At 71.3% G+C, this 112,271-nt stretch carries 115 protein-coding genes and 1 tRNA gene (2 of these 116 running past the window's edge); 47 read left to right on the top strand and 69 right to left on the bottom strand.

From position 1 onward, the window contains the following. Positions 1-593 carry the 5' end (the start) of a phosphate acetyltransferase gene (gene pta / locus KLO01_RS12905; protein ID WP_147065760.1) on the bottom strand. 1,465 nt of this gene lie to the left of the window's left edge, so only the first 593 of its 2,058 coding nucleotides appear in the window; its start codon is at positions 591-593; the stop codon falls past the left edge of the window. A gap of 18 nt (positions 594-611) precedes the next feature. After that, positions 612-1,772 carry an L-erythro-3,5-diaminohexanoate dehydrogenase gene (kdd, locus tag KLO01_RS12900; protein WP_147065758.1) on the bottom strand — a complete coding sequence of 387 codons (1,161 nt, stop codon included), beginning with the start codon at positions 1,770-1,772 and terminating at the stop codon, positions 612-614. A gap of 86 nt (positions 1,773-1,858) precedes the next feature. Between kdd and KLO01_RS12895 the strand changes: the two genes are divergently transcribed. The 4 genes from KLO01_RS12895 to map all read left to right on the top strand — a co-directional run bounded on the left by KLO01_RS12895 (position 1,859) and on the right by map (position 6,040). Next, entirely contained in the window at positions 1,859-3,313 is a 1,455-nt protein-coding gene (locus tag KLO01_RS12895) for a KamA family radical SAM protein (protein ID WP_147065756.1), read from the top strand. A 158-nt stretch (positions 3,314-3,471) separates the two neighbouring features. After that, positions 3,472-4,725 (top strand): MFS transporter, encoded by a 1,254-nt coding sequence (locus KLO01_RS12890; RefSeq protein WP_147065754.1) that lies wholly within the window; start codon positions 3,472-3,474, stop codon positions 4,723-4,725. Between the two features lie 22 nt (positions 4,726-4,747). Beyond that, positions 4,748-5,251, top strand: a complete 504-nt coding sequence (gene ybaK, locus KLO01_RS12885) for a Cys-tRNA(Pro) deacylase (protein ID WP_147065752.1) — start codon at positions 4,748-4,750, stop codon at positions 5,249-5,251. Between the two features lie 12 nt (positions 5,252-5,263). Next, positions 5,264-6,040 (top strand): type I methionyl aminopeptidase, encoded by a 777-nt coding sequence (gene map / locus KLO01_RS12880; protein ID WP_147065750.1) that lies wholly within the window; start codon positions 5,264-5,266, stop codon positions 6,038-6,040. A gap of 24 nt (positions 6,041-6,064) precedes the next feature. Here the strand turns inward: map and KLO01_RS12875 are convergent, their stop codons facing one another. Further along, a complete protein-coding gene (locus tag KLO01_RS12875) occupies positions 6,065-6,310 on the bottom strand; it encodes a hypothetical protein (RefSeq protein WP_147065748.1) in 246 nt (81 codons plus the stop codon). On the opposite strand from KLO01_RS12875, the gene KLO01_RS12870 reads away from it, so the two are divergent. Next, positions 6,297-6,503: a hypothetical protein gene (locus KLO01_RS12870; RefSeq protein WP_147065747.1), complete on the top strand. Its 207-nt coding sequence runs from the start codon at positions 6,297-6,299 to the stop codon at positions 6,501-6,503. The two genes, KLO01_RS12875 and KLO01_RS12870, sit on opposite strands and share 14 nt — an antisense overlap. A gap of 50 nt (positions 6,504-6,553) precedes the next feature. Here the strand turns inward: KLO01_RS12870 and KLO01_RS12865 are convergent, their stop codons facing one another. After that, the gene (locus KLO01_RS12865) at positions 6,554-6,976 is read right to left on the bottom strand and encodes an Lrp/AsnC family transcriptional regulator (protein WP_147065745.1); all 423 of its coding nucleotides are present in this window, start codon (positions 6,974-6,976) and stop codon (positions 6,554-6,556) included. A 37-nt stretch (positions 6,977-7,013) separates the two neighbouring features. Between KLO01_RS12865 and KLO01_RS12860 the strand changes: the two genes are divergently transcribed. Continuing rightward, positions 7,014-7,373, top strand: coding sequence for a hypothetical protein (locus KLO01_RS12860; RefSeq protein ID WP_147065743.1), 360 nt, complete (start codon positions 7,014-7,016; stop codon positions 7,371-7,373). 41 nt (positions 7,374-7,414) lie between these two features. Next, entirely contained in the window at positions 7,415-8,407 is a 993-nt protein-coding gene (locus tag KLO01_RS12855) for a 5'-3' exonuclease (RefSeq protein WP_147065741.1), read from the top strand. A gap of 13 nt (positions 8,408-8,420) precedes the next feature. On the opposite strand, the gene KLO01_RS12850 is transcribed toward KLO01_RS12855, so the two are convergent. From KLO01_RS12850 to KLO01_RS12825, 6 genes are all read right to left on the bottom strand, one after another. Next, positions 8,421-11,294 carry a DEAD/DEAH box helicase gene (locus tag KLO01_RS12850; RefSeq protein ID WP_147065739.1) on the bottom strand — a complete coding sequence of 958 codons (2,874 nt, stop codon included), beginning with the start codon at positions 11,292-11,294 and terminating at the stop codon, positions 8,421-8,423. A 10-nt stretch (positions 11,295-11,304) separates the two neighbouring features. Next, positions 11,305-12,189 carry a YegS/Rv2252/BmrU family lipid kinase gene (locus tag KLO01_RS12845; protein ID WP_147066105.1) on the bottom strand — a complete coding sequence of 295 codons (885 nt, stop codon included), beginning with the start codon at positions 12,187-12,189 and terminating at the stop codon, positions 11,305-11,307. Between the two features lie 8 nt (positions 12,190-12,197). Next, positions 12,198-12,971, bottom strand: a complete 774-nt coding sequence (gene tatC, locus KLO01_RS12840) for a twin-arginine translocase subunit TatC (protein WP_147065737.1) — start codon at positions 12,969-12,971, stop codon at positions 12,198-12,200. Positions 12,972-13,052: 81 nt separating this feature from the next. Further along, positions 13,053-13,385, bottom strand: coding sequence for a Sec-independent protein translocase subunit TatA (gene tatA, locus KLO01_RS12835; RefSeq protein ID WP_147065735.1), 333 nt, complete (start codon positions 13,383-13,385; stop codon positions 13,053-13,055). A 30-nt stretch (positions 13,386-13,415) separates the two neighbouring features. Further along, positions 13,416-14,384 carry a helix-turn-helix transcriptional regulator gene (locus KLO01_RS12830; protein ID WP_147065733.1) on the bottom strand — a complete coding sequence of 323 codons (969 nt, stop codon included), beginning with the start codon at positions 14,382-14,384 and terminating at the stop codon, positions 13,416-13,418. Then, the gene (locus KLO01_RS12825; RefSeq protein ID WP_147065731.1) at positions 14,384-15,373 is read right to left on the bottom strand and encodes a helix-turn-helix transcriptional regulator; all 990 of its coding nucleotides are present in this window, start codon (positions 15,371-15,373) and stop codon (positions 14,384-14,386) included. Before KLO01_RS12825 ends, KLO01_RS12830 begins: the two co-directional genes overlap by 1 nt. A gap of 32 nt (positions 15,374-15,405) precedes the next feature. On the opposite strand from KLO01_RS12825, the gene KLO01_RS12820 reads away from it, so the two are divergent. Then, the gene (locus KLO01_RS12820; protein ID WP_371860272.1) at positions 15,406-16,518 is read left to right on the top strand and encodes a DUF3866 family protein; all 1,113 of its coding nucleotides are present in this window, start codon (positions 15,406-15,408) and stop codon (positions 16,516-16,518) included. Here KLO01_RS12820 and KLO01_RS12815 read toward each other — a convergent pair. The 3 genes from KLO01_RS12815 to pafA form a co-directional block, all read right to left on the bottom strand. Continuing rightward, positions 16,505-16,891: an FKBP-type peptidyl-prolyl cis-trans isomerase gene (locus tag KLO01_RS12815; protein ID WP_147065730.1), complete on the bottom strand. Its 387-nt coding sequence runs from the start codon at positions 16,889-16,891 to the stop codon at positions 16,505-16,507. The two genes, KLO01_RS12820 and KLO01_RS12815, sit on opposite strands and share 14 nt — an antisense overlap. 45 nt (positions 16,892-16,936) lie before the next feature. Beyond that, on the bottom strand, positions 16,937-17,881 hold the full coding sequence (locus KLO01_RS12810) for an FKBP-type peptidyl-prolyl cis-trans isomerase (protein WP_186828041.1): 945 nt from the start codon (positions 17,879-17,881) through the stop codon (positions 16,937-16,939). 85 nt (positions 17,882-17,966) lie between these two features. Beyond that, the gene (gene pafA, locus KLO01_RS12805) at positions 17,967-19,328 is read right to left on the bottom strand and encodes a Pup--protein ligase (protein ID WP_147065726.1); all 1,362 of its coding nucleotides are present in this window, start codon (positions 19,326-19,328) and stop codon (positions 17,967-17,969) included. Between the two features lie 147 nt (positions 19,329-19,475). Here pafA and KLO01_RS12800 point away from each other — a divergent pair, with 147 nt between their 5' ends. Together KLO01_RS12800 and KLO01_RS12795 are read left to right on the top strand one after the other, a co-directional pair. After that, the gene (locus KLO01_RS12800) at positions 19,476-20,111 is read left to right on the top strand and encodes a peroxiredoxin (protein ID WP_147065724.1); all 636 of its coding nucleotides are present in this window, start codon (positions 19,476-19,478) and stop codon (positions 20,109-20,111) included. An 80-nt stretch (positions 20,112-20,191) separates the two neighbouring features. Then, on the top strand, positions 20,192-20,899 hold the full coding sequence (locus KLO01_RS12795) for a dienelactone hydrolase family protein (protein WP_147065722.1): 708 nt from the start codon (positions 20,192-20,194) through the stop codon (positions 20,897-20,899). Positions 20,900-20,962: 63 nt separating this feature from the next. On the opposite strand, the gene prcA is transcribed toward KLO01_RS12795, so the two are convergent. The 4 genes from prcA to dop are packed head-to-tail and all read right to left on the bottom strand — an operon-like array spanning position 20,963 to position 24,379. Further along, on the bottom strand, positions 20,963-21,772 hold the full coding sequence (gene prcA / locus KLO01_RS12790; protein ID WP_147065720.1) for a proteasome subunit alpha: 810 nt from the start codon (positions 21,770-21,772) through the stop codon (positions 20,963-20,965). Further along, the gene (gene prcB / locus KLO01_RS12785) at positions 21,769-22,611 is read right to left on the bottom strand and encodes a proteasome subunit beta (RefSeq protein ID WP_147065718.1); all 843 of its coding nucleotides are present in this window, start codon (positions 22,609-22,611) and stop codon (positions 21,769-21,771) included. The genes prcA and prcB overlap by 4 nt, the downstream gene beginning before the upstream one ends. Next, positions 22,608-22,799 (bottom strand): ubiquitin-like protein Pup, encoded by a 192-nt coding sequence (locus KLO01_RS12780; protein ID WP_147065716.1) that lies wholly within the window; start codon positions 22,797-22,799, stop codon positions 22,608-22,610. Before KLO01_RS12780 ends, prcB begins: the two co-directional genes overlap by 4 nt. 53 nt (positions 22,800-22,852) lie before the next feature. Beyond that, the gene (gene dop, locus KLO01_RS12775; RefSeq protein WP_147065714.1) at positions 22,853-24,379 is read right to left on the bottom strand and encodes a depupylase/deamidase Dop; all 1,527 of its coding nucleotides are present in this window, start codon (positions 24,377-24,379) and stop codon (positions 22,853-22,855) included. A gap of 69 nt (positions 24,380-24,448) precedes the next feature. On the opposite strand from dop, the gene KLO01_RS12770 reads away from it, so the two are divergent. From KLO01_RS12770 to KLO01_RS12755, 4 genes are all read left to right on the top strand, one after another. After that, a complete protein-coding gene (locus tag KLO01_RS12770; protein ID WP_147065712.1) occupies positions 24,449-25,417 on the top strand; it encodes an alpha/beta hydrolase in 969 nt (322 codons plus the stop codon). Positions 25,418-25,438: 21 nt separating this feature from the next. Beyond that, on the top strand, positions 25,439-26,428 hold the full coding sequence (locus tag KLO01_RS12765; protein WP_147065709.1) for a ribose-phosphate diphosphokinase: 990 nt from the start codon (positions 25,439-25,441) through the stop codon (positions 26,426-26,428). Positions 26,429-26,432: 4 nt separating this feature from the next. Then, positions 26,433-26,786: a DUF3054 domain-containing protein gene (locus KLO01_RS12760; RefSeq protein WP_147065707.1), complete on the top strand. Its 354-nt coding sequence runs from the start codon at positions 26,433-26,435 to the stop codon at positions 26,784-26,786. Between the two features lie 217 nt (positions 26,787-27,003). Continuing rightward, the gene (locus tag KLO01_RS12755) at positions 27,004-28,071 is read left to right on the top strand and encodes a hypothetical protein (RefSeq protein WP_147065704.1); all 1,068 of its coding nucleotides are present in this window, start codon (positions 27,004-27,006) and stop codon (positions 28,069-28,071) included. Positions 28,072-28,251: 180 nt separating this feature from the next. Here KLO01_RS12755 and arc read toward each other — a convergent pair whose 3' ends face one another. The 3 genes from arc to KLO01_RS12740 are packed head-to-tail and all read right to left on the bottom strand — an operon-like array spanning position 28,252 to position 32,072. Continuing rightward, the gene (arc, locus tag KLO01_RS12750) at positions 28,252-29,916 is read right to left on the bottom strand and encodes a proteasome ATPase (protein ID WP_147065702.1); all 1,665 of its coding nucleotides are present in this window, start codon (positions 29,914-29,916) and stop codon (positions 28,252-28,254) included. 33 nt (positions 29,917-29,949) lie between these two features. Beyond that, a complete protein-coding gene (locus KLO01_RS12745; protein ID WP_147065700.1) occupies positions 29,950-30,960 on the bottom strand; it encodes a tRNA (adenine-N1)-methyltransferase in 1,011 nt (336 codons plus the stop codon). A gap of 11 nt (positions 30,961-30,971) precedes the next feature. Further along, positions 30,972-32,072, bottom strand: a complete 1,101-nt coding sequence (locus KLO01_RS12740) for a site-2 protease family protein (RefSeq protein WP_186828040.1) — start codon at positions 32,070-32,072, stop codon at positions 30,972-30,974. A 37-nt stretch (positions 32,073-32,109) separates the two neighbouring features. Between KLO01_RS12740 and metH the strand changes: the two genes are divergently transcribed. Next, positions 32,110-35,937: a methionine synthase gene (metH, locus tag KLO01_RS12735; RefSeq protein WP_425558377.1), complete on the top strand. Its 3,828-nt coding sequence runs from the start codon at positions 32,110-32,112 to the stop codon at positions 35,935-35,937. Between the two features lie 72 nt (positions 35,938-36,009). On the opposite strand, the gene KLO01_RS12730 is transcribed toward metH, so the two are convergent. Next, the gene (locus KLO01_RS12730) at positions 36,010-36,519 is read right to left on the bottom strand and encodes a MarR family winged helix-turn-helix transcriptional regulator (RefSeq protein ID WP_147065696.1); all 510 of its coding nucleotides are present in this window, start codon (positions 36,517-36,519) and stop codon (positions 36,010-36,012) included. A gap of 152 nt (positions 36,520-36,671) precedes the next feature. Here KLO01_RS12730 and KLO01_RS12725 point away from each other — a divergent pair, with 152 nt between their 5' ends. After that, the gene (locus tag KLO01_RS12725) at positions 36,672-37,931 is read left to right on the top strand and encodes an MFS transporter (protein WP_147065694.1); all 1,260 of its coding nucleotides are present in this window, start codon (positions 36,672-36,674) and stop codon (positions 37,929-37,931) included. Positions 37,932-38,060: 129 nt separating this feature from the next. Beyond that, on the top strand, positions 38,061-38,906 hold the full coding sequence (locus tag KLO01_RS12720) for a RecB family exonuclease (protein WP_147065692.1): 846 nt from the start codon (positions 38,061-38,063) through the stop codon (positions 38,904-38,906). Here the strand turns inward: KLO01_RS12720 and KLO01_RS12715 are convergent. Then, the gene (locus KLO01_RS12715; protein ID WP_147065690.1) at positions 38,835-39,542 is read right to left on the bottom strand and encodes an HAD family hydrolase; all 708 of its coding nucleotides are present in this window, start codon (positions 39,540-39,542) and stop codon (positions 38,835-38,837) included. The genes KLO01_RS12720 and KLO01_RS12715 overlap by 72 nt on opposite strands. Positions 39,543-39,590: 48 nt before the next feature. Between KLO01_RS12715 and KLO01_RS12710 the strand changes: the two genes are divergently transcribed. Continuing rightward, the gene (locus KLO01_RS12710; RefSeq protein ID WP_147066100.1) at positions 39,591-40,436 is read left to right on the top strand and encodes a PAC2 family protein; all 846 of its coding nucleotides are present in this window, start codon (positions 39,591-39,593) and stop codon (positions 40,434-40,436) included. Positions 40,437-40,497: 61 nt separating this feature from the next. Here KLO01_RS12710 and mshC read toward each other — a convergent pair whose 3' ends face one another. From mshC to KLO01_RS12670, 8 genes are read right to left on the bottom strand one after another with little or no spacing between them, the layout of a single operon-like run. Beyond that, the gene (gene mshC / locus KLO01_RS12705) at positions 40,498-41,742 is read right to left on the bottom strand and encodes a cysteine--1-D-myo-inosityl 2-amino-2-deoxy-alpha-D-glucopyranoside ligase (protein ID WP_147065688.1); all 1,245 of its coding nucleotides are present in this window, start codon (positions 41,740-41,742) and stop codon (positions 40,498-40,500) included. Positions 41,743-41,764: 22 nt separating this feature from the next. Continuing rightward, positions 41,765-42,556: an SCO1664 family protein gene (locus KLO01_RS12700; RefSeq protein ID WP_147065686.1), complete on the bottom strand. Its 792-nt coding sequence runs from the start codon at positions 42,554-42,556 to the stop codon at positions 41,765-41,767. A gap of 3 nt (positions 42,557-42,559) precedes the next feature. Beyond that, on the bottom strand, positions 42,560-43,069 hold the full coding sequence (locus KLO01_RS12695) for a DUF3090 domain-containing protein (RefSeq protein WP_147065684.1): 510 nt from the start codon (positions 43,067-43,069) through the stop codon (positions 42,560-42,562). A gap of 9 nt (positions 43,070-43,078) precedes the next feature. Continuing rightward, positions 43,079-43,810, bottom strand: coding sequence for an energy-coupling factor ABC transporter ATP-binding protein (locus tag KLO01_RS12690; RefSeq protein ID WP_147065682.1), 732 nt, complete (start codon positions 43,808-43,810; stop codon positions 43,079-43,081). Next, on the bottom strand, positions 43,807-44,568 hold the full coding sequence (gene cbiQ, locus KLO01_RS12685; protein ID WP_147065680.1) for a cobalt ECF transporter T component CbiQ: 762 nt from the start codon (positions 44,566-44,568) through the stop codon (positions 43,807-43,809). Before cbiQ ends, KLO01_RS12690 begins: the two co-directional genes overlap by 4 nt. Position 44,569: 1 nt before the next feature. Beyond that, entirely contained in the window at positions 44,570-44,896 is a 327-nt protein-coding gene (locus tag KLO01_RS12680) for a PDGLE domain-containing protein (protein WP_147065678.1), read from the bottom strand. Further along, on the bottom strand, positions 44,893-45,585 hold the full coding sequence (locus KLO01_RS12675) for an energy-coupling factor ABC transporter permease (RefSeq protein WP_147065677.1): 693 nt from the start codon (positions 45,583-45,585) through the stop codon (positions 44,893-44,895). Before KLO01_RS12675 ends, KLO01_RS12680 begins: the two co-directional genes overlap by 4 nt. 41 nt (positions 45,586-45,626) lie before the next feature. Continuing rightward, positions 45,627-46,319, bottom strand: coding sequence for an MSMEG_4193 family putative phosphomutase (locus KLO01_RS12670; protein ID WP_246136195.1), 693 nt, complete (start codon positions 46,317-46,319; stop codon positions 45,627-45,629). A 29-nt stretch (positions 46,320-46,348) separates the two neighbouring features. Between KLO01_RS12670 and KLO01_RS12665 the strand changes: the two genes are divergently transcribed. Next, complete coding sequence (locus KLO01_RS12665) at positions 46,349-47,332, top strand: magnesium and cobalt transport protein CorA (protein WP_371860271.1); 984 nt, start codon at positions 46,349-46,351, stop codon at positions 47,330-47,332. 25 nt (positions 47,333-47,357) lie between these two features. On the opposite strand, the gene KLO01_RS12660 is transcribed toward KLO01_RS12665, so the two are convergent. The 3 genes from KLO01_RS12660 to KLO01_RS12650 form a co-directional block, all read right to left on the bottom strand. Beyond that, the gene (locus KLO01_RS12660) at positions 47,358-48,236 is read right to left on the bottom strand and encodes an undecaprenyl-diphosphate phosphatase (protein WP_147065671.1); all 879 of its coding nucleotides are present in this window, start codon (positions 48,234-48,236) and stop codon (positions 47,358-47,360) included. Further along, complete coding sequence (locus tag KLO01_RS12655; RefSeq protein ID WP_147065669.1) at positions 48,233-49,306, bottom strand: LLM class F420-dependent oxidoreductase; 1,074 nt, start codon at positions 49,304-49,306, stop codon at positions 48,233-48,235. Before KLO01_RS12655 ends, KLO01_RS12660 begins: the two co-directional genes overlap by 4 nt. Positions 49,307-49,400: 94 nt before the next feature. Beyond that, positions 49,401-49,754 (bottom strand): hypothetical protein, encoded by a 354-nt coding sequence (locus KLO01_RS12650; RefSeq protein ID WP_147065667.1) that lies wholly within the window; start codon positions 49,752-49,754, stop codon positions 49,401-49,403. A 38-nt stretch (positions 49,755-49,792) separates the two neighbouring features. Between KLO01_RS12650 and KLO01_RS12645 the strand changes: the two genes are divergently transcribed. Continuing rightward, entirely contained in the window at positions 49,793-49,978 is a 186-nt protein-coding gene (locus tag KLO01_RS12645; RefSeq protein WP_147065665.1) for a DUF5703 family protein, read from the top strand. Positions 49,979-50,044: 66 nt separating this feature from the next. Here KLO01_RS12645 and KLO01_RS12640 read toward each other — a convergent pair whose 3' ends face one another. Further along, positions 50,045-51,373 carry a M20/M25/M40 family metallo-hydrolase gene (locus tag KLO01_RS12640; protein WP_147065663.1) on the bottom strand — a complete coding sequence of 443 codons (1,329 nt, stop codon included), beginning with the start codon at positions 51,371-51,373 and terminating at the stop codon, positions 50,045-50,047. 103 nt (positions 51,374-51,476) lie between these two features. Here KLO01_RS12640 and KLO01_RS12635 point away from each other — a divergent pair. Next, positions 51,477-51,561, top strand: a tRNA-Leu gene (locus KLO01_RS12635). A gap of 76 nt (positions 51,562-51,637) precedes the next feature. Here KLO01_RS12635 and KLO01_RS12630 read toward each other — a convergent pair. After that, a complete protein-coding gene (locus tag KLO01_RS12630) occupies positions 51,638-52,312 on the bottom strand; it encodes a response regulator (protein WP_246136194.1) in 675 nt (224 codons plus the stop codon). Between the two features lie 271 nt (positions 52,313-52,583). On the opposite strand from KLO01_RS12630, the gene KLO01_RS12625 reads away from it, so the two are divergent. Further along, positions 52,584-53,561 carry a hypothetical protein gene (locus KLO01_RS12625; protein WP_147065661.1) on the top strand — a complete coding sequence of 326 codons (978 nt, stop codon included), beginning with the start codon at positions 52,584-52,586 and terminating at the stop codon, positions 53,559-53,561. Positions 53,562-53,646: 85 nt separating this feature from the next. On the opposite strand, the gene KLO01_RS12620 is transcribed toward KLO01_RS12625, so the two are convergent. Further along, the gene (locus KLO01_RS12620; RefSeq protein WP_147065659.1) at positions 53,647-54,552 is read right to left on the bottom strand and encodes a bile acid:sodium symporter family protein; all 906 of its coding nucleotides are present in this window, start codon (positions 54,550-54,552) and stop codon (positions 53,647-53,649) included. A gap of 28 nt (positions 54,553-54,580) precedes the next feature. Next, entirely contained in the window at positions 54,581-56,098 is a 1,518-nt protein-coding gene (locus KLO01_RS12615) for a protein kinase domain-containing protein (RefSeq protein ID WP_147065657.1), read from the bottom strand. A gap of 57 nt (positions 56,099-56,155) precedes the next feature. On the opposite strand from KLO01_RS12615, the gene KLO01_RS12610 reads away from it, so the two are divergent. The 3 genes from KLO01_RS12610 to KLO01_RS12600 are packed head-to-tail and all read left to right on the top strand — an operon-like array spanning position 56,156 to position 57,794. Next, positions 56,156-56,920, top strand: a complete 765-nt coding sequence (locus KLO01_RS12610; RefSeq protein WP_147065655.1) for a HipA family kinase — start codon at positions 56,156-56,158, stop codon at positions 56,918-56,920. Then, positions 56,917-57,297 (top strand): DUF3037 domain-containing protein, encoded by a 381-nt coding sequence (locus KLO01_RS12605; protein WP_186828039.1) that lies wholly within the window; start codon positions 56,917-56,919, stop codon positions 57,295-57,297. Before KLO01_RS12610 ends, KLO01_RS12605 begins: the two co-directional genes overlap by 4 nt. Positions 57,298-57,311: 14 nt before the next feature. Next, positions 57,312-57,794 carry an NUDIX hydrolase gene (locus tag KLO01_RS12600; RefSeq protein ID WP_147065651.1) on the top strand — a complete coding sequence of 161 codons (483 nt, stop codon included), beginning with the start codon at positions 57,312-57,314 and terminating at the stop codon, positions 57,792-57,794. 9 nt (positions 57,795-57,803) lie between these two features. Here KLO01_RS12600 and KLO01_RS12595 read toward each other — a convergent pair whose 3' ends face one another. The 6 genes from KLO01_RS12595 to KLO01_RS12570 all read right to left on the bottom strand — a co-directional run bounded on the left by KLO01_RS12595 (position 57,804) and on the right by KLO01_RS12570 (position 62,638). Then, the gene (locus tag KLO01_RS12595; protein ID WP_147065649.1) at positions 57,804-58,613 is read right to left on the bottom strand and encodes a TrmH family RNA methyltransferase; all 810 of its coding nucleotides are present in this window, start codon (positions 58,611-58,613) and stop codon (positions 57,804-57,806) included. A 9-nt stretch (positions 58,614-58,622) separates the two neighbouring features. Next, positions 58,623-59,345 carry a TSUP family transporter gene (locus tag KLO01_RS12590; RefSeq protein ID WP_147065647.1) on the bottom strand — a complete coding sequence of 241 codons (723 nt, stop codon included), beginning with the start codon at positions 59,343-59,345 and terminating at the stop codon, positions 58,623-58,625. Beyond that, positions 59,342-60,130 carry a sulfite exporter TauE/SafE family protein gene (locus tag KLO01_RS12585; RefSeq protein ID WP_147065645.1) on the bottom strand — a complete coding sequence of 263 codons (789 nt, stop codon included), beginning with the start codon at positions 60,128-60,130 and terminating at the stop codon, positions 59,342-59,344. The genes KLO01_RS12590 and KLO01_RS12585 overlap by 4 nt, the downstream gene beginning before the upstream one ends. A gap of 1 nt (position 60,131) precedes the next feature. Then, positions 60,132-61,313: an SPFH domain-containing protein gene (locus KLO01_RS12580; protein ID WP_147065643.1), complete on the bottom strand. Its 1,182-nt coding sequence runs from the start codon at positions 61,311-61,313 to the stop codon at positions 60,132-60,134. A 15-nt stretch (positions 61,314-61,328) separates the two neighbouring features. Beyond that, positions 61,329-61,781, bottom strand: coding sequence for an NfeD family protein (locus tag KLO01_RS12575; RefSeq protein WP_147065641.1), 453 nt, complete (start codon positions 61,779-61,781; stop codon positions 61,329-61,331). 74 nt (positions 61,782-61,855) lie between these two features. Next, positions 61,856-62,638, bottom strand: a complete 783-nt coding sequence (locus KLO01_RS12570; RefSeq protein ID WP_147065640.1) for an ABC transporter ATP-binding protein — start codon at positions 62,636-62,638, stop codon at positions 61,856-61,858. Positions 62,639-62,680: 42 nt separating this feature from the next. On the opposite strand from KLO01_RS12570, the gene KLO01_RS12565 reads away from it, so the two are divergent. Further along, on the top strand, positions 62,681-63,445 hold the full coding sequence (locus KLO01_RS12565) for an Rv1486c family protein (RefSeq protein ID WP_147065638.1): 765 nt from the start codon (positions 62,681-62,683) through the stop codon (positions 63,443-63,445). On the opposite strand, the gene glgA is transcribed toward KLO01_RS12565, so the two are convergent. Next, positions 63,424-64,614 (bottom strand): glycogen synthase, encoded by a 1,191-nt coding sequence (gene glgA, locus KLO01_RS12560; protein WP_147065636.1) that lies wholly within the window; start codon positions 64,612-64,614, stop codon positions 63,424-63,426. The two genes, KLO01_RS12565 and glgA, sit on opposite strands and share 22 nt — an antisense overlap. Positions 64,615-64,692: 78 nt before the next feature. Between glgA and glgC the strand changes: the two genes are divergently transcribed. The 5 genes from glgC to cphA are packed head-to-tail and all read left to right on the top strand — an operon-like array spanning position 64,693 to position 71,827. Then, complete coding sequence (glgC, locus tag KLO01_RS12555; RefSeq protein WP_147065634.1) at positions 64,693-65,946, top strand: glucose-1-phosphate adenylyltransferase; 1,254 nt, start codon at positions 64,693-64,695, stop codon at positions 65,944-65,946. Continuing rightward, positions 65,943-66,758 (top strand): LLM class F420-dependent oxidoreductase, encoded by an 816-nt coding sequence (locus tag KLO01_RS12550; protein ID WP_147065633.1) that lies wholly within the window; start codon positions 65,943-65,945, stop codon positions 66,756-66,758. Before glgC ends, KLO01_RS12550 begins: the two co-directional genes overlap by 4 nt. Before the next feature lie 9 nt (positions 66,759-66,767). Next, complete coding sequence (gene serB, locus KLO01_RS12545; RefSeq protein ID WP_246136193.1) at positions 66,768-68,012, top strand: phosphoserine phosphatase SerB; 1,245 nt, start codon at positions 66,768-66,770, stop codon at positions 68,010-68,012. 19 nt (positions 68,013-68,031) lie between these two features. Then, complete coding sequence (locus KLO01_RS12540) at positions 68,032-68,889, top strand: cyanophycinase (protein WP_147065630.1); 858 nt, start codon at positions 68,032-68,034, stop codon at positions 68,887-68,889. A gap of 37 nt (positions 68,890-68,926) precedes the next feature. After that, positions 68,927-71,827 carry a cyanophycin synthetase gene (cphA, locus tag KLO01_RS12535; protein ID WP_246136192.1) on the top strand — a complete coding sequence of 967 codons (2,901 nt, stop codon included), beginning with the start codon at positions 68,927-68,929 and terminating at the stop codon, positions 71,825-71,827. A 59-nt stretch (positions 71,828-71,886) separates the two neighbouring features. On the opposite strand, the gene KLO01_RS12530 is transcribed toward cphA, so the two are convergent. The 3 genes from KLO01_RS12530 to fabG are packed head-to-tail and all read right to left on the bottom strand — an operon-like array spanning position 71,887 to position 75,645. Further along, positions 71,887-74,106 carry a tetratricopeptide repeat protein gene (locus KLO01_RS12530; protein WP_147065628.1) on the bottom strand — a complete coding sequence of 740 codons (2,220 nt, stop codon included), beginning with the start codon at positions 74,104-74,106 and terminating at the stop codon, positions 71,887-71,889. 26 nt (positions 74,107-74,132) lie between these two features. Next, positions 74,133-74,891: an enoyl-ACP reductase FabI gene (gene fabI / locus KLO01_RS12525; RefSeq protein WP_147065626.1), complete on the bottom strand. Its 759-nt coding sequence runs from the start codon at positions 74,889-74,891 to the stop codon at positions 74,133-74,135. A gap of 40 nt (positions 74,892-74,931) precedes the next feature. Further along, positions 74,932-75,645: a 3-oxoacyl-ACP reductase FabG gene (gene fabG, locus KLO01_RS12520; protein ID WP_147065624.1), complete on the bottom strand. Its 714-nt coding sequence runs from the start codon at positions 75,643-75,645 to the stop codon at positions 74,932-74,934. Positions 75,646-75,744: 99 nt separating this feature from the next. Here fabG and KLO01_RS12515 point away from each other — a divergent pair, with 99 nt between their 5' ends. Both KLO01_RS12515 and KLO01_RS12510 read left to right on the top strand, forming a co-directional pair. Next, a complete protein-coding gene (locus KLO01_RS12515; RefSeq protein ID WP_246136191.1) occupies positions 75,745-76,041 on the top strand; it encodes a DUF3099 domain-containing protein in 297 nt (98 codons plus the stop codon). Next, a complete protein-coding gene (locus KLO01_RS12510; protein ID WP_147065622.1) occupies positions 76,038-76,238 on the top strand; it encodes a hypothetical protein in 201 nt (66 codons plus the stop codon). The genes KLO01_RS12515 and KLO01_RS12510 overlap by 4 nt, the downstream gene beginning before the upstream one ends. A gap of 11 nt (positions 76,239-76,249) precedes the next feature. Here KLO01_RS12510 and moaA read toward each other — a convergent pair whose 3' ends face one another. Next, positions 76,250-77,260, bottom strand: a complete 1,011-nt coding sequence (gene moaA, locus KLO01_RS12505) for a GTP 3',8-cyclase MoaA (RefSeq protein WP_147065620.1) — start codon at positions 77,258-77,260, stop codon at positions 76,250-76,252. 32 nt (positions 77,261-77,292) lie between these two features. Here moaA and KLO01_RS12500 point away from each other — a divergent pair, with 32 nt between their 5' ends. Then, entirely contained in the window at positions 77,293-78,078 is a 786-nt protein-coding gene (locus KLO01_RS12500; RefSeq protein ID WP_246136190.1) for an SURF1 family cytochrome oxidase biogenesis protein, read from the top strand. A 60-nt stretch (positions 78,079-78,138) separates the two neighbouring features. Here KLO01_RS12500 and KLO01_RS12495 read toward each other — a convergent pair whose 3' ends face one another. Continuing rightward, a complete protein-coding gene (locus KLO01_RS12495) occupies positions 78,139-80,025 on the bottom strand; it encodes an ABC transporter ATP-binding protein (protein ID WP_147065618.1) in 1,887 nt (628 codons plus the stop codon). Between the two features lie 113 nt (positions 80,026-80,138). Beyond that, positions 80,139-81,737, bottom strand: a complete 1,599-nt coding sequence (locus KLO01_RS12490; protein WP_147065616.1) for an ABC-F family ATP-binding cassette domain-containing protein — start codon at positions 81,735-81,737, stop codon at positions 80,139-80,141. Positions 81,738-81,887: 150 nt separating this feature from the next. Between KLO01_RS12490 and ypfJ the strand changes: the two genes are divergently transcribed. Both ypfJ and KLO01_RS12480 read left to right on the top strand, forming a co-directional pair. Beyond that, positions 81,888-82,796: a KPN_02809 family neutral zinc metallopeptidase gene (ypfJ, locus tag KLO01_RS12485; protein ID WP_147065614.1), complete on the top strand. Its 909-nt coding sequence runs from the start codon at positions 81,888-81,890 to the stop codon at positions 82,794-82,796. A gap of 4 nt (positions 82,797-82,800) precedes the next feature. After that, entirely contained in the window at positions 82,801-83,223 is a 423-nt protein-coding gene (locus KLO01_RS12480; RefSeq protein ID WP_147065612.1) for a cupin domain-containing protein, read from the top strand. 3 nt (positions 83,224-83,226) lie between these two features. On the opposite strand, the gene KLO01_RS12475 is transcribed toward KLO01_RS12480, so the two are convergent. The 12 genes from KLO01_RS12475 to KLO01_RS12420 are packed head-to-tail and all read right to left on the bottom strand — an operon-like array spanning position 83,227 to position 92,339. Then, positions 83,227-83,586: a hypothetical protein gene (locus KLO01_RS12475; protein WP_147065611.1), complete on the bottom strand. Its 360-nt coding sequence runs from the start codon at positions 83,584-83,586 to the stop codon at positions 83,227-83,229. A 28-nt stretch (positions 83,587-83,614) separates the two neighbouring features. Beyond that, the gene (locus KLO01_RS12470) at positions 83,615-84,139 is read right to left on the bottom strand and encodes an acVLRF1 family peptidyl-tRNA hydrolase (protein WP_147065609.1); all 525 of its coding nucleotides are present in this window, start codon (positions 84,137-84,139) and stop codon (positions 83,615-83,617) included. 1 nt (position 84,140) lies between these two features. After that, complete coding sequence (locus tag KLO01_RS12465; protein WP_147065607.1) at positions 84,141-84,467, bottom strand: metal-sulfur cluster assembly factor; 327 nt, start codon at positions 84,465-84,467, stop codon at positions 84,141-84,143. Then, the gene (gene sufU, locus KLO01_RS12460) at positions 84,464-84,952 is read right to left on the bottom strand and encodes a Fe-S cluster assembly sulfur transfer protein SufU (RefSeq protein ID WP_147065606.1); all 489 of its coding nucleotides are present in this window, start codon (positions 84,950-84,952) and stop codon (positions 84,464-84,466) included. The genes KLO01_RS12465 and sufU overlap by 4 nt, the downstream gene beginning before the upstream one ends. Next, the gene (locus tag KLO01_RS12455) at positions 84,952-86,238 is read right to left on the bottom strand and encodes a cysteine desulfurase (protein WP_147065605.1); all 1,287 of its coding nucleotides are present in this window, start codon (positions 86,236-86,238) and stop codon (positions 84,952-84,954) included. The genes sufU and KLO01_RS12455 overlap by 1 nt, the downstream gene beginning before the upstream one ends. A gap of 11 nt (positions 86,239-86,249) precedes the next feature. Then, positions 86,250-87,035: a Fe-S cluster assembly ATPase SufC gene (gene sufC / locus KLO01_RS12450; protein ID WP_147065604.1), complete on the bottom strand. Its 786-nt coding sequence runs from the start codon at positions 87,033-87,035 to the stop codon at positions 86,250-86,252. Positions 87,036-87,038: 3 nt separating this feature from the next. Further along, positions 87,039-87,389: a non-heme iron oxygenase ferredoxin subunit gene (locus tag KLO01_RS12445; protein WP_222611975.1), complete on the bottom strand. Its 351-nt coding sequence runs from the start codon at positions 87,387-87,389 to the stop codon at positions 87,039-87,041. Next, the gene (sufD, locus tag KLO01_RS12440) at positions 87,386-88,555 is read right to left on the bottom strand and encodes a Fe-S cluster assembly protein SufD (RefSeq protein ID WP_246136189.1); all 1,170 of its coding nucleotides are present in this window, start codon (positions 88,553-88,555) and stop codon (positions 87,386-87,388) included. Before sufD ends, KLO01_RS12445 begins: the two co-directional genes overlap by 4 nt. Next, positions 88,552-89,970, bottom strand: coding sequence for a Fe-S cluster assembly protein SufB (gene sufB, locus KLO01_RS12435; protein WP_147065603.1), 1,419 nt, complete (start codon positions 89,968-89,970; stop codon positions 88,552-88,554). Before sufB ends, sufD begins: the two co-directional genes overlap by 4 nt. Then, on the bottom strand, positions 89,967-90,710 hold the full coding sequence (locus KLO01_RS12430) for a helix-turn-helix transcriptional regulator (RefSeq protein WP_147065602.1): 744 nt from the start codon (positions 90,708-90,710) through the stop codon (positions 89,967-89,969). The genes sufB and KLO01_RS12430 overlap by 4 nt, the downstream gene beginning before the upstream one ends. Before the next feature lie 55 nt (positions 90,711-90,765). After that, on the bottom strand, positions 90,766-91,665 hold the full coding sequence (pssA, locus tag KLO01_RS12425; protein WP_147065601.1) for a CDP-diacylglycerol--serine O-phosphatidyltransferase: 900 nt from the start codon (positions 91,663-91,665) through the stop codon (positions 90,766-90,768). Then, a complete protein-coding gene (locus tag KLO01_RS12420) occupies positions 91,662-92,339 on the bottom strand; it encodes a phosphatidylserine decarboxylase (RefSeq protein ID WP_147065600.1) in 678 nt (225 codons plus the stop codon). The genes pssA and KLO01_RS12420 overlap by 4 nt, the downstream gene beginning before the upstream one ends. 34 nt (positions 92,340-92,373) lie before the next feature. Between KLO01_RS12420 and KLO01_RS12415 the strand changes: the two genes are divergently transcribed. After that, positions 92,374-93,087 (top strand): ABC transporter ATP-binding protein, encoded by a 714-nt coding sequence (locus KLO01_RS12415; protein WP_147065599.1) that lies wholly within the window; start codon positions 92,374-92,376, stop codon positions 93,085-93,087. Further along, a complete protein-coding gene (locus KLO01_RS12410; protein ID WP_246136188.1) occupies positions 93,084-93,878 on the top strand; it encodes an ABC transporter permease in 795 nt (264 codons plus the stop codon). Before KLO01_RS12415 ends, KLO01_RS12410 begins: the two co-directional genes overlap by 4 nt. A gap of 75 nt (positions 93,879-93,953) precedes the next feature. Here the strand turns inward: KLO01_RS12410 and KLO01_RS12405 are convergent, their stop codons facing one another. After that, positions 93,954-95,390, bottom strand: coding sequence for a M28 family peptidase (locus KLO01_RS12405; RefSeq protein ID WP_147065598.1), 1,437 nt, complete (start codon positions 95,388-95,390; stop codon positions 93,954-93,956). A 72-nt stretch (positions 95,391-95,462) separates the two neighbouring features. Continuing rightward, positions 95,463-97,538: a M4 family metallopeptidase gene (locus KLO01_RS12400; RefSeq protein WP_246136187.1), complete on the bottom strand. Its 2,076-nt coding sequence runs from the start codon at positions 97,536-97,538 to the stop codon at positions 95,463-95,465. Between the two features lie 314 nt (positions 97,539-97,852). Here KLO01_RS12400 and KLO01_RS12395 point away from each other — a divergent pair, with 314 nt between their 5' ends. From KLO01_RS12395 to KLO01_RS12385, 3 genes are read left to right on the top strand one after another with little or no spacing between them, the layout of a single operon-like run. Beyond that, positions 97,853-98,740 (top strand): COX15/CtaA family protein, encoded by an 888-nt coding sequence (locus KLO01_RS12395; RefSeq protein ID WP_246136186.1) that lies wholly within the window; start codon positions 97,853-97,855, stop codon positions 98,738-98,740. A gap of 36 nt (positions 98,741-98,776) precedes the next feature. Next, positions 98,777-99,385 carry an ArsR/SmtB family transcription factor gene (locus tag KLO01_RS12390; protein WP_147065597.1) on the top strand — a complete coding sequence of 203 codons (609 nt, stop codon included), beginning with the start codon at positions 98,777-98,779 and terminating at the stop codon, positions 99,383-99,385. Continuing rightward, entirely contained in the window at positions 99,382-100,680 is a 1,299-nt protein-coding gene (locus KLO01_RS12385; RefSeq protein ID WP_186828038.1) for an MFS transporter, read from the top strand. Before KLO01_RS12390 ends, KLO01_RS12385 begins: the two co-directional genes overlap by 4 nt. On the opposite strand, the gene KLO01_RS12380 is transcribed toward KLO01_RS12385, so the two are convergent. After that, on the bottom strand, positions 100,617-101,561 hold the full coding sequence (locus KLO01_RS12380) for a heme o synthase (RefSeq protein WP_246136185.1): 945 nt from the start codon (positions 101,559-101,561) through the stop codon (positions 100,617-100,619). The genes KLO01_RS12385 and KLO01_RS12380 overlap by 64 nt on opposite strands. Before the next feature lie 159 nt (positions 101,562-101,720). Here KLO01_RS12380 and tkt point away from each other — a divergent pair, with 159 nt between their 5' ends. The 6 genes from tkt to pgl all read left to right on the top strand — a co-directional run bounded on the left by tkt (position 101,721) and on the right by pgl (position 110,414). Further along, a complete protein-coding gene (gene tkt, locus KLO01_RS12375) occupies positions 101,721-104,033 on the top strand; it encodes a transketolase (RefSeq protein ID WP_147065595.1) in 2,313 nt (770 codons plus the stop codon). Positions 104,034-104,038: 5 nt separating this feature from the next. After that, positions 104,039-105,163 (top strand): transaldolase, encoded by a 1,125-nt coding sequence (gene tal, locus KLO01_RS12370; RefSeq protein WP_147066077.1) that lies wholly within the window; start codon positions 104,039-104,041, stop codon positions 105,161-105,163. Continuing rightward, entirely contained in the window at positions 105,160-106,881 is a 1,722-nt protein-coding gene (locus KLO01_RS12365) for a glucose-6-phosphate isomerase (RefSeq protein WP_147065594.1), read from the top strand. The genes tal and KLO01_RS12365 overlap by 4 nt, the downstream gene beginning before the upstream one ends. Continuing rightward, positions 106,881-108,425 carry a glucose-6-phosphate dehydrogenase gene (gene zwf / locus KLO01_RS12360; RefSeq protein ID WP_147065593.1) on the top strand — a complete coding sequence of 515 codons (1,545 nt, stop codon included), beginning with the start codon at positions 106,881-106,883 and terminating at the stop codon, positions 108,423-108,425. Before KLO01_RS12365 ends, zwf begins: the two co-directional genes overlap by 1 nt. Positions 108,426-108,501: 76 nt before the next feature. Next, the gene (locus tag KLO01_RS12355) at positions 108,502-109,647 is read left to right on the top strand and encodes a glucose-6-phosphate dehydrogenase assembly protein OpcA (protein ID WP_147065592.1); all 1,146 of its coding nucleotides are present in this window, start codon (positions 108,502-108,504) and stop codon (positions 109,645-109,647) included. A gap of 14 nt (positions 109,648-109,661) precedes the next feature. Next, on the top strand, positions 109,662-110,414 hold the full coding sequence (gene pgl / locus KLO01_RS12350; protein ID WP_147065591.1) for a 6-phosphogluconolactonase: 753 nt from the start codon (positions 109,662-109,664) through the stop codon (positions 110,412-110,414). A gap of 109 nt (positions 110,415-110,523) precedes the next feature. On the opposite strand, the gene KLO01_RS12345 is transcribed toward pgl, so the two are convergent. The 4 genes from KLO01_RS12345 to KLO01_RS12330 form a co-directional block, all read right to left on the bottom strand. Further along, a complete protein-coding gene (locus KLO01_RS12345) occupies positions 110,524-110,877 on the bottom strand; it encodes an RNA polymerase-binding protein RbpA (protein WP_147065589.1) in 354 nt (117 codons plus the stop codon). Positions 110,878-110,917: 40 nt separating this feature from the next. Then, positions 110,918-111,163 (bottom strand): preprotein translocase subunit SecG, encoded by a 246-nt coding sequence (gene secG / locus KLO01_RS12340; RefSeq protein WP_147065587.1) that lies wholly within the window; start codon positions 111,161-111,163, stop codon positions 110,918-110,920. 65 nt (positions 111,164-111,228) lie between these two features. Continuing rightward, a complete protein-coding gene (gene tpiA, locus KLO01_RS12335; protein WP_246136184.1) occupies positions 111,229-112,026 on the bottom strand; it encodes a triose-phosphate isomerase in 798 nt (265 codons plus the stop codon). A gap of 21 nt (positions 112,027-112,047) precedes the next feature. After that, positions 112,048-112,271: the final stretch of a phosphoglycerate kinase gene (locus KLO01_RS12330; protein WP_147065583.1), read on the bottom strand. The gene runs 979 nt beyond the window's last position; the window shows 224 of its 1,203 coding nt (coding positions 980-1,203); the start codon falls outside the window, past its right edge — the gene reads right to left on this strand; its stop codon occupies positions 112,048-112,050.

Here is a 112,271-nt window from a genome sequence, read left to right as displayed (position 1 = left end):
AGCAGGGGTGTCTCCGGCAGGACCTGCACCGGCACACCCAGGCGTTCGGCGACGACGTCGCGCGTGGCGTCGACGAGGTCGGGTGCGACTTGGTTGGCGACCACCCCCGTGACGTGGGCGTGCACCCCGCGTGCGGCCGAGACGGCCATCTCCGCGGTCGTGGCCACCTCGCCCGGGTCGCGGTCGGACGCCGGGACGACGAGGAGCAGGCGCGAGCCAAGGTTCGCGGCGACCGAGGCGTTGACCGAGAACTCGGTGGGGGCGGCGACGTCGGTGAAGTCCGACCCGACGACGAGGACGACGTCGTGGTCCCGGGCGACGTCGTGGAAGCGGTCGACGATGACGCCCATGGCCCGCTCGGGCGAGGCGTGGAGCTCGTCGTAGGTCACGCCACAGGCACGCTCGGCGGGGAACGTGCCGGGCAGCCGCGACAGCAGTGTCTGCACGAGCTCGTCGGGCGCACCGGCGCGCACGATGGGCCGGAACACCCCGACGCGTCCCGCGCGCCGGGCCAGCTGGTCGAGCAGTCCGACGGCCACCGCCGACTTGCCCGACTGTGCCTCGGTCCCCGCGATGTAGATGCTCGTCACCACAGTCGCGAAACTACCGTGCTAGCCCTCGAGCCGGCCCTCGAACAGGGTGCGCACCGCGGCGTTCGCGCGCAGGAGCTCGAGTGCGTATGCCGCGTGGCCGGGGACGTAGCCGTTGCCCACGAGCATCGTCACGTCGGCAGCCAGTCCCTCGGCGCCCAGGGCGGCCGCCGCGAAGTTCGTCGCCATCGAGAAGAAGATCACCGTGCCGCCCTCGGCGGTCGCGAGGATCGCCGGCTGCTCACAGCCGGTGACGTCGACGCAGACGACGGTGAGGTCGGCCGGTCCCCCGACCGCGGCCAGGGCGTCACTCAGGCCGATCGGGCTTCGGGCGTCGGCCACGACGACGTGGGTGGCGAGCCCCGTGCCCTCGAGCAGGGCGGCCTCTGCGTCGTCGCGCACGACCGCGACCCGGCGGGTCGCACCGGCGTCGGCGGCTGCGGCCAGCGAGAGGGACCCGGACTTGCCCGCTCCCCCGAGCACGACGACCGAGGGACCCTCCGACTCGTGCTCATCTCGCCCCTTCCCCTCCTCCGTCACGGGCGCCCCGTGGCTCGTGGGAGGAATGGGTGAGGTGGTCACGCGACCGGTGCGGCCGGCATACGAACGGACGGTCCGGGCCACGAGCGCCGGTGCGCCGCAGACGTCCATGACCATGAGCGCCAGCTCGGGCGAGAGGTCGTCGGGGAGCTTCGCGGCGATGGAGCGGCCGAAGAGGATCGCGTGGCCGCTGGCGGGCACCCGCTCCCCCAGCCCGTCCCAGCGCTCGAGGCCGTCGGTGATGGCGAGCGGCGTGAGCGACAGGGAGACGAGGGTGGCCACGCGGTCACCGGCGGCCAGGCCCAGGCCAGACTCGGGCCCGACCTCGGCCACGGTGCCGATGAGCATGCCGCCGCTGCCGGTGACGGGGTTCTGCATCTTGCCGCGAGCGCCGACGATCTCGAGGACCTCGGCCCGGATCGCGGCGCCGTCACCCCCGTGCTTGTCGTGCAGCTGCCGGTAGGACGCGGCGTCGAGGTTGAGGGTGTCCACGTCGATCCGCACCTCGTCGGGCCAGAGCTCCGGACGGGCGTCGAGGACGCGGGCGGCCTGGGGCAGCGACTCCCCCGCCGGCTCGAGGACCCGGTGGACGCCGAGGGGCGACGACGTGGTGGTGGGCTGCGACGAGGGCGAGGCGGGCACGCAAGTTCTCCTGTCTGGCGACACGCGGCAACAAATATTGCGGCATCGAAGTGACGAACGAGTGTTCTGTCCGTATCCTCGCAGACATGACGACGAACATCGAGCAGCCCTACGTCTACCGGCGCAGGGAGCTCGTCGAGCCCGACTGGACCCGCTTCCCGGGGTGGCGTGACGTCACCGCCGCCGAGTGGGCGAGCGCGCAGTGGCAGCGTGCCCACTGCGTCAAGAACGTCGGCCAGCTGCGTGACCTCATGGGCGACCTCCTCAGCGAGGACCTCTACGCCGACCTCGAGCGCGACCAGGCCGAGCGCGCGACGATGTCGATGCTCGTGCCGCCGCAGATGCTCAACACGATGGTGAGCGAGATGAGCTGGACCGACGGCTCGATGCCGGCGGCCGGCGCCGCCTTCACCGAGGCCTTCCTCGCGGACCCGGTGCGCCGCTACATGCTCCCCGTCTTCAGCGACCGCCGCACCGACTGGGCCTCGCACCCGTTCGCCGCGCGCGACAGCCTCCACGAGCACGACATGTGGGCCGTCGAGGGCCTGACCCACCGCTACCCCACCAAGGTGCTCGCCGAGATGCTGCCGACGTGCCCGCAGTACTGCGGCCACTGCACGCGCATGGACCTCGTCGGCAACTCCACGCCGCAGATCGTCAAGCTCAAGCTCGCGGGCAAGCCGGTCGACCGCCACGCCGCGATGCTCGACTACCTCCAGCGCACGCCGCAGGTGCGCGACGTCGTCGTCTCCGGTGGCGACGTCGCCAACATGCCCTGGAAGAACCTCGAGGGCTTCCTCGACAAGCTCCTGCGCATCGACAACATCCGCGACATCCGTCTCGCGACCAAGGCACTCATGGGCCTGCCGCAGCACTGGCTCCAGGACGACGTCGTCGAGGGGGTCGCCCGCGTTTCCGCGCTGGCCCGCTCCCGCGGTGTCTCGCTCGCGATCCACACGCATGTCAACCACGCGCAGTCGGTGACGCCGCTCGTCGCGGCGGCCTCCAAGGCGATGCTCGAGGCCGGGGTGCGGGACGTCCGCAACCAGGGCGTCCTCATGCGCGGTGTCAACGACACGAGCGAGGACCTGCTCGACCTCTGCTTCGCCCTCCAGGACGAGGCGATGATCACGCCGTACTACTTCTACATGTGCGACATGATCCCGTTCTCGGAGCACTGGCGGCTCGCGCTCTCCGAGGCGCAGCACCTGCAGCACTCGATCATGGGCTACCTGCCCGGCTTCGCCACGCCGCGCATCGTCTGCGACGTGCCGTTCGTCGGCAAGCGGTGGGTGCACCAGGTCGACAGCTACGACCGCGACAAGGGCATGTCGTTCTGGCGCAAGAACTACCGCACCTCGATCGAGGGCTCGGACGAGCAGGCGCTGTCGCGCGAGTACGTCTACTACGACCCGATCTACACCCTCCCCGAGGCCGGCCAGGACTGGTGGCGCTCCAACACCGACGTCGACGAGGTGCACGCCGCGGCGCTCGCCGGTGCCGGAGCGAGCCGCGACGCGTCGGCGCGCGACCTCGACTGACCCGAGGTTCCGGACGGGCCCGAACCTCAGCCGAGGTCGGGCCCGTTCGCACGTCCCGGGGCGCCTCGGGGACGCCCCGCGGACGCCCCCGGGGAATGCCGGAGCCGCGCCACGGGTTCTTCTCCTCTCGTACCGTCGAATCGTCCCGAGAGGCCCCCATGAGCACGACCAGCACCCGAACCGGCACCGATCGGGGCGTCGAGCAGGGGACGACCCCCACCGAGCGCGCACGGCGGCGACTGGGCCGCGGGCCCGGGTTCGTCCTGGCCCTCGCGGCCGTCGTCGCGATGATGGTCGGCGCCAGCGCCCCGTCGCCGTTCTATCCGGTGCTCCAGCAGGAGATCGGGTTCTCCGCGGGTCTCATGACGACGATCTTCGGCGTCTACGCGCTGGCCCTGCTCGTCACGCTGCTCGTCACCGGCTCGCTCTCGGACCACATCGGCCGCCGCCCCGTCCTCGCCGTGGGCTTCCTCGTCCTCGCCGCGAGCATGGTCGGTTTCTGGCACTCCGACAGCGTCGCGACCCTGCTCGTCTCCCGCGTCGTCCAGGGTGTCGCCGGCGGCCTGCTCCTCTCGACGATGACGGCCGCCGTCACAGACCTCGAGCCCGTGTCGCGTCCGGGCCTGGCCGCCACGCTCAACAGCGTGACCCCGCTTTTCGGGCTCGCCGCCGGTGCGCTGCTCGCCGGGGCCGTCCTCGACGGCAACCCCGGTGGCGCCCTCACCGTCGTCTTCGCCGCGCTCACCGCGACCTACGCCCTCATGGCCTTGGGCTCGCTCGCCCTGCCCGAGACCTCGCCGCGCCACGAGGGGTGGGCGCGATCGCTCCGCCCGCACATCGGCATCCCGGCAGCCGCACGCCCCGCCTTCCGCAGGTCGGCCCCGGCGCTGTTCGCCGGCTGGGCCACAGGTGGCCTCTACCTGTCGCTCGGTGCGCCGATCGTCGGCCAGCTGCTCGGTGGACGCTCCCACTTCGCCCAGGGCTCCGTCGTCGCGGTGCTCACGGGCACGGGGGCCGTCAGCTCCTACCTCTTCCGCAACCGCACACCGCGGCAGGTGACGATCTACGGGACGACCATGCTCGCCCTCGGCACCGCGCTCACGCTCGTCGCCCTCCATGCGCAGTCGCTCCCGGGCTTCCTGCTCGCCGCCGTCGTGGCCGGCTCGGGCTTCGGGACGTCGTTCCTCGGCATCATGCGCTCGATCACCCCCACGGTCGGCCCGGAGCAGCGAGGCGAGCTCTTCTCGAGCGTCTTCGTCGTGAGCTACCTCGCGTTCGGCCTGCCCGCCGTGGCCGCCGGCTTCGCCGCGCCCGAGCTGGGGCTCGAGACGACGGCGTCGGTCTACGGGCTCGTCGTGGTCGTGCTCTCGGGTGCCGCCGCGCTGATGCGGACCTTCACCACGCGCGAGTGAGCCCACGGCATACCCTCGCGTCATGGGACGCAAGGACCGCGGTGGCTCCGTCGGCACGCCGGCGACCGCCGCGCTGACGAAGGCAGACATCCCGTATGCCGTCCGCGCCTACGAGCACGACCCTGCGGCCGAGTCCTTCGGTCTCGAGGCCGCGCAGGCATTGGGCGTCGAGCCGGAGCGGGTGTTCAAGACCCTGCTCGTCGACACCGGCAGCGGGCTCGCCGTCGGCATCGTCCCCGTGGACGGCACGCTCGACCTCAAGGCGATCGCCATGGCCCTGGGGGTCAAGAAGGTGACGATGGCCGATCCCGGGGCCGCCGAGCGCAGCTCGGGCTACGTCGTGGGTGGCATCTCCCCCATCGGTCAGAAGCGGCCGCTGCCGACCGTGGTGGATGAGTCCGCCTCGTCGCACGAGAGCGTCCTCGTGTCCGGAGGGCGGCGCGGTCTCGACCTCGAGCTCTCGCCGGCCGACCTCGTCCGGGTCACCGGCGCCACCCTGGCGCCGATCGGCCGTCCGACGGCGTGAGAGGGTCGCTCCATGATCGAGATCCTCAGCCCCACGGAGGTCGCGCGCGGACGGGTCACCGGCGCGCTCGTCGGTGAGATCCTTCAGACCGTCAAGGCACGGAGCACCGAGGGGACCAACCTGCTCGAGATCGACGCCTGGACCAAGGCGATGATCCTCGATGCCGGTGCGGAGTCCTGCTACGTCGACTACGAGCCCTCCTTCGGGCGCGGCCCGTTCGGGCACTACATCTGCACCTCGGTCAACGACGCCGTCCTGCACGGGCTGCCGCACGACTACTCGCTGGCCGACGGCGACGTCCTCACGCTCGACCTCGCGATCCTCAGGGCCGGAGTCGCCGCCGACGCCGCGATCACCTTCGTCGTCGGCGGTGCCGACAAGCAGCCCGAGGGTGGTGCGCTCATCGCCGCCACCGAGCGGGCGCTAGAGGCCGGGATCGCGGCTGCCGGCCCGGGGGCCCGGATCGGCGACCTGTCGCACGCGATCGGCACGGTGCTCACCGAGGCGGGCTACCCGGTCAACACCCAGTTCGGTGGGCACGGCATCGGCTCGACGATGCACCAGGACCCGCACGTGTCCAACACCGGCCGTCCGGGTCGCGGGTTCACGCTCCGCCCCGGGCTGATGCTCGCGCTCGAGCCGTGGGTCATGGCCGACACCGCAGAGCTGGTGACCGATGCCGACGGCTGGACGCTGCGCAGCGCGACCGGCTGCCTCACCGCCCACACCGAGCACACGATCGCCATCACCGACGACGGTGCGCAGATCCTCACCCTGCCGGGCGCCTAGTCACGGCTTGCCGCGGCCGGGCGGCTAGGACGCGATCCGCAGGTGGTCTGGCAGCTCACGTACCGCGTTGCCGGTGACGACATAGGTCGCGAGCAGGTTGACCCCGAGCTCGCGACAGCCGTCGACGACGGCCTGGTGGCACGCTCTGTCGTCGTCGGTGAACAGCGGCGAGCCCATCCGGCCCAGTGCCAGCACGAGGGCCGGAGGTCTGAGGTCGGCCACGACCTTGTCGAGCACGAAGCGCACCTGCTCGGGCGTGGGTGAGCCCATCGCCGACGACGACGGGCGTCGTCACCCGGTGGTTCTCGTCGAGGAACACCAGGGCGAGACAGCCGGCCTCGCGGTCGGCGTGGGACACGAAGAGGTCGACGGCGTCGGCGCGCAGCACCGGGTCGTCGAGCGGGAGGTCGCGGAAGTTCGGGGGCAGGTTCTCGAAGGTCATGCCGCCGATGGTGCCGGGTGACGGCGAAACGGCCGTGGGCTTTTCCACAGCCTCCGGACGGCCCCGACGGGCTACTCCCAGGGAGTGGAGAGCACGACCGTCGTCCGGGTCGACACGTTGGCCTTGGCGCGGATCGTCGCCAGCAGCTCCTCGAGCTCGTGCGGCGTGGCCACCCGCACCTTGAGGACGTAGTTCATGTCGCCCGCCACCGAGTGGCACTCCTCGACCGCCGGCACGTCGCGCAGACGGTCCGGGATGTCGTCGGGCGCCGCGGGGTCCAGCGGCGTGATCGAGATGAACGCCGTCATGGCGACCCCGATGGCGGCGTGGTCGATCCTGGCCGTGTAGCCCTTGATGACGCCGCGCTTCTCGAGGCGGCGCACACGCTGATGCACTGCCGACGTCGACATGCCCAGCGCCCGTCCGAGGTCGGTGTAGCTCATCCGTCCGTCGGTCGAGAGCTGGTCGACGATCTTGCGGTCCAGGTCCTCCACGGGGCCAACCCTAGGGCCACAGGGCACGATGTCTGGCATGACGGCACCGTCGAGAACCACACGCTCCCCACGCGGCTCCCTCATCGTGCTCGCGGTCCTCGCCATCCTCTGGCTCGGCTGGCTCGCGTGGTTCCTCTCGGCGCCCGACCGCAACCCGGGCGGGCAGTGTGCCGGCTTGGGCTTCGGGTGCACACCGACGCCGCGCGACGTCGCGTCGTTCGTCGGCGTCATCGGCCTTGCCCCGTTGAGCGTCCTCGTCCTCGTCGTGACCCTCGTCGTCCGCCTCGTGCGGACCCGCTCGGGCTCACGCCGCACCGCGTGGGACGTCGTCGTCGGGGCCCTGCTGGTCGCGGCCGGTGCCCTGTGGCTCGTCGGCACCGTCGCCGGGGCGTTCTGAGCCCTCCCCCGGCCCCGTCATCGCCCAACTAGGCTGCCGCCATGACGACGGACCGGCTCCTGCTCCTCGACTCCGCCTCGCTGTACTTCCGCGCGTTCTACGGCGTCCCGGACCAGCGCACGTCACCCGACGAGCACCCCACCAACGCCCTGCGAGGCTTCCTCGACATGATCGCCACCCTCGTCACGGCGCACCAGCCCACGCACCTCGTCGCCTGCTGGGACAACGACTGGCGCCCCCAGTTCCGGGTCGACCTCATCCCGAGCTACAAGGCGCACCGCGTCGGTGGCCCGGGCGCCACGGCGCCCAGCCCTGCTCCGGGTGACGCCCCCGACCAGGCACACCCCGCCTCCGACGACACCGCCGCCGAGGAGGTGCCGGACGACCTCGCTCCCCAGGTCCCGCTCATCGCCGACGCCCTCGCGGCGTTCGGCATCCCCCGCCTGGGCGCCGACGGGTTCGAGGCCGACGACGTCATCGGCACCCTCGTCGAGCGGCACCGCGGCACGATGGCCATCGACGTCGTCACCGGCGACCGCGACCTGCTCCAGCTCATCGACGACGAGAACGCCGTGCGCGTGCTCTACACCGGCAAGGGCGGTGTCCGTGAGCCCGACCTCGGCACGCAGGCCTACCTCGAGGACAGGTATGCCGTGCCGTCCGGTGACGCGTACGCCGACATGTCGATCCTGCGCGGGGACACGAGCGACGGCCTCCCCGGCGTCAAGGGCATCGGTGACAAGACCGCCGCCCAGCTCATCGCGGCATACGGGACCCTCGACGGCCTGCGCAAGGCCCTCGAGGAGGGTGACCCGGCCATCAAGGGAGCCCGCCGGGCCAACCTCGAGGCGGCCACGGCATACCTCGACGTCGCGCCTCGCGTCGTGCGCGTCGCACGCGACGCCCCGGTCGCGCAGGTCGACACGGCCCTGCCGAAGGCGGTGGCCGACACGCGCCTGCTCAGCGAGCTCGCGTCGACCTACGGCATCACGAACCCGATCAACCGGGTCCTGGCAGCGCTCCAGATCCCCTGAGCCGCAGGGGTTCTCAGTCGAGGCGGTCGGCGGCGACGACGCCGCGCCGGACGCCGTCGATGGCCTTGCGCGCCGACCGGCGCAGCTCGGTGTCGGGGGCGGCGTCGGCGATCTGACCGAGCAGGTCGACGATCTGCTTGCACCGGCGCACGAAGTCACCGGCGGCCATCTCCTGCCCGCGCAGCACGGCGTCGAGCCGCTCGCCGCTCGCCCAGCGGTGCACCATCCAGGCCATCCCGCCGTCGGGGGCCATCGTCGTCTCGAGGCCGTGCTGGCCCTCGAGGTCGTCGAGCTCGCTCCACAGGCGCTGCATCTCGGTGACCGCCGTGGCGACCTCGTCGTTGGGCATCCGGGGTGAGGGGTCGGCCTGCTCGTGCCGGGGCTCGTGGACGAGGGTCGAGACGCAGGCGGCGAGCCCGGGAGCGTCGAGACGCTTCCAGACGTCGCGCCGCAGGCACTCGGCCGCGAGCAGGTCGCGCTCGGTGTAGAGGCGGCGCAGCCGCTCCCCGCGGTCGGTCACCGCGCTGTCGTCGTCGAGGTAGCCGAGCTGTCGCAGCACGACGCAGATCCGGTCGAAGGTGCGGGCGACACTGTTGGTGCGGCCCTCGACCTTGCGCTGCAGGCCGGACGTCTCGCGCTTGAGACGGTGCCAGCGCTCGGCCCACCGGGCGTGGTCCTCGCGGTCGGGGCACTGATGGCACGGGTGGGCCTTGAGCTCCTCGCGCAGGTGCGCGATCCGGTCGTGCTCCTGCGCCGCCTCCCGGCCGACCTCCTTGGCCGACTTCGGCGGCGGGTCGTGCGGCACGGCAATGCGCATCGTCGTCGCCAGGTCACGACGCGACTTCGGTGACTTGGGGTTGAAGTGCTTGGGCACGGTGATGCGGACCGCGGCCTCGACGGGCACGGGGACGTCGGTGAGCGTGAGCCGACGGAACTGGCGGTCCTCGGTGACCACGCCCGGGCCGCTGGGGGCGCCCTTGCCGGTGCGCGCGGACTGGACGACGACGGCCCAGCCGGAGCGACGGCCGGCGGGCACCTTGACGACGTCGCCGACCTTGAGGTTCTCGAGGCTGATGGCTGCCTCGGCCCGCCGGCTGGCCGAACGCTTCTTGGCGCCGTCCTTCTCGGCGTCGGCGATGGCGCGGCGGAGCCCGGCGTACTCGCGGAAGTCCCCGAGGTGGCAGTGCATCGACTCGGCGTAGCCGTCGAGCGCCTCCTCGTTGCGGCGCACCTTGGTGGCGAGCCCGACGACGGCGCGGTCGGCCTGGAACTGCGCGAACGAGGTCTCGAGGATGTCGCGGGCCACCTGGCGACCCACTTGGGCCACGAGGTTGACCGCCATGTTGTACGTCGGCCGGAAGCTCGAGCGCAGCGGGTAGGTGCGGGTCGAGGCCAGGCCACCGACGGCGATCGGATCGAGCCCGCGACTCCACTGGACGACGGCGTGGCCCTCGATGTCGATGCCTCGACGCCCGGCACGCCCCGTGAGCTGGGTGTACTCGGCCGGGGTGACGTCGACGTGCGCCTCGCCGTTGAACTTGACGAGCTTCTCGAGGACGACGGTGCGCGCGGGCATGTTGATGCCCAGCGCCAGGGTCTCGGTGGCGAAGACGGCGCGGATCCGGCCGGCGGTGAAGAGCTCCTCGACGATCTCGCGGAAGAGCGGGAGCATCCCGGCGTGGTGGCACGCGAACCCACGGGAGAGCCCTTCGACGAAGTCGAAGTAGCCCAGGATGCCCAGGTCCTCCTCGGCGAGCGAGCCCATGCGCTCCTCGACGTGGCGACGGATCCGCTCGCCCTCGCGCTGAGGGATGAGCCGGGTGTCGGTGGACAGCAGCTGGCCGACGGCGGCCTCGCACCCCATCCGGCTGAAGATGAACGTGATCGCTGGCAGCAGGCCGTCGCGGTCGAGCTGGGCGATGACCTCGGCGCGGGTGGCGCCGCCGCCGGGTCGTCCGCCGCGGACGAACCCGCGGTCGTCGCGACCGGAGGACCCGCCGGGCCCTGCCTGCCTGCCGTTGCCGCCCGGTCCCCCGCGAGGGCCCTGACCGGCATACCCGGGTCCGCCGGAGCCCCCGCGACCCGGACCGCGTCCGCGGTCGCGACCCATGTCACGGCCGCGCCCACGGTCTCGGGTGCTCCCCCGCACCCACCCGTCGTCAGCCCGGCGCTGGTCGGCTCCGCGGATGGCCTGCACGAGGTCGGGGCTGACCCGTGGGGTCGATCCGTCCTCGCGCGGCTCGGCGGTCTCGTCGACGAAGAGGTCGAACAGCGAGCTGCCGACGAGCATGTGCTGCCAGAGCGGGACCGGGCGGTGCTCGGAGACGACGACGGCGTGGTTGCCGCGGACCTCGGCGAGCCAGTCACCGAACTCCTCGGCGTTGCTCACCGTCGCGGACAGCGAGATCACCTGCACCGACTCGGGCAGGTGGATGATGACCTCCTCCCACACGGCGCCGCGGAAGCGGTCGGCGAGGTAGTGGACCTCGTCCATGACGACGAAGCCGAGGTTGCGCAGCGTCGAGCTCCCGGCATAGACCATGTTGCGCAGGACCTCGGTCGTCATGACGACGACGGGCGCCTCACCGTTGACCGAGGAGTCGCCGGTGAGCAGGCCGACCTTGTCGACGCCGTGGACGGCGACGAGGTCGTGGTACTTCTGGTTCGACAGGGCCTTGATCGGCGTCGTGTAGAACGCCTTGCGTCCCGTCGCCAGCGCGAGGTGGACGGCGAACTCCCCGACGATCGTCTTGCCGGCGCCGGTGGGCGCCGCGACGAGGACGCCCTGACCGGCCTCGACGGCCAGGCACCCCTGCACCTGGAAGTCGTCCAGGGGGAACTCCAACGAGGCCGTGAATGCCGCCAGATGTGGGCCCGGGGTGCTCATGCCGGTCAGGCTACGTCAGGACGGTCACCGCTCCGGGGACGACCTCGCAGTCGAGGGGCAGCGGTTCGAACCGTTCACCGTCGGCGTAGGACACGATCCCCCTGGCCTCCAGCCGGACGTGGCGCCCGCGCAGGATCTCGACGGCGGGGTGGCTCACGTGCTCGCCCTTGAAGACCTTCGGGAAGACGCGCAGCAGCGTCGGGATCGACACCTCGTGGAGGATGAGGACGTCGAGCATCCCGTCGTCGTAGCTCGCCTCCGGGACGACCTTCATGCCTCCCCCGTACGCCGGCCCGTTGGCGACCGCGACGAGCATCGCCTTGGTCTCGTGCCGGGTGCCGTCGATCTCGACGACGTAGGGAATGGGGCGGAAGACACCGAGCTCGCGGGCGATCGCGAGGTTGTAGCGCATCTGTCCCTTGGGCCAGCGCCAGCCGTTGGCACGCTCGTTGACGACGGCGTCGAAGCCCGCGGCGAGCACACCGACGAACCAGCGTGCCTCGCCCTGCGCGGTGACGAGACGGATCGCGTCGATGCGCCGGGTGGCGCCCCGCGTGATCCGCTCGACGGCCTTCGCGGCGTCGCGCACCGGCAGGCCGAGCTCGCGGGCGTTGTCGTTGCCCGTGCCGGCGGCGATGATGCCGAGCGGCACGTCGGTGCCGGCGACGAGGTTGACGCCGAGGTGGACCATGCCGTCACCACCGGCGACGACGACGACGTCGACCGACCTCTCGAGGATCGCGGCCCGGCCCCGCGCGAGGGCGTGCGCCCCGTCCATCGCCGAGAGGTCCACGATCTCGTGCCCCGCGGCGGCCAGGAGCGACGCGGCCTCACGACCGATCCGGGCACCGGTGTTCTTGCCGGCCGTCGGGTTGATGACGAGGCCGACCCGCATCGGGGCGGTCACAGCGTGGAGGCCTCTTCGTCCGAGGCGTCGAGCCAGTCGGGGCGGTCCTGCGCCCGGCGCCGGTCGATGAGGCGGGCGATGCCGTAGGCCACGAAGTACAGGACGATGAGCGGCGTGGCGAGCAGCAGCATCGTGTAGGGGTCGGGTGTCGGCGTCGCGATCGCGGCGAACACCACGATGAGGACGACCGCGGGGCGCCAGCCCTTGATCATGATGTGCGCCGGCAGGACCCCGACGACGTTGAGCGCGACGAGGACCACCGGGAAGAGGAACGCGAACCCGAAGACGAGGATGAAGCGGGTGACGAAGGCGAAGTAGAGCGACGCCTCGGGCAGGTTCGCCGCACCCTCCGGCGTGAAGCCGAGGAGGATCTCGACGGCCTTGGGCAGCGTCGTGTAGCCGAACCAGCAGCCGCCGAGGAAGAGCGGGACGATGGCCGCCACGAACATCAGGGAGAGCCGCTTCTCCTTGCGGGTCAGCCCGGGGACGATGAACGCCCACGCCTGCCAGAGCCACATCGGTGCGGACAGGATGGTGCCCGCCCAGATCGCCAGGCTGAGCCGCTGCGAGAAGGCCGCCGTCAGCCCCGCGTAGTTGAGGTCGATGAGCGAGCCCTCACCGCGCTGCTTCGCGATGTTCGCGATGGGGGCGGTGAGGTGCTCGTAGATGATGTCGAAGAGGTACCAGCCCACGACCGAGCACACGATGAGCGCCGCGGACGCGATGAAGAGGCGTCGACGGAACTCACGCAGGTGGTCGCCGAGCGACATCCTGCCTTCGGGGTCGCGCTCTCGCCGCCGGGGCAGGCGAGGACGACCGGGTCTCGCAACTCGGGCCATGGGGAGGTCGGGTCAGACGATCTTGCGGGTCGCGTCGCCGGTCTGCTCGCCCGACACGTTGTCGGTCCGGGGCGCGTCCTCGTGGATCGGCGTCGTGCCCTGGGCCGTCGTCGGGGTGACGTCGGCCTCACGACGCACGGGGCCACCGTGGACGGTCTCGCCGGACACGGTCTCGGACTTCTTGTCCTTGCCGTCGTTCTTCATCTCGTCGACCTCGGACTTGAACACGCGAGCCGAGCGGCCGAGGCTGCGTGCCGCGTCGGGCAGGCGCTTCCAGCCGAAGATGACGATGAGGAGGACCGCGATGATGATGATCTCGGGGGCGCCGAGTCGGCCACCAAACATGAGTTGCCTTCTTCCGGTGAGGGTCGGGGGTCAGTCTACGTCGTGGGTCTGTGGAGCCAGGGCTGCGGAGGCGCGCGCGGCGATGCGTTCGCCGAGATCCTGCGGTGAGACGACGAGCACGTGGCCGCCCATCCGCAGGACGAGTCGCTCGAGCCAGGCCGTGTCGGCCGTGCGCAGGGTGATGGTGCGAGACCCGTCGGCCTCGTCGCTCGTGGACTCGACCGGGTAGTAGTCGCTCACCCACAGCGCGCCGGGCAGCAGCCGCAGCGTCACGAGCAGGTCGGACTCGGTGGCGCTGAAGATGCTCTCGCCGAGCTCGCGCGGCGACACGCCGTCGGGAGGTGTCCCGTCCTCGTCGAGCACGGTGAGCCCCTCGACCCGGTCGAGCCGGAACATCCGCACGCCCTCGGCGCGGTGGCACCAGCCCTCGAGGTACCAGTGCCCCTCGGCGGCGATGACGCGCATCGGGTCGACGTCGCGTTCGGTCGACTCGTCACGACCGGGCACGTGGTAGGTGAGGTGCAGGCGCCGGTGCTGCTGCACGCCCTCGCGGGCGTGGGCCAGCACCTGGGGGTCGACCGCGTCCGTGAGGTCCACCGACACGCGGGACGCCGGCTCGGCCGCGGTCCCGGCCGCGGCCTCGAGCTTGGCCAGCGCCCGCTCGATCGCGTCGCGCTCGGTGAGGCCGGGGACGTCGAGGAGCGTGCGCAGGCCGACGATGAGGGTGACGGCCTCGTCGACGCCGAGGCGCAGGGGCCGCGAGATCGTGTCGGCGTTGCCCACGAAGACCCGGCCCTCCTCCCAGTCGGCCTCGATGAGCTCGTCGGGCATCTGGCCGTAGCCGCAGAGGAAGAGCAGGTTGAGGTCGGACTCGAGCTGCTCGACGGTGACGCCCAGGCCCCGTGCGGCCTCCTCGAGCTCGATCCCCTGCCGGTTGACGAGCCAGGGCACCATCGTCAGCAGGCGGGTGAGCCGGTTGGTCGCGGTCTCGGTGGCCATCAGGCGCCTGCCTCGTGGGCCGCGAGCACGCCCCGCAGGTGGCTCTGCACACGCTCGAGCAGCTCGGACGGCTCGAGCACCTGGACGTCGTCGGCGTGTCCGGCCACCTCGGCGGCGAACGCGTCGACGTCGTGGAAGTCGATGCTCAGCTCGGACCAGCTCCCGTCGGTGTCGGAGGTGCGGGTGGCGCGGCGGCGCAGGCTGTGGCCGGCGCCGGGACGGACGAGCAGGCGGGCGACGCGGGTCTCGCCGCTGGGCGCGGAGCGTTCGACGAGGACGCGCGCCTCGAAGTCGGCGGGGACCTCGAACGCGCCGGGGCGTCCTGCCGTGCGGACCGTGCCGTCGATGCGCGAGAGCCGGAAGACACGGGTGTCGTCACGGTCGAGGTCGTGGCCAGCGAGGTACCAGCGCCCGTGCCACTGCACGAGCGACCACGGCTGGACGGTGCGGACCTGGGCCTCGGCGCGCTCGGGGCGGCGGTAGCCGAAGGTGATCGGGGTGCGGCTCAGCACGGCGTCTTTGACCGCCTCGAACGCCGGCTCGGTGGTGCGCAGCCGCGGCTCGATGCCGATGAGGGCGCCCTCGTCGCGCTCGACGTCGGATGCGCGGAGCTTGCGCAGCGCCTGGGCGGCGGGACCGGCCATCGAGGCCTGCGCCCAGCTGCGGCTCGCGAGACCGAGCACGGCGAGCTCGTCGGGCTCGAACTCGATGTCGGGCAGGGCGTAGTCGCGCTGGTGGATGCGGTAGCCCGGCTCGTCCTCGTGCAGGACGTCGATCTCCTCGGTCACGAGCGGCACGCCGAGCGCGCGCAGCTCGTCCTTGTCGCGCTCGAACATCCGGTCGAAGGCCTCTGTCGACGCGGTCTCGCCGTACTGCGGCACGAGACCCCGGATCTGGGCCTTGGCGAGCGGGCGGCGGGTGTAGAGGAGCACGAGAACGAGGTTGAGCAGCCGCTCGGTCTTGGCCGCCGGCCCCTGCGCTGCGCTCATGATGTCCGACGGTAGTCGATAGCCTGCCTCCCGTGATGCAGTGGCGCGACGGTGTGGTCCTCCGACAGATCCGTGAGTGGCCGGGGGCGGTGGAGTATGCCGTGAGCCTGGCTCCCGCGACCGACCCCGCGACGGAGGTGCGAGCCCTCGCCTACACGGCGATGGTCGGTCGTCCCGAGCCCGGGGACCGTGTCGTCCTCAATGCCTCCGCCCTGCTCAAGGGTCTCGGCACCGGTGGGCTCGCGTTCGTCGTGGCCCTGCCCGACCGGCTCCCCGCCGACGCCCCCGACTCCCCCGGGCACATCGTCAAGGCCCGCTACACCCCGCAGCAGCAGATGTTCCTCGCCGTCGACGAGCAGGACAGCCCCCACCACCACGTCCTGCGGGACGCCGAGTCCCTCGACGGGATGCCCGTGGTCGTCGCCGACCTGCACTCCGCCCTGCCCGCGATCATCGCCGGTGTCCGGCTCGCGCGCCCGCAGGCCCGGGTCGCCTACGTCATGACCGACGGCGGAGCACTGCCGCTGGCCTTCTCCCGCGCGGTCGCGGGGCTCAGGGAGGCGGGCTGGATCGCCGCCACGATCACCGTGGGCCAGGCGTTCGGCGGTGACCACGAGGCCGTGTCGCTGCACAGCGGCCTGCTCGCGGCCCGGCACGTCGTGGACGCCGACGTCACGGTCGTCGTCCAGGGACCCGGCAACGTGGGCACCGGCACGCCGTGGGGCTACTCCGGTGTCGCCGCGGCCGAGGCACTCCATGCGGCCCACGTCCTCGGCGGCACGAGCATCGCGGCGCTGCGCGTCTCGGGAGCCGACCCCAGGGAACGGCACCGCGGGATCTCGCACCACAGCACCACGGCATACGGGAAGGCCCTGCTGTCGCCGGCGCTCGTCCCGGTGCCCGCCGGTGGAGGACAGCTCGCCGCCCTCGTCCGCAGCCAGGCCGCACGGCTCGCCGAACGCAGCCGTGCCGATCTCGAGGTCGTCGAGATCGGCACGGACGGCGTGCTGGAGGCGCTGCGCCACACCCCGGTGAAGCTCTCCACCATGGGACGGGGCCTCGACGAGGACCTGGCCGGGTTCGTCGTCAGTGCCGTCGCCGGAGTGTGCGCCGCGCAGCGGGTGGAGCCGGTCAGCGCACGCTGACGAGGTCCACGACGAAGATCAGGCTCTCACCGGGCTTGATGACGTTGCCCGCGCCCCGGTCGCCGTAGCCGTAGGTCGGCGGGATGAGCAGGCGGCGCCGTCCACCCTCGCGCATGCCGACGATGCCCTCGTCCCAGCCGCGGATGACCTGGCCGACACCGACCTGGAAGGTCAGCGGCGCGCCGCGGTTCCAGGACGCGTCGAACTCCTCGCCGGTGGAGTGGGCGACGCCGACGTAGTGCGCGGAGATCGTCGCGCCGGCGGTGGCCTCGGCGCCGTCACCGACGGCGATGTCCTCGATGACGAGCTCGGTGGGAGCCTCGTCACCCGGGAAGTCGATCTCGGGGCGGGTGGTGGCGGGGTCGAATCCCATGTGGGGGTCCTCTCGGAAAGGGGGTGTTCGCTGGTGGACGGTGGCTCAGACGGCGCCGAGGATGTCGACGACGAAGACCATGGTGTCGGTGCCCTTGATGTCGCCCTGGCCCTGGGCGCCGTAGCCGTCGGCCGGCGGCACGACGAGGAGCAGGCGGCTGCCGACGGTCTGGCCGACGATCGCCTTGTCCCAGCCGGGCACGACCGCGCCGACGCCGATGGCGGTCGGGTAGCCGGTGGCGTTGGAGTCGAAGACCTTGCCGTCACGCCAGAGGGCGCCGGTGTAGGCGACCTTGATGGTCTGGCCCTTCTCGACCTTGGCGCCGGTGCCGGTGACGAGCGGCTGGTTGACCAGGGCGGTGGGCGCGGTGGTCTTGGGCATGGTGATCGTCGCTGCCTTGCCGGGGTTCATCTTCACGGTCGGCAGGCCGGACTTGGGTGCGACGGCCGCGCCCTCGGCCTCCTTGAGCGGGGCGATCACCTTGTCGACGTCGACGACGAAGAGGATCGGGTCGTCGGCCTTGAGGCCCATGTCGCTCTTGCCCTCGGGACCGTAGACGTCCTTGGTGGGCGCGCCGAGGAGCAGGCGCGCGCCGGGCTTGGCGCCGACGAGGTGCTTGGTGAAGAGCGGGAGCATCTGCTGGTCGGTGAGGTCGATTCCGAGGGTCTGGCCCTCCTTCCAGGTGCTCGTCACGACCTTGCCGTCGGCGCCGTTGACGACCTGGGCCTTGATCGAGAGCATGTCGGTCTTGCCCGCCGCCTTGCCCTCGCCCTCGGTGATGACGCGCTTGGTCTCGGCGGTGAGCTTGAGGGGCTGGGGCGACACCGTGACGGTCGGCTCCTTGGCCGGGTCGGTGCCCTCGACCTTGACCTGGGCCAGCGGGCCGGTGTCGGCCTTGGTGTCGCCAGAGCTGCCGGAGCCGCAGCCGACGAGGGCGACGGCGCCGACGGTCAGGGCAGCGGCGAGAGGGGCGAAACGGGCGCGGGACACAGCAGATGACCTCAGATCGAGCGGGGGGTGGGATCTCCCCACCATAACCACTGGACCTGTCAGCTCCCTGAGATCACCTCGTGCGTCACATGCCGGAGATGAGCCGCTGCACCCGCGGGTCCTCGTTGCGGAAGGGGTCCTTGCACAGCACGGTCCGCTGGGCCTGGTCGTTGAGCTTGAGGTGCACCCAGTCGACGGTGAAGTCGCGACGGTGCTCCTGGGCGGCCCGGATGAAGTCGCCGCGCAGCTTGGCGCGCGTGGTCTGTGGCGGCCTGACCTTGGCCTCGAAGATCTCCGGGTCGGTGACGGCGCGCGCCGCCCTGCCACGTGCCTGGAGCAGGTAGAACAGCCCCCGGCGCCGCGTGATGTCGTGGTAGGCGAGGTCGATCTGGGCGAGCCGCGGGGAGTCGAGGTCGAGCCCGTGCCTGCTGGCGTAGTCGTCGAGCAGCTTGTGCTTGATGATCCAGTCGATCTCGGTGTCGACGGCGCCGTGGTTGCCGCTCTCGACCGCGTCGAGGGTGCGCTCCCAGAGGTCGAGGACGGTCTTGTGGTCGGGATCGCGAGCACCCTCGCGCTCGACGTATGCCGCTGCGGCGGCGAGGTACTCGCGCTGAAGGTCGAGGGCGCTCAGCTCACGGCCGTTGGCGAGGCGGACGAGCCGCCGCCCGGTCATGTCATGGCTGATCTCACGGATGGCTCGGATGGGGTTCTCGAGGGTGAGGTCGCGCATGACGACGCCGTCCTCGATCATCCGCAGGACGAGGTCGCACGAGCCCACCTTGAGCATCGTCGTGGTCTCGCTCATGTTGGAGTCACCGACGATGACGTGCAGCCGGCGGTACTGCTCGGCGTCGGCGTGCGGCTCGTCGCGGGTGTTGATGATGGGACGGCTGCGGGTCGTCGCCGACGAGACCCCCTCCCAGATGTGGTCGGCCCGCTGGCTCACGGCGTACTCGACGCCCTTGGAGGTGCGGACGAGCTTGCCCGCGCCACAGATGATCTGGCGGCTGATGAGGAAGGGCAGCAGCGTGTCCGAGAACACCTGGAAGTCGCCCCCGCGACCGACGAGGTAGTTCTCGTGGCAGCCGTAGGAGTTGCCGGCCGAGTCGGTGTTGTTCTTGAAGACGTAGATCTCGCCGTTGACGCCGTCCTCGTGCAGCCGTGCCTGCGCGTCGGCGACGAGCCCCTCGACGACCCGCTCCCCCGCCCGGTCGTGGGCGACGAGCTGGCGCAGCGAGTCGCACTCGGCGGTGGCGTACTCGGGGTGGCTGCCGACGTCGAGGTAGAGCCGCGAGCCGTTGGCGAGGAAGACGTTGCTCGACCGGCCCCAGGCGACGACCTTGCGGAAGAGGTAGCGGGCGACCTCGTCGGGCGTGAGGGTGCGCTGGCCCTCGGACGAGGCGGTGATGCCGTACTCGTTCTCGATCCCGAAGATCCGTCGCTCCATGGCGCCACCCTAGTCTCGATGGGCGCCGCGCCGGCGGTGGTGGCGCGGACCGGGAGTCCAGCATCCGAAACGGTTGTTCCAGCATCCGGCCAGTAACGGCATGTTGGGGATTCGACAACTTCGCGTTACCGATGAGAGGACTCCCCGATGGCCACGCTGCGTCTCGGCGACACCGCCCCTGACTTCACCGCTGAGACCACCGAGGGTGAGATCAGCTTCCGCGACTGGAAGGGCGACGGCTGGGCCGTCCTCTTCAGCCACCCGGCCGACTTCACGCCGGTGTGCACCACCGAGCTCGGTCGTGTCGCCGCCCTCAAGGACGAGTGGGCCGACCGCAACGCCAAGGTGCTCGCCGTGTCGGTCGACGCCATCGACGACCACCAGGCCTGGAAGAAGGACATCGAGGAGGTCGGAGGCTCGGCCGTGACCTACCCGATCGTCGCCGACAAGGACCGCAAGGTCGCCGAGCTCTACGACATGATCCACCCGGGCGAGGGTGACACCTCGAGCGTGCGCTCGGTCTTCCTCATCGACCCCAAGGGCAAGGTCCGCCTCACGCTGACCTACCCCAAGAGCGCCGGGCGCAACTTCGACGAGGTCCTGCGCGCCCTCGACGCCCTCCAGGTCAACGACTCCGGGCCCTTCTCGACGCCGGCGGACTGGAAGCGCGGCGAGCGCGTCATCGTCGCACCGACCGTCTCCACCGAGGACGCCCTGGAGAAGTTCAAGGATGTCGAGGAGGTCAAGCCCTACCTGCGCTACGCGGCGGCGCCCACCGCCTGACCCTCGACTTCTTGCCCTGCTGGGACGGTGAGCGCCAGCGAGGTGTCCCAGCAGGGCAAGAAGTCGAGCAAGATGTGCTCATGGCCGACGACATCGCACTCGAGATCCCCGCTGACCTGCTGCTGCCCGCATCGGGCTCCGGTCCGGGGATCGTCCTGTTCCAGGAGATCTTCGGGGTGACCGACTACATCCGGTCGCGGGCCCAGGACCTCGCCGACCTCGGGTACGTCGTGCTCGTCCCCCACCTCTACGGACGCCTCGGCGACCCGGTGGTCGAGGAGGGCGGCGAGGGGCTCCCCCGCGCGATGGCCCTGCTCGAGGAGGTCGACTGGCAGCTCGCCGTCGCCGACGGTGTCGACGCGGTGGCCGCGCTGCGGGCTCACCCGGCCGTCGCGGGTGGCGCGGGCGTGCTCGGCTTCTGCTTCGGTGGCGGCATGGCGTTCAACGTCGCCGCGGTGGCAGACCCGAAGCCGGATGCGCTCGTGAGCTACTACGGCTCCGCGCTGCCGGGCCTGCTCGGTCTCGCGCCCGAGGTGACCTCGCCGAGCCTTCACCACTTCGGCGACAGTGACGACTACATCCCCCTCGACACCGTGCGCGACATCGAGCGAGCGGTGACGGAGGGCTCCGACGACGTGACGTTCGAGGTGCACCCCGGCGCAGGCCACGCCTTCGACAACCCGTCGCCGATGTTCCACCACGCCCAGGCGTCGGCGGCCGCCTGGCAGCAGACGACACAGTGGCTCGGCCGGCACCTCCCGGTGACCGCGCAGGCGACCGCCGGCTGACACCCGCGACCACGGGCTGGCGACCGCCGCCCCCACCGAGCGATCACCCGTGTCGGCGGGGTCCTAGTCGGAGTCGGGCGTCGGCTCGTCGCCGTGCCGCTGGGTCTGCGGGTTGCTCGCGGCCTGCCTCGGCGTGTCGTGGCCCTCGGGCGGGACGTCGTCGGTCGGGTCGTCCACGGACAGCAGGTGCCCGAGCAGGTCGCCGTTGATCCGGCTGAACATGCGCCGCGACCGGGTGCGGTCGAGCACCGCGACCTCGAGATGGGCCGGACCGAGCTCGCGGTCGGGGCCGCCGGCGGGGTCGTGGGCCAGTCCGGCGACGGCGAGCTGGAGCGCCTGGGCCAGGGTGAGGCCCGGCTGCCACTGCTCGGTGAGCCGCTCCTCGATCTGGTCGGACGCGCCGCCCATGGCGACGAGACCGCGCTCGTCGGCGACGGACCCGTCGTAGGTGAGCCGGTAGATCTGGTCGCTCTCGGCGTCGCGGCCGACCTCGGCCACGACGATCTCGACCTCATAGGGCTTGGACTCCTGGGTGAAGACCGTGCCGAGCGTCTGAGCGTAGGCGTTGGCCAGCCCGCGAGCGGTGACGTCACTGCGGTCGTAGGAGTAGCCCCGCAGGTCGGCGTAGCGCACGCCGGCGACGCGGAGGTTCTCGAACTCGTTGTACTTGCCGACCGCGGCGAACGCGATCCGGTCGTAGATCTCACCGATCTTGTGCAGGCTGCGCGACTGGTTCTCGGCGACGAAGGCGATGCCGTGGTCGTAGCCGAGGACGACGACCGACCGGCCGCGGGCGATGCCCTTGCGGGCGAAGTCCGCCCGGTCCTTCATGAGCTGCTCGGGCGAGACGTAGAACGGCATACCGGCGGTCATGAGGCACTCCCGTCGCGACGGCCACCGGCGTTGCCGTGGCGGTGGGCGATGATCGCGTCGACGACCGGCGCGACCGCGTCGTCGGCGACGAACCGGGCGCCGTCGGCAGTGACGAGAGCCACGGTGGGCCAGATCCGGCGCCCGACGTCAGGGCCACCCGTCGCCGAGTCGTCGTCGGCAGCGTCCCACAGGGCCTCGACGGCCACGCGCACCGCCTCGTCGGCGGTCATGCCGGGACGGTAGAGCTTCTTCATCGCGCCGCGGGCGAAGAGCGAGCCCGACCCGATGCTGTGGTGGTCGTGCTCCTCGTAGCAGCCGCCGGTGACGTCGTAGGAGAAGATCCGGCCGAGCGCCTCGTGGTGGTCGTAGCCCGCGAACACGGGCACGACGCTCAGGCCCTGCATGGCCATGCCGAGGTTGCCGCGGATCATCGAGGCGAGGCGGTTGGCCTTGCCCTCGAGGGACATGAGCGTGCCCTCGATCTTCTCGTAGTGCTCGAGCTCGACCTGGAACAGCCGGACGAGCTCGATCGCGAGCCCGGCCGTCCCGGCAATGCCGACCACGGAGAACTCGTCGGTCGCGAAGACCTTCTCCATGTCCCGGTTGGCGATGATGTTGCCCATCGTGGCCCGGCGGTCACCGGCCATGAGGACGCCGCCCTCGAACGTCAGCGTGACGATGGTCGTGCCGTGCGGCGCGTCGATCGTGGCACCAGGCGGCAGGCCGCGACGCGATGGGATGAGCGTCGGCTCGTGCTCGGCGACGAAGTCCGTGAACGACGACGAACCGGTGCGCAGGTATGCCGCGGGGAGACGGCCGCCGTCGGGCACCGGGCTCACTCGCCGCCCTTCTGGACGAAGCCGCGCACGAACTCCTCGGCGTTGGTCTCGAGGACCCCGTCGATCTCGTCGAGGATGTCGTCGATGTCGGTGTCGGCGACCTGCGCCGCCGGGGCGGCTGCGGGCTCGGGGGTGTCGTCAGGGCCGTCGTCGCGTCGCGTGGGCTTGATCTGTTCCTGGCCGGCCATGGGAGTCCTCCTGGTGTCGCCGCGCACCCCGCAGGGCGCCTCTCTGGTCGAGCCTAGTCGGAGGGTCGGTCGGCGACGGCGAGCGACGCGAGGAGCGACCGGATGTCGGGCGCCCCCTCGACGAGCTCGCCGACGGCCGCCTTCGTACCACGCAGTGGCTCGAGGATCGGGATGCGCTGCAGCGTGCGCTCCCCCGGCACCTCGACGACCACCGAGTCCCACGACGCGGCGACGACGGACTCGGGGAACTTGCGCAGGCACGCGCCCCGGAACCAGGCCCGGGTGTCCTCGGGGGCGGCGTCCATCGCCCGGGTGGCCTCCTCGTCCGTGACGAGCACCTCCACCCGTCCGGTGGCGGCGAGGCGGTGGGCCAGACCGCGCTCGGCGCGCACGTCGGACCACTGGATGTCGACGGCCCGCAGGCGAGGGTCGCCCCAGCCGAGGGAGTCGCGCTCGCGGTAGCCCTCGAGGACCGAGAGCTTGGCCACCCAGTCGACCCAGCGACGGGCGTCCATCGGGTCGCCCTCGAGGGCCGTGAGGACCGTGTCCCACCAGTGGAGCACCTCGGTCGTCTCGGCGTCGACGTCGCTCCCCCACGTGGTGTCGACGTAGTCGGTGGCGAGCTCGAAGTAGGTGCGGAGCAGCTCCACCGGGCGGATCGAGCGTCCGTCCACGAGCTCGATCGTCGACTGCAGCGACGGGTCGTGGCTCACGGCCTGGAGCGTGCGCACCGGTGCGGCGACCGAGAGGTCGGTCGTGAAGGCGTCGTCCTCGATCATCGCGAGGACGAGCGAGGTCGTGCCCATCTTGAGCAGGTTGGCGACGTCGCAGTGGTTGGCGTCGCCGAGGATGACGTGGAGCCGCCGGTAGAGGTCCGCGACGGCGTGGGGCTCGTCGCGGGTGTTGATGATCGGCCGCTTGAGGGTCGTCTCGAGGCCGACCTCGGTCTCGAAGAAGTCGCTGCGCTGGGCCAGCTGGTAGCCCGGCGTGCGGGAGTCGACGCCGATGCCCACCCGGCCGGAGCCGCACATCACCTGGCGCACGACGAAGAACGGCGTGAGCTGCGAGATGATCCGCGAGAACGGCGTGCGGCGCGACATGAGGTAGTTCTCGTGGGTGCCGTAGGAGGCGCCCTTGCCGTCGGTGTTGTTCTTGTAGAGGTTGACGCCCGGCGGGACGGTCGCGAGCCGGTGCACCGCCTCGCGCATGACGAGCTCGCCGGCCTTGTCCCAGACGACCGCGTCGCGCGGCGTCGTCACCTCGGGCGAGGAGTACTCGGGGTGGGCGTGGTCGACGTAGAGGCGCGCGCCGTTGGTGAGGACGACGTTGGCCATCGTGGGGTCCTCGATGTCCGTGAGCTGGCTCGGGTGGGCCGCGCCACGTCCCATGTCGAACCCTCGCGCGTCGCGCAGCGGCGCCTCGTCGGCGTAGTCCCACGAGGCCTGCGCGGGACGGATCCCCCGGCTCGCGGCATACGTCGTCACGACGTCACCGGAGAGCACCATCGGATTCGCACCCGGGGCACCCGGCACGGAGATGCCGTACTCGGTCTCGATGCCCATGACCCGGCGGACGGTCATGACACCACCTCTGCGGCACCGGTCGGGGACATGGGTGCAAGCCAACCACGACCACGGCATACTCCCGGCATGCGCTCGTACCGCGGAATGTCACCCCTCACCACGGCGACCGTGGCGGTCATCGACCGCCTGCGGGTCCCGGTCGAGGAGATGGACGAGCAGCAGCGCCACGAGGCCCGCGGTTCGACCTACCCGGCGAGGCCGCCGCACTCGTGGGTCACCGGCGTCGCGGACCCTGCCGTGGGCATCACGTTCGGGACGGCGCCGGCGCGGGACGGCTACGAGATCCCGCTGCGCATCTACCGCCCCCGCGCCATCCGCGACGTCCAGGACGACGTGCCGGTCATCGTCTGGTTCCACGGTGGCGGCTGGGTGCTCGGCAACGTCGTCAACTACGACCCGCTCTGCACCCACCTCGCCGCCGAGGTCGGTGCCGTCGTCGTGAGCGTCGACTACCGGCTCGCCCCGGAGCACCCCGCGCCGACGGCCGCCCACGACGCGGTCGACGCGACGACCTGGGTCGCGGCCCAGTCCGACGTCCTGCGCGCCGACGCGCACCGGATGGCGGTGGCCGGCGACTCGGCCGGTGGCAACCTCGCCGCGGTCGTGGCGCAGGTCGTGGCGTCGTCGGGAGCCGACTGGATCCGGCACCAGGCGCTGCTCTATCCCGCGACCGACCTCACGATGTCGTCGCCGTCGATCGAGGAGCACGCGCACGCGCCGATCCTCACCCGCGACTCGATCCTCGCCTTCCGTGACCACTACGTCCCGGAGCAGGACTACGAGAACCCGCTGCTGTCACCGCTCTTCGGCGACCTCACCGGTCTCGCGCCCGCGCTGATCCAGACCGCGGACCTCGACCCGATCCGGGACGACGGAAGCCGGTATGCCGTGGCGCTGCGCGAGGCGGGTGTCGAGGTGCGGCACACGAACTACCTGCGGGTGCCGCACGGTTTCGCGAGCTTCCCTCGCGCCTCTGCGGCGGGTTCTCAGCACCGCTGGGAGCTCGTGAGTGAACTGCGTCGGCACCTGACCTGACCTCTGGCCTAGGGTTCGACCATGCGAGAGATCGTCGTCTTCTCCGGCAGCGCCCACCAGGGCCTCGCCTCCCAGATCTGCGACCGGCTCGGGGTCCCCCTCTCGCGCAGCGAGATCAAGCGCTTCAGCAACGACTGCCTCCAGGCCCAGCTCCTCGCGAACTGCCGCCAGCGCGACGTCTACATCGTCCAGCCGCTCGTCCCGCCGACGCAGGAGCACCTCATGGAGCTCCTCCTCATGATCGACGCGGCGCGCGGCGCCTCTGCGGCCCAGATCACCGCGGTCATCCCGCACTACGCCTACGCACGCTCGGACAAGAAGGACGCGTCGCGCATCTCGCTCGGTGGCCGGCTCGTCGCCGACCTCATCTCGACGGCCGGCGCCCACCGCGTGCTCACGATGAACCTGCACGCGCCCCAGGTCCACGGCTTCTTCTCCGTCCCGGTCGACCACCTCACCGCGCTGGGCGTGCTCGCCGACCACTTCCGCGGCACCGACCTCAGCGACTCCGTCGTCGTCTCCCCCGACCTCGGCAACGCCAAGGAGGCCACGCAGTTCTCCCGCCTGCTCGGGCTGCCGGTCGCGGCCGGCAGCAAGAAGCGCGAGAGCGACGACAAGGTCGTCATCGACTCGATCGTCGGTGACGTCCGTGGCAAGCGGGCCATCGTCCTCGACGACGAGATCGCCACCGGCGGCTCGATCATCGAGCTGCTGGACCGGCTCGCCGACTTCGGGGTCACCGAGGCCGCCGTGGCGTGCACCCACGGTCTGTTCGCCGGCCGCGCCGTCGAGCGGCTGCGCAACCACCCGATGGTGAGCCAGGTCGTCACGACCGACACGGTGCCGGCGCCCTCGGGGTGGCCGGAGCTGCAGGTGCGCACGGTGTCCGGGCTCTTCGCCGAGGCGATCACCCGCATCCACGGTGGTGAGTCGGTGAGCATCCTCTTCGACGGCGTCGACCCGACGCACGCGCCGCCCCAGGGCTCGCTCTTCGACAAGGTCGGGAGCTGAGGGCGTGTCGCGTCTGCTCGCACCCCTGCTCGACCTGATCGCCGTCGTCGTGTTCGCGACCGTCGGCCGCCGCTCGCACGCACACGGCATCACCCTCGGTGGGGTCCTCGAGACCGCGGCGCCGTTCCTCTGCGGGACCGCCGCCGGCTACCTCCTCGCCTCGCTCACGCTCGACGCCTCTCCCAGGACCTGGCAGTTCGGCACCATCGTCGTCGTCGCCACCGTCGTCGTCGGGATGCTGCTCCGCAAGCTCGCCGCAGCCGGGACGGCGCCGTCGTTCGTCGTCGTCGCCACGGTGTTCGTGGCCGCGACGATGCTCGGCTGGCGCCTCATCGCCCGCCTCCTCTCCTCCGACTGATTGCCCCACCGCGAGGCACGTCCCCCCGCAACTGATTGCCCCACCGCGAGGGGTTCTCGGCTCGGACTGGGGCAATCAGTTGCGCTGGGAGTGCGACTGATTGCCCCACGGTGCGGTCTTGTCGCTTGTCCACAGGGCCCTGAGTGCGGGATGCGCCGTCCACAGACCCCGGGCCGAGGGCTGTCGGCGTGGGCGACCTCTCTGGTCGGCTCGAGTGATGGACCACTCCGCCCGGGCCCTCGCGTCCCTCCCCCAGCCGTTCAGCCGAACCGAGGCTCTGGCCGCCGGCGTCACGGAGTGGAGCGTTCGCGCCTGCCTCACCTCGCGGTCCCTGATCACTCTCGGCAAGGGCCTGTATGCCGTCCGCGAGCCTTGGCTTGCCGAGAGCCAGTGGGCGCGCCATCGCCAGATGGCCGTGGCGGCTGCCCGGCTCACACCGGACGCCATCGTGAGCCACGCGAGCGGGGCGGCGCTTCTGGGGCTGCCGCACCCGGCATACGCGCCCGACAAGGTCGCCATGACGTTGCTCGACGACGTGCGCACGAGCCGTCGGGACTCCTGGCGCCGGTTTCATCGCGGGCGAACGCCGCCCGACCACGTCCTCATCCGGCACGGCGTCCCCGGGCTCGTGGCTGCGCGGGTGGTCATCGACAGCGGCCGTGAAGTGCACGGCCGAGATGCGCTCGCCATCGCCGATGGTGCTGTCCGTACTGGGCTGGTGGACTTCGACGAGCTGCTCGACATGCGTTGCCACCAACGACACTGGCCCGGCATCGCGGCGACGAACCAGATCCTGCTGTTGGTGGACGGCCGTCGTGAGAACTGGTTGGAGTCGGCCTCGGCATGGTCGATGTCGCGGTGGGACCTTCCAATGGGCATTCCACAGGTCAACGTGTTCACGCCGGACGGCGAGTTCGTGGGACGGCCCGACGTCCTCTGGCCCGACCACGGTCTGGTGGGCGAGGCGGACGGGGTCGGCAAGTACCTCGTGGACGGTGCCACGGACGACGCAGTCCGTGCCCTGCTCGGCCGCGAGACGGTGCGCGAGGCAGGGATGGCCGAGCTGGGCCTGGAGGTCATTCGGTGGACACCGAGCGAGTCGATCCTCGGTGACGCCATCCACACCAGGTTCACCCAGTCCGCCGACGCCTCTCGAGGTTCCAGGGTGCGCGCCGTCTTCCGGTGCACGTGCTGCAACCACCCGCTCGAGGAGTGCGTGGTCGAGGCTGAGCTCCTCGTGTGGCGTCGCAGGGTGGTGCGACTTCTCGAGCGTCGGGTCTGGTGATCCGAGGCGCTGGACGGCCCCAAGGATCTGACATCGCAACACTGCGCCGGCGGTGATCGGTGGCCGGGCCGTCAGCCACCGCGCCCTTCAACTGATTGCCCCACCGCGAGGTCGAAACCTCTTGGTGGGGCAATCAGTTGCGGCTGAAACCTCGCGGTGGGGCAATCAGTTGCGGGACGTCTAGAGGTACTGGCCGGTGTTGGCGATCGTGGAGATCGATCGGCCGGGCTCGTTGCCCTCCTTGGTCTTGATGAGGGTGCGGATGTAGACGATCCGCTCCCCCTTCTTGCCCGAGATCCGCGCCCAGTCGTCGGGGTTGGTCGTGTTGGGCAGGTCCTCGTTCTCCTTGAACTCGTCGACGACGCTCTGGAGGAGGTGTCCGACCCGCAGGCCCCGCTGGCCGGTGTCGAGGAGATCCTTGATCGCCATCTTCTTGGCACGGTCGACGATGTTCTGGATCATGGCCCCGCTGTTGAAGTCCTTGAAGTAGAGAACCTCTTTGTCACCGCCGGCGTAGGTGACCTCGAGGAACTCGTTCTCGTCGTCCTCGGAGTACATCCGGGTGACGACCGCCTGGGTCATGGCGTCGACGGTCGCCTGCGGGTTGCCGCCGTTCTCGGCGAGGTCGTCGGCGTGAAGCGGCAGGTCGGCGGTGAGGTACTTGCTGAAGATCTCGCTGGCGCTCTGGGCGTCGGGGCGCTCGATCTTGATCTTCACGTCGAGCCGTCCCGGGCGCAGGATGGCCGGGTCGATCATGTCCTCGCGGTTGCTGGCACCGATGACGATGACGTTCTCGAGGCCCTCGACGCCGTCGATCTCGCTGAGCAGCTGGGGCACGATCGTCGTCTCGACGTCGCTGGAGACACCGGACCCGCGGGTGCGGAACAGGCTGTCCATCTCGTCGAAGAACACGACGACCGGGAAGCCCTCGGAGGACTTCTCGCGCGCCCGCTGGAAGATGACCCGGATGTGGCGCTCGGTCTCGCCGACGTACTTGTTGAGCAGCTCGGGGCCCTTGATGTTGAGGAAGTAGCTCGCCCCCGGCTCGCGCCCCTCCTTCTCGGCGATCTTGCGCGACAGCGAGGCCGCGACGGCCTTGGCGATCATCGTCTTGCCGCAGCCGGGAGGGCCGTAGAGCAGGACGCCCTTGGGTGCCTTGAGGTGGTGCTCGGTGAAGAGGTCGGGGTGGAGGTAGGGCAGCTCGACGGCGTCGCGGATGAGCTCGATCTGGCTGCCCAGGCCGCCGATGTCGTCGTAGGCGATGTCGGGCACCTCCTCGAGGACGAGGTCGGCGACCTCGGCCTTGGGGATCTGCTCGTAGACGAAGGCGCTGCGGGGCTCGAGGAGCAGAGCGTCACCGACGCGGAGCTTCTTGTCCGACAGGGAGGCGGCCACCCGGCACACGCGCTCCTCGTCGGCGCGCGACAGGACGAGGACGCGCTCGTCGTCGAGGATCTCCTTGAGGAGGACGACCTCGCCGGCGCGCTCGAAGCCGTGGACGGCGACGACGTTCATGGCCTCGTTGAGCATGACCTCGCGCCCGACCTCGATCTCGCCGAGCTCGATCGTCGGGCTCACCGCGACGTGCATCTTGCGGCCACCGGTGAGCACGTCGACGGTCTTGTCGTCGAAGGTCTCGACGACGACGCCGTAGCCCGAGGGCGGCTGGCCGAGCCGGTCGACCTCGGACTTGAGCGTGACGATCTGCTCACGCGCGTCGCGCAGGGTGCGCACGAGGCGCTCGTTCTGCGCGGAGACGGTGTTGACCTGGGAGCGCAGGTCGGAGACTTGGCCCTCGAGGCGACGCGTGGCTTCGCGGTCGGACGGAGGGGTGAACTCGGTCATCGTGGCCTCCTCGGCGTGACGTGCACCTCCACGCTAACCCGTGACGCTGCGCCGAACCTTCCTGACTCGCTTGTCGGACGGAATGCGTTCGCCGATGGCCTCGGGCGTCCACTCCTCGGCCGTGGCACCGGGCAGGGCCTCGACCGGCGCGCCGTCGCCCTCACCCGCAGCGTCGGCACTGTCGTAGCCCTTGCCCGGGCGGCGCTTGCGCAACGGCGGCGTCACCCCGGGTGCGAGGCGACGGGTGGTGATGAGGAAGCCCGTGTGGCCGTGCATGCGGTGCTGGGGCCGCACGGCGAGTCCCTCGAGGTGCCACCCGCGCACGAGCGACTCCCAGGCGGACGGCTCGGTCCACTCCCCCGCGTCGCGCATGGCCTCGGCGACCTTGGACAGCTGGGTCGCCGTGGCGACGTAGCAGATGAGGACGCCGCCGGGCGCGAGCGCTTGGCCGACGACGTCGAGGCAGTCCCAGGGGGCGAGCATGTCGAGGACGACGCGGTCAACCGTGCCCGGCTCGACGTGCTCGGGCAACGCCTCGACGAGGTCACCGACGGTGACGGTCCACGCGGGGTGGTCCCCACCGAAGTACGCCCGGGCGTTGGCCATCGCGATGTCGGCGAAGTCCTCGCGCCGCTCGAACGAGTGCACGTGGCCCGTGTCACCGACCGCCCGCAGCAGCGACATCGAGAGCGCGCCGGACCCCACGCCCGCCTCGACGACGACCGCGCCGGGGAAGATGTCGGCCATGGTGACGATCTGGCCGGCGTCCTTGGGATAGACGACGGCCGCACCGCGCGGCATCGACATGACGTAGTCCGAGAGCAGCGGCCGCAGGGCGAGGTACTCGAACCCCGCGGTGTTGGTCACCGTCGAGCCGTCCGGCGCCCCGATGAGGTCGTCGTGCTGGAGGTAGCCGCGGTGGGTGTGGAACTGCTTGCCCGGTGCGAGGGTGATGGTGTGGAGCCGCCCCTTGGAGTCGGTGAGCTGCACGCGCTCACCCTCGGCAAAGGGTCCACGTCGAAGGTCGGCACCGGTCGCACTCATGAGGCGGAAGTCTAGTTGGCGCCGATGGCCCGGTTGACCGCCTCCACGGTGACGAGCCCCAGGACGCGTCCGTCCTCGACGGCGACGACCACCGAGCTCTGCGTCTCCTGGATGGCGGTGACGACCGCCGTGAGGTCGTCGCCCCGTCGCGTCTCGGCGACCCAGGGCTCGGGCTGGACCCGCGCGACGGCGGACACCGGTGTGCTCGACCAGCGCTCCCGTGGCACACCCGCCGCGTCCTCGGGCAGGGACAGCGCGGCCGGTCGGCCGGTGGGGTCGACGACGACGGCGCAGCCGCCGGTGGCCGCTGCCGCCTCGAGGACGTCGTGCGGGCGCAGCACGGGCACCGGCTGGACGACCTGGGCGACGGTCCCGCGGCCGAGCATCTCGCGCGCCTGACCGGTGCGGATAGCGGCCGTGGCGCCCTGCCACATGAAGACCGAGATGAGACCCATCCACACGATGGACGTGAGCGAGGGCTCGTTGCCGGCCAACAGCGGACGGACGACGAACCAGAGGATCACCCCGACGGTGACGAGGCGGCCCGTCCACCCCGCGGCGATGAGGCCCTTCTCGCGGCGACCCGTGAGCCGCCACACCAGCGCATCCACGAGCTGACCACCGTCGAGCGGCAGGCCCGGCAGCAGGTTGAAGACCGCGAGCAGGACGTTGACGAACGCGACCCCGTAGAGCACCCGGCCGGTCACGTCGCCGGTCACGGCGAGCGACGCCACCCACGCCACGGCCCCGAGCGCGAGGTTGGCGAGCGGGCCGACGACCGCGATGAGCGCGGCCTTCCCGGGGGTCGACAGACGGGGGTCGTATGCCGTGTGCCCACCCCAGAGGTCCGCCACGACCCGGTGGACCGGGAGCCCAGCGGCGTGGGCGGTCGCCGCGTGGGCGCCCTCGTGGACGAGCACGGACACAAGGAGCGAGACGGCATACGCCACGCCCACGACGTAGGCGAGGGCCCCGAGCTCGGGTGACCCGGAGCCCACGATGAAGGTGATGAAAGCCGCCAGGAGCAGCCAGCTGGGCCCGATCTGGACCGGCACACCACCCACCCGAGCGATGACGAGTCCCTTCGAACCCGTCTCAATCGGTGCGGTCATGGCCGCGACCATACAAGGCGGCGGCATACTCGACCGGGTGAGAACCTCCACCGCGACGACCCCGTCCGACACCGAGATCGACCACCGCCCCGACGCGACGGCCGATCTCACCGCTGCGCTGTCCCAGCGGGTCATGGTCCTCGACGGCGCGATGGGCACGATGATCCAGCGCGAGGGGCTCTCCGAGGAGGACTACCGGGGCGAGCGGTTCGCCGACTGGCCGAGCGACCTGCGCGGCAACAACGACCTCCTCAGCCTGACCAACCCCGAGATCATCGAGAACATCCACCTGGCCTACCTGAGGGCCGGCGCCGACCTCGTCGAGACCAACACGTTCAACGCCCAGCGGATCTCGCTGGCCGACTACGACATGGCCGACCTCGCCTACGAGATGAACCGCGAGGCCGCCCGTCTGGCCCGGCGGGCCTGCGACACCGTCTCCGAGGAGACCGGCCGCGGGCGCTGGGTCATGGGCGCGCTCGGGCCGACCACGCGGACCGCGTCGATCTCCCCCGACGTCAACGACCCGGGAGCCCGAAACATCTCGTTCGACGCCCTCGTCGAGGCCTACCTCGAGCAGGCGAGAGGGCTCGTCGACGGCGGCGCCGACGCCCTCCTCGTCGAGACGATCTTCGACACCCTCAACGCCAAGGCCGCGATCTTCGCGATCGAGACGCTCTTCGACGAGCTCGGCCGCCGGTGGCCCGTCCTCATCTCCGGGACGATCACCGACGCCTCCGGCCGGACCCTCTCGGGCCAGGTCACCGAGGCGTTCTGGAACTCGGTGCGGCACGCCCGCCCCCTCGTCGTCGGGCTCAACTGCGCCCTCGGCGCCGACGAGCTGCGTCCCTACATCGCCGAGCTCTCCCGGATCGCCGACTGCTTCGTGTCGGCCTACCCGAACGCCGGGCTGCCCAACGCCTTCGGTGAGTACGACGAGACCCCCGACCAGATGGCGTCGGTCGTCGGCGAGTTCGCCTCCAGCGGGCTCGTCAACATCCTCGGCGGATGCTGCGGCACCACCCCCGAGCACATCGGCGCGATCGCTGCCGCCGCCGCCCAGGGCACGCCCCGCGTCCGGGCCGAGGTCCCCGGCGCCCTGCGGCTCAGCGGGCTCGAGCCGCTCACCGTGGACGACGACTCGCTCTTCGTCAACGTCGGCGAGCGCACCAACATCACCGGCTCGGCCCGGTTCCGCCGCCTCATCAAGGAGGAGGACTACCCGACGGCGCTGTCAGTGGCCCGCCAGCAGGTCGAGGCCGGCGCCCAGGTGATCGACATCAACATGGACGAGGGGATGATCGACGGCGTCGCCGCGATGGACCGCTTCGTCAAGCTCGTCGCGAGCGAGCCGGACATCTGTCGCGTGCCGCTCATGATCGACTCGAGCAAGTGGGAGGTCATCGAGACCGGCCTCAAGTGCTCGCAGGGCAAGGCCATCGTCAACTCGATCTCGATGAAGGAGGGCGTCGAGCCCTTCCTCGAGCAGGCGCGACTCTGCCGCAAGTACGGCGCCGCCGTCGTCGTCATGGCCTTCGACGAGGAGGGCCAGGCCGACTCGCTCGAGCGCCGCAAGACGATCTGCCAGCGCGCCTACGACCTGCTCACGCAGGAGGTCGGCATGGACCCGCACGACATCATCTTCGACCCCAACATCTTTGCGGTGGCCACGGGCATCGAGGAGCACGCGGCATACGGGACCGACTTCATCGAGGCGACCCGGTGGATCAAGCAGAACCTGCCCGGTGCCCTCGTCTCCGGTGGTGTGTCCAACGTGTCGTTCTCGTTCCGGGGCAACAACCCCGTGCGCGAGGCGATCCACGCCGTCTTCCTCTTCCACGCCATCGCCGCGGGCATGGACATGGGCATCGTCAACGCCGGCGCCCTCGTCGTGCTCGACGAGGTCGACCCCGAGCTGCGCGAGCGGATCGAGGACGTCGTCCTCAACCGACGCCCGGACTCGACCGAACGCCTGCTCGAGATCGCCGACCGCTTCAACAACGCCGGCGACGCCGTCCCCGAGGCGGCACTGTCGGAGTGGCGCGCGCTGCCCGTCCGCGAGCGGATCACCCACTCCCTCGTCAAGGGCATCGACGACGACGTCGTCGACGACACCGAGGAGCTGCGCAAGGAGATCGAGGCGGCCGGCGGCAAGCCCATCGAGGTCATCGAGGGCCCGCTCATGGACGGCATGAACGTCGTCGGCGACCTCTTCGGCGCCGGCAAGATGTTCCTCCCGCAGGTCGTGAAGTCGGCCCGCGTCATGAAGAAGGCCGTCGCGCACCTCATCCCCTACATCGAGGCCGAGAAGGAGCGCTCCGGCGTCACCACGCAGTCGAGCAAGGGCCTCATCGTCATGGCCACCGTCAAGGGCGACGTCCACGACATCGGCAAGAACATCGTGGGCGTCGTGCTCCAGTGCAACAACTACGACGTCATCGACCTCGGCGTCATGGTGCCCGCGCAGAAGATCCTCGACACGGCCAGGGAGAAGGGCGCCGACATCATCGGGCTCTCGGGGCTCATCACCCCCTCGCTCGACGAGATGGTCCGGGTCGCCGGCGAGATGGAGCGGCAGGGCTTCACGATCCCGCTGCTCATCGGCGGGGCCACCACCTCGCGGGCCCACACCGCCGTCAAGGTCGACGGCCAGTACAGCGGGCCCGTCGTCTGGGTCAAGGACGCCTCGCGCTCGGTGCCGGTGGCGAGCCAGCTCCTCTCCGACACGCAGCGTGACCCCTTCCTCGAGACGGTGAGGGCCGACTACGACTCGATGCGGGCACGGCACGCCGCCAAGGGCACCGACCGGCCCCTGGTCTCGATCGAGGCGGCCCGTGAGGCACGCACCCCGATCGACTGGACGGCATACCGGCCGTTCCGTCCGCACCTCCTCGCCCAGCAGAGCAAGGACGTCTGGTCGGGCCGCAGCGACTCGCACTGGCACCGCGCGGCGGCACAGTTCACCAGGGTGTTCTCGGACTACCCGATCGAGGAGCTGCGCCGCTACATCGACTGGACGCCGTTCTTCCAGGCGTGGGAGATGAAGGGGCGCTACCCCGACATCCTCTCGAACCCGGCGACCGGCGAGGCCGCACGCAAGCTGCACGACGACGCCAACGACATGCTCGACCGGATCATCGACGAGCGCTGGCTCACGGCCAGCGGCGTCATCGGCCTCTTCCCGGCCAACTCCGTCGGCGACGACATCGAGATCTACGCCGAGGAGTCGCGCGAGAGCGTCCTCACGACGATCCGTGGGCTGCGGCAGCAGGGGCAGCACCGTGAGGGCGTGCCCAACCGCTGCCTGTCGGACTTCGTCGCCCCCAAGGAGACGGGGATCCGCGACCACGTCGGCGCCTTCGCCGTCACCGCGGGTCTCGGCTCGCACGAGCGCATCGCCGCCTTCAAGGAGGAGCTCGACGACTACAGCGCGATCATGGTCGAGGCGCTGGCCGACCGGCTCGCCGAGGCGTTCGCCGAGCGGATGCACGAGCGGGTCCGGCGCGAGCTCTGGGGTCACGCCGCCGCCGAGCAGCTGAGCAACGAGGACCTCATCGACGAGAAGTACACCGGCATCCGGCCCGCCCCCGGCTACCCCGCCTGCCCCGACCACACCGAGAAGGAGACGCTCTTCGCGCTCCTCGGCGCCCAGGAGCGGGTGGGGATGGAGCTCACCGAGTCGATGGCGATGCTCCCCGGGGCGTCGGTGAGCGGGTGGTACTTCGGGCACCCGCAGAGCCAGTACTTCGTCGTGGGCCGGCTCGGTCGCGACCAGGTCGAGGACTACGCCGCGCGCAAGGGCTGGACCCTCGCCGAGGCCGAGCGCTGGCTCGGGCCGAACCTGGGCTACCAGCCGGAGGACTGAGACCGCTCCCGTATGCCGGCCCACGCGGAGCGTGGGACCCGCGCCCACCGGGGCGGGCGGCATACGGGCCGCTCAGGGGTCGACGTCGTCGAGCTCGGCGATGACCTCTTCGAGGAGGCGGGCGAGCTCGTCGCGCTCCCCCGCGTCGAGGCCGCGCAGCACGTCGCTCTCGACGACGTCGGACTCGCGGATGGACTGGCTGAACAGCTCCCACCCGTCCTGCGTCAGCGACACGAGGGTGCGGGTGCGGTTGTCGGCGTCCGGCCGGCGCTCGACGAGCCCGCGCTGGGCCATCTTGTCGAGCCGGTGCGTCATCGACGACGGGGCCACGCTCGTGAGCTCGGCGAGCTGGCTCGGGGTCTGGCAGGCCTCCCCCGCCCGGGCCAGCGACGCCACGACGGCCCACTCCCCCTGCGTGAGGTCGAGGTCGGCGAGCTGGCGGGCGTACCACTGGTCGAGCTTCTTGGTCACGCCGTAGAGCGCCGTGATGACGCGCTGCACGGACTCCTCACCACCGGCGGCGACATAGGCCGCGACGGCGTCACGGTGCTGCTGCGCTGCGGTCCTCTGACGTCGGGGCATAACCCGATTCTCGCATGCGTTCTTCGAATGCTAACCTTTCGACATCGAACGTTCGGGTTCGAACTATTCGGCATCGAAGCCGAAGTTGAGGTCCCGGTCGGGTGCGGTCGGGGTCTGTCTCCTCCCACTCACCGGAAAGGTGGAGCTTCGCCGTGCGCGCCAAGTTGCTCGTCCTCGCCTCGTCCATCGGCATGCTCGGATGGGGTGCCGTCCTCCCGTTCCAGTACGCGTATGCCGCCGACACCCGCGGGTGGGGCGCGTTCGCCGCTGCTGCGGCCTCGTCGCTGTTCTCGATCGGTGCGCTCGTCGCGGCGCCGGTCGCGGGGCGGCTGAGCGACCGGTTCGACCCGGTCCTCGTCGCGGTGCTGTCGCAGCTGCTCGGTGCGCTGGGCGTCGGCGCCCTCGTCTTCGCCGACTCCCCCGCGGCCTTCCTCGCGGGCATGTTCGTCTTCGGGCTGGGGCTCACCGCCGCCGTGCCCGCCAAGCAGGTCCTCGTGCTCCGCTGGGTCGACAGCGCCGACCGCCGCCGGATCTTCGCCTACAAGTTCACCGGTGAGGCCCTCGGCATGGCGGCGGGCGCCTACGTCGCCGGACATCTCGTGGACCTGCGCGCCCCGCAGGGCCTCGACGTCGGGTTCCTCACCGCCGCCGCAGGGTTCGCGATCTCCTCGCTCGTCATCGGGCTGGCCGGTCGCGGCGCCGGCGTCCACCCGGGCAGCGACATCGTCACCGAGGTGTCCGCTCCCAAGAGCCCGCGCGAGTCGCTGCGGCTCATCTTCGCCAACCCCGCGCTGCGCTGGACGGCGGTCGTCACGGTGACCCTCGCCCTGGGCTTCTACGCGCAGTTCGAGTCGGGCCTGCCGGCCTACGGCCTCACCGTCCTCGACATCGACACCGCGGCCATCGGCACCGCTGCCGCCGTCAACGCGATCGTCATCGTCGCCCTCCAGGTCATCGTCGTGCGGCTCACCGCCCACCGCAGCGCCCCCACGCTGCTCATGGCCGTGGGTGCGATCTGGGTCCTGTCGTGGCTCGTCCTGTCGTCGGCCCAGTTCGCCCCCGGGGTGGCCTCGGCGATGTTCGTCACGACGTTCGGGATCTTCGCGGTCGGCGAGACGATGTACAGCCCCGTCCTCAACCCGCTCACCGCGTCGCTGGCCCCCGCCGGCATGGTCGGCCAGACGCTCGGCATCTTCGGTGCCCTGCAGACGACCTTCTCGGCCTTGGGTCCGCTCGTGGCCGGAGCCCTGCTCGGTGCCGGCTTCGCGAACGGCTTCCTCGGCCTGCACCTCGCGATCAGCCTCATCGCCGTGTACGCCGCGTGGCGCCTGCGCGGGGCCATGCGCTCGGGTGAGGGTCAGCCCACCTCGGGTGCGAGGTCCGGCACGGACGAGGCGGTCCTGGCCGCCTGAGGCGACGCAACGGCATACCTGCGCCTGCGTCCGCAACCGTGGTCACCTTCTCGACCAGGGTTGCGGACGCTGCGCGTCGGGGAGGTGAGGTGGCTCGCGGTGTCGGAGCGACGGCATACGGTGTCGTCCATGGTCCCCGCACTGTCCCCGAGCCGCGCAGCGGACTTCAAGCAGTGCCCGCTGCTCTTCAGGTTCCGGACGATCGACAAGCTCGACGGCCCGCCGTCGCCGGCTGCTGCCCGCGGCACCCTCGTGCACGAGGTCCTCGAGCACCTCTTCGAGCTGCCCGCTGCCGAGCGCACCCCCGAGGCGGCCCTCGCCCTGCTCGAGCCGCGCTGGGCCAGCCTCGTCGAGGAGCGCCCCGAGCTCGCGACGATGATCGAGGACGACGAGAGCCTCGACGAGGACGGCTGGTTCAAGGCCGCCGGTGCGCTCGTCGAGCGCTGGTTCACCCTCGAGAACCCGCAGTGGCTCGAGCCCGCCGAGCGCGAGCTCTACGTCGAGACCGAGGTCGACGGACTCACCCTGCGCGGCTACGTCGACCGGCTCGACATCGCCCCCGACGGCGCCATGCGGGTCGTCGACTACAAGACCGGCCGGTCGCCGCGCGAGGCGTTCGAGGGCAAGGCGCTGTTCCAGATGAAGTTCTACGCCCTGGTCCTGTGGCGCCAGCGCGGTGAGATCCCCCGCCAGCTCCAGCTCGTCTACCTCGGCAACGGCGAGATCGTCCGCTACGAGCCCGACGAGCACGACTTGCTCGGGCTCGAGCGCAACGTCAAGGCCGTCTGGCAGGCGATCGTGCGGGCCAGCGAGACCGGCGACTGGCGCCCGCGCACGTCGCGGCTGTGCGACTGGTGCGACTTCAAGGAGCTCTGCCCCGAGTGGGGCGGCACTCCCCCGCCGCTACCCGCCGACGCCGGACGGCTCGTCCTCGACCCGCGCGTCACGGGCGAGGCGCTCATCGGCGACGACTGAGACGAGGTCCTCGGGCGTGAGCCCGCGCAGGCTCGGCAGCTGGACGGCCCCTCGCATGAGCGGCACCGGCACGACGTGCGGCACCGCGATGGTGGGGACACCCGCCGCCACGGCGGAGCGCACCCCGGTCGGCGAGTCCTCGATGGCGATGCAGTCGAGGGCGTCGACGCCGAGCATCCGCGCCGCTGCGTGGTAGGGCTCCGGGTGCGGCTTGCCGTGCTCGACCTCGTCACCGGTGACGAGCGCCGCGAACGTGCCCTCGGGCAGCGCCTCGACGACGGCGGTCGCCAGCGAGCGCCACGACATCGTCACGAGGGCGTTGGGCACCCCTGCCTCCTGGAGCGCGGCGAGCAGCTCACGCGCCCCCGGACGCCACGGGACGTGCTCGCGCACCTGGGCGGTGACCCGCACGAGGAGCTCCTCGATGATCCGCTCGGGCTCCCACGTGATCGGCGAGTTGTCCCTGATGAAGCGGGCGCTGACCATGAGGTCGTTGCCGACGAGCTGGTGGGCGTACTCGTCGGACCAGACGCCGCCGTGCTCCTCGACGATGCCGTGCTCGGCAGCGATCCAGTAGGGCTCGGTGTCGACGAGGGTCCCGTCCATGTCCCAGAGAACTGCGGCAGGCAACGTCATGGGCGAAGTCTACGAATAGGGTGGAGGGTGACCTACGAGGAGGATGCGTTGATCGAGCTCGACGATCTGCCTGAGCTGGAGAATGCCGTGATGATCGCGGCCTTCGAGGGCTGGAACGACGCCGGTGAGGCGGCCACGGGAGTCATCGAGCACCTGGCCGAGCTCTGGGACGCCGAACCCGTCGCGGCCCTCGACCCCGAGGACTACTACGACTTCCAGGTCAACCGCCCCCGGGTGGTCTCCGAGGGCGGCCGTCGCCGGATCAGCTGGCGCACCACCCGCATCCTCGTGGCGACCGACACGCCCATCGGCCGCGACGTCGTCCTCGTGCAGGGCGTCGAGCCGTCGTTCCGCTGGCGCGCGTTCGCGATCGAGCTCATGGAGCTCGCCCAGGCCGCCGACGTCACCACCGTCATCACCCTCGGTGCCCTCCTCGCCGACGTGGCCCACACCCGCCCCATCCAGGTGACCGCGACGTCCGACAACGAGGACACCCGTCACCGCCACGACATCGAGGCCAGCACCTACGAAGGTCCGACCGGCATCGTCGGCGTCCTCGCGGACGCCGCCATCCAGGTCGGCCTGAGCTCGATCTCGGTGTGGGCGGCCGTGCCCCACTACGCCCACCACACACCGTCACCCAAGGCGACCCGAGCCATCGTCTCCTGCCTCGAGGACCTCCTCGACAGCCCCATCGACCACGGTGGGCTCGACGACGACGCACGGGCCTGGGAGAACGGGCTCGACGCGCTGGCGTCCGAGGACACCGAGGTGGCCGAGTACGTCGAGTCGCTCGAGGACGCCCAGGACACCGCGGAGCTGCCCGAGGCGAGCGGCGACGCCATCGCCAAGGAGTTCGAGCGCTACCTGCGCAAGCGCGGCACCGAGGACTGACGACCGCGCGCCGCACGCCCCGGACGACGCGAGGGGCATGCCGGTCAGATGCGGAAGCCGGTCAGACGCGGACGCCGAGCAGCGCGTCGAGCGCCCGCGCGAGCACGCCCGGGGCCGACGGCTCGTCGCCGCCGTCCGTCAGGGTGCGCTGGGCCCACGTGTCGACGGCGGCGAGGGCGGCGGGGGCGTCGAGGTCGTTCGCCAGCGCCTCGCGGATCGCTGCCACCGTCTCGTCGGACGAGGGTCCGGCGTTGACCGACAGCGCCTCGCGCCAGCGCCCGAGCCGGGCCTCGGCGGCCGCGAGCAGCTCGGGGGTGTAGTCCCAGTCCGTGCGGTAGTGCTGCGCGAGCAGCACGAGGCGGATGGCCATGGGGTCCACGCCGTCCTCGCGCAGCCTCGACACGAGGACGAGGTTGCCGCGCGACTTGCTCATCTTGTGGCCGTCGAGCCCGACCATGCCGGCGTGCGCGTGGACGGCGGCGTAGTCCTCGACACCGACCGCGCTCGCCTGGGCGACGGTCATCTCGTGGTGCGGGAAGATGAGGTCCGAGCCACCACCGTTGACATCCATCGGGACGCCGAGCCGGTCGAGCGCGATGGCGGTGCACTCCACGTGCCAGCCGGGGCGGCCGGCCGGCAGTCCCTCGAACTCCCACGAGGGCTCACCCTCACGGCCGGCACGCCACAGGAGCGGGTCGAGCGCGTCACGCTTGCCGGGACGGTCGGGGTCACCACCGCGCTCGGCGAAGACCGCGAGCATCTGCTCGCGGCTCCAGCCCGAGACCGCACCGAAGTTGCGGACGTGGGACAGGTCGACGTAGAGGTCGGGTCCCGAGGCGTCGTCCGACGCGACCTCGTATGCCGCACCGCTCTCGATCGTGCGTCGCACCAGCGCCGCGATCGTGGGCAGGGCCTCGACGACGCCGACGTAGTCCTGCGGCGGGATGACGGCGAGGGCCGTCATGTCCTCGCGGAAGAGGTCGGCCTCGGCCACGGCAAGGTCGCGCCAGTCGATGCCGTCGCGGGCCGCCCGCTCGAGCAGCGGGTCGTCCACGTCGGTGACGTTCTGCGTGTAGTGGACCTCGTGGCCGTTGTCGCGCAGGACGCGACCGACGAGGTCGAACGCGACGTAGGTCGCGGCGTGCCCGAGGTGGGTCGCGTCATAGGGCGTGATGCCGCAGACGTAGAGCCGGGCCACCGGCCCCGGTGCGACCTCGCGCTGCTCCCCCGAGCTCGTGTCGTGAAGGCGGAGGACTGCTCCGTGTCCGGGAACGGCGGGGAGGAAGGGAGTGGGCCACGAGATCACGGTGGAAGCCTACGGCGGCCGCTCACATCGCCGGCCACGGGATGGCCGGCCATCCCGGCATCGGGACCGGGTGGGTCTTCGTCGACAGCAGCGACTCGGCTCGTCGCCGGAGCGCCTCGACCTCGTCGGTGGTGAGGAGGTCGGCCAGCCGGTGGCGCAGGTCGCCCTCGACGAGCTCGGTGTGGACGCGCTCGACCCGCGACGTGTCGGCCGCGTCGAGCGGCTCGCCGGCCCAGCCCCACAGGACCGTGCGGAGCTTGGGCTCGACCCCGAGGCTGACCCCGTGGTCGACACCCCAGAGGCTGCCGTCGACGAGGAGCAGGTGGCCGCCCTTGCGGTCGGAGTTGTTGATGAGGGCGTCGAAGACGGCGGTCGTGCGGACCACCGGGTCGATCGCATGGGCGACGACGACCTCCTCACCCTCGGGGGTCTCACCGCGCAGGACCTCGCGCCACCCCTCGGGCACGGCATCGGGGGCGACGACGTCGACGACGAGCCCCGGCGCGGCGTCGGGCCGGCCGACCCACTCCTGCGTGGACGCGGTGCCCCACGGACCCTCGTGGAGGACGGTGGTCGGCACGACGTCGAAGCCTCCGGCCTCACTGACCATGTATGCCGCCCGCTCCCGTCCCGCGAGCGTGCCGTCCGGGTAGTCCCAGAGCGGCCTCTCGAGCGCGACGGGCTTGTGGATGGCCAGGCGCGACTCCCCGTCGAGGCTGACCCGGACGAGGACGGCGCCGTTGGACGAGTCGACGATCCGACCGAGGAGCTCGAGCTCCCCGACGGCGAGCAGCCGCTCGGCGTCCGTGGGCACGACCTAGCGCTTGTAGCCGTTGGCCCGCGGGCAGATGTGCCCCTCGGGGTCGAGCGGCTGGCCGCAGAACGGGCAGGGAGGGCGACCCGCGGAGACCAGCGCCTGGCACCGGCGGGCGAAGGCCCGCGCGGTCGCCGCGTCGAGGACGACCCGGACCGAGTCGGCCGGGGTCTCCTGCTCGGGGTCGCGGTCGTGGCACTCGATGACGATGGCCGAGCGCTCCTCCTCCCAGGCCAGGCTCACGGTGTCGACCCGGAACTCGTCCTCGATCGGCGTCTCGAGGGCCTCGGTGTCGAGGAGGTGCTCGGCCACGGCGTCGGACCCCTGGAGGCCGCCGACGGTGTCGAGGAGGTCGACGATCCGGTCGGCCAGGATGCCGACCTGGACCTTCTCGATCGACACCGAGACGAGCCGTCCGCTGCCCTTGGCCTGGAGGAAGAAGGTGCGGCTGCCCGGCGGGCCGACGGTGCCGGCGACGAATCGCTCAGGCGGGTCGAAGTCACTGATCGCCATGGCCGCAGACTAACCCGAGAAGCCCCAGGGCAGCTCGAGGCGGTGGGTGTGCAGCAGCTCGCCGTCGCCGAGCAGGTCACGGGTCGGGCCGTCCGCGGCGACGACACCGTCGGAGAGGACGACCGAGCGCTCGCACAGCTGGAGGGCGAACGGCAGGTCGTGCGTGACCATGAGGACGGTGACGTCGAGCGACTCGAGCAGCTCTCCGAGCTCGCGGCGGGAGGCGGGGTCGAGGTTGGACGACGGCTCGTCGAGCACGAGGATCTCCGGCTCCATGGCGAGCACCGTGGCGATGGCCACCCGGCGCCGCTGACCGAAGGACAGGTGGTGCGGGGCGCGGTCGGCGAGGTGGCTCATCCCGACCGCCGCGAGGGCGGTCTCGACCCGGGCCTCGAGCTCCGCCCCGCGCAGCCCGAGGTTGCCCGGCCCGAACGCCACGTCGTCGCGGACCGTCGGCATGAAGAGCTGGTCGTCGGGGTCCTGGAAGACGATGCCCACGCGGCGCCGGATCTCGAGGTGGTTCGGCCGGGTCACCGGCAGCCCGGAGATCGTCACCGAGCCGGCACCAGCCTCGAGGATTCCGTTGAGGTGGAGGACGAGCGTCGTCTTGCCCGCCCCGTTGGGCCCGAGGAGGGCCACCCGCTCGCCCCGGTGGACGTGGAGGTCGACGCCGAAGAGCGCCTGGTGGCCGTCGGGATAGGCGAACGCCAGACCACGGACGTCGAGGACGGGAGTGCTCATGCGGCATACCCGATGACGAGGGCGACCACGGCGAACGCCGAGGGCAGGAGGGCTCGCGACCAGTCGCGACGCCCGGCGCTCAGAGGGTCGGTGACCGGCATCTGACCGGTGTAGCCCCGCGACATCATCGCGAGGTGCACGCGCTCGCCGCGCTCGTAGCTGCGGATGAAGAGGGCACCTGCGCTCGAGGCGATGACCGGCCACGACCCGAGGGATCGGGCACGGAACCCGCGCGACTCACGCGCGACCTTCATCCGCTGGGCCTGGGATCCGACGACACCGAGGTATCGCACCATGAACGAGAGGATCTGCACGAGCCGGTCCGGGACCCGGAGGTGCTGCAGGGCCCGCACGAGGTCGCGGCTCGACGTCGTCGTCGCGAACGAGATCGCCATGAGCACGCTCGTCGTGGCCGTGGCGAGGAGCGCCAGCCCGGCGTCGAGGCCGTCGCGCGACACCGTCACGGGCCCGATGGTGCGCTGTGGCCCGGTGGCCACGAAGGGCAGCACCAGCGCGAAGACGACGAAGGGCACCTCGACGACGAGCCGGCTCGCCACGTGGCGCAGGGGGACCCTTGTCGCCGCCACGACGCCCACCGCGACGAGCAGGGTCGCGACCCGGAGCCCGTGCGCGTCGCGCGGGAGGGCGACGACGAGCAGGACGAACACGACGAGCCCGACCAGCTTGGTGTGGGCCGGCAGCCGGTGGACGACGGAGTGGCCCTCGACGTGGAGGTGCGTGCCGTGACCCGCACCCACGTCAGTCGTCGTCGTTGCTGCGGCGGCGCAGGAGGTGCATCAGCCCGAACGCGACGACCGCCACGACGGCGATCCCGACGAGTCCGGCGAGACCGCCCGAGAGCCGCGCGTCGTCGACGCCGGCGGTGCCGTAGTCGGCGAACGGCGAGCCGGCGCTGCCGTGGTCGCGCGCGGAGTCGAGGAAGCCGAGGCTCTCGGCGACGTACTCGAGCCCGTCGGGGTTGCTCGACGCCCACGCCGAGACGACCCCGGCGAGCACGGCACACACCGCGAGGCCGACGACGACGAGACGGGTCGTGCTCACGCGACGGTGCGGCGCGGCGCTCATGCGGGCACCCCCGTCCGGATCTCGAGCTCTCGGGCCGCGGTGAGCCCACGGGCGCCGTGGACGAGGTCGGGGCGGGTGGCGATGATGCTGCCGACGGCGAGGAAGGTGATGACGCCCTCGCCGAGACCGATGACGGTGTGCCAGCCGAGCATCGCCGCAGCGAGCTCGCCGAGCGGGATCGGCGCGTGGCCGCCCACGGCATACAGCGCGGTGAAGGTGAGCGCCGCGACCGGGACGGACACCACGGCGGCGACGCCAGCGAGGGCAGGGACCGCGCGGACCCCGGCCGAGCGCACGAGGCGCCGCAGGCCCACGAAGACGAGCCATCCGGTCCACACCCCGACGACGGCCATGAGGACGACGTTGGTGCCGAGCGCCGTGATGCCGCCGTCGGCGAAGAGCAGGCTCTGGACGGCGAGGACGACGGTGAGGCACAGGGTCGCGGTCCACGGACCGACGAGGACGGCGGCCAGGGCGCCGCCGAGGAGGTGCCCGGACGTGCCGGCGCCCACGGGGAAGTTGAGCATCTGGGCGGCGAAGACGAAGACGGCGACGAGCCCGGCCAGCGGCGCGGTCCGGTCGTCGAGCTCGCGACGGGCGCGGCTCAGGGCGAGGCCCACCGCGCCGGCTGCCACGACGGACGTCGCGACGGAGGTGGGTGCGTTCAGGAACCCGTCTGGGACGTGCATGCCGCGCCTTCCTTGTTGCCAAATACTTGCAACAAGGAACTCTAGCCCGTCCCTCCCCCGACGGTGGCGTCGCCCGGCGGCACCGTCGCCGGACGGGCCAGCCCGGACCCGATCGCCTCACCGCTCGAGTTCGTGGCCAGCACCATCGGTCGCGAGCCGGTGCGTCGGATGACCGAGACCGAGGCCGGGTCGACGTGCACCCTCTGCAGCCCGGCGAGGCCCGCGCCCACCGCGTCGGCGAGGACCGCCTTGATCGGGTCGCCGTGGCTCACCGCCACCCACACGGCGTCGGGGCCGCGCTCGGCGGTCACCTCGTCGTCGATGCGCCGGATCGCGGCCACGGTCCGCTCGGCCATCTCGCTCAGCGACTCGGCGGCATACCGGTCGCTGTCCGGGAACCGCGCGGAGGCGGGGTCGTCCTGGACGGTGCGCCACAGCGGATCCTTCGTCAGCTCGGCGATCGGCCGTCCGGTCCACGCTCCGTAGCGGCACTCCCCCAGGTCCTCGACGACCTCCGCGGTCCTGCCGGGCAGCAGGAGCCCCGCCGTCTCGCGGCACCGCTGCAGCGGGCTCGTGACCAGCCGGGCCACCTCGACGTCGGCGAGCCGCTCGGCGAGCCGGCCGACGTCGCCGCGGCCACGCTCGGTGAGCCCCACGCCCTCGGTCCATCCTGCGAGGACGGCGTCGGCGTTGGCGGTCGAGTGCCCGTGTCGCACGAGCAGGAGCAGAGCCACGGCGCCCACTGTAGGCAACAATGACGCGCGTGATCATCGACAAGGCCCTGTACCGCGACGGACGGCGCGACACCTGTGGCGACCTGAGCGACGAGCTCGACGCCATCCGGGTGACCGGGTCGGCGACGGACTTCATCTGGATCGGCCTCAAGGACCCCTCGATGGCCGAGCTCGAGCACGTCAACGACGAGCTCGGGCTCGGACTGCACCCGCTCGCCATCGAGGACGCCGTCATGGGCCGCCAGCGGGCCAAGATCGAGCTCTACGGCCGGACGGTGTTCGTCGTCCTCAAGACCCTGAGCTACATCGAGGAGACGTCCGACGTCGAGACCGGCGAGCTCATGGTCCACATCGGCGAGCACTTCGTCCTGACGATCCGGCGGGGCGAGCTCAGCCCCCTCGCCGGGGTGCGCAAGGGCCTCGAGGAGGAGCCGGACAAGCTCGTGCTCGGCCCGATGGCGGCGCTGCACGCGATCATGGACCGCGTCGTCGACCAGTACCGCGAGATCGAGGTGGAGGTGGCCCGCGACGTCGACGAGATCGAGGAGGCGGTCTTCTCGGAGGGCCTCGTCTCCTCGGACACGATCTACCGGCTCAAGCGCGAGGTCCTCGAGTTCCGCCGGGCGATCACGCCGCTCATCGCACCGCTGCGCCTGCTCCTCACGAGCACCCGCACCCCGCTGCCGCACGAGGAGCTGCGGCTGCTCTTCCGCGACGTCGACGACCACCTGCACTTCGTCGCCGACCGGGTGGACTCCTACGACCGCCTGCTCACCGACGTGCTGAGCGCCAACCTCGCCAAGATCTCGGTGCAGCAGAACTCGGACATGCGCAAGATCTCGGCCTGGGTCGCCATCGCCGCGGTGCCCACGATGATCGCCGGCATCTACGGCATGAACTTTGACTTCATGCCGGAGCTGAGGTGGCACTACGGCTACTTCATCGTCCTGGGTGTCATGGCCGCTGCCTGCACGGGCCTCTACGTCACCTTCAAACGGGTGAGGTGGCTCTAGCCGGGCCCTGTCCCGACGGGCCCGCTCAGGTCGCGGTGAGCCAGCCCGCGCCGAGGGCGAGGAACATGATCGCGCCGAGCACGACGCGGTAGGCGATGAACGTCACGAGCGAGTTGCTCTGGACGAACCTGAGCAGCCACGCGATCGAGGCGTAGGCCACGATGAACGCGACGACACAGCCCGTGATGATCGGGCCGATGCCGAGCACCTTGAGGGCCTCGATGTTGTCGACGGTCTCGTAGAGCCCGGCGCCGGTGAGCGCGGGGATCGCGAGGAAGAACGACAGCTCGGTCGAGGTGACGCGGTCGATGCCGCGCATGAGTCCGGCCGAGATCGTGGCACCGGAGCGCGAGACGCCCGGGATGAGCGAGAAGCACTGCACGAGACCGATGACGAGCCCGTCCTTGATCGTCAGCGCGTCCTCGCCGCGCTGCGCGCCGGCCGTCTCGAGGACGTCGTGGCGCCGCTCGGCGACCCACATGACGACGCTCCAGAGGATGAGCGCGCCGGCGACGACCCAGAGGCTGCGCAGCGGTCCCGAGATGAGGTCCTTGAGCAGCAGGGCGACGACGACGACCGGCAGCGAGCCGACGATGACGGCCCACGCGAGCTGGTAGTCGTGCTCCTTGCGTGCCTCGGCGCTGCGCAGGCCGGCGACCCACGCGAGGAAGAGTCGGAGGATCTTCCTGCCGAAGTAGGTGAACGTCGCGAGGATCGCGCCGATCTGGATCAGTGCGGTGTATGCCGTCACGGCCGGAGCGTCGACCGGCATGCCGAGGAGCTTCTCGGCGATCGTGAGGTGGCCCGTCGACGAGACCGGGAGGTACTCGGTGAGGCCTTCGACGATGCCGAGGACGACGGACTGGAAGTAGCTGAGCTCGACGGTGGGGTCGGCAACGATCACGGTGTGGGGACTTCCTCGGCAGGGGACGGGACGAGCTCGGACATGACGCGCAGGGTGTCGAGGCGCTCCTCGACGGTCAGCGCAAAGGGTGACACGCCGAGCGTGGTGACTCCGGCATCGGCGTAGCGACCGATCCGGCTCGCGATGCGGTCGGGCGGACCGAGGAGCGACGTCGAGTCGATGAACTCGAACGGCACGGCGGCGGCCGCGTCGCGGTGCTGCCCGGCGAGGAAGAGCTCCTGGATGCGGGCGGCCTCGTCCTCGAAGCCCATCCGGCAGGCGAGCTGGTTGTAGAAGTTCTTCTCGCGCGAGCCCATGCCGCCGATGTAGAGGGCGGAGTAGGCGGCGACCGCCTGGGCCCCGGCCTCGACGTCGTCGGTGACGACCACGGGCACGGTCGGGACGATGTCGAAGCCCTCGAGCGGGTCGGCCTCGCTCCCCCGCCCAGCGGCGCGGCGACCGGTGGCGATCGACTCGAGGATGTCGCCGGAGTGCTCGGGCGAGAAGAAGATCGCGAGCCAGCCGTCGGCGATCTCGCCGGTGAGCTCGAGGTTCTTGGGGCCGACCGCCGCGAGGTAGATCGGCAGGTGCTCCTGGGTCGGGCGGATGGTGAGCTTGAGCGCCTTGCCGGGACCGTCCGGCAGCGGGAGCGTGAAGTGCTCGCCGGCATACTCCACGCGCTCGCGCGCCAGGGCCTTGCGGACGACCTCGACGTACTCGCGGGTGCGCCCCAGCGGCTTGCCGAAACGCACGCCGTGCCAGCCCTCGCTCACCTGGGGGCCGGACACGCCGAGCCCGAGGCGGAAGCGACCGCCGGAGAGGTGGTCCAGGGTGGCGGCGGTCATCGCGGTCATGGCCGGGGTTCGCGCGGGGATCTGCATCACGGCAGAGCCCAGGGCGATCCGCTCGGTCCGCGCGCCGATCCAGGACAGGAAGGTCACCGCGTCGCTGCCGTAGGCCTCGGCCACCCACGCGGAGTCGTAGCCGAGCCGGTCGGCCTCGCCGGCGAGGGCGAGCATGTCGTCGCTGGAGGACAGCCCCATGTAGCCGAGGTTCACCGCGAGTCGCATGGGCTCAACCGTAGCGGCGCGGTGGTCGCACGGGTCAGTCAGGTGACCGGGGTGGGTCGGGCAGGTCCCGGGAGTCCCGGGGACCGGACGAGGCTCAGGTGGTGCGCCGGTCCCCGTCGTCGGACTCGCTGTCGGTCTCGTCGACGAAGTCCTCGTCGTCGAGGCCGGCGTAGACGCCGTCATCGTCGTCGTCGTCCTCGTCGAGGTCCTCGTCATCGTCCTCGTCGTCGTCGGCGTCGGCGTCGTCACCGGTGTAGACGTCGAGCGGCGTCATCTCGCCGAACGCCTCGTAGAGCGCGTTGTCGTAGGTCTCGAAGGCGTCGAGGAGGTCGTCGTAGGCCGCAGCCACGGTCGGGTCGTCCTCCCCACGACGGCCGGAGCACGCCTCGAGGTGACGTTCGAAGGCGGAGACGAGGGAGGTCAGGGCGGCACGCGGGTCGGCGCTCATGTCCTGAACCGTAGCGGACCGTGCCGCACAATGTGTCGATGGTGGAGTACGAGTACCGGGTCCTGGTCTTCGGCCGCGACACGCGGCGCGGAGACATCCGCCGCGCCCTCACCGAGCAGGCGGAGTACGGCCACTGGGAGCTGCACCGCACCCGGATCTACATCGGCGGGGTCACCCGAACCTGGTTGCGGCGCAAGATCATCCGCGTCCCGCGCGCGTCCTGAGACCCCATTCGCCGGCGCCCGGGGTGCGCCCCGGACGGGCCTGATCCCGACGCGGTCGCGCCCGGCTCAGCAGGTCTCGATCAGACGTTGAAGGACCCGCGCGCCGAAGCGCAGCGACTCGGTCGGGACCCGCTCGTTGATGCCGTGGAACATCGGGGCGAAGTCGAGGTCGGCGGGCAGCCGCAGGGGGGCGAAGCCGTAGCCGGTGACCCCCAGCAGCGACAGCGCCTTGTTGTCGGTGCCCCCGGACAGGCAGTACGGCAGGACCTCCGCATCCGGGTCCTCGGCTCGCAGCGCAGCGACCATCGCGTCGACGAGGTCACCCTCGAACGGCGCGTCGAGCGCGATGTCGCGGTGCAGCACCTCGACCTCGACGTGCTCCCCCACGAGCTCGGTGATCGTGCGCATGAGGTCCTCCTCGTGACCGGGGAGGAAGCGGCAGTCGACGTTGGCGTGGGCCTGCTGCGGGATGACGTTGTGCTTGTAGCCGGCCTGCAGCATCGTGACGTTGCTCGTGTCCTGGAGGGTGCCCCGGACGAAGCCCTGGGCGCCGCCGAGGTGGTCGAGGAGCTCGTCGAGGTCCTCGTCCGAGTAGGCCACGCCGGTGATCTCGCTGAGCCGGTCGAGCAGGGTGCGCACCGAGGGGATGAACTCGCGCGGCCACTTGTGGGCCGCCAGGCGGCTCAGCGCCTCCGCGAGACGGGCGATGGGGTTCTCGTCGTTGGGGACCGAGCCGTGCCCGGCACGACCGGTGGCGGTGAGGCGGATCCAGGCGATGCCCTTCTCGGCCGTCTGGAGCAGGTAGGCGCGCTTCTCGCCGCCGTCGGAGGTGGGCACGGTGACGCTGTAGCCGCCGACCTCGCTGATCGCCTCGGTCACGCCCTCGAAGAGGTCGGGGCGGTGCTCGACGAGGTGGTGCGAGCCGAGGACTCCCCCGGCCTCCTCGTCGGCGAAGAACGCGACGACGAGGTCGCGCGGCGGGACGATGCCCTCCCGGGCGATGTGGCGCACGCACGCGAGGATCATCGCGTCCATGTCCTTCATGTCGACGGCGCCGCGTCCCCAGATGCAGCCGTCCTTCTCGATGGCCTCGAACGGGTCGACGTCCCAGTCCTCGGCGTTGGCCGGGACGACGTCGAGGTGGCCGTGGATGCACAGCCCCCCGCGCTCGCGGTCGGCGCCGGGGATCCGCACGACGACGGAGGCCCGTCCGGGCTGCGACTCGATGATCTCCGGCTCGAGGCCGACCTCGCGGAGCAGCCGGTCGACGTGGTCGGCGGCCTCCCTCTCCCCCGGTCCGGAACCGTCTCCGTAGTTCGACGTGTCGATCCGGATGAGGTCGCGGCAGATGCCGACGACCTCGTCCTCGGGGCGGCTGCTCGTCGTCTGCGTCATGCTCCTCAGCCTAGGGCGGGGGGCCGATTTCTTGTTGGGGCGGTATGCCGTGTAAAGTTCCGGCTCGTTGCAGGCACCGCCCCACGGGGCTTGCAGACACCCTGTCCGGGTGGCGGAAATGGCAGACGCGCTAGCTTGAGGTGCTAGTCCTCGTATAGAGGGTGGGGGTTCAAGTCCCCCCTCGGACACCGACATCGCCCCGAGTTCCTGCAGGTCAGGAGCTCGGGGCGTTCTCATGTCCGGACGCGCCGGCGCCGTTCTGGCTCAGGCGGAGGCGATGAGGTTCTCGCGGACCGCGTGCATCGCCGCCTCGGTCCGCGAGGTGACCTGGAGCTTGCCCATGATGTTGCGCACGTGGTTCTTGATGGTGTTCTCGCTGACCGACATGCACTCGCCGATCTCGCGGTTGGACCGGCCCCGGGTGATCCAGGTCAGCACCTCGATCTCGCGGTCGGTGAGGTTCCTGGACCGGTGCGCCATCGCGACGTCGGTGCTCTGGCTCGACAGCCGGGCGAACTCGGCCACGAGGTGGCGCGCCATCGGCGGCGGCACCATCACCTCGCCGACGTGGGCGAGCCGGACGGCGTCGATGACCTGCGCCGCCGGCAGCGACTTGAGGAGGTAGCCGCACGCGCCGACCATGAGCGCCTTGAAGAGGTCGGCCGGCTCCTCGGACGCCGTGAGGAAGAGGACCTTGGTCTGCGGCGACGACATCTTGATCGCGGTGCAGGCGTCGATGCCGCTCTGGCCACCCAGGTGCAGGTCGAGGAGCGCGACGTCCGGACGGTGCTCCAGTACGGCGGCGACGGCGTCGGACGCGGAGGACGTCTCGGCCACGAGCACGAGGTCGTCCTCGCACTCGATGAGCGCCTCCATGCCGCGACGGAAGAGCTCGTGGTCATCGGCGATGACGACGCGGATGGTGTCGAGTCCCCCCACGATGGACGGGGCCCACCCACCCCGCTGAGGTGTTCGTGGACTCACCTCGTCATCGTGGCAGAACCGCTCACCCCTGCGTGGGGTTTCGCAAGGTTTGGGGGTCGGATGGGGGTCTGATCCCGGCCACGACCCTCCGCGCCACGCGCCGCCGCCGGCCCTCCCGCACGACACGACGCCGATTTGCGCCGAACGCTCCACGGTCGGGGGCACCGGCGTGGATACTGCACCGTCGGCGCAACGCCGCTCCGTCCGCATCCAAGGGGTTCCATCCATGTCATCGAAGATCAACGCTGCCCTCAACCGCCGCAGCGCGCTGCGCGTCGGCGCCGTCGGGGCAGCCGCCACCGCCGCCACGGTCGTCACAGCCACCGGCGCCGAGGCGGCCGCCGGCCAGCCCGTCCTCCAGGGCCTGTCCAACGCCGCGGGGGCCGCCGGCACCACGCTCGTGAGCAACGGTTCGGCCATCACCCTCACCGTCAAGAACACGGGCCCCGGCGCTGCGGCCTTCTTCTTCGGCCAGAACAACAACGGCTTCGCCGGCGGCACCGGGTCGGGCAGCAAGTACGGCCTGTCCGCCGCCAACACCGGCGCCCCCGGCACGGGTGCGGCGATGGCGGCCAGCGGCGGCAAGAACACCGGCATCCTCGCGAACACCGCGAACTTCGACCGCTACGCCGTCGAGGCGACCAACCTGTCGACCATGGACACCGGCGGCGGCGCCGGTGGTGGCGTGTGGGCCGACGGTGGCGACGGCGTCGGTGTCGCCGCGCTCTCGCCGATGGGCGTGCCCGCCGTGGTCTCGATCGGTGACACCTACTACGTCCAGGGCCACGAGGTCGTGCTCACCGCGTCGTCGCTCGTCTACGGCGCCACCTCGGCGAACGGCCCCGAGGTCTCGTTCGCCGGGTACGCGACCCTCGACATCGAGGGCCGGACGACCGTCGAGCTCACCGGCCCCTCCTGGAACAACGGCGCGACCTGGGCCGACGTCGGCAACACCAACGGCGGCGTCTCGGTCACCGCGATCAACCAGCCGATGCCCAACCTCTGGATGAACGTCGACGAGGGCGGCACCGTGACCATCTCCGGCGGCGCCCCCGGCGGGACCGTGTCCTGGCGCGTCGCGGGCAACCGCAACGACTGGGCGAGCTTCGAGCCCATGTCAGCCACCCGCGCGGCGGGTGGGAGCCGCATCGCCAAGGGCAAGGACCTCGCGGCGCGCATCCTGCGCCGGGCGGGTCGCGACTGACCCCTCCGAACCGGACGACGACGCCCCGACCTCCTCGTGAGGTGGGGGCGTCGTCGTATGCCGTGGCGCACGCGCCCCTGCGGGCTCAGCCGGGTAGCCGTGAGCCCTGCGTGGCCTCCGACGGGTGGTCGGCGACCGGTGCCCTGCGGTTGCGGATGAGCAGACCGAACACGGCGGCGATGGGGAACATGAGCACGCCGTAGACGGCAGCCGGGATCGACATCTGTGCGTTGTCGAGCACGGTGATCGCCATGGCGATGGCCAGGGTGCTGTTGTGGATGCCGATCTCGAACCCGCTCGCGACCGCCTGGGGCCGGGAGAGACCGAGGCGACGCGGGACGGCATACCCGATCGTCAGCGAGAGGACGCAGAAGAGCGCCGCGACGAGGCCCACCTGGGCGAAGTAGTCGGCGATGTCGTCCTTCTCGCCCCACATCGCGCCGAGGACGACGAGGAGCAGCAGGACGGCCGAGGCCGTGCGCACCGGCCGGTCCATCCGGTCGGCGAACGCCGGTGAGCGGTGCCGGACGGCCATGCCGATGGCGACCGGGACGAGGACGATCGCGAAGACCTGGAGCAGCTTGTCGAGCTGGAGCCCGATCCGGTCGCCCTCGTCGACGAAGTGGCCGATGGCCCAGTTCGTCACGAGCGGCAGCGAGACCACGGCGATGACCGAGTTGATCGCCGTGAGGGTGATGTTGAGCGCGACGTCACCCCGGAAGAGGTGGCTGTAGAGGTTGGCCGTCGTCCCGCCCGGCGAGGCCGCGAGGATCATGAAGCCCACGGCGAGCAGCGGTGGGAGCCCGAAGAGCTCGACGAGACCGAGGGCGACGAGCGGCAGCACGAGCAGCTGGCACGCGAGTGCCGTCGCCACGGCGCGGGGCGTCTGCCCCACCCTGCGGAAGTCGGCGGGCGTGAGCGACAGGCCGAGACCGAACATGATGACGGCAAGGGCGACGGGCAGCCCGACCGTGAGGAGCGCGGAGTCCATGCCGGAGGGTACCGTCCGGTAGCCACGATCAGGGCTGGTACGCGTCAGCCGCCTGTCGCAGCGTGCCCAACGGGTCCGCGAGCGAGGCGGCTCCCGGCTGGGAGAGGTTGCCCTGCTGCGCGGCCTGGGCCAGCTCGGACTCGATGTCGTCGACGAGCGACGTCACGGCGTCGGCGTCACCGTCCTTGACCGCCTGGTTGATGTCGCGCAGCTTGCCCTCGATCGTCTTGGCGACGTCGGCGTCGATGTCGTCGGACTGGCGCACCTCGCGCAGGCTCGACTGGAAGCCCGACACCGCGTCGGTGACCGGCTTGCCGGCGTCCTTCGCCGGCGTGGACGGCGCCTGGGACGGGGTCTGGCTCGGGGTCGGGGTCTGCGTGACGGTGACCGTCGGGTTCGGTGTCGCCGTCGTGGGTTCGGGCGTGTTCGACGGGACGTCGGAGCTCTGCGTCACCGACGGCGTCGACGAGGGTGTCGGCGTGCCACCGCCGCCGCCGTCGTTGCCCTGCATGACGTACCAGATGCCCGCCGCCGCGAGGGCCGCAGCGAGGAGGAGGAGCCAGATCCACGCGCGTGAGCCGCGTCGCTGCGTCTCGTCCCAGTCGTCGTGTGCCGGCTCGCTCCACACCTCCTCGGGGGGCGCCGGGCGGGGCGTCACGGCCGTCGGGGCCATGGCCGCGGGTGCGGCGGGCAGCACCTCGGTGAGGGCGGGCGCCCGGTGCGACCGGAGCAGCTCCGCGACCTCACGGCCCGACTGCGGGCGGTGGATCGGGTCCTTGGACAGGAGGGCCGCGACGAGGGCGGCCAGGTCGGCTGGGGTGTCGGGGCGCAGGTCGCGGACGTCGGCGGGCACGTCGTGCGCGTGCTTCATGAGGATCGCCACCGGCGTCGTCGCCGAGAACGGTGGAGCGCCGGTGAGCAGCGTCGTGAGGACGCAGCCGAGCGCGTAGAGGTCTGCGCGGGCGTCGACCCGCTGACCCGTCGCCTGCTCCGGCGCGAGGTACTCGGCCGTCCCGACGATCGTGTCGGTCATAGTGAGGGCGTGCTGGCCCAGTGCCTCGTCGACGAGCTGGGTGATGCCGAAGTCGAGCACCTTGGCCGTGCCGTCGGCCGCGTAGGAGATGTTGCCCGGCTTGATGTCGCGGTGGACGATGCCCGCGTCGTGGGCGGCCTGCAGCGCGCTCGCCACCTCCTCGCCGATGGTCCGGACGTCCTCGACCGGCAGCGGTCCGGTGTCGCGCACCTGCTCGGCCAGCGTCGGTCCCGGAAGGAGCTCCATGACGAGGTAGGCCGTGTGGTCCTCGACGCCCGTGTCGTAGACCGTGACGATGTGCGGGTGGTTGAGGGCAGCGGTCGCCCGCGCCTCACGGCGGAACCGCTCCCCCGCGTTGTCACTGTCCGGACCCGTGAGGTCGAGGGTCTTGACCGCCACCTCACGGCCCAGCATCTCGTCCTGCGCCCGCCAGACCACGGCCATGCCGCCTCGCCCCAGGGGGGCACCGAGTCGATAGCGGCCGCCGAGCAGCCGCCCCTGCGTCTGGCTCATCCGTCTCCTCGCGTATGGGGGCTTCGTCGACCCTAGTCCCTCCCGTAGCCTGAGTCCGTGCTGCCCCACATCACCGCGACGCGGTTCGTCACCCCTCTGCGGGAGGGCGGATCCCTCCCCGGCATCGTCGAGGGGTCCGACGACGGGACCTACGTCGTGAAGTTCCGCGGCGCCGGCCAGGGCCTCAAGGTCCTCGTCGCCGAGGTCGTCGTCGGCGAGCTCGCCCGACGGCTCGGGATCCGGGTCCCCCAGATGGCGGTCATCGACATGCCCACGGCGATCGCCCGCTACGAGGCTGACGAGGAGGTCCAGGACCTCCTCAACGCCAGCCCGGGCAACAACCTCGCCGTGGACTTCCTGCCGGGGTCGTTCGGCTACGACGGCTCCCGTCCCCCGACGGCCGACGAGGCTGCGGACATCGTCTGGCTCGACGCGTTCACAGCCAACGTCGACCGCACCTGGTCCAACCCCAACCTCCTCGTCTGGCACCGCCAGGTCTGGGCCATCGACCACGGCGCCGCCATCTGGTTCCATCACTCGTGGCCGAGGCGGGGCGCGGACGCCTCCCGGTTCGCGGCCCAGCCGTTCGACGTCTCGGAGCACGTCCTGCGCGACGTCGCGGGCGACCTCGCCGCGGCACACGCCCGCGCCGCCGCGGTGCTCACTCCCGAGGTCCTCACCGAGGTGGTCGCTCTCGTGCCCGACGAGTGGCTCGAGCAGGCGCCGGGGCTCGACGACGCGGCCGCGGTGCGCGCCGCCTATGTCGACCACCTCACCCGCCGGCTCGAGAACGCCGGCGCCTGGTGGGAGGCGGCGGCATGAGCGCGCACCCCTACCAGTACGTCGTCCTGCGCTGCGTCCCCCGCGTCGACCGCGGCGAGTGCCTCAACGTCGGCGTCGTCCTCTACTCGCAGTCGGCGGGCTTCCTGCGCGCCGCCTGCCACGTCGACGAGGAGCGGCTGCGCGCGTTCGCCCCCGACATCGACGTCGACGCCGTGCGCGCCTCGCTCTCGGTCGTCGACGACGTCTGCGCCGGGACCGGCGGCGGCGGACGACCCACCCTCCCCACCCCCGGCAAGAGGTTCGGCTGGCTCAGCGCGCCCCGCAGCACCGTCATCCAGCCCTCCGGCGTGCACGGCGGCGCGGCCCAGGACCCCGAGGCCGAGCTCGCCGCGCTCCTCGAGCGCCTCGTCCGCTGACGGAGCACCCCCGTATGCCGTCGGCCCACCCCTCGCCTCGTCGTGCGCCCTTCGCGCTCGTCCCTGCGTCCTACGTCTACCTGCTCCGTGGCGACGAGGTGCTGCTCCAGCAGCGGGCGCACACCGGCTACATGGACGGGCACTGGGTCGCGGGGGCGGCTGGGCACGTCGAGCCCGGCGAGAGCGCCGTCGAGGCGGCAGTGCGCGAGGCCCACGAGGAGCTCGGTGTCGACCTGCGCGAGGGGGACCTGGAGCTGCTCACCGTGATGCAGCGCACCGACGGGACCGACGACCCGGTCGAGCAGCGCGTCGACTGGTTCTGGGCGTCACGGGCGTGGACCGGCACCCCGGTGATCAGTGAGCCGCACAAGTGCGCGGACCTCGGGTGGCACCCCCTCGGGGCACTCCCCGAGCCGGTCCCGGCATACGAGCTCGTCGTCCTCCGCGGTCTCGCGCTGGGCTCGCTGCCCGTGGCGACGTCGTTCGGCTTCGCCTGAGGTCAGCCGTCAGCGGGCGCGCAGGGCCCAGGCCGCGACGGCGCCGGCAGCGGCGACGTTGAGCGAGTCCACTCCCCCGGCCATCGGGATGGTCACGACGACATCGGCACCCTCGACGGTGCGTCGGCCGAGCCCGTCGCCCTCGGTCCCGAGCACGAGCGCGAGCCGCTCCGGCGGGTCGGCGGCGAGCTCGTCGAGGCCGACTGCGTCGTCGGACAGGGCGAGGGCGGCGACGGTGAACCCGCTGTCCCGCAACAGGTCCATGCCACCGGGCCACGGGTCGATGCGCGTCCAGGGCACCTGGAACACGGTCCCCATCGACACCCGGATCGCGCGTCGGTAGAGCGGGTCCGCGCACCTCGGCGTCACGAGCACGGCGTCCATGCCGAGGGCCGCGGCGCTGCGGAAGACGGCTCCGACGTTGGTGTGGTCGACGACGTCCTCGATGACGAGGACCCGACGCGCATCGGCGACGACGTCGGCGACGGGCCGCTGCTCGGGCCGCTGCATCGAGGCGAGCGCACCCCGGTGCAGGTGGAAGCCCGTGAAGCCCTCGATGACCTCGTGGTCCGCGACGAGGACCGGTGTGCCGTCCTGCTCGGCCTGCGCGACGAGGTCCTCGAGGTCGGTGAGCCAGCGCTCGGCCATGAGGAAGGAGCGGGGTCGGTGGCCGGCGGCCAGTGCTCGGCGGATGACCTTCTCGGACTCGGCGATGTAGAGGCCGCGCTCGGGCTCGGTGCGACGCCGCAGGGCGACGTCGGTGAGGCCGACGTAGTCGTGGACGCGTGGGTCGTGGGGGTCGGTGATCCGGGTCGGCACCCTGAGAGGTTAGAAGAAGAGCGCGCGCACGACGAGGCTGGCACCCGCGAGGACGCAGAAGACGAGGACGACCCGACGCAGCAGCTCGCGGTCGAGGTGCCGCCGAAGGGGCGCGGCGACGGCGTAGCCGGCGGCGATGAACGGCAGCCAGGCCAGCCCGGCCCACAGCTGCTGGCGGGGGAACTCCCCCGCGATCGACAGGGAGCCGATCGCCATGACGGCCCCGACGAGGAAGAACGCCGCGAGGGTCGATCGCATCCGCTCGGGGCGCTCGTGCTGGAGCACCAGCGCGAAGAACGGGCCGCCGATGCTCGTGGCCGTGCCCGAGACGCCGGCAACGGCACCGGCTGCGGCGGCGTTGCGCGCCCCGGCCCGGACCTCGACGGTGGTGAGCGACGTCGCGACGGTGACGAGGATGAGCATCGCGACCGCCACGGAGATGACGCGGGTGGAGAGCAGGACCACCGCCGCGACGCCGAGCGGTGTGGCCACGAGCCGCGCGAGCAGGGCCCAGCCGAGCTCACGCCAGGCGATGTCGAGCGGCGCGAGGGCGAGCTGGACCACGGGCAGGGTGAAGCTCGTGACGAGGACCGAGCCCGGCATGAGCTCGGGCGCGGCGACGACGACGAACGGGACCGCCACGACGGCCATGCCGAAGCCGATCGTGGACTGGACGAGCGCCCCGACGAAGAGCGCGAGACCGAGGCCCAGGACGACCGACCACGGCGTCACGGAGCGAGGACCATGCGCCCGATGGCGACGAGGCCGATGACGATGATCACCGCGCGCAGGACGTTCGGCGGCAGTCGCCGGCCGACCTTCGACCCGATGACGCCACCGACCAGCGACCCGGCCGCGATGAGCCCGGCCACCGTCCAGTCGACCTGCTCGGGCGCCACGACGACGAAGGTCAGCGCGGCGACGGCGTTGACGATCGTCGCGAGCACGTTCTTGATGCCGTTGAGGCTCTGGAGCGACTCGCTGGTGAGCGTCGTGAGGATCCCCATGAGGATGACGCCCTGGGCCGCACCGAAGTAGCCGCCGTAGACCGCGGTGGCGAAGACACAGAAGGCCAACAGGAGCGCGCGGCGGCGGGAGTGGTCGCCGAGCGCCGTCGGGGGCGCGTCGCCGCGTCGCGTCGTGCTCCACGCCGTGATGCGCGGGCCGAACGCCACGAGCAGCACGCCGAGCGCGATGAGCACGGGGACGATCGTGCGGAACGCGGCGGGGTCGAGCACGAGCAGGAGCAGGGCACCGACGACACCGCCGAGGAGCGACATCGGCGCCCAGCGGAGCAGGGTGCCCCGCATCCCGCCGAGCTCGTGCCGGTAGCCCCACGAACCCGTGAGGCCACCGGCGACGAGCCCGACGGTGTTGGAGACGTTGGCCGTCACGGGTGCGAACCCGAAGAACAGCAGCGTCGGGAAGGTCACGAGCGTGCCGGACCCGACGACCGTGTTGATCGTGCCGGCGACGACGCCGGCGACGAGGATGAGCGCGGCCTCGCCGAGGCCCACCTCAGCTCTCGCGCGGCGGGGCGGGGTCCGTCGGTGCTGCGGGGTCGACCGGAGGCGTGGGATCGACCGGCGGCACCGGGTCGGCCTGCGGCATCCGCGGGGGAACCGCGTCGGCCGGGGGCGTCAGCGGCGGCTGCTGCCGAGCCGGGGGCGTCGCGTGGTCCGCGGCCTCACGGGAGGCGTCACCGGCCTGGCCACGAGCCTCGGCCAGGGCCTGGGCAGGGTCGGCGAGGACCGTGTCGTCGAACGGCGTCGACAGGTCCTCGGACGGCTGCCAGTCCTCCTCGGTGTCACCGTCGTCGAAGCCGCCGCCACCGTCGCCCCGTCCGAGGGCGCCACCGATGCCCTTGAGGGCGTCGGTGAGCTCGCTCGGGATGATCCACATCTTGTTGGAGTCACCACGGGCGATCTGCGGGAGGACCTGGAGGTACTGGTAGGCGAGGAGCTTCTGGGTCGGCTTGCCGCGGTGGATCGCGTCGAACACCTGCTGGATGGCGCGGGCCTGGCCCTGCGCCTCGAGGACGCGCGCCTGCGCGGAGCCCTCGGCCCGCAGGATCTGGCTCTGCTTCTCACCCTCGGCGGTGAGGATGTTGGACTGCTTCGAGCCCTCGGCCGTGAGGATGATGGCGCGGCGCTCACGCTCGGCCTTCATCTGCTTCTCCATCGACTCCTGGATCGACATGGGCGGGTCGATCGCCTTGAGCTCGACGCGGTTGACGCGGATGCCCCACTTGCCGGTGGCCTCGTCGAGGACGCCACGGAGCTGGGCGTTGATCTGGTCGCGGCTGGTCAGCGTCTGCTCGAGGTCGAGCGAGCCGATGACGTTGCGCAAGGTGGTGACGGTGAGCTGCTCGATGCCCTGGATGAAGTTCGCGATCTCGTAGACCGCGGACTTGGCGTCGATCACCGAGTAGTAGATGACGGTGTCGATGTTGACGACGAGGTTGTCGCTCGTGATCACCGGCTGGGGCGGGAAGGAGACGACCTGCTCGCGCAGGTCGATGTTGGCCCGCACCTTGTCGACGAACGGCACGAGGAAGTGGATGCCGCCTTCGAGGGTGCTGTGGTAGCGGCCGAGCCGCTCGATGATGAGCGCGGTCTGCTGCGGGACGATCCGCACCGTGCGCATGAGCACGATGACGGCGAAGAGCAGCAGCAGCCCGAGGATGACGAGCTCGATCATGGGAACTCCCTGAGATCAGTGACGGTCGGCGGCGACGATGGCCGTCGCACCGTGGATGGCGATGACTCGGACGTCGTCACCCGGTCGCAGGGGCTCGGTGCCCTCTGCCACGCGAGCGGACCACGTCTCCCCCGCGAGCTTGATGCGCCCGTCGGTGTCCGTGACGGTCTGGAGCACGCGCGCCTCGCGCCCCACGAGGCTGGACGCCCCGATGTGGTGGTCGTGCTCACCGTCGGTGAACTTGCGCTTGACGATCGGGCGCACGACGAAGAGCAGCAGCCCTGCGACGAGGATCGCGACGATCACCTGGACGGCGATGTTGCCTCCGACGGCGGCAGCCAGCGCACCGGCCAGCGCACCCCCGGCGAACATGACGAAGACGAAGTCCACGGTGGCGGCCTCGATGGCGGCCAGGATCAGGGCCACCCCCACCCATGCCACCCACGGGTTGTCGGTCAACCACTCCATGACACTCCCCTTTCGTCCCCGTCAGCGATGACGGGTGTGTCGGAACAACGATGTCATGCCGTGCGACGTGCCCGTCACCCGGACCATGCGATGTAGCGAGACCCCCGCTGCTCGAGCTGGAGCGGGACCCCGAAGGTCTCGCTGAGGTTCGCCGCCGTCAGGGTGATCTCGATCGGGCCCTGGGCCACGACCCTGCCGTCGCGCAGCAGCAGCACGTCCGTGAAGTTCGGCGGGATCTCCTCGACGTGGTGCGTCACGAGGACGAGCGCGGGAGCCATGACGTCGCCGGCAATCTCACCGAGCCGGGCGACGAGGTCCTCGCGTCCTCCGAGGTCGAGCCCCGCGGCGGGCTCGTCCAGCAGCATGAGCTCGGGATCGGTCATGAGGGCCCTGGCGATCTGGACGCGCTTGCGCTCCCCCTCGGACAGCGTCCCGAAGGTCCGGTCGACGAGGTGGTCCGCGCCCAGGGCGACGAGCAGCTCGGCGGCGCGGGCGTGGTCGAGGGAGTCGTAGCTCTCGCGCCAGCGGCCGACCACGCCGTAGGAGGCGGTGACGACGACGTCGCCGACCCGCTCACCCCCGGGGATGCGTTCGGCGAGCGAGGCCGAGGCCAGACCGATGCGCGGTCGGAGCTCGAAGACGTCGACGGCGCCGAGGACCTCGCCGAGGATGCCGACGACTCCGCGCGTGGGATGCATGCGACCCGAGGCCAGCTGGAGCAGCGTGGTCTTGCCCGCTCCGTTGGGCCCGAGGACGACCCAGCGTTGCCCCTCCTCGACCTCCCAGTCGACGTCGTCGAGGAGTGTCGAGTCGCCACGGACGACGCCCACCCCCGCCAGCGCCAGAACGTCACTCATGACGCGAACCCTAGTTGAACGCCTCCTGCCTACGATGACGGCATGCCCGAGCTGCCCGCATCCGTCCGGATCGCTCTCTGGGTCACCTCCGCCTGGCGCGGAGGGGAGTCCCTGGAGTCAGCGGTCGACTCCGCCCTCCCCGACGTCGACGCCGTGGGCCCGGGAGTGCGGGCCCTCGACCTCTGGCACGACCTCGGTGAGCGCACCGTCCTCGTCGCACTGCCCTCGAGTGGCGACCCGACGAGCCTGCCCCGGTGCGGACCCGAAGCCCTCGACGCGGCCGTCGAGGCCGAGGAGTGCCTCGTCGCACCGGGTCTGGGCGCGCTGCTCGTCCCCTCGTGGTCGACGTTCGGCGCTCCCGGGGCCACTGGTGCCGACGCGGGCACGCGACTGGACTGGACGGCATACGACTGCGAGCCGGTCCCGACCCACCGCGTCGAGGCACTCGACCCCCGCGAGACGACCCGCGCGCTCACCGCCAAGGTCCTCGAGGTCACCGAGCAGCTCGACGCGCTCGGCGGCCAGCCGTTCGACGCGGCGTCGGCGCGCGAGTCCGCGCCGCGCGCCGGCCAGTGGGCGCTGCCGGACGACCTGCCGGGACAGTCCCTGCGTGCCCTGACGTTCGCCGCGGCGATCAGCGCCGCGGCCGCGGCCGGAATCGACGGTCCGCAGGACGGGCCCGACGGGTGGACCCAGCAGCGACGCCTGGAGCTGCTGCGCGACCTCCGGCGGGTCGCCGAGCGCGCCCTCGCGGACGCGACGAACGCCGGTGTCGCGGCGGTGGCTCACCCCAGGACGTCGCGGTAGACCGTGAGCGTCTCGTCGCCGATGCGGGACCACGAGAACGACTCCACGGCCCGCCGGCGTCCGGCCTGACCGAACCGCCTGGCCCGCTCGGGGTCGGACACGGCGTCGTTGAGGGCACCGGCGAGGTCGGCCACGAAGCGGTCGGGGTCGACCGGAGTGCCCGAGCCGTCCTGGACCTGCTCGATGGGGACCAGCCAACCGGTCTCGCCGTCGACGACGACCTCGGGGATGCCGCCGGTGGCCGTCGCGACGACGGGCAGGTCGCACGCCATCGCCTCGAGGTTGACGATGCCGAGCGGCTCGTAGACCGAGGGGCACACGAACACCGTGGCGGCGGAGAGCATGGCGATGACCTCGGCCCGCGGCAGCATCTCGGGGACCCACACGACGCCGTCGCGAGTCTCGCGCAGCCCGGTGATGAGCTCCTCGACCTCGGCCTTGATCTCGGGGGTGTCCGGAGCGCCCGCGAGGAGGACGAGCTGGACCTCCGGCGGCAGCTCGGCGGCCGCGCGCAGGAGGTACGGAAGACCCTTCTGGCGGGTGATCCGTCCGACGAAGACCACGCTCGGGCGGTCCGGGTCGACACCGTGGCGACGCACCGTGTCGGGGTCCTCGGCGCGCTGCCAGAGCTCGCTGTCGATGCCGTTGTGGACGACCTTGACCTTGCCCGGGTCGATGCTCGGATAGCTGCGCAGCACGTCCTTGCGCATCCCGTCGCTCACCGCGATGACGGCAGCCGCACCCTCGTATGCCGTCCGCTCGATCCACGAGGACAGCCGGTAGCCGCCGCCGAGCTGCTCGGCCTTCCACGGACGCATCGGCTCGAGGCTGTGCGCGCTCACGACGTGCGGCACACCCTCGAGGAGCGATGCGGTGTGCCCGGCGAAGTTGGCGTACCAGGTGTGGGAGTGGACGAGGTCGGTGCCACCGCAGTCCGCCGCGATGGCGAGGTCGACACCCATCGTCACGAGCGCCGGGTTGGCGCCGGCGAGGGCCTCGAGGTCGGGGTACCCGGTCGTGCCCTCCTCGTCGCGAGGTGGCCCGAAGGCGCGCACGCGCACGTCGATGTCTCCCCGCTCCCGCAGGGCCCGGGTCAGCTCAGCGACGTGCACCCCCGCCCCTCCGTAGATCGTCGGGGGGTACTCCTTGCTGAGGATGTCGACTCGCACGGGTCGACACTAGCGCCGACCGGCAGTCGGGGTGAGATGCCCGTCACATGAGGCGGCTCGGTCCACTAGGTTGGCCGCATGGCTTACCGCAGCGGTGGACCCAAGGTGCTCGTCATCGTTCTCGCAGGTGGAGAGGGCAAGCGCCTCATGCCCCTCACCGCCGACCGGGCCAAGCCGGCCGTGCCGTTCGGCGGCATCTACCGGCTCATCGACTTCGCCCTGAGCAACGTCGTCAACTCCGGCTACCTCAAGATCGTCGTGCTGACGCAGTACAAGTCGCACAGCCTCGACCGGCACGTCACGAAGACGTGGCGCATGTCGACGATGCTCGGCAACTACGTCGCACCGATCCCGGCGCAGCAGCGCGTCGACAAGTCCTGGTACCAGGGCAGCGCCGACGCGATCTTCCAGAGCCTCAACACGATCACCGACGAGCGGCCCGACATCGTCGTCGTCGTCGGCGCCGACCACGTCTACCGCATGGACTTCTCGCAGATGGTCGACCAGCACGTCGAGTCCGGTGCGGGCGTCACCGTCGCCGCGATCCGCCAGCCGATCGGCATGGCCGACCAGTTCGGCGTCATCGAGGTCGAGGCCGACGACCACACGCGGATCAAGGCGTTCCGCGAGAAGCCCAGCGACCCCGACCCGCTGCCCGACTCCCCCGGCGAGATCCTCGCGTCGATGGGCAACTACGTCTTCGACGCCGACGTCCTCCAGGAGGCGGTGACCCGCGACTCCGAGGACGAGGACAGCACCCACGACATGGGCGGCGACATCGTGCCCGCGCTCGTCAAGCAGGGCTCGGCATACACCTACGACTTCAAGAAGAACGTCATCCCCGGTGGCACCGAGCGCGACCAGGGCTACTGGCGCGACGTCGGGACGCTCGACTCGTACTTCGACGCCCACATGGACCTCATCTCGATCCACCCGATCTTCAGCCTCTACAACTACGACTGGCCGCTCTTCACGAGCTACGGCCCCTACCCGCCGGCCAAGTTCGTCCACGGGGCGTCGGGCCGGTTCGGCGAGGCGCTGAGCTCGATGGTCTCGCCCGGCGTCATCATCAGCGGTGCCCGCGTCAACGCGTCGGTGATCTCGCCGGACGTCCGCGTCCACAGCTACACCGAGGTCGACGACTCGGTGATCCTCGACGGGGTCGACATCGGCCGCAACTGCCGGGTCCGGCGCGCGATCATCGACAAGAACGTCCACCTGCCCGAGAACACCTCGATCGGGTTCGACGCCGAGCACGACCGGGCCCGGGGCTTCACCGTCACCGAGTCGGGCATCACGGTGGTCGGCAAGGGCACGGTCATCCAGCCGTGAGCCGAGCGCGAGTCGGCGTCCAGCTCCAGCCGCAGCACGCGGCATACGACGACATCCGGCGCACGTGCGCGCAGCTCGAGGAGATGGGTGTCGACGTCCTCTTCAACTGGGACCACTTCTTCCCGTTGAACGGTGACCCCGACGGCGCCCATTTCGAGTGCTGGACGATGCTCGCGGCCTGGGCCGAGGCGACCGAGCGCGTCGAGATCGGCGCCCTCGTCACGTGCAACTCCTACCGCAACCCCGACCTCCTCGCCGACATGGGGCGGACGGTCGACCACATCTCCGCCCGCGGTGGCGAGGGACGGCTCATCCTCGGGATCGGCTCCGGCTGGTTCGAGCGCGACTACGACGAGTACGGCTACGAGTTCGGCCGTGCCGGCACGCGCCTCGACGCCCTCGACCGCGACCTGCCCCGGATCAAGGAGCGCTGGAGCCGGCTCAACCCCTCGCCCACCCGCTCGATCCCCGTCCTCGTCGGCGGTGGTGGTGAGCGCAAGACCCTGCGCATCGTCGCCGAGCAGGCCGACATCTGGCACGGCTTCGGCGGCGCCGAGACGATCGCCCACAAGCACGAGGTGCTCGACGAGTGGTGTGCGAAGGTCGGGCGCGACCCCGCGACCATCGAACGCTCCGCCGGTGTGGCCATGCGGCCGGGCCGCTTCCCCGAGGACGTGCCGGACTACGCCTCGAACGCCGACGCGCTGTATGCCGTGGGGACCCGGCTGTTCACCCTCGGCCTGAGCGGTCCCTATGCCGACCTCGGTCCGGTCCGTGACCTGCTCTCGTGGCGGGACGCGGTGAACTCCTAGCCTGTGCGCGTGACCCCCGAGCCCGCGCTGCCATTGACCACCGACACCCCCAACCTGCTCGTCACCCTCACGGGTGAGGACCGGCCCGGCGTGACGAGCGCGCTCTTCGACGCCGTCGCGCCCACCGGCTCCGTCGTGCTCGACCTCGAGCAGGTGGTCGTCCGCGGTCAGCTCACCCTGGCGGTCCTGCTCGCGCCCGGCGGCTACATCAGCGACCTGCGCGACGTCGTCGAGGGCGTCGGGGAGCGCCTCGACCTCGTGGTGAGCGTCGTCGAGGGGCGTGGCGACAACCGGAGCCGCCGCACCGGGCGGGCCGCGGTGGTCGTCCTCGGCGCCCCGCTGCGTGCGACGGCGGTCGCCTCCGTCTCGCGGTCCGTCGCCGCCCACGGGGCCAACATCGACCGCATCCGGCGACTGTCGCGCTATCCCGTGACGACCCTCGAGCTCGACGTCAGCGGGGCCGACCTCCCCTCGCTGCGACGCGAGCTGTCCCTCGTCGCCTCGCAGCAGCAGGTCGACATCGCGGTGTCCCCTCCCGGTCTGGCCCGCCGCGGTCGGCGCCTCGTCGTCATGGACGTCGACTCCACCCTCATCCAGGACGAGGTCATCGAGCTGCTGGCGCGCCATGCCGGACGCGAGAGCGAGGTGGCGGCGGTCACCGAGCGCGCGATGGCCGGTGAGCTCGACTTCGCCGAGAGCCTGCACGCCCGGGTGGCGACCCTCGCGGGCCTCGACGCCGGAGTCCTCGACGAGGTGCGTCGGGCCGTGCGGCTCACGCCGGGCGCCCGCACCCTCGTGCGGACCCTCAAGCGTCTCGGGTTCACCGTGGCGCTGGTCTCGGGTGGCTTCATCGAGATCGTCCAGCCCATCGCCGACGAGCTCGCCATCGACCACGCTCGGGCCAACCGGCTCGAGATCGTCGAAGGCGTCCTCACCGGTCGGGTGCTCGGCGACGTGGTCGACCGCCAGGGCAAGGCCACCGCGCTGCGGGAGTTCGCGGCCGCCGCGGGTCTCCCCCTCGCGCGCACGGTCGCGATCGGCGACGGCGCCAACGACCTCGACATGCTCGCGACGGCCGGGCTCGGCATCGCCTTCAACGCCAAGCCGGTGGTGCGCGAGCAGGCCGACACCGCGGTCAACGTGCCCTACCTCGACGCGGTCCTCCACCTCCTCGGCATCACCCGCGAGGAGATCGAGGAGGCCGACGACGCCGATGGCACCCCGACGCCCGCGCCTGCCGTTGACCACGGCTGACACCTCGTAGGCTGGCCCAATGCCCCGTTACCCGTCCACGACCCAGACGCTGTTCATCATCGGCGGCGCCGAGGACCGGGTCGGCCGGGCGTCCCTGCTGCGCCGCTTCGTGCGCATCACCGGCGGCCGCAAGGCCCGTCTCGTCGTCATCCCCACCGCGTCCTCCTTCCAGGACGAGGTCGTCTCCTCCTACACCGAGGTGTTCAACCGCTTCGGGGTCGAGAGCGTCGGCGTGGTCAACCCGCAGTCGCGGCGTGAGGCCCAGGACGAGGCCGCGGTCGCCCTCATCGACGACGCCACCGGCATCTTCATGAGCGGCGGGTCCCAGCTCCGGCTCTCCCAGTACATCCCCGGCACGCCCCTCGGCGACGCCCTGCACCGCGCGCACGCCCGCGGGGCCGTCGTCGCGGGCACCTCGGCCGGCGCCTCGATCATGAGCGAGTTCATGATCTCGATGGGCGACGAGGGGATCACGCCCGTGCAGCGGGCCAGCCAGATCAGCGCAGGCCTGGGGCTGCTCAAGGGCGTCATCGTCGACCAGCACTTCGCCCAGCGCTCACGCTACGGTCGGCTCATGTCCGTCGTCGCGTCCTCCCCGAGCCTGCTCGGCATCGGCATCGACGAGGACACCGCCATCGAGGTCACCGGTGACGCCCGTTTCACGGTGCACGGTCGCGGGGGTGTCACCGTCATCGACTGCCGGGACGTCACGACCGATGCACCGGACGCGCGACGGGGCGCTCCGCTCCTCGTGTCGGGGGCCGTCATCCACACGCTTCCCGCGGGGGCCACCTTCGACCTGGCCACGGCCTCGCTCGTCGAGTTCGTCGAGCAGCACCCCGACGTCGGCGCCACGCTCGCCGGCTCGACGCACTGACCCCCTGAAGCCCCACCACCACACCCCGAGGAGTCCGATGACCGAGGACCGCCCGACCCCCACCGGCCCGGCAGCGCCCGAGCTCACCATCGTCGAGTCCCGCGTCTACCGCGGCGGCAACGTCTGGTCCTACGACCCGGCGATCCACCTCGTCGTGGACCTCGGCATCCTCGAGCAGTACCCCACCAACCTCGTCGAGGGCTTCACCGACCGGCTCGTCGAGCTCCTCCCCGGCCTCGAGAACCACACCTGCTCGCGCGGCGTCAGGGGTGGCTTCGTCGAGCGGATGCACGAGGGCACGTGGCTCGGCCACGTGAGCGAGCACATCGCCCTCCAGCTCCAGCAGGAGGCCGGGCACGACCAGCGTCGTGGCAAGACCCGCCAGGTCAAGGGCCACCCCGGGCGCTACAACGTCATCTACGGCTACTCCGACGAGGGCGTGGGCCTGGCCGCCGGCACCCTTGCCGTCCGGCTCGTCAACCACCTCGTGCAGGCCGAGGAAGGCTTCGACTTCGACGAGGCGCTCGAGGCGTTCCTCAAGCGCGCCGAGCGCACGGCCTTCGGCCCCTCCACCGCAGCCATCCTCGAGGAGGCGGTGAGCCGCGACATCCCCTACATCCGGCTCAACAGCGCGAGCCTGGTCCAGCTCGGCCAGGGCGTGCACGCGCAGCGCATCCGGGCGACGATGACCTCCAAGACCGGCGCGCTCGCCGTCGACATCGCCTCGGACAAGGACCTCACCACCAAGCTGCTCGGCTCCGCCGGCCTGCCCGTGCCCAAGCAGGAGACGGTCCGCGGCCCCCAGGACGCCGTGACCGCCGCACGCAGGATCGGCTTCCCCGTCGTCGTCAAGCCGCTCGACGGCAACCACGGCCGCGGTGTCTGCCTCGACCTCCAGAGCGACGACGAGGTGCGCGAGGCCTTCGCCATCGCCCGCGAGCAGTCCCGTCGCGGCTCGGTCATCGTCGAGTCCTTCGTCACCGGCAAGGACTACCGCTGCCTCATCGTCGGTGGGCGGATGCAGGCCATCGCCGAGCGCGTCCCGGCCCACGTCGTCGGGGACGGCGAGCACACCGTCAGTGAGCTCGTCGAGATCACCAACGCCGACCCGCGCCGTGGTGTCGGCCACGAGAAGGTCCTCACCCGCATCAAGGTGGACTCCGCAGCCGAGGGCCTCGTGCGCGAGCAGGGCTTCGAGATGGACGGCGTGCCCCCGCAGGGGACGATGGTCAAGCTCGCCCTCACCGGCAACATGTCGACCGGTGGCATCTCCGTGGACCGCACCTTCGACGCACACCCCGACAACGTCGAGATCGCCGAGGAGGCCGCCCGCATGGTCGGCCTCGACGTCGCGGGCATCGACTTCATCTGCCCCGACATCGCCTCCCCCGTGCGCGAGACCGGCGGCGCGATCTGCGAGGTCAACGCCGCCCCCGGCTTCCGCATGCACACCCACCCGACCATCGGTGAGCCGCAGTTCATCGCCAAGCCGGTCGTCGACCTGCTCTTCCCGCCCGGCGCCGCGTCGCGCGTGCCGATCGTGGCCGTCACGGGCACCAACGGCAAGACGACGACCTCGCGCATGATCGCCCACATCATGAAGGGCGTCGGCCGCAAGGTCGGCATGACCTCGACCGACGGCATCGTCGTCGACGAGCGCCTGGTCTTCAAGGCCGATGCCTCGGGGCCCAAGTCCGCGCGGATGGTGCTCCAGAACCCGCGCGTCGACTTCGCCGTCATGGAGGTCGCCCGCGGTGGCATCCTGCGCGAGGGCCTGGGCTACGACCGCAACGACGTCGCCGTGGTCACCAACATCGCACCGGACCACCTGGGCCTGCGTGGGATCGACACCATCGAGCAGCTGGCCGACGTCAAGGCCGTCATCGTCGAGGCCGTGCCCCGCAACGGTTTCGCCGTGCTCAACGCCGACGACAAGCTCGTCCGCAAGATGCGCCGCAAGTGCTCCGGCTCGATCGTGTGGTTCACGGTGTCGGCGCCAGGCACGCCCGTGCGTGACTTCGTCGACGACCACTGCCGCCGCGGCGGCCGAGCCGTCGTCCTCGAGCCGTCCGACAAGGGCGACATGATCGTCATCCGGCACGGTCGCCGGGCCATGCAGCTCGCCTGGACCCACCTCCTGCCCTCGACGTTCGGTGGCACGGCGATGTTCAACGTCGCCAACGCCATGGCGGCCGCCGGTGCGGCATTCGCCGTGGGCACCGGGCTGCACGAGATCCGTCAGGGCCTGCGGACCTTCTCGACGAGCTACTACCTCTCCCCCGGCCGCATGAACCAGGTCAACGTCAACAACGTCGACGTCATCGTCGACTACTGCCACAACGCCCCCGGCATGAAGGTCCTCGGCGAGTTCGTCGAGCGCTATGCCGACGCCAAGGCCGGGTCGAGCGAGCTCGGCAAGATCTCGCGGCTCGGTGTCATCGCCACCGCGGGTGACCGCCGCGACGAGGACATGCGGGAGCTGGGTGCCCTGGCGGCGCAGCACTTCGACGTCATCGTCGTGCGTGAGGACGAGCGGCTGCGTGGCCGCAAGCGGGGCGAGACCGCCGCGTTCGTCGCCGACGGGGCCAAGGCCGCGATGGCCGACGGGGCCCGGTGCCGCCAGGTCGAGATCGTCACCGACGAGCTCTCCGCCGTCCGGCACGTCATGGCGCGGGCCAACCCCGGTGACATCGTCGTCGTCTGCGTCGACCAGCACGGCGTGGTGATGAACGAGCTCGAGACCATGACGCAGCAGGCCCAGCCGGGCACGCACACGGCCGACTCGCTCGCCGACCCCGACCTCGACCCGACCACGCTCCAGGCCGAGGCCCAGGTCAGTGGCGAGGAGGCGACCGACCAGGACCTCGCCGAGCACGACCTCGGTGACGTCGACGGCGACACGGAGTCGCGGCCCGCCGGGGCGTCGGACCGGTCCTGACGCGCAGCCGCCGCCCGTGAGGACGGGCGGCGGCCCACCGCGCCCTCACCCGCGGCGGCTCACCGCTCGCCGTGCTCCAGCTCGTTCGCGTATGCCGTGAGCGAGCGTCGGTAGCGCAGCACGTCCTCGTCGGTGCTCCCCTGGGCCACGACCGCCAGCAGGCTGCCCAGCGCCTCACCCGAGCGTCCCGCCGAGTGCAGGGCCAGCGCACGGAAGCCGGCGATCCCGACCGACTCCGGTCGCTCGGTCGCGAGCTCGTCGAGCAGCGCGACGGCCTCGTCGTGCTCACCGACGTTCCGGAGGGACGACGCCAGCTGGATCACCGCGCGGTGCCGGAACGGCTCGCGCAGCCCACCCTCGAGCGCGGCACGGTAGAGCTCGACCGCGCGGGCCTCGTGACCCGCGGAGTCGAAGGTTCCGCCGTACTCGTAGGCGATGCGGGCATCGCCCGGGTAGGCCTCGAACAGGGCAGCGCCGGTCTGGATCCTGCGGTCGGCGTCGTCGTCGGCCCAGAGGGCGGCGATGGCCTCCTCGGCCTCGTGCTCGCCCCGGGCCCCGATGACCTTGCGGCGGATGTCCGCCGGGGTGTCGGCGACGGCGCCGACCTCGTCGAGCCAGGCGTAGATCGCCTCACGCTCCGCATGGCACATGATCGCGACGACGTCCCCGTCGTGCGCCCCCTCGACGAGGTTCTCGAGGCCGGCCAGCTCCGTGGTGAACGAGGCCACGTCCGCGACGCCGGCTCGCTGGAGACCCGTGCGCAGGTGCGACTCGAGCTCCTCCATCGACCGTCCGCGCAGGTAGTGCGCCTTGTGCGCCGCCACCACGTGGTCCGCGCGGTGCCCGGCGATCTCGCCGAGGTTCTCGAGGATCTCGTCGGTGCGGTCCCCTGCGGCGCCCAGCCCGAGGTTGATCCGGGCACCGGGCTGCCGCAGGCCGTCCGAGACGTCCATGAGCGCCTCGAGACCGGCCTCGTTGTGGGCGAGGTCGACGACGACGGTGCAGCTGCCACCGAGCCCCGCAGGCGCCGTGTAGATGTTCATCCGGCCGGGGTTGAGGGCGGCGTCGGGTCGGAACGTCCGCAGTCCCTCGACGACCGCGGCCCGGTCGATCCCGAGACCCAGCGCCGCTGCCGCGGCGGCGAGGACGTTCGCGACGTTGTGCCGCGACAGGCCGCTGATGGTCATCGGCACGTCGACGATGGGCACGAGCCTGTCGGGTACGCCGGAGTCGGTGAGCACCGTGACGGAGTTGTCGAGGACGGTGATCGCGCGGCCACCGGCGCCGAGGGCCTCACGGATCGCCGGCGAGTTCGGGTCGAGGGTGAAGACCCACGGCTTCGCGGGTGAGCCGGTGCGCATCGCCCAGACGCGCGGGTCGTCGCCGTTGAGGACCGTCCACCCCTCGGGCCTGGTCGCCCGGGTGATGATCGCCTTGACCTCGGCGAGCTGGTCGACGGTGTCGACGCCCTGGAGGCCGAGGTGGTCGGCCGAGACGTTGGTGACGACGGAGACGTCGTTGTGCCAGACGCCGAGGCCCTTGAGGAGCATCCCGCCGCGCGCGGTCTCGAGGATGCCGATCTCGACGCCCGGTGCGTCGAGGACGCCGCGGGCACCGGCCGGTCCGGAGAAGTCGCCGGGCTCGACCATCTCACCGTGGTCCACGACCCCGTCGGTCGAGCTCCAGGCGGTGTGCTTGCCCGCGCTCATGGCGATGTGGGCGAGCAGGCGGGTCGTCGAGGTCTTGCCGTTGGTGCCGGTGACCGAGGCGACGGGGATGCGCGGGGTGACGATGCGGGGCGGCGCGCCCTCGGGCGCGCGGCGCACGACCTCGGCCCGCTCCTCGACGACGTCCTCGCCGCGCAGCCATGCCTCGAGCACCGGGGCGACGGACTCACCCAGCGCCTGCGCCGAGCCGCGCCGACGCCACACGAACGAGACGACGACCACCGACAGGTCGTTGCCCGGACGCGAGCGGACACCGAGCCGGCTCGTCCCGGAGGCACGCGAGACCTGTCGCACGGCTCGCTCGGCGAGTCGGGCGACGACGCGCTGCCGCTGCTCGGTGTGCGGGTCCCCGACCTGGGACGCGCCGAGCCCCGCGGCCCGGGCCACGCGTCGCACGTCGTCCTTGCTCGCGTCGACGTAGGCGGTGAGGTCGAGCGTGACCTTGACGGCCGGCTTCGGGAAGTAGAGGTTGGGGCCCTCGAGAACCCGGACCTCGGTCGCGGTCACGGCAGGTGAGGTCACGTCAGGGGCGGTGTGAAGGTCGCTGGTCACCCGGCGAGCCTAGTTGTGCGAGGGGGTCAGATCCCCATCGCGTGGACGCCGCCGTCGACGTGGACGATCTCGCCCGTCGTCGCCGGGAACCAGTCGGAGAGCAGGGCGGCGCAGGCCTTGGCGGCCGGCACCGCGTCGTTGACGTCCCAGCCGAGCGGGGCGCGCTCGTCCCACGAGTCCTCGAAGGTCTGGAACCCCGGGATCGACTTCGCGGCGGTGGTGCGGATCGGGCCTGCCGCGACGAGGTTGCAGCGCACGCCCTTGGGGCCGAGGTCACGGGCGAGGTAGCGGTTGGTCGACTCGAAGGCGGCCTTCGCGACACCCATCCAGTCGTAGACCGGCCAGGCGAACTTGGCGTCGAAGGTGAGGCCGACGACCGCCGAGCCGGGCGTCATGAGCGGGAGCGCCGCCACGGCCAGCGACTTGAGCGAGTAGGCCGAGGCGTGCATCGCGGTGGAGACGTCCTCGAACGTCCCCTCGAGGAAGTTGAAGGCACCCTGCGGCGCGAACCCGATGGAGTGCAGCACCCCGTCGAGGTGGTCCACGTGCTCACCCAGCCGGGTGGCGAGGGTGTCGAGGTGCTCGGTGTCGGTGACGTCGAGCTCGACGACCGGCGGCGTGGTGGGCAGGCGCTTGGCGATCGTCGACGTGATCTTCATCGTCCGGCCGAAGGACGTGAGCACGACCTCGGCGCCCTGCTCCTGCGCCAGCTTGGCGACGTGGAAGGCGATCGAGGAGTCCATGAGGACTCCGGTGATGAGCAGCTTCTTGCCCTCGAGCAGCATCGGTCTTGTTCTCCTGTGGGGTGGGTGGTGTGGGAGGAGCTCAGTGGCCCATGCCGAGGCCGCCGTCGACGGGGATGACGGCCCCGCTGACGTAGCCCGCGTCGTCGGACGCGAGGAAGCGCACGACGGCCGCGACCTCGCTCGGCTGTGCGAACCGACCAGCCGGTATGCCGGCCTTGTAGGCCTTCTGCGTCTCCGCCGGGAGCGCCGCGGTCATGTCGGTCTCGATGAAGCCGGGTGCGACGACGTTGGCCGTGATGCCCCGCCCCCCGAGCTCACGGGTGACGGAGCGGGCGAGACCGACGAGCGCGGCCTTGGACGCGGCGTAGTTGGCCTGGCCCGGACCGCCGTAGAGCCCGACGACGCTCGAGATGAGGATGATTCGGCCGCCGCGGGCCTTGATCATGCCGGTGCTGGCGCGACGCACGCAGCGGAACGTCCCGGCGAGGTTGGTGTCGATGACCGAGTCGAAGTCCTCGTCGCTCATCCGCATGAGCAGGCCGTCCTTGGTGATGCCGGCGTTGGCGACGAGCACCTGCACCGGCCCACCGAAGATCTCCTCCGCCGCGGTGAACGCGGCGTCGACCGACGCGGTGTCGGTGACGTCGCACGTCACGGCCCGCAACCCGTCGGGCGCCTCCCCGTTGCGGCTCGTGACGACGACCTCGTCGCCGGCGTCGGCGAAGGCCTTGGCGATCGCCAGGCCGATCCCTCGGTTGCCCCCGGTGACGAGGACGTTGCGCGCGTGGCTCATGGCGCACGACGCTAGTGGACTACCGATGGGTAGCCCGCATCGCCACGAACGGGTCGGCGGCCCGACGGCACGCTCAGGAAGCGGACGTAGAGTGGACGGGTGAGCACGGCCCGTGGAGACCAGCCGACGGTGCAGTCCGTCACGACGGCCCGTGCCAAGGCCGCCGACGACCTCAACGCGCGCATGCGCCACTACCTCGTCACCATGGGCATCCGGACCGGGTGCTTCGTGCTCGCCTTCCTCACCTCCGGCTGGGTGCGGTGGACCTGTGTCGCCCTCGCGGTCGTGCTTCCCTACATCGCCGTCGTCTTCGCCAACGCCCGCTCCCCCCGGGCCGCGGGCCGGCTGGCCCCCGTCGCCCCGCGCGACCCCCACCGCCGGCAGATCGACTCGTGACCTGCAGCGCCAAGGCCTGTCGCCGCGAGGCCGTGTGGGCCCACCTGTGGAACAACCCGAAGCTGCACACGCCGGAGCGCCGCAAGGTGTGGCTCGCGTGCGACGAGCACCGCGTCAGCCTGGGCGACTTCCTGTCGTTGCGCGGCTTCCTGCGCGAGACCGTGCCGGTGGCCGAGATCCCCGCCGACGCCGGCTGACCGACCCCCGGTCAGCCGCCGATCGCACTCATCGGGCGCAGCGGCTGGACGAAGTCGGCGCTGCCGATCCCGTGCCCCTTGGCCTTGCGCCACATCTCGCCGGTGATGAGGTCCGCGAGCTCGTCGTCGCTCGCCCCGTCGCGCATCGGCCCGCGCAGATCGGTCTCGCGCTGCGAGAACAGGCAGTTGCGGACCTGGCCGTCCGCCGTGAGCCTCGTGCGGTCGCAGGCCCCGCAGAACGGCGCGGTGACGCTCGCGATGATCCCCACCGTCGCGGGGCCCCCGTCGACGAGGAAGCGCTCGGCCGGGGCACTCCCCCGGTCTGCGGCGGGCAACGGCGTGATCGCGAACCGCTCGGACAGCCGCTCGCGGATCTCGTCGGCCGAGATCATGCTCGAGGCATCCCAGCCGTGCTGGGCGTCGAGGGGCATCTGCTCGATGAACCTCAGCTCGTAGCCGCGCTCGAGGCACCACGCGAGCAGGTCGGCCACCGAGTGGTCGTTGATCCCGCGCATGGCCACGGCGTTGACCTTGACCGGCGTGAGGCCCGCCTCACGGGCCGCGGCCATCCCTGCCTCCACGTCGTGCAGGCGGTCACGGCGGGTGAGATCGGCGAACTCCGCGGGGTCGACCGTGTCGAGACTGACGTTGACCCGGTCCAGACCCGCGGCCGCGAGCGGCGCTGCGAGACGGTCGAGACCGATCCCGTTGGTCGTCATCGCGATCCGGGGCCGGGGCTCCAGGCTCGCGATGCGCCCCACGACGTCCGTCAGCGAACGTCGCAGAAGCGGCTCTCCGCCGGTGAGTCGGACCTGCTGGACGCCCAGGGCCACGAAGATCGAGACGAGCCGCACGAGCTCGTCATCGGTGAGCATCTCGGGCTTGGCCAGCCACGGCAGCCCCTCGGCTGGCATGCAGTAGCGGCAGCGCAGGTTGCAGCGGTCGGTCACCGAGACCCTGAGGTCGCGCGCCACGCGACCGTGGCGGTCGGCGAGCTGGGCGGTGGGCAGGGTGGCGGACATGACCCCACCCTAGGCCGGGTAGCGTGACACGCGTGTTCCGGCGACTCCTCACCCCTCGCTGGCTGGGGGCTCTCGCCATCGCGGTCCTGTATGCCGTCGGGGCCTACCACCTCGGTCACTGGCAGTACGGCCGGCACGAGTTCAAGGTCGAGCGCAACGCACTCCTCGACGCGCACTACCGCGCCGACCCCGTGCCGCTCACGGACGTCCTGAGCGACCGGCCCGTGGACCGGGCCGCCGACGACTGGACCAGGGTCAGCGCGACCGGCACGTATGCCGGGTCGCAGCTGCTCGTGCGCAACCGGCCCAACAACAGCGTCTTCGGCTACGAGGTGCTCGCCCCGCTCGAGCTCGCCGACGGACGCACCGTCGTCGTCGACCGGGGCTGGGTCGCGAACTCGGAGCGCGGGGCCGCGGTCGTCCCCGACGTGCCGCAGCCGCCGGCGGGTGAGGTCACGGTCGTCGGCTGGGTCCGCCCGCTCGAGACCACGCAGGACAAGACCCTGCCAACAGGGCAGGTCGCGAGCATCAGCCTCCCCGACGTCGAGCAGGCCTGGGGCCGCGACGTCCTCGACGGCTACGTCGTGCTCGACACGGAGCGGACCCCCGACGGGACCGCGGCACCCCGTCCGGACCGGCTCGCGGACCCCGACCGGAGCCTGGGACCGCACCAGGCCTACGCGTTCCAGTGGTGGATGTCGATGCCCGTGGGCCTGCTCCTCATCTGGCTCGGCATCAGGCGCGAGCTGCGCGACGAGGACCCCGACCGCCCCCTCAAGCCCAAGAAGGTCCGGATCTGGGACGAGGAGGACTACTGACGTCCGCAGCCCCCACCCGCGCCCACGCCCGCAGCGCGGGCGAGTGAGGCCCCGACGGCCTCAGGCGGTGGGCGCGGGACCCACGCCGACGTCGTCGGCGAACTGCGTCGTGTAGAGGTCGGAGTACAGACCCCGTGCGGCGAGCAGCTCGGCGTGCGTGCCGCGCTCGACGATGCGGCCACCCTCGAGGACGAGGATGACGTCCGCGTGCCGGACCGTCGAGAGCCGGTGGGCGATGACGAGGGCGGTGCGCCCCTCGAGGGCCGCGTCGAGGGCGCGCTGGACGGCGACCTCGCTCTCGCTGTCGAGGTGGGCGGTGGCCTCGTCGAGCACGACGAGCCGGGGTCCCTTGAGGAGCAGCCGCGCGATGGCGATGCGCTGCTTCTCTCCCCCGCTGAGGCGGTGTCCCCGGTCACCGACCACGGTGTCGAGCCCGGCGGGGAGGCGTTCGACGAGGCTCCAGACGCGCGCGGCGCGCAGCGCCGCCTCGATGTCGGCATCGGTGGCCGCGGGCGCGGCATACATGAGGTTGGCCCGGATCGTGTCGTGGAAGAGGTGCGCCTCCTGGGTCACGACGCTCACGGTGTCGCGCAGCGACTCGAGGGTGACGGTGCGCAGGTCGGCGCCGTTGATCCGCACGGCTCCGCTCGTCGGGTCGTAGAGCCGGGCCACGAGCGAGGTGAGGGTGGACTTGCCGGCACCGCTGGGTCCCACGAGGGCGACGAGCTGGCCGGGCTCGATCGTGGCGTCGATGTCGGTCAGGACGACCGAGCCCGCCTCGCGGTCTCCGGTCGCCGTGGACTCGAGCGAGCTGAGGGACACCTCGTCGGCGGCCGGGTAGGCGAACCCCACGTGGTCGAGGTCCACCCGGACGGGGCCCGCCGGCACGGGCACGGCGTCCGGCGCCTCGGCCACGAGCGGCTTGAGGTCGAGGACCTCGAAGACCCGCTCGAACGACACGAGGGCGGTCATGACGTCGACGCGCGCGTTGGAGATGGTCGTGAGCGGGCCGTAGAGGCGCGCCAGGAGGGCGGTGAGGGCGAGGAGCGTGCCGACGGTGAGGCTGCCGTCGACGGCCATGAGGCCGCCGAACCCGTAGACGAGCGCCGTCGCGAGGGCCGCCACGAGGGTGAGCCCGACGATGAACACCGACCGGTTGACCGCGATCCGCACGCCGATGTCGCGCACGCGGGAGGCCCGCTGCGAGTACTCGCGGTCCTCGACCTCGGGCGTGCCGTAGATCTTGACGAGCAGGGCGCCCGCGACGTTGAACCGCTCGGTCATCCGGGTGCCGAGGTCGGCGTTGAGACCCATCTGCTCGTGGGCCAGGCCCGCGAGCCGCTTGCCCATGCTCCGGGCGGGGATGAGGAACAGCGGGACGAGGACGAGGGAGGCGATGGTCAGCTGCCACGACAGGACGAGCATGGCCCCGATGATGAGGACGAGCGAGACGGCGTTGCTCACGACGCTCGACAGCACCGACGTGAAGGCCTGCTGCGCGCCGATGACGTCGTTGTTGAGGCGTGAGACCAGGGCCCCGGTCTGCGCCCGGGTGAAGAACGCGATCGGCTGGCGCATGACGTGCGCGAACACCTGCGTGCGCAGGTCGACGATGAGGCCCTCACCGATCCTCGAGGAGAGCCAGCGCGACACGAGCGTCACGAGTGCGCTGACGACCGCGATCGCGGCGACGAGCAGCGAGAGCCGGACGACGAGCCCCGAGTCCTTGGGATAGATCCCGTCGTCGATGAGGCTCTTGAGGAGCAGGGGGGCGGCGACGACGAGGATCGCGTCGACGACGACGAGGGCGAGGAAGGCGCCGATGAGCCCGCGGTAGGGCTGTGCGTACGAGAAGACCCGTCGGGCGGTGCCCGGAGCGAGCTCCTTGGAGCGGACGCTCGCGTCCTTGCTCAGGCTGTGGATCGCCTGCCAGCCTGCCATGCTCATGCCGTCACCTTCGTCGCCCTGGTCCCTGCCATCTGCTGATCCTCGACCCTCACGTGCACGTGAGGTCAAACCGCGGGCGACCGTGGTCGATTCCGCCCGTGCCCCGCAGCCTCTCAGGCGAGGGTGACAAGGTCCTTGTAGTCGGGACCCCAGAGGTCCTCGACGCCGTCGGGCAGGAGCAGGATCCGCTCGGGCTCGAGCGCGTCGACCGCCCCCTCGTCGTGGGTCACGAGGACCACCGCGCCCTTGTAGGTCTTGAGCGCTCCGAGGATCTCCTCGCGCGAGGCCGGGTCGAGGTTGTTGGTCGGCTCGTCGAGGAGCAGGACGTTGGCCGACGAGACGACGAGCAGCGCCAGCGACAGGCGCGTCTTCTCACCGCCGGAGAGCACACCCGCGGGCTTGTCGACGTCGTCGCCACTGAAGAGGAACGAGCCGAGCACCTTGCGGACGTCGGTCTCGCCGAGGTCCGGGGCGGCCGACTTCATGTTGTCGAGGACCGTCCGGTCGACCTCGAGGTTCTCGTGCTCCTGCGCGTAGTAGCCGATCTTGAGGCCGTGACCCGGCTCGACCTGCCCGGTGTCCGGGGCGTCGACCCCGGCGAGCATGCGGAGCAGCGTGGTCTTGCCCGCACCGTTGAGGCCGAGCACGACGACCCGCGACCCGCGGTCGATGGCGAGGTCGACGTCGGTGAAGATCTCGAGCGAGCCGTACGAGCGCGAGAGCCCCGAGGCCCGCAACGGCGTCCGGCCGCAGGGCGACGGGTCGGGGAACCGGAGCTTGGCGACGCGGTCTTGCGCGCGCTCGGTCTCGAGCCCGGAGAGCAGCCGCTCGGCGCGACGCGCCATGTTCTGGGCGGCGACGGTCTTGGTGGCCTTGGCCCGCATCTTGTCGGCCTGGGCCATGAGCACCGACGCCTTCTTCTCGGCGTTCATCCGCTCGCGCTTGCGACGACGCTCGTCGGTCTCGCGCTGCTGGAGGTAGGCCTTCCAGCCGAGGTTGTAGATGTCGAGCTCGGCGCGGTTGGCGTCGAGGTGGAACACCTTGTTGACGACGGCGTCGAGGAGGTCGACGTCGTGCGAGATGACGATGAGGCCGCCCTTGTAGTTGCGCAGGTGCTCGCGCAGCCAGACGATCGAGTCGGCGTCGAGGTGGTTGGTCGGCTCGTCGAGCAGCAGCGTCTCGGCGCCGGAGAAGAGGATCCGCGACAGCTCGATGCGTCGGCGCTGACCACCGGAGAGGGTGGCCAGGGTCTGGTCGAGGTGTCGCTCCTCGAGCGAGAGCGCGGAGGCGATGGACGCGGCCTCGGACTCCGCGGCATACCCTCCGGCCGCCTGGAACTCGGAGTCGAGCCGGGAGTAGCGACGCATGGCGCGCTCGAGCTTCTCGCCGCTCTCCTGCGCCATCGCCGTCTCGGCGGCGCGCAGCTCGCGCACGATGCGGTCGAGCCCACGCGCGGAGAGGATGCGATCACGACCGGTGACGTGGAGGTCACCGGTGCGCGGGTCCTGCGGCAGGTAGCCGACCTCGCCCGTGCTCGTCACCGAGCCCGCGGCAGGCTGCCCGACCCCGGCGAGCACCTTGGTGAGGGTCGTCTTGCCGGCACCGTTGCGCCCCACGAGACCGATGCGGTCACCGCCGGCGACGCGGAAGCTGGCTCCGTCGACGAGGAGCCTGGAGCCGGCGCGCAGCTCGATCGCGGCAGCAGTGAGCAACAGGAGTCCTTCGTGGAGGTTTCGGGTGGTGCGGGCGGTGGGGGCGGACCGAAGAGTGGTGGCGCACCGCTTCCGCATCGCGGGCCGTTCGGCGTTTAGTCTAGGTGCGCCGTGCTCCGCACGGAAAACGCCACATCTGGGAGGCCATGGATGAGCTTCAACGACGACGTCGGGCTGGACACCTCGCAGGTGGAGTCCGGCGGCAGCGGCGGCGCCCCCGGTGGCATGGTCGTCGGCGGTGGCATCGGCGGCATCATCATGCTCGTCATCGCGCTGATCTTCGGCATCAACCCCTCCGACCTCCCCACGGGTGGCGGTGGCGGCACGAGCGACCAGCAGGTCGACGGCACGAGCGGAAGCGGCACCGAGTTCGACAAGTGCAAGACCGGTGCCGACGCCAACAAGGACGCCCAGTGCCGGGTCATCGGGACCGTGAACTCGGTCCAGGCCTTCTGGACCGCAGAGCTCCCCCGCTACCAGAAGCAGTGGCAGCCCACGAAGACCCGCATCTACACCGGCTCGACCCAGTCGCAGTGCGGCACCGCGAGCAACCAGGTGGGTCCCTTCTACTGCCCCCTCGACCAGCGCGTCTACATCGACGCCGACTTCTTCCAGATCCTCACCGACCAGTTCGGTGCCGACGACGGCGCGCTCGCCCAGGAGTACGTCGTGGCCCACGAGTACGGCCACGCCCTCCAGGACCAGCTCGGCCTGCTGGGGCGGGCCCAGCAGGACCCCCAGGGCCCCAACAGCGGCGGTGTCCGCATCGAGCTCATGGCGGACTGCCTCGCCGGCGTCTGGGCCAAGCACGCGTCCACGACCAACGGCCCCGACGGCAAGCCCTACCTCAAGGAGCTCACCGAGGCCGACACCAAGAGCGCCCTGTCGGCGGCCGCGGCGGTCGGTGACGACCGCATCCAGCAGAAGACCCAGGGCCAGGTCAACCCCGAGTCGTGGACGCACGGCAGCGCCGAGGCACGCCAGCGCTGGTTCCTCCAGGGCTACACCAAGGGCGACCTCAACCAGTGCAACACCTTCAACGTCGACACGGTCAGCTGAGGCCATGAGCGTGGCGGGGAACCCGGAGACGATCCGGCTCGGTCCGCGCCAGACGCTGACCGTCCTGTCGTCCGACCCCGCGGCCCTCGAGCTCGAGTGCACCTGGACCCCGGGTGACCCCCCGCCGACCCACTGGCACCCGTCGCAGCACGAGCACTTCGAGGTGCTCGAGGGCGAGCTCACCGTCCTCGTCGACGGCACCCGTCGGGTGCTCGGTGCGGGCGAGGTGCTCGACGTCCCACCGCGCACGGCCCACGGCATGTGGAACGCCGGTCCGAGCCGGTGCCGGGCGCGGTGGACGGTGACCCCCGCGCAGCGCACCGAGGAGATGTTCCGCTTCCTGGCCACCGACCCCGGCCTGCTCGCCAAGGCCTCACTGGTCTGGCGCTTCCGCCACGAGCTCAGGCTCGGGCGGCCCCGCGGCTGAGCCTCACTCGCCCTTCGGGTACTTCCTGTCGAGCTCCTGGAGCAGCCGGTGGGCGGCGAGCTCGACCTTCTTGTGCCGCCACTCCGAGGCCCGGTAGACGCAGGCGATGAGCGCACTGCGGTGGACCTTGTCGAAGTCGCCGAGGACGAAGGCGTACCGCGCCTTGGTCTCGTCGTTGGCGCCCTCGGTCAGCCCGAGGTGCCACGCGGCGTACTCGCTCCAGTCGTGCTCCTCGAGGAACGCGTTCTGGGTGTCGGTGTCCGGCTGGACCCTCCCCCACTCGCTGTCGAGCACGACCTTGCCGGCCGCGATGAGGTCGCGGCAGTGCCGCACCGCCTTGCGGTTGACCGTGTACGTCGCCATCTGCCCATCATGACGCGGGAGGCGACCGTCAGGGGCCGTCGTCGATGCGGACCTCGACCGCGCGCGCCCGCTGCACGACGGTGTCGAGCACCGCCCGGCGCGGGTCGCCGATGTCATGGAACTCGCGACGCGGCAGCTCCCGCAGCCGCGCGAGGCGGGGGTCGTCGAGGACCTCGCGCACCAGGGTCTTGTCCCCACCGACGACGAGGGCCGTGGGTATGCCGTCCGGCACGATCCGCAGGGTGTGCTCGACGACCGCTCGGACGAGCTCGTCGGCCTGGTTGCCCCGGCGCCGCGCGAACCGCTGCTGGGACCAGCCGCCCGCCGCCGTGCGCGACTGGACGTGTCGGGTGCCGACCTTGTGCGTCACGAGGGCGGACCCGTCGACGTGCGCCACGGCATACCCGCCGCGGCGGATGAGCACGACGGCGAGGTGACGGTCCTCGAGACGCGAGATCCCGACGACCCGCTGGGGGCCGTCGGGATTCGAGGCGTCGAAGCGTTCGCGCCACGCGGCGTACCGCTCGGGCGCGACCTCGACGAGGCGGCTCAACTCAGATGTTGAAGCCGAGGGCGCGCAGCTGCTCGCGACCGTCGTCGGTGATCTTGTCCGGGCCCCACGGCGGCATCCAGACCCAGTTGACGCGGTACGAGGACACGAGGCCCTCGAGCGACTGCTGGGTCTGGTCCTCGATGACGTCGGTAAGCGGGCAGGCCGCCGACGTCAGGGTCATGTCGATGACGGCGTGGTTCTGGCCGTCGACGGTGATGCCGTAGACGAGGCCCAGGTCGACGACGTTGATCCCGAGCTCGGGGTCGACGACGTCGCGCATGGCCTCCTCGACATCGGCCACGTTGGCCTGTGCGGTGGTCTCGCTCATGACGTTCCTTCCTCGGGCAGGTCCTGCTGGGTCTGCTGCGTCGTGGTCTCGCGACCACTCTGGTGCAACGCATCGGTGAACGCCATCCATCCGAGGAGGGCGCACTTGACGCGTGCGGGGTACTTGGCGACACCGCTGAGGGCCACACCGTCGCCGATGACCTCCTCGTCGCCGGGGTCCTCACCCTTGGAGGTGAGCATGGCCCTCATGGCCTCGTGCGTCCGCAGCGCCTCGGCGAGCGGGTGGCCGATGGTCTCCTCGGCGAGGATCGACACCGACGCCATGCTGATCGAGCAGCCGAGCGCGTCGTAGGAGACGTCGCGCACGACGGGCCCCTCGGCTGAGTCCTCGATGTGCACCCGCAGCGTCACCTCGTCGCCACAGGTCGGGTTGACGTGGTGCACCTCGGCCTCGAACGGCTCGCGCAGACCCGCGTGCTGGGGGCGCTTCGAGTGCTCGAGGATGAGCTCCTGGTAGAGGTCCATCAGCTCGCCATCCCGAAGATCGCCGGCACGCGGTCGAGCGCCTCGAGGAGCGCGTCGACCTCGTCGACCGTGTTGTATGCCGCGAAGCTGGCGCGCGTCGTCGCCGCCACCTTGAAGCGGCGGTGCAGCGGCCAGGCGCAGTGGTGGCCGACGCGGACGGCGACACCCGCGTTGTCGAGCACCTGCCCGACGTCGTGGGCGTGGACGCCGTCGACGACGAACGCCACGGTGCCGCCACGCTCGTCGAGACCGGTCGGCCCGACGACGGTGACCCACGAACGGGCCGCCAGACCGGCGAGCAACCGCTCGGTGAGCGCCAGCTCGTGTGCATGGATGCGCTCGATGCCGAGCTCGGTGATGTGGTCGACGGCGGCCGCGAGACCGATCGCCTGAGCGGTCATCGGGACGCCGGCCTCGAACCGCTGAGGTGGCGCGGCGTAGGTGCTGCCCTCCATCCGGACGGTCTCGATCATCGAGCCACCCGTGAGGAACGGCGGCATCGCCTCGAGGACCTCGCGACGGCCCCAGAGGACACCGATCCCGCTCGGCCCGAACATCTTGTGGCCCGAGAAGGCGAGGAGGTCCACGCCGAGCTCGGTCACGTCGACACCGAGGTGCGGCACCGACTGGCAGGCGTCGAGCACGACGATCGCCCCGACCTCGCGGGCACGGGCGACGATGGGCTGCACCGGGTTGACGGTGCCGAGGACGTTGGACGCGTGGACGAACGCGACGACCTTGGTCCGCTCGGTGAGGAGCTCGTCGAGACCGGACAGGTCCAGGCGGCCCTCTTCGGTGACGGGGATCCAGCGCAGCGTGGCACCGGTGCGGCGGCACAGCTCCTGCCACGGCACGAGGTTGGCGTGGTGCTCCATCTCGGTGACGAGCACCTCGTCACCCTCGCCGAGCGCGAACCGCTCGCTGCCCGGGATGCCCGGGTGCGGGGAGTTCGAGAAGGCGTAGGCGGCGAGGTTGAGCCCCTCGGTCGCGTTCTTGGTGAAGACGACGTCCTGGGCCTGCGCACCGATGAAGGCGGCGATCCGCTCACGCGCACCCTCGTATGCCGCGGTCGCCTCCTCCGAGAGCGCGTGGGCTCCGCGGTGGGGCGCCGAGTTGAGGCGCTCGTAGAAGTCGCGCTCGGCGTCGAGGACCTGCACCGGCTTGTGCGAGGTGGCCCCCGAGTCGAGGTAGACCAGCGGCGCACCGTCACGCACGGTGCGCGCGAGGATCGGGAAGTCGGCCCGGATGCGGGCGACCTCCTCGGTGGTGAACGGCTGCGCTGTCATGTCGTGTCCGATCAGGCGTTGGCCGGCGTGGTGGCCTCGGGGGTCGCCACCGGCTGGAAGCGGTCGTAGCCCTCGGCCTCGAGGCGGTCGGCCAGCTCGGGGCCGCCCTCCTCGGCGATCCGGCCGTCGACGAAGACGTGGACGAAGTCGGGCTTGATGTAGCGCAGGATCCGCGTGTAGTGCGTGATGAGCAGGACGCCGGCGCCGGTGGACTCCTTGGCGCGGTTGACGCCCTCGGAGACGATGCGCAGCGCGTCGACGTCGAGGCCGGAGTCGGTCTCGTCGAGGATCGCGATCTTGGGCTTGAGGAGCTCCATCTGGAGGATCTCGTGGCGCTTCTTCTCGCCACCGGAGAAGCCCTCGTTGACCCCGCGCTCGGAGACGGTCGGGTCCATCTTGAGGTCGTTCATCGACTGCTTGAGGTCCTTGACCCAGGTGCGGAGCTTGGGGGCCTCGCCGTCGATGGCGGTCTTGGCGGTGCGCAGGAAGTTGCTCACGGTCACGCCGGGGACCTCGACGGGGTACTGCATCGCGAGGAAGAGACCGGCGCGGGCACGCTCGTCGACGCTCATGGCGAGGACGTCCTCGCCGTCGAGGGTGACGGTGCCGCTCGTGATCGTGTACTTGGGGTGGCCGGCGACCGAGTAGGCCAGCGTGGACTTGCCGGAACCGTTGGGCCCCATGATCGCGTGGGTCTCACCGGAGTTGATGGTGAGCGTGACGCCGCGGAGGATCTCCTTGGTGCCCTGCTCGGTCTCGACGGTGACGTGAAGGTCCTTGATCTCAAGGGTGCTCATGAATCAGTTCTCCTGGCTCAGGGCGACGTAGACGTCGTCACCCTCGATCTTGACGGTGTGGACGGCGATGGGGGTGGTGGCCGGCGGGCCGGACGGGTCACCGGTGCGCAGGTCGAAGCGCGACCCGTGCAGCCAGCACTCGAGGGTGCAGCCGTCGAGCTCACCCTCGGACAGGGACACGTTGGCGTGGGTGCAGGTGTCGTCGACCGCGTGGACGTCGCCGTCGGCGGTGCGCACGATCGAGACGATGCGACCACCGATGTCGGCGGCTGCGGCTCCCACGGACGGCAGCTCGTCGAGCGAGCAGACGCGCACGAACGGCTCGGTGCTCGGCGACGTGGTGGTCTCGCTCACTCGGTGCCCTCCAGCTCGCGGTCGATCGCCGCCATGAGGTGCTCCTCGACCTCGGGCACGCCGATCCGGCCGACGATGGAGGCGAAGAAGCCCCGCACGACCAGGCGACGGGCGGTGTCCTCGTCGATGCCACGAGCCTGCAGGTAGAACAGCTGCTGGTCGTCGAACCGGCCGGTGGCCGAGGCGTGACCGGCGCCGGCGATCTCGCCGGTCTCGATCTCGAGGTTCGGCACCGAGTCGGCGCGCGCGCCGTCGGTGAGGATGAGGTTGCGGTTGAGCTCGTAGGTGTCGGTGCCCTCGGCGCTGGCGCGGATGAGGACGTCACCCACCCAGACGGTGTGGGCGGAGTCGCCCTGGAGGGCGCCCTTGTACTCGACGTTGGAGCGGCAGTGCGGCGCCTCGTGGTCGACGAAGAGCCGGTGCTCCTGGTGCTGGCCCGAGTCGGCGAAGTAGACGCCGAGCGCCTCGAACGAGCCACCGGGGCCGGCGTACGACGCGTTGGTGTTGAGCCGGACGATCCCGCCACCGAGGGTCACCGCGATGTGGCGGGCCTTGGCGTCGCGACCGACGACGACGTCGTGCTGGCCGAGGTGCAGGGCGGTGTCGGCCCACTCCTGGACGGTCACCACGGTGACGTCGGCGCCGTCACCGACGACGACCGAGAGCAGCTCGGAGTACTGGGCGTCGCCCTCGTGCCGGAGCACGATCGTCGCCTTGGCGAAGTTGCCGACACGCACGAGCGTGTGGCCGTGGGCGAGGGCGCCCTCGCCGGTGAGGAGGAGGCGGACCGGCTCGGTGAGCTCGGTCTCGGCCGGCACGTCGATGACCGTGACCGACTCGGCCTGGTCGGCGGCGACGACGGCGGCGCGGTCGGCGGGCTTGGGTGCACCGCTCCCCTGCCACTCGGCCGTGCTCACGGTCGACACGGTCACGCCGTCCGGGACCGACTCCTCGCGGCGCAGCGCGCTGCCCGGGGTCTCGGCGAAGAGCGCACGGATGCGGTCGACGGGGGTGAAGCGCCACTCCTCCTCGCGGCCGGACGGGACCGGGAAGTCCGACACGGCATACGAGGTGGTCCGCTCGGCGCGCGACTGGTCGGGCACGAAGGCGGCGACGGAGTCGGTGTGTGCCTCGGGGGCAGGGTTCTTCTGGGCCAGCAGGCTCAACCCACTGCTCCTTCCATCTGGAGCTCGATGAGGCGGTTGAGCTCGAGGGCGTACTCCATGGGGAGCTCCTTGGCGATGGGCTCGACGAAGCCGCGCACGATCATCGCCATGGCCTCGGTCTCGGACATGCCTCGGGACATGAGGTAGAACATCTGGTCCTCGGACACCTTGGAGACGGTGGCCTCGTGGCCCATCGTCACGTCGTCCTCGCGGATGTCGACGTAGGGGTAGGTGTCGGAGCGGCTGATCGTGTCGACGAGCAGGGCGTCGCAGACGACGCTCGACTTCGACCCGTGCGCACCCTCGAGGATCTGGACGAGGCCGCGGTAGGACGTGCGGCCACCGCCACGGGCGACCGACTTCGAGACGATCGTCGAGCTCGTGTTGGGCGCCGCGTGGACCATCTTGGATCCGGCGTCCTGGTGCTGGCCCTCACCGGCGAAGGCGACGGACAGGGTCTCGCCCTTGGCGTGCTCGCCCATGAGGAAGACGGCGGGGTACTTCATCGTCACCTTGGAGCCGATGTTGCCGTCGATCCACTCCATCGTCGCGCCCTCGGCGCAGGTCGCGCGCTTGGTGACGAGGTTGTAGACGTTGTTGGACCAGTTCTGGATCGTCGTGTAGCGCACGCGGGCGTTCTTCTTGACGATGATCTCGACGACGGCGGAGTGCAGCGAGTCCGACTGGTAGATCGGCGCGGTGCAGCCCTCGACGTAGTGCACGGAGGAGCCCTCGTCGGCGATGATCAGCGTCCGCTCGAACTGGCCCATGTTCTCGGTGTTGATCCGGAAGTAGGCCTGGAGCGGGATGTCGACGTGGACGCCCGGCGGGACGTAGATGAACGAGCCACCCGACCACACGGCGGTGTTGAGCGCGGCGAACTTGTTGTCACCTGCGGGGATGACCGAGGCGAAGTACTCGCGGAAGAGGTCCTCGTGCTCGCGCAGGCCCGTGTCGGTGTCGACGAAGATGACGCCCTTCTCCTCCAGGTCCTCACGGATCTGGTGGTAGACGACCTCGGACTCGTACTGGGCCGCGACACCAGCGACGAGGCGCTGCTTCTCGGCCTCGGGGATGCCGAGGCGGTCGTAGGTCGCCTTGATGTCCTCGGGCAGGTCCTCCCACGAGGTCGCCTGCTTCTCGGTGGACTTCACGAAGTACTTGATGTTCTGGAAGTCGATGCCGGTGAGGTCGCTCCCCCAGGTCGGCATGGGCTTCTTGCCGAAGAGGCGCAGCGACTTCAGGCGCAGGTCCTCCATCCACTGCGGCTCGCTCTTGCGACGCGTGATGTCGAGGACGACGTCCTCGTTGAGCCCGCGACGGGCGGTCGCGCCGGCGCTGTCGCTGTCGGACCAGCCGTACTCGTAGCGGCCCAGGTCCTTCAGACCCGGGTTCAGCTCCTCGATGGTGCTCATCGCGAAGACCTTTCTGTTGAAGGCTCAGGCTTGGTGGGGACGAACGTCGTGCACACGTGATCTCCCTGCGCGAGGGTGGCGAGACGTTGGACGTGGACGCCGAGGAGACGCGAGAACGCGTCGGTTTCAGCGTCACAGAACTGGGGAAATTCCCGGGCGGCGTGCTGGACCGGGCAGTGGCCCTGGCACAGCTGTATGCCGGACAGCCCGGTCGCGCCGCTGCCGGCGGTCCCCGTGGGGTCACCGACGGGGCGGGCGGACGCGGCGAAACCGTCACGGGTCAGCGCGGTCACGAGGGCCTGGACCCGCTGGGCGGTGCCGGTGCCGGCGGCAGCCAGCTCGACGGCATACCGCTGCTCGAGCTGGCCGACCCGCGACTCGGCGAAGCGGCGGACCGCCTCGTCGCCGGCCTCGGCGGACAGGAAGCGCAGCGCCTCGGTGGCGAGGTGGTCGTAGTCGGACTCGAGCGCCTGGTGGCCGCCCTCGCTGAGGACGTAGGCACGAGCCGGTCGTCCGCGACCGCGGCCGGCAGGGCTGGCCTCCCGGTCCTCGATGAGGTGCGACTCGGCGAGGTTGTCGAGGTGTCGACGCACGGCGGGGACCGTGAGACCGAGGTCCTCGGCCAGTGCCGTGGCGGTGACCGGGCCGTGCTCGCCGATGGCCTGCAGGACCCGGTCGCGCGTGCGCGACTCGAGAACCTGCGGCACCGCGGTGCTGGCCGGGATATTCACAACGCCCATGTTACGTAAATACCCGGCCGGCGGTAAACGAAGGTCCCCCTAACCTTCGCGGGGATCAGGAGGGCTCGTCCCCGGTGTCGGTGTCGGGGAGGAAGACCGAGGGCAACCGGTGCCGGCGCGGCGCCACGGCGTCGCTCCCGAAGAGCCGCTCACGCACCGGTGCGGTGAGCACCCCCAGGGGCGCCTGGAGGATGTAGCCGTAGGCGAGGACCAGGCCGGTGAGCCCGGGGATGAGGACCAGCCCGACGACGACCGCCACGGCGATGAGGCCGGTGACGACCCAGGCCCCCTGGCTGCTCGGTGCGAGCAGGTTGCGGAAGGACCGGAACCGGATCGACGTGACCATGAGCACGGCCGGGACGACGCTCACGAGGATCGGCACGACGAGCGAGGTGTCGTAGCCGCCGGCATCGGGCTGGTTGAGCGCGAAGATCGTCGCCATGACCACCGCGGCCGCCGCGGGACTGGGCAGTCCCACGAAGTAGCGCTTGTCGGCCGTCGGGTCGACCGTGACGTTGAACCGGGCGAGGCGGAAGGCCGCGCAGCCCAGCCAGAAGAACGCCGCGAGCCACGACAGGACGGGGTAGTCGGGCAGTGCCCACGTGTGGACGAGGATCGCGGGCGCGAAGCCGAAGGCGATGAGGTCGGCGAGGGAGTCCATCTGCAGCCCGAACGGCGACGTCGCCCCGACGAGGCGGGCGACCCCACCGTCGGCGATGTCCATGATGATCGAGACGGCGATGAGGATGGCGGCGAGGGTGAACTCCCCCCGGAACGCGAGCAGCACCGACGAGAGCCCGCTCATCATGTTGATGATCGTGAAGATCGTCGGCGCGGTGACCCGCAGCCGCTCGCGCTTGCTCAGCTGGCGCAGCGAGACGACCTCGGCACCCGTGGGTGAGACGAGTCGCCAGCGGTCGAAGGGCCGTCGTCGGCCCGATCCGTCGTCGCTCATGCGTGGGATCCGCCGGACCATCGGGCGATGACGGTCTCACCGGCGACGACGCGTGCGCCGGCCTCGACGAGGAGCCGGGCGTCGGTCGGGACGAAGACGTCCATGCGCGAGCCGAACTTCATGAGCCCGATCCGCTGACCGGTGGCGATCTCGTCCCCGGCGGCGACACGGGTGACGACCCGGCGCGCCATGAGACCGACGATCTGGCGGAACACGACGGTCCGCGTCGCGCCGTCGACCTCGCGGTCGACGACGAGGTCGGTGCGCTCGTTGAGGTGTGCGCTCTCGTGGCTGTATGCCGCGAGCCACTTGCCGGGCCGGTAGGTCACCTCGCGCAGCCGCCCGCCGTAGGGGGCGCGGTTGATGTGCACGTCGAACGCGGACAGGAAGATGCTCACCTGCAGCCACTCCCCCTCGGGCGCGACGCCCTCCTGGCCGGGTCCGGCATACATGACCTTGCCGTCCGCGGGCGCGAGCACCGTGTCGGCGTCCACCGGTCCGTCCGCGGCGGGCCGGTCCGGCGTGCGGTCGGGGTCGCGGAAGAACAGCGCGACCGCGGCCGGGACGGCAGCGAGGACGAGGGCCGTCCCGCGACGCCCGGCGAGGGCGGCGACGAGGGCTGGGACGGCGGCGACGGCGGTGGCCGGGGCGGCCTCGCGGTCGATGGTGACCATGGGACTCCTTGGGTCGAGTGGACCCCAGCCTAGAATGTGCGCCGTGTCTGCAGTCGAGGTCGTCGGTCTGCGCCGCGACATCGGCGCGGTGCGTGCCGTCGACGACGTCTCCTGGTCGGCGGACTCCGGCGCCGTGACCGCCGTGCTCGGCCCCAACGGTGCCGGCAAGACCACGACGATGGAGTGCCTCGAGGGGTTGCAGCGGCCGACCGCGGGCACCGCGCGGGTCCTCGGCACCGACCCGTGGCGGGCGTCCGCCGAGCACCGGGCCCGGGTCGGCGTCATGCTCCAGGACGGCGGCCTCCCCGTGACGACGACCGGCGAACGTCTGCTCCACCACGTCGCCCGGCTGCACGCGGCTCCCGCCGACGTCGCCGGGCTCATCTCCCGGCTCGACCTCACCCGCGTCGCCGGCCGCTCGATCCGGCGCCTGTCCGGTGGCGAGCGCCAGCGGGTCGCCCTCGCGGCCGCCCTCGTCGGCCGTCCCGAGGTGGCCTTCCTCGACGAGCCGACGGCCGGCCTGGACCCGCACGCCCGTCTCGAGGTCTGGGACCTCGTGCGGGAGACGGCTGCCGCGGCGGCCGTCGTCGTCACCACGCACTCCTTCGAGGAGGCCGAGCGGATCGCCGACCAGGTCGTCATCATGAACGGCGGCCGCGTCGTGGCCCAGGGGTCGCTCGACGAGGTGCGTGACGGGCGTCCGCTCGAGGAGCGCTACTTCGCTCTCACGGCGGGTGGTCGTCGGTGACCTCCCTTCCGGGCGCCGCGTCCTCCTCCACTCCAGCAGCCGCACTGCCCCCTGCTCCCGCACCCACCCGCCGTCGCTGGCTGGCCCAGGCCCGGTTCGAGACGGCGACCATCCTGCGGCACGGCGAGCAGCTGCTCGTCGCACTCGTCCTGCCCACGCTGGCCCTGCTCGGTCTCGCGCTCAGCGACGTCCCCGACCTCGGCCCCGGCCGGCGCGTCGACGTCGCCACCGCGGGTGTGCTCGCCCTCGCCGTCGTCTCGACGGCCTTCACCGGGCAGGCGATCGCGACCGGGTTCGACCGACGGCACGGTGTCCTGCGCTTCCTCGGTGTGAGCCCGCTCGGGCGCGAGGGGCTGCTCGTCGGCAAGCTCGGCGCCGTCGGGTTCGTCGTCGCGCTCCAGCTCGTCGTGCTCGGGACCATCGCGGCGTTCCTGGGCTGGCGGCCCGCGGGTGCCGGTGTCGTGCCCGCGCTCGTCACCGTCGTCCTCGGGGCCGCCGCCTTCCTCGCGCTGGCCCTCCTGCTCGCCGGCACGGTGCGGGCCGAGGGCGTGCTCGCCCTGGCCAACCTCGCCTGGGTCCTGCTCCTCGGTCTCGGCGTGCTGCTCCCGACCGACCGGCTCCCCGACGCGCTCACGACGCTCGCCCGTCTCCTGCCCTCGGGTGCGCTGGGCGACGGGCTGCGCCTCTCCCTGGTGTCGGGTGGCTGGCCGCTCACCCAGTGGCTCGTCCTGCTGGTCTGGGCTGGCGCCGCCTCCGCGGCCACCGCACGCTGGTTCCGCTGGTCGGACTGACGCAGCAGCACCTCCGCCGGGCAGGACGATGGGCCGGCACCCGGAGGTGTGCCGGCCCATCGCCGTTCTGGGGCCTCAGCTCGTGGCGAGCGAGGTGTCGTCCACGACGAACGACGTCTGGAGCGAGGAGTCCTCGGTGAGCAGCAGCTTCACGCTGACCGTCCTGCCCCTGTATGCCGTGACGTCGAAGGACTTCTGGGTCCAGGTCGCGTTCGCACCGACGTTGGAGTAGGTCGCGAGCGTCGAGGTCGAGGCTCCGTCGACGAGCTGGACCTTGAGGGTGTCGTAGGCGGTGCTGCCGCTCTCGGCCGTGTCGGTGCGCAGCCAGAACGACAGCGTCGCGCTCGTGGCTGTCGACGGGATCGAGACGCCCTGCTGGACCGTCTCGGTCGACGTGCTGCCGTTGCCGCCGAGCCACGCCTTCCACGTCCCTGTCCGGGCGGGGCGACCGCTGTTGTTCGTGATCGGGCCGGAGGTCCCGGTCCAGCTCACGGCGCCGGACTCGAAGCCCGGGTTCTCGAGCAGGTTGCCGCTTGGTGCAGGCGTCGTGCCGTAGTCCTTCGCGGCATACAGCCAGAGCATGTGACCGATGAGGTCGGCGCCCCGGTCGAGCGACGTGGCGTTGATGTTCGCCGTCGTGTCGCAGGACGAGTGGTAGCAGGGGTCGAACGCCCGCCCCGCGGTCCCACCCCACTTCTGTGCCTGGCTCGAGGTCTTGAGGGTCTCGGCGCCGCTGAAGATGCCGGCGGTCGGGATGCCGTAGGACCGGAAGGCCGCGTGGTCGCTGCGGCCCTGCACGTCGATGTACTCCCACGGGATGCCCTTGGACGTGTACCAGCTCGTGAGCTCGTCCCGCGCGCCGTTGCCCGCCGGGTTGTCGTCGTAGACGAAGTAGCCCGGGTTGGGCGAGCCGATCATGTCGACGTTCAGGTAGACCTCGATCTTGTCCTTGTCGGCGGTCGGCAGCGTGCTCATGTAGTGCTTGGAGCCGAGGAGGCCGAGCTCCTCCGCACCCCAGAAGGCCACGCGCAGACGGTTCTTGGCGCTCTGGCCGCTCGCGGCATACGCGAGGGCCGACTCGAGGACGCCGGCGCTGCCGGAGCCGTTGTCGTTGATGCCCGCGCCGTTGGCGACGCTGTCGAGGTGGCCGCCGAGCATGACGACGTGGTCGGGGTCGCCGGCCGGCCACTCGGCGACGAGGTTGGACGAGGTGCCCGACGACGTCGAGAAGCTCTGGACCGACGTCACCCAGCCGGCGGCGTCGAGCTTGCCCTTGACGTAGCCGATCGACGCCGCGTAGCCCGGTCGGCCGGTCCCCCGGTTGCCGCCGTTGGCGGTCGCGATGGACTGGAGCTGGGTGAGGTGGGCCTGGGTGTTCGTGACCGAGATGTCCGGGCTCGCCGCCACCGCGGTCACGCTCAGGGGGTCGGCGGAGGCGCTCGCGGCCACGAGGCCGGTGAGGCCGAAGGCGAGGGCGGCAAGTGGTGCGGTCAGGGAGGTGGAGCTCACCATCTGGGGGTCCTTCCGGTTCGGGACAACGGTATGGGCCGGCGCCCCGTGAGGAGCGCCGGCCCACGCCGGGCGTCAGCTGGTGGCGAGCGCCGTGTCGTCGACGACGAAGGACGTCTGGAGCGAGGAGTCCTCCGAGAGGAGGAACTTCACGCTGATCGTCCTGCCCTTGTATGCCGTGACGTCGAAGGACTTCTGCGTGTAGGTCGCGTTGGTCCCGACGTTGGAGTACGTCGCGAGCGTCGAGGTGGTGGCCCCGTCGACGACCTGGACCTTCATCGTGTCGTAGGCGGTGCTACCGCTCTCGGCCGTGTCGGAGCGCAGCCAGAACGACAGCGTCGCGCTGGTGACGGTCGACGGGATGGCCACGCTCTGCGCGACCGTCTCGGTCGAGGCCGAGCCGTTGCCCCCGAGCCAGAGCTTCCACGAGCCCGTGCGGGCCGGGCGACCGGTGTTGTTCGTGATCGGGCCGGCCGTGCCGGTCCAGCTCACGGCACCGGACTCGAAGCCCGGGTTGGCGAGCAGGTTGCCCGACGGCGGGGTCGTGGGCGTCGGGGTCGGCGTGGGCGTCGAGCCACCGCCGCAGGACTCGGTCCCGGCCGGGACCGCGATCGCGTCGAAGGCCGACTGGACCGCGGTGCAGGTGGCGCTGGAGGCGCCGTAGAGCTCCTTGGCGGAGGCGATCGCACCGTTGCGCGCCGCGGCATACGTGCTGCCCGAGGTGAGCTTCGTCGAGAGGGTGCGGTACCAGACCTTCTCGATGTTCGAGCGGCCGGCGCCGGTCACGGCGGGGGCACCGCCACAGGTCGCGCTGTTGTAGCTCACGCCGTTGATGGTCTTGGCGCCCGAGCCCTCCGAGGCCATGTAGAACCAGTGGTTGAGCGCACCCGAGGAGTAGTGCGGGTCGAGGTTCTTGGTGTTGGTCGACCAGCAGTCGGGGCTCGAGCCGTCCTTGCTCGGCTTGTCCATGTAGCGCAGCGGGGTGCCGTTGCCGTTGATGTTGATCTTCTCGCCGATGAGGTAGTCGCCCACGTCGGTGGAGCTGTTGGCGTAGAACTCGACGGCGGTGCCGAAGATGTCGGAGGTCGCCTCGTTGAGGCCGCCCGCGTCGCCGCTGTAGTTGAGGTTGGCGGTGTTCTCGGTGACACCGTGGCTCATCTCGTGGGCCGCGACGTCGATGGAGGTGAGCGGCTTGGTGTTGCCCGAGCCGTCGCCGTAGGTCATCTGGGTGCCGTCCCAGAACGCGTTGACGTAGGCGTTGCCGTAGTGGACCCGGCTGCGGGCGCCGGTGCCGTTGTCCCAGATGCCGCGACGACCGAGGACCGAGTTGTAGTAGGCGTAGGTCTTCTCGGCGCCGTACTGCGCGTCGACACCGGCGGTCTGGCGCGAGGTCGTCGACCCGTTGCCCCAGATGTTGTCCGCGTCGGTGAACTGCGTGCCGGTGCCGGTCGTGGCGCCGTTGAGGTCCGTCGTGTAGTTGCCGAGCGTGTCCTTGAGCAGCCACGAGGAGCCGGACTGCGTGGAGTTGAGCGTCACCTGGCCGGAGTACTGCGAGTTGCCGGTGCCCTGCTTGATCTCGTCCCACGAGTACAGGACCGCGCCGTTGTCGGCGTCGACGAGGGTGTGCAGCCGGGTCGGGGTCTGGTCGGCCTTGACGCCCTCGGTGAGGACGTCGTAGGCCAGGCGCGGCGAGGCGCCGCCGGCCCAGACGACGAGCTCGCTGTCCTTGACGCTCGACGCACGACCGGCCTTCTTCGCCGCGACCCCGCGGGCCTCGGCGTCGCTCTTCTTCGGGGTGGTCGAGGCGACGGACGCGCGCCCGGAGGCGTTGAAGCGGGCGTCCTTCTTGGCGCCCTTCGGCGAGTTCTCGACGACGAGGTCGCCACCGATGACCCGCAGGCCCTTGAACGTGCGGTCGTAGCGGACGTGCTGGGTGCCGTCCTTGTCCGTGACGACGGAGCGCAGGACGAGCTCCTCGTCCTTGGACAGGCCCAGGGCGGCGTGGTCGCGCGCCGGGTCGGCCTTGGCGGCGGCCGCGGCGGGTGCCGCGCTCGGACCGGCCGTGAGGCCGAGGGCGCCCGCAACGGGCAGCGCCAGGGGGAGGGCCAGTGCGGCGGTGACCGCCATGGCTCCGGTGGAACGTCGAATCACGTCGTGCCTCTTCTCGGTCGGGCAGCACGTGGTGACGTGCTGCCACGGGTGGTGCGTCGTCCCCCTCCGGTGTGGCCTCGGGTGTGCCACGGGCTTCGGCGCGCTCCGACCCAACCGGCGCACGCCGGAGTGCGTCAACGAATCTGACCAATCCTTTGCCAAACTCGGACCTTGTCCGGCGCGGGCACACCCGAAGTCAAGCCACGGTCAAGAAACGGTCAAACGGCGCATCGGTGCTCCGGAAACCCCTTGGACAGGCCCTCCACGCAGTGCCCGGCGTGGGCGCGCACGGCTCGCTCGCCTACCCTGCGGGGGTGAGGAAGCCCATCCCCCGGATCCACCGCCACATCCTGCTCGCCAACCTCGTGGCACAGGTCGGCATCATCGTGTCCGGCGGCCTCGTGCGGCTCACCGGCAGCGGCCTCGGGTGCCCCACGTGGCCCGAGTGCGTGCCCGGCTCCTACGTCCCGGTGCGCGAGCAGGCCGAGGGCATCCACAAGGTCATCGAGTTCGGCAACCGCACCCTGACGAGCGTCCTCACCGTCGTCGCGATCCTCGCGGTCTGGGCGGTGTGGAAGTGGACACCGGTGCGGCGCCTCAAGATCGCCGCCGTGACCGTCCTCGTCGGCGTGGCCGTGCAGGCCCTCCTCGGCGGCGTCACCGTCCTCACCGAGCTCCACCCCGTGACGGTGGCGGCGCACTTCCTCGTCTCCGCCTCGCTCGTGGCCGCCGCGGCATACCTGTGGTTCGTCCGAGACGAGGGCGACGGCGAGCCGCGACTCCTCGTCCACGACCTCGTCCGCCGCGTCGCGTGGCTCACCTGCGGCGTCGCCGCGGTGGTGCTCACGCTCGGCACGGTCGTCACCGGCTCCGGACCCCACTCGGGAGACGCCGACGCACCCGCGCGGTTCGGCTTCGACCCGCGCACGATCTCGTGGCTGCACGCCGACGCGGTCATGCTCTTCATCGGGCTCGTCGTGGCCGTCTGGCTGGCCACCCGGCTGTCGTCGGCGCCCCGCTCCGTGGGCACCGCCTGGCGCACCGTCCTGCTCGTCACCCTCGCCCAGGGCCTCATCGGCTACGTGCAGTACCTCACCGACCTGCCCGAGGTCCTCGTCCTCACCCACATGTTCGGCGCCGCCGCCCTCGTCGTCGCCCTGACGAACGGCATCGTGTCGCTGCGGGAGATTGCACAAGACTAGTTGCACAAGAGTTCTTGTGGGTCTATCGTCCTCGACATGACCCGCGACGAACGACCCGCCCGTCCCTCCCCCGACCCCGCCCACGGGGTGCGCACGATCACCGACGCCAAGGCCCTCTCGGCCATGGCCAACCCCTTCCGCTCCCGGATGATGGACGCGCTCAAGGTCGACGGGCCCTCCACCGCCTCCGGCCTCGCCGCCCGCACCGGTCAGGCCGTCGGCTCCGCCAGCCACCACCTCAAGGTGCTCGCGGAGGCCGGGCTCGTCGCGGAGGCACCGGAGCTGGCCAAGGACCGGCGCGAGCGCTGGTGGCGCCTCGTCGACCCCGGCACGCGGTGGTCGCGCGCGGACTTCGCCTCCGACACGGCCGCCGTCACCGCCGCGTACGCCGCCGAGGCGCTCACCGTGCAGCGACAGTTCGAGCGGGTGCAGGAGTGGAACGGCAACGCCGCCACCGTGCCGGACTGGGACGACGCGGCCTTCGCGACCCAGCACTGGCTGCGCCTCTCCCCCGACGAGCTCCGCGTCGTGGCCGAGGAGGTCGTCGACGTGCTCCTTCGCTGGAGCCGGCGCGAGGTGCCCGACGACGGGGTCGAGCGCGAGTCGGTCTTCGTCTTCGCCCGCGGCTTCCCGGCGCAGCCGTGAGGACCCAGCCACCCCCGCTGGGGGCCAACCGCAACTTCACCCTCTTCTGGGCCGGCGAGGGGATCAGCGTCCTCGGGTCGATGACGACGACCGTCGTCCTCCCGCTCATCGCCGTCACGCAGTTCGACGCAGGGCCGTTCTGGATGGGCCTGCTCGCCGGCGCGATCTGGCTTCCGTGGCTCGTGCTCGGCCTCTTCGCCGGCGCCTGGGTCGACCGCTCGGACCCCCGCCGCGTCATGATGGCGGCCGACCTCGCCGCCGCCGCGGCCATCGGGACGGTGCCGGTGGCCTGGGCCGCCGGGGTGCTCACCCTCCCCCACCTCGTCGTGGCCGCGCTGGGAGTCGGCTGCTCCACGGTCTTCTTCCGGACGGCATACGCGGCCTTCCTCCCCCGTGTCGTCGCGAGCGACGACCTCGAGCGCGCCAACGCGCGGCTCTTCGGGACCGAGTCCGCGATGCAGATCGGCGGGCCCGGTGTCGGTGGCCTTCTCGTCCAGATCTTCTCGGCGGCGTATGCCGTCGTCATCGACGTCGTGGGTTACCTCGCGTCCTTCGTGTGCCTCGCGCGGATGCGGCCGGACGAGCTCGCTCCCGCCACCGACCAGCCGGCCCGCCGGCCCATGTGGACCCAGGTGCGCGAGGGCGTCTCGATCGTCGCCCGCGACCCCTTCCTCCGGTTCTTCTCGATCCAGGGAGGGGTGAGCAACTTCGCGCTCACCGGGTACGGCGCGCTGCTCGTGCTCTTCATGGTCCGCGACCTCGGACTGGAGCCCGGCTCCGTCGGGCTCGTCATGGCCGTCGGCGCCGTCGGTGGCCTCCTCGGCGCCACCGTCGCGACCCGGACGACCACGTGGCTCGGGAACGCCGGGGCGCTGCGCTGGCTGCAGGTCCTCGGCGGTCCGCCAGCCCTGCTCGTCGGCCTGGCCTGGCCCGGACCCGGCGCGGCGCTCGTCGGCGTGGGGTCGCTCGTCGTGGGCGTGGGTGTCGTGGGCGCCAACGTCGTGCGACGGTCGTTCACGATGCGCTACGTGCCGGCCGAGCTGCTCGGCCGCACCACGGCCACGTCGGCCGTCCTCAACTTCGGGACGATGCCGCTGGCGGGTCTCGTCGCCGGAGCACTCGGCACGTGGCTCGGTGTCCGCGAGACGATCCTGCTCATGGGTGCCCTGCACGCCCTGTGCTCGCTGTCGGTGTTCGTGGGCCCCTACCGCAGGGGACGGTCGATGCCGGGTCAGCCGATGGCGATGTGGACCAGCGGGTCGACGGCGACCGCGAGGAACAGCAGCGTCACGTAGGTGATCGAGAAGTGGAACAGGCGCATCGGCTTGAGCACCTTGGTCGCGGCACCCTGCTTGGCCAGACGGAGCAGCCGGTGCGCCTCACCCACGAAGACGACCCCGCTGACGACGGCAGCGACGAGGTAGACCCAGCCCATGTCGGCCACCGGCACGAGCGCCAGCGAGACGGCCACCATGACCCAGCTGTAGGCGACGATCTGACGGGCGACCGCGACGGCGCCGCGCTCGACGGGGAGCATCGGGACGTGCGCGTTGGCGTAGTCGTCCTTGAACGCCATGGACAGCGGCCAGTAGTGCGGCGGCGTCCAGAAGAAGATCACGAGGAAGAGGATGACCGCCGGCCAGCCCACGCCACCCGTGACGGCCGACCAGCCGATGAGGGTCGGCATGCAGCCGGCCACACCGCCCCAGACGATGTTCTGCGGGGTGCGTCGCTTGAGCACCATCGTGTAGAGGACGGCGTACAACGCGATCGCCGCGAGCGACAGCAGCGCCGACGCGAGGTTGACCAGGACGAGGAACCACACGGTCGAGACGACCGTGAGGGCGGACCCGAAGACGACACCGGCGCGGGGGCTGATCTCGCCCGTCACCATCGGCCGGTTGCGGGTGCGGTCCATGAGCGCGTCGATGTCGCGGTCGTAGACGCAGTTGAAGGTGTTGGCCGCTCCGGCGCTCAACGTGCCGCCGATGAGGGTGGCCACGACGAGCCAGAGGTCGGGGACACCGCGCTCGGCGAGGAACATCACCGGAACCGTCGTCACGAGCAGCAGCTCGATGATGCGGGGCTTGGTCAGCGCGACGTAGTTGCCGACCGATCGCTTCCAGCCCGACGTCGGTCGGGCCGACGAGGCGGTGGTGATCGGGGCGGTTGCCACGGCGTCCTTCGGGGGTGCTCTGGAGCGGTCGGTCGATGCGAGTCTAACGGTGGCCACCCATGCAGCGAGACACGGTCGTCCGTTGGGTGAAAGCGCGGTCTAGGGTGGGATCGATCGTTTGACCTGCATCACAATGCCGCCACGTCAGAGAGGCTCCACGTGTCCACCACCACGACGAAGGCAGGCCGGGCCAGCGCCCGCCGCGCCACCACCGTTGCCAAGCCCCAGCGCTCGAACCAGCTCGCGCGTCCCACGGCTCGCAAGGCGAAGTGGAGCGACCTCGACGTCCGTGCGGTCGACACCGTGCGCGTCCTGGCTGCCGACTCGGTCCAGAAGGTCGGCAACGGCCACCCCGGCACGGCCATGAGCCTGGCGCCCGCGGCATACCTGCTCTTCCAGAACGTCATGACGCACGACCCGTCCGACCCCACGTGGCTGGGTCGCGACCGCTTCGTGCTCTCGTGCGGCCACTCGAGCCTCACCCAGTACATCCAGCTCTACCTGTCCGGCTACGGGCTCGAGCTCAAGGACCTCAAGTCGCTGCGCACGTGGGGATCGCTCACCCCCGGCCACCCCGAGGTGCACCACACCCCCGGTGTCGAGATCACCACCGGCCCGCTCGGCTCCGGCCTCGCCTCCGCCGTGGGCATGGCGATGGCCCAGCGCCGCCAGCGCGGCCTCCTCGACCCCGACGCCAAGGCGGGCCAGAGCCCGTTCGACCACCACGTGTGGGTCATCGCCTCCGACGGCGACCTCATGGAGGGTGTGGCCAGCGAAGCCAGCTCGCTCGCCGGCCACCAGGAGCTCGGCAACCTCACGGTCGTCTACGACGCCAACCAGATCTCGATCGAGGACGACACCGACATCTCCTTCTCCGAGGACGTGGCCAAGCGCTACGAGTCCTACGGCTGGGAGGTCGTCGACGTCGACTGGCGCCAGAGCAACGACCCGGCGGGCACGGTCGACTACGTCGAGGACGTCGACGCCCTGCTCACCGCCCTCAACGCCAGCAAGAAGTCGTCGCGCCCGACCCTCGTGCGCCTGCACACGGTCATCGCGTGGCCCTCGCCCACCAAGAAGGGCACCGGCAAGTCGCACGGCTCCGCCCTGGGTGACGAGGAGATCGCCGGTCTCAAGGGACTGCTCGGCTTCGACCCCAAGAAGACCTTCGAGGTCGACAAGGACGTCCTCGCGCACGCCCGCAAGGTCAAGGCCCGCGGCAAGGCGGCGCACAAGGACTGGAACAAGGGCTACGCGGCGTGGCGTCGCAAGAACAAGGACGCCGCCGCCCTCCTCGACCGGCTCGTCGCCGGCGAGCTCCCCGACGGTCTCGACGCCGCCCTGCCGACGTTCCCGGCCGACGAGAAGGGCATCGCGACCCGCGCCGCCTCCGGCAAGGTCCTCGGCGCCCTCGCACCGGTCATGCCCGAGCTGTGGGGTGGCTCGGCCGACCTCGCGGAGTCCAACAACACGACGATGGCCGGCGAGCCGTCCTTCGTCCCGAAGTCGAAGCAGACGTCCGAGTGGAAGGGCGGCCCCTACGGCCGCACGCTCCACTTCGGCATCCGCGAGAACGGCATGGGCATGATCCTCAACGGGATCGCGCTCGAGGGCCTCACCCGCCCCTACGGCGGCACGTTCCTCGTCTTCTCGGACTACATGCGCCCCGCCGTGCGCCTCGCCGCCATCCAGCAGCTGCCTGTGACCTTCGTGTGGACGCACGACTCGATCGGTCTCGGCGAGGACGGCCCGACGCACCAGCCGATCGAGCACCTCGCCTCGCTGCGGGCCATGCCCGGGCTCGACGTCGTCCGCCCGGCCGACGCCAACGAGACGTCGGCGGCGTGGGGCGCGGTCCTGCGCAACGCCCGCCCGGCGGCCCTCGCGCTGAGCCGTCAGGCGCTGCCGACGGTCGACCGTTCCACGCACGCCAAGGCGAGCAACGTCGCCAAGGGCGGCTACGTCCTCATCGACGGCGGCGACGACGGCAAGCAGGCCCCCGAGGTCATCCTCGTGGCCACCGGCTCCGAGGTCTCCGTCGCCCTCGACGCCCGCCTCGCCCTGGAGAAGTCCGGGGTCCGCACTCGCGTCGTCTCGATGCCGTGCCGCGAGTGGTTCGAGGAGCAGACCAAGAGCTACCGCGACAAGGTCCTGCCCCCGGCCGTGCGTGCCCGTGTCAGCGTCGAGGCCGGTGTGGCCCAGGGCTGGCGCGAGATCGTCGGCGACGCCGGCCGCTCGATCAGCATCGAGCACTTCGGCGCCTCGGCCGACGCCAAGACCCTCTTCACCGAGTTCGGCTTCACCCCCGAGGCCGTCGTCAAGGCGGCCACGGACTCGATCAAGGCGGCCAAGGCGGGTGCCGGCGTCGCCGGACCCACCGAGACCGCACCCCGCAGTCGCAAGGACACCGGCACCGACGTGCCCACCACCAAGAAGCCTGCCCGCAAGTCTGCGGCCAAGGCTGGGAAGTGAGTCCCATGACGGACAACACCGCACTCAAGGCCCTCGCCGACAACGGCGTCTCCATCTGGCTCGACGACCTCAGCCGGGAGCGCCTCACCTCGGGCAACCTCCAGGAGGTCATCGACACCAAGGGCGTCGTCGGCGTGACGACCAACCCGTCGATCTTCCAGGTCGCCCTCTCCGACGGCGAGAGCTACAGCGAGCAGGTCGCCCAGCTCGCCGCCGACAACAGCACCCTCGACGACGCCGTCACCGCCATGACCTCGCAGGACGTCCGTGACGCCTGCGACGTCCTGCTCCCGGTGTTCGAGGCGACCGACGGCCTCGACGGCCGCGTGTCGATCGAGGTCGACCCGCGACTCGCGGCCGACACCGACCGGACCGTCGCCCAGGCCAAGGAGCTCCGCGACCTCGTGGACCGCCCCAACCTGCTCGTCAAGATCCCCGCGACCGTCGAGGGTCTGCCCGCGATCACCCAGGTCGTCGCCGAGGGCATCTCGGTCAACGTCACGCTGATCTTCAGCCTCGACCGCTACCGCGCGGTGATGAACGCCTTCCTCACCGGTCTCGAGCAGGCCCGCGAGGCCGGCAAGGACATCACCACCATCGCGTCCGTGGCGTCGTTCTTCGTGTCACGCGTCGACTCCGAGGTCGACAAGCGCCTCGACGCCATCGAGGGCGAGCACGCGGACGCCGCCAAGAAGCTCAAGGGCAAGGCGGCCATCGCCAACGCGCGTCTGGCCTACCAGGCCTACGAGGAGGTCTTCTCGACCCCGCGCTGGAAGAACCTCGAGGCCGACGGTGCCAAGCCGCAGCGGCCGCTGTGGGCGTCCACGGGAGTCAAGGACCCGGCATACCCGGACACCATGTACGTCACCGAGCTCGTCGCGCCCGGCACCGTCAACACCATGCCCGAGAAGACTCTCGACGCGGTCAAGGACCACGGCGAGATCACCGGCAACACGATCGAGGGCACCTATGAGGAGTCCTCGGAGGTGCTCGACGCCCTCGAGCGTCTCGGCATCTCGTACTCGGAAGTCACCGCCCAGCTCGAGAAGGAAGGCGTGGACAAGTTCGAGAAGTCGTGGGAGGAGCTGCTCGCGGGCGTGCAGGCCGAGCTCGACAAGGCCGCTCGATGAGCAGCCTCGAGGTCAGCGCCCGCGGGGCCGCGGCCGACGCCATCGCGGCCCACGTGCCCACCCTGGTCTCGGACCGGGTCGCGAGCCGGATCTTCGCCCAGGACGCCACCCTCTGGGGCGAGGCAGCCGAGGACGAGGCGAGCAAGCGCCTGTCGTGGGTCGGGCTCCCCCGTTCGTCCCGGCCCCTGCTCGGTGAGATCTCCGCACTGCGCGAGGAGCTGCGAGAGGACGGCGTGTCCCGCATCGTGCTCTGCGGCATGGGCGGCTCGTCCCTGGCCCCCGAGGTCATCTGCGCGACGGCCGGGGTCGACATCGTCGTCCTCGACTCGTCGGCCCCCGACGTGGTCCGTCGCGCGGTCTCGACGCACCTCGACCGGACCGCCGTCGTGGTCTCGTCGAAGTCGGGCTCCACCGTCGAGACCGACTCGCAGCGCCGCGCCTTCGAGGCGGCGTTCACCGAGGCCGGCATCGACCCGACCCGGCGGATCGTCGTCGTCACGGACCCGGGCAGCCCGCTCGACGCCGAGGCCCGCGCCGCCGGCTACCGCGTCATCAACGCCGACCCCGACGTGGGCGGCCGCTACTCCGCGCTCACCGCCTTCGGCCTCGTGCCGTCCGGCCTGGCTGGCGCGGACGTCGGGGCCCTGCTCGACGACGCCGAGGCCGTCGCCGACCTCCTGGCAGCCGACGACGAGGGCAATCCTGCCCTGCGTCTCGGTGCGGCGATGGGTGGCACCGAGCCCCTGCGCGACAAGCTCGTCCTCGTCGACGCCGGCACCGAGAACGTCGGGTTCGGCGCATGGGCCGAGCAGCTCATCGCCGAGTCCACCGGCAAGGACGGCACCGGCATCCTGCCGGTGGTCGCCGACGGTGACGCCCCGACGCACACCTACGCCGACGCCAACGTCGTGCGACTCGTGTCGTCGGCCGACGAGCACGACAACGACGCCGACCTCACCGTCGACACCCACGGCCTGCCCCGGCACCCCGACTCGATCGCGGCGGAGCAGCCCGGCCCCGGCGACGACGTCCCCGAGGCCCACCTCGGCGACTCCGGTTCGCTCATCTCCGTGTCCGGCAGCCTGGGCGCCCAGATGCTCCTCTGGGAGGTCGCCACGGCCGTCGCCGGGAGGCTCCTGGGGATCAACCCCTTCGACCAGCCCGACGTCGAGAGCGCCAAGAAGGCCGCCCGCGGCCTGCTCGACCAGGCCGGCTCGGCCGCCGAGGAGCCGGCGTTCGTCGACGGCTCCGTGGAGGTCCGGACCCTGGGTGGCGACTGGCTCGGCGACGCCCACACCCTGCCGGGTGCCGTGACCGCGCTGCTGGCACAGCTCGACGAGTCGAGCGGCTACGTCGCCGTCATGGCCTACCTCGACCGCGAGGAGGACGCCGACCTCGAGCACGTGGCCCGCACCCTCTTCGACCACACGGGACGTCCGGTGACGTTCGGGTGGGGACCCCGGTTCCTGCACTCGACCGGCCAGTACCACAAGGGCGGTCCGGCCAACGGCGTCTTCATCCAGGTCACCGCCGAGCCCGACGAGGACCTCGCCGTCCCGGGCCGGGACTTCACGTTCGGCGAGTTCATCGCGGCACAGGCGGGCGGCGACGCCCAGGTCCTCGCCGAGCACGACCGCCCCGTCCTCCGCCTGCACCTCACCAGCCACCACCGTGGTCTGAGCCAGGTGCGGTCCGCCCTCTCGACATCAGGAGCCTGATGAGCCCGGCGCGTGTGACAGCGACGCACAACCCCCTGCGCGACCCCCGCGACAAGCGACTCCCCCGCATCGCGGGACCCTGCAGCCTCGTCCTCTTCGGGGTCACCGGGGACCTTGCCCGCAAGAAGCTCATGCCGGCGATCTACGACCTCGCCAACCGCGGGCTCCTGCCGCCGGGCTTCTCGCTCATCGGCTTCGCCCGTCGTGACTGGGCCGACCAGGACTTCGGCAAGATCGTCTACGAGTCGGTCAAGGAGCGCTCGCGCACCCCGTTCCGCGAGGACGTGTGGCGCTCGCTCAGCGAGGGCATCCGGTTCGTGCCGGGGACGTTCGACGACCCGCAGGCCTTCGACCTGCTCACCGAGACCGTCAAGGACCTCGACGAGCAGCGCGGCACCGGCGGCAACCACGCGTTCTACCTGTCGATCCCCCCGTCGTTCTTCGCCACCGTCTGCGAGCAGCTCAAGCGCTCGGGGCTGTCGACGCCCGAGGAGGGCTCGTGGCGACGCGTCGTCATCGAGAAGCCCTTCGGCCACGACCTCAAGAGCGCACGTGAGCTCAACGAGATCGTCGCCGACGTCTTCCCGCCGGACTCGGTCTTCCGGATCGACCACTACCTCGGCAAGGAGACGGTCCAGAACCTCCTGGCGCTGCGCTTCGCCAACCAGATGTTCGAGCCGGTCTGGAACAGCCACTACGTCGACCACGTGCAGATCACCATGGCCGAGGACATCGGCATCGGTGGCCGCGCCGGCTACTACGACGGCATCGGCGCCGCCCGCGACGTCATCCAGAACCACCTGCTCCAGCTGCTCGCCCTCACCGCGATGGAGGAGCCGGTGTCGTTCGACGCCGACCACCTGCGCAGCGAGAAGGAGAAGGTCCTGTCGGCCGTCCGGCTGCCCAAGGACCTCGCCAAGGGCACCGCCCGCGGCCAGTACGCCCGGGGCTGGCAGGGTGGCGAGGAGGTCGGCGGCTACCTCGAGGAGGAGGGCGTCGGCGCCCGTTCGTCCACCGAGACGTATGCCGCGGTCAAGCTCGAGGTCGACACCCGCCGCTGGGCGGGGGTCCCGTTCTACCTGCGGACCGGCAAGCGCCTGGGCAAGCGGGTCACCGAGATCGCAGTCGTCTTCAAGAAGGCGCCGCACCTCCCCTTCGCGGACACCGCGACCGAGGAGCTCGGCCAGAACGCCGTCGTCATCCGGGTCCAGCCCGACGAGGGCGTGACCATGCGCTTCGGTGCCAAGGTCCCCGGTGCGCAGATGGAGGTGCGTGACGTGACGATGGACTTCGGCTACGGCCGGGCCTTCACCGAGAGCTCCCCCGAGGCCTACGAGCGGCTCATCCTCGACGTGCTGCTCGGCGAGCCGCCGCTCTTCCCGCGCCACGAGGAGGTCGAGCTCTCCTGGGAGATCCTCGATCCCGTCGAGGAGTACTGGGCCAAGCACGAGACGCGGATCGACCAGTACGTGTCCGGCACGTGGGGGCCGCAGAGCGCCGACGACCTCATGAGCCGTGACGGCCGCGAGTGGAGGCTCCCGTGACCACCCCAAGCAGTTCTCCGCTCGTACCGCCCACACAGAGCGTGGGACCCGACTCCGATACTGATTGGGGACCCCGGTGATCGTCGACCTGCCCAGCACCACGACCGCCAACATCTCCAAGAAGCTCGTCCGGCTCCGGTCCGACACCGGTTCGATGGCGCTCACCCGCGTCCTCACCCTCGTCGTCGTCGTCGACGAGAACGAGGCCGACGAGGCCATCGAGACGGCCAACGACGCGAGCCGCCAGCACCCCTGCCGGATCATCGTCGTCGTCACCGCGAACCGCCGCGGCGCAGCCCGGCTCGACGCCCAGATCCGCATCGGCGGCGACGCCGGGGCGAGCGAGGTCGTCGTCCTGCGTCTCTTCGGCCCACTGGCGGCGCACGGTCGTGCCGTCGTCACCCCGCTGCTCCTCGCCGACGCCCCGATCGTCGCGTGGTGGCCCACCGACCCGCCCAAGGACCCGGGAGCCGACCCGATCGGTGGCATGGCGCAGCGCCGCGTCACGGACGTGTCCCGGACCAAGGGCACCCCGAAGTCCGCCCTCGGACGCCTGGCCCGGTCCTACGCCCCCGGTGACACCGACCTGTCGTGGTCGCGCATCACTCTCTGGCGCGCGCTGCTCACCGCCGCGCTCGACCAGGCTCCCTTCGAGCCGGTGACCTCGGTGACGGTCACCGGCGGTTCGGACTCCCCGTCAGCCGAGCTCCTCGCCGGATGGCTGGCCAAGCGGCTGCGCTGCCCGGTGACGCTCGTCCCCTCGCGGGTCGGCAGCGGGATCATCAGCGTCCGTCTCGAGCGCGACAGCGGCCCGCTCGACCTCGTCCGGCCCCAGAACGGGACCTCCGCGACGCTGTCGCAGCCGGGGACGCCGGAGCGCAGCATCGCCCTGCCCCCGCGCAGTGACGCCGAGTGCCTGGCCGACGAGCTTCGTCGGCTCGACCCGGACGAGCCCTACGCCGATGCGCTGCGTGACGGGCTCGACGCCGTGAGCCACTCACGCCGCACCTCCAGCGAGTCGCAGCGCAAGGGGATCACCCCGTCCGTGGCCGAGGCCCGTGAGGACGCCGAGCGGATCAAGCGCGAGTCGTCGGCCGGCTCCAGCTCGGCCATGGTCGAGGCGGCGCCGATGCCCGACAAGGCCGACGACCCCGCCCAGGTGCAGCAGGCCGCGGCCACCAAGCTCGAAAAGGTCCGGGTCAAGCGGGCCACCAAGGACTGACCGGAAGGCACAGCATGACGACAGCGCACGAGAGCACGGCACCGGGCGGCGTCGAGGTGGTCGTCCACCCCGGCAAGCAGCAGCTGAGCGACGCCATCGCCGCTCGGCTCGTCACGGCCGTCCTCGACGCCCAGGCCCGACGCGGTGTCGCGCACCTGTCCCTCACCGGCGGGTCCCTCGGCTCCGACATCTGGGGGTCGGTCGCGGCCTGCGCCGCACGGTCGGCCGTCGACTGGTCCCGGGTCGAGCTGTGGTGGGGCGACGAGCGCTGGCTCGACGCCGGCGACCCCGACCGCAACGACGTCCAGAACGACGCCGCCGGACTGTCCTCGCTCCCCCTCGACCCGTCGAAGGTGCACCGCGTCCCGGGCCCGGATGCGTCCGAGAGCGTGGAGGCCAGCGCGACGGCATACGGCGAGAGCATGCGCGAAAGCGGCGCGGGAGCCTTCGACGTGATGATCCTCGGGGTCGGGCCTGACGGGCACGTCGCCTCGCTCTTCCCCGGTCACCCGGCCCAGCAGAGCGCCGACGCCATCGCCGTGGCCGTCCACGACTCCCCCAAGCCGCCCCCGGACCGGGTCAGTCTCACCTTCGAGGCGCTGCGACGCTCGCGCGAGGTGTGGTTCGTCGTCGCCGGCGGCGACAAGGCCGAGGCGGTCGCCAACGGGGTGGCCGGTGCCGGGCCCGACGTCAGCTCGGCGGCGCAGGTCCGTGGTGAGGAGCGCACCCTCTGGCTGCTCGACGCGGACGCCGCGGGCGGTCTCTGACCACCCCGTCCGCTCCAGAGGTGGCCGGTCCCCCCGCCCCGCACGACGACAGCCCCGGCGGGTGCCGGGGCTGTCGTCGTGGGCGAGCCGGGCTCGCCGGTGCTGTGGGCTACTGGATGAGGCCGCGGTCGCGCAGGGCGCCGAGGGCCTCGTCGAGGATGGCTTCGCCGTCCTTGTCGGAGCGGCGCTCCTTCACGTAGGCCAGGTGGGTCTTGTAGGGCTCGACCTTGGTCGGGGCCGGGGGGTTGTCCTTGTCCTGACCGGCCGGGAAGCCGCAGCGCGGGCAGTCCCAGGTCTCGGGGATCTCGAGGTCGGCCTCCCGTGCGAAGCTGGGCCGCGTCTCGTGCCCGTTGGAGCACCAGAACGACACGTGCACCCGGGGCGCGGCCTCGCCGCGCTCGGCCTCACCCATCGGACCCGCGCCCACCCGGCTGCCCCGGATCGCGTTGCCACCACCAGCCATCGACATCAGCCTTCTTTCAGGTCGAACCGAGCAGGGTCAGTCAGGAGGCGAAACGGTCCAGCACGCCGAGGGCGACGACACAGGTGAACCAGACGACCGCGATGGCGATCGTGATGCGGTCGAGGTTGCGCTCGGCCACCGAGGAGCCACCGAGCGAGGTCGACATGCCGCCACCGAACATGTCGGACAGACCGCCACCCTTGCCCTTGTGCAACAGGATGAGAAGGGTGAGGAAGAGCCCACCCAGGACCAGGAGTGCCTGGAGTCCGATGCGTACCGCTTCCACGGTGCTCCTTGAAGTAGTTCGAGAACGGCGCCCGGTGGGGCGCGGCTACAGGATACCTGCGATCGTCAGCTCGTCTTGTGGTGGTCGCGGTAGCGGCAGATCGCGGCGAACTCCGCCGGGTCGATCGAGGCGCCACCCACGAGGGCGCCGTCGACGTCCTCCTTGGCCATGATCGCCGCGACGTTGCCCGACTTCACCGAGCCGCCGTAGAGGATGCGGACGCGGTCGGCGAGGTCGCCGGAGTAGAGCTCGGCCAGGGCCGTGCGGATCGCGCCGCACACCTCCTGGGCGTCCTCGGGCGTGGCGACCTCACCCGTGCCGATGGCCCAGACGGGCTCGTAGGCGATGACGATGCTCGCGGCCTTGTCGGCCGGGAGGCCCTGCAGGCCCACCCGCACCTGCGCGAGGACGTGCTCGACGTGGGTGCCCGCCTGGCGGATCTCGAGCCCCTCACCGACGCAGAAGATCGGGGTCAGACCGTGCTCGTATGCCGCAGCGACCTTCGCGCGGACCGTCTCGTCGCCCTCGTGGTGGTACTCACGACGCTCGCTGTGACCGACCACGACGTAGGTGCAGCCGAGCTTGGCGAGGAAGGCCCCGCTGATCTCACCGGTGTAGGCGCCGCTGGCGTGCTGCGAGAGGTCCTGGCCGCCGTACCTGATCGCGAGCCGGTCACCGTCGACGAGCGTCTGCACGCTGCGCAGGTCGGTGAACGGCGGAAGCACCGCCACCTCGACACCACCGTGGTCGTGCTTGGCGTCACGCAGCGTCCAGTCGAGCTTCTGGACGAGGTGGGTCGCCTGCAGGTGGTCGAGGTTCATCTTCCAGTTGCCCGCCATGAGCGGGACACGCTGGACGGTCATGGCCTTGGCCATCGGGTTCCTTCAGCTTTCGTCGAGGACGGTGATGCCGGGGAGGTCCTTGCCCTCGAGGTACTCGAGGCTGGCACCCCCGCCGGTGGAGATGTGGCCGAACTGGTCGTCGGTGAACCCGAGCTGCCGGACGGCCGCGGCGGAGTCGCCGCCGCCGACGACGGTGAGCGCACCGTCGGAGGTGATGTCGACGAGCGCCTGGGCGATCGCGGCGGTGCCGGCGGCGTAGGGCGCCA

This window comes from Knoellia locipacati (genome assembly GCF_007992835.1).
In the GTDB taxonomy this organism is placed as follows: Bacteria; Actinomycetota; Actinomycetes; order Actinomycetales; family Dermatophilaceae; genus Knoellia; species Knoellia locipacati.
This window is presented reverse-complemented; position numbering and strand designations above follow the sequence as displayed.

Coding starts and splice junctions, on each gene's coding strand:
- KLO01_RS12740 (WP_186828040.1), bottom strand. CDS start 32,072: ATGACCGCACCGATTGAGACGGGTTCGAAGGGACTCGTCATCGCTCGG.
- KLO01_RS12645 (WP_147065665.1), top strand. CDS start 49,793: ATGGTGGAGTACGAGTACCGGGTCCTGGTCTTCGGCCGCGACACGCGG.
- KLO01_RS12755 (WP_147065704.1), top strand. CDS start 27,004: ATGGACCACTCCGCCCGGGCCCTCGCGTCCCTCCCCCAGCCGTTCAGC.
- KLO01_RS12365 (WP_147065594.1), top strand. CDS start 105,160: ATGAGCAGCCTCGAGGTCAGCGCCCGCGGGGCCGCGGCCGACGCCATC.
- KLO01_RS12730 (WP_147065696.1), bottom strand. CDS start 36,519: ATGCCCCGACGTCAGAGGACCGCAGCGCAGCAGCACCGTGACGCCGTC.
- pssA (WP_147065601.1), bottom strand. CDS start 91,665: ATGAGCGACGACGGATCGGGCCGACGACGGCCCTTCGACCGCTGGCGA.
- cphA (WP_246136192.1), top strand. CDS start 68,927: ATGACCGAGGACCGCCCGACCCCCACCGGCCCGGCAGCGCCCGAGCTC.
- KLO01_RS12765 (WP_147065709.1), top strand. CDS start 25,439: ATGCGAGAGATCGTCGTCTTCTCCGGCAGCGCCCACCAGGGCCTCGCC.
- KLO01_RS12420 (WP_147065600.1), bottom strand. CDS start 92,339: ATGGTCACCATCGACCGCGAGGCCGCCCCGGCCACCGCCGTCGCCGCC.
- ybaK (WP_147065752.1), top strand. CDS start 4,748: ATGGGACGCAAGGACCGCGGTGGCTCCGTCGGCACGCCGGCGACCGCC.
- KLO01_RS12615 (WP_147065657.1), bottom strand. CDS start 56,098: ATGAGCCAGACGCAGGGGCGGCTGCTCGGCGGCCGCTATCGACTCGGT.
- KLO01_RS12640 (WP_147065663.1), bottom strand. CDS start 51,373: ATGACGCAGACGACGAGCAGCCGCCCCGAGGACGAGGTCGTCGGCATC.
- sufC (WP_147065604.1), bottom strand. CDS start 87,035: ATGAGCACCCTTGAGATCAAGGACCTTCACGTCACCGTCGAGACCGAG.
- dop (WP_147065714.1), bottom strand. CDS start 24,379: ATGACCGTCCGCCGGGTCATGGGCATCGAGACCGAGTACGGCATCTCC.
- KLO01_RS12345 (WP_147065589.1), bottom strand. CDS start 110,877: ATGGCTGGTGGTGGCAACGCGATCCGGGGCAGCCGGGTGGGCGCGGGT.
- fabG (WP_147065624.1), bottom strand. CDS start 75,645: ATGAGCCACGCGCGCAACGTCCTCGTCACCGGGGGCAACCGAGGGATC.
- tal (WP_147066077.1), top strand. CDS start 104,039: ATGACGGACAACACCGCACTCAAGGCCCTCGCCGACAACGGCGTCTCC.
- KLO01_RS12695 (WP_147065684.1), bottom strand. CDS start 43,069: ATGGCGATCAGTGACTTCGACCCGCCTGAGCGATTCGTCGCCGGCACC.
- KLO01_RS12465 (WP_147065607.1), bottom strand. CDS start 84,467: ATGAGCGAGACCACCGCACAGGCCAACGTGGCCGATGTCGAGGAGGCC.
- sufU (WP_147065606.1), bottom strand. CDS start 84,952: ATGGACCTCTACCAGGAGCTCATCCTCGAGCACTCGAAGCGCCCCCAG.
- KLO01_RS12890 (WP_147065754.1), top strand. CDS start 3,472: ATGAGCACGACCAGCACCCGAACCGGCACCGATCGGGGCGTCGAGCAG.
- pafA (WP_147065726.1), bottom strand. CDS start 19,328: ATGGAGCGACGGATCTTCGGGATCGAGAACGAGTACGGCATCACCGCC.
- KLO01_RS12565 (WP_147065638.1), top strand. CDS start 62,681: ATGCCCGAGCTGCCCGCATCCGTCCGGATCGCTCTCTGGGTCACCTCC.
- map (WP_147065750.1), top strand. CDS start 5,264: ATGATCGAGATCCTCAGCCCCACGGAGGTCGCGCGCGGACGGGTCACC.
- glgC (WP_147065634.1), top strand. CDS start 64,693: ATGGCTTACCGCAGCGGTGGACCCAAGGTGCTCGTCATCGTTCTCGCA.
- KLO01_RS12475 (WP_147065611.1), bottom strand. CDS start 83,586: ATGGCGACGTACACGGTCAACCGCAAGGCGGTGCGGCACTGCCGCGAC.
- KLO01_RS12415 (WP_147065599.1), top strand. CDS start 92,374: ATGTGCGCCGTGTCTGCAGTCGAGGTCGTCGGTCTGCGCCGCGACATC.
- KLO01_RS12795 (WP_147065722.1), top strand. CDS start 20,192: ATGGCCGACGACATCGCACTCGAGATCCCCGCTGACCTGCTGCTGCCC.
- sufB (WP_147065603.1), bottom strand. CDS start 89,970: ATGAGCACCATCGAGGAGCTGAACCCGGGTCTGAAGGACCTGGGCCGC.
- KLO01_RS12495 (WP_147065618.1), bottom strand. CDS start 80,025: ATGAGCATGGCAGGCTGGCAGGCGATCCACAGCCTGAGCAAGGACGCG.
- KLO01_RS12875 (WP_147065748.1), bottom strand. CDS start 6,310: ATGGGCTCACCCACGCCCGAGCAGGTGCGCTTCGTGCTCGACAAGGTC.
- KLO01_RS12575 (WP_147065641.1), bottom strand. CDS start 61,781: ATGGAGTGGTTGACCGACAACCCGTGGGTGGCATGGGTGGGGGTGGCC.
- KLO01_RS12625 (WP_147065661.1), top strand. CDS start 52,584: ATGTCATCGAAGATCAACGCTGCCCTCAACCGCCGCAGCGCGCTGCGC.
- tatA (WP_147065735.1), bottom strand. CDS start 13,385: ATGTTTGGTGGCCGACTCGGCGCCCCCGAGATCATCATCATCGCGGTC.
- KLO01_RS12720 (WP_147065692.1), top strand. CDS start 38,061: ATGGTCCCCGCACTGTCCCCGAGCCGCGCAGCGGACTTCAAGCAGTGC.
- ypfJ (WP_147065614.1), top strand. CDS start 81,888: ATGAGCTTCAACGACGACGTCGGGCTGGACACCTCGCAGGTGGAGTCC.
- KLO01_RS12390 (WP_147065597.1), top strand. CDS start 98,777: ATGACCCGCGACGAACGACCCGCCCGTCCCTCCCCCGACCCCGCCCAC.
- KLO01_RS12895 (WP_147065756.1), top strand. CDS start 1,859: ATGACGACGAACATCGAGCAGCCCTACGTCTACCGGCGCAGGGAGCTC.
- KLO01_RS12430 (WP_147065602.1), bottom strand. CDS start 90,710: ATGGGCGTTGTGAATATCCCGGCCAGCACCGCGGTGCCGCAGGTTCTC.
- KLO01_RS12830 (WP_147065733.1), bottom strand. CDS start 14,384: ATGGCCACCGAGACCGCGACCAACCGGCTCACCCGCCTGCTGACGATG.
- KLO01_RS12540 (WP_147065630.1), top strand. CDS start 68,032: ATGCCCCGTTACCCGTCCACGACCCAGACGCTGTTCATCATCGGCGGC.
- KLO01_RS12770 (WP_147065712.1), top strand. CDS start 24,449: ATGCGCTCGTACCGCGGAATGTCACCCCTCACCACGGCGACCGTGGCG.
- KLO01_RS12715 (WP_147065690.1), bottom strand. CDS start 39,542: ATGACGTTGCCTGCCGCAGTTCTCTGGGACATGGACGGGACCCTCGTC.
- KLO01_RS12650 (WP_147065667.1), bottom strand. CDS start 49,754: ATGAGCGCCGACCCGCGTGCCGCCCTGACCTCCCTCGTCTCCGCCTTC.
- KLO01_RS12675 (WP_147065677.1), bottom strand. CDS start 45,585: ATGCACGTCCCAGACGGGTTCCTGAACGCACCCACCTCCGTCGCGACG.
- KLO01_RS12855 (WP_147065741.1), top strand. CDS start 7,415: ATGACGACGGACCGGCTCCTGCTCCTCGACTCCGCCTCGCTGTACTTC.
- KLO01_RS12815 (WP_147065730.1), bottom strand. CDS start 16,891: ATGGGATTCGACCCCGCCACCACCCGCCCCGAGATCGACTTCCCGGGT.
- KLO01_RS12480 (WP_147065612.1), top strand. CDS start 82,801: ATGAGCGTGGCGGGGAACCCGGAGACGATCCGGCTCGGTCCGCGCCAG.
- KLO01_RS12655 (WP_147065669.1), bottom strand. CDS start 49,306: ATGCGACTCGCGGTGAACCTCGGCTACATGGGGCTGTCCTCCAGCGAC.
- KLO01_RS12455 (WP_147065605.1), bottom strand. CDS start 86,238: ATGACAGCGCAGCCGTTCACCACCGAGGAGGTCGCCCGCATCCGGGCC.
- KLO01_RS12745 (WP_147065700.1), bottom strand. CDS start 30,960: ATGAGTGCGACCGGTGCCGACCTTCGACGTGGACCCTTTGCCGAGGGT.
- KLO01_RS12405 (WP_147065598.1), bottom strand. CDS start 95,390: ATGGTGAGCTCCACCTCCCTGACCGCACCACTTGCCGCCCTCGCCTTC.
- fabI (WP_147065626.1), bottom strand. CDS start 74,891: ATGCTGCTCGAGGGCAAGAAGCTGCTCATCACCGGAGTCCTCATGGAC.
- tatC (WP_147065737.1), bottom strand. CDS start 12,971: ATGTCGCTCGGCGACCACCTGCGTGAGTTCCGTCGACGCCTCTTCATC.
- pgl (WP_147065591.1), top strand. CDS start 109,662: ATGACGACAGCGCACGAGAGCACGGCACCGGGCGGCGTCGAGGTGGTC.
- KLO01_RS12690 (WP_147065682.1), bottom strand. CDS start 43,810: ATGAGCACTCCCGTCCTCGACGTCCGTGGTCTGGCGTTCGCCTATCCC.
- moaA (WP_147065620.1), bottom strand. CDS start 77,260: ATGTCCGCCACCCTGCCCACCGCCCAGCTCGCCGACCGCCACGGTCGC.
- KLO01_RS12580 (WP_147065643.1), bottom strand. CDS start 61,313: ATGATCGAGCTCGTCATCCTCGGGCTGCTGCTGCTCTTCGCCGTCATC.
- KLO01_RS12860 (WP_147065743.1), top strand. CDS start 7,014: ATGACGGCACCGTCGAGAACCACACGCTCCCCACGCGGCTCCCTCATC.
- KLO01_RS12680 (WP_147065678.1), bottom strand. CDS start 44,896: ATGAGCGCCGCGCCGCACCGTCGCGTGAGCACGACCCGTCTCGTCGTC.
- KLO01_RS12600 (WP_147065651.1), top strand. CDS start 57,312: ATGCCGTCGGCCCACCCCTCGCCTCGTCGTGCGCCCTTCGCGCTCGTC.
- KLO01_RS12570 (WP_147065640.1), bottom strand. CDS start 62,638: ATGAGTGACGTTCTGGCGCTGGCGGGGGTGGGCGTCGTCCGTGGCGAC.
- KLO01_RS12850 (WP_147065739.1), bottom strand. CDS start 11,294: ATGAGCACCCCGGGCCCACATCTGGCGGCATTCACGGCCTCGTTGGAG.
- KLO01_RS12845 (WP_147066105.1), bottom strand. CDS start 12,189: ATGCGGGTCGGCCTCGTCATCAACCCGACGGCCGGCAAGAACACCGGT.
- KLO01_RS12825 (WP_147065731.1), bottom strand. CDS start 15,373: ATGAGCGCAGCGCAGGGGCCGGCGGCCAAGACCGAGCGGCTGCTCAAC.
- KLO01_RS12780 (WP_147065716.1), bottom strand. CDS start 22,799: ATGGCCGGCCAGGAACAGATCAAGCCCACGCGACGCGACGACGGCCCT.
- tpiA (WP_246136184.1), bottom strand. CDS start 112,026: ATGACCGTCCAGCGTGTCCCGCTCATGGCGGGCAACTGGAAGATGAAC.
- arc (WP_147065702.1), bottom strand. CDS start 29,916: ATGACCGAGTTCACCCCTCCGTCCGACCGCGAAGCCACGCGTCGCCTC.
- KLO01_RS12605 (WP_186828039.1), top strand. CDS start 56,917: ATGAGCGCGCACCCCTACCAGTACGTCGTCCTGCGCTGCGTCCCCCGC.
- KLO01_RS12800 (WP_147065724.1), top strand. CDS start 19,476: ATGGCCACGCTGCGTCTCGGCGACACCGCCCCTGACTTCACCGCTGAG.
- zwf (WP_147065593.1), top strand. CDS start 106,881: ATGAGCCCGGCGCGTGTGACAGCGACGCACAACCCCCTGCGCGACCCC.
- prcA (WP_147065720.1), bottom strand. CDS start 21,772: ATGACCGCCGGTATGCCGTTCTACGTCTCGCCCGAGCAGCTCATGAAG.
- KLO01_RS12620 (WP_147065659.1), bottom strand. CDS start 54,552: ATGGACTCCGCGCTCCTCACGGTCGGGCTGCCCGTCGCCCTTGCCGTC.